This is a genomic window from Peptidiphaga gingivicola (assembly GCF_001652275.1).
Lineage (GTDB): Bacteria > Actinomycetota > Actinomycetes > Actinomycetales > Actinomycetaceae > Peptidiphaga > Peptidiphaga gingivicola.
Genome location: NZ_LVZK01000001.1, coordinates 749,319 through 864,661 on the forward strand (window position 1 = coordinate 749,319; position 115,343 = coordinate 864,661).

82 protein-coding genes, 2 tRNA genes and 2 CRISPR repeat arrays (2 of these 86 cut by a window edge) are annotated in these 115,343 nt (G+C 63.6%); of the genes, 41 read left to right on the forward strand and 43 right to left on the reverse strand.

Going from position 1 to position 115,343, the window contains the following annotated elements; translation table 11 throughout:
- The 7 genes from A4H34_RS03090 to A4H34_RS03120 form a co-directional block, all read right to left on the reverse strand.
- Positions 1–2,035: the 5' portion of an HAD-IC family P-type ATPase gene (locus tag A4H34_RS03090; protein WP_064231038.1), read on the reverse strand. Its footprint begins 434 nt before the window's first position; the window shows 2,035 of its 2,469 coding nt (coding positions 1–2,035); it begins with the start codon at positions 2,033–2,035; its stop codon lies off the left edge, out of view.
- A 163-nt stretch (positions 2,036–2,198) separates the two neighbouring features.
- On the reverse strand, positions 2,199–2,951 hold the full coding sequence (locus tag A4H34_RS03095; RefSeq protein WP_082903025.1) for an ABC transporter permease: 753 nt from the start codon (positions 2,949–2,951) through the stop codon (positions 2,199–2,201).
- Positions 2,948–3,823 carry an ABC transporter ATP-binding protein gene (locus tag A4H34_RS03100; RefSeq protein ID WP_064231039.1) on the reverse strand — a complete coding sequence of 292 codons (876 nt, stop codon included), beginning with the start codon at positions 3,821–3,823 and terminating at the stop codon, positions 2,948–2,950. The genes A4H34_RS03095 and A4H34_RS03100 overlap by 4 nt, the downstream gene beginning before the upstream one ends.
- Positions 3,824–4,089: 266 nt before the next feature.
- Positions 4,090–4,698: a response regulator transcription factor gene (locus A4H34_RS03105; RefSeq protein WP_064231040.1), complete on the reverse strand. Its 609-nt coding sequence runs from the start codon at positions 4,696–4,698 to the stop codon at positions 4,090–4,092.
- Positions 4,699–4,782: 84 nt separating this feature from the next.
- Positions 4,783–6,102, reverse strand: a complete 1,320-nt coding sequence (locus A4H34_RS03110) for a sensor histidine kinase (protein WP_197480400.1) — start codon at positions 6,100–6,102, stop codon at positions 4,783–4,785.
- A gap of 349 nt (positions 6,103–6,451) precedes the next feature.
- Positions 6,452–7,291, reverse strand: coding sequence for an ABC transporter permease (locus A4H34_RS03115; protein WP_064231042.1), 840 nt, complete (start codon positions 7,289–7,291; stop codon positions 6,452–6,454).
- A gap of 1 nt (position 7,292) precedes the next feature.
- Entirely contained in the window at positions 7,293–8,264 is a 972-nt protein-coding gene (locus A4H34_RS03120) for an ABC transporter ATP-binding protein (protein WP_064231043.1), read from the reverse strand.
- A 203-nt stretch (positions 8,265–8,467) separates the two neighbouring features.
- Here A4H34_RS03120 and aroB point away from each other — a divergent pair, with 203 nt between their 5' ends.
- Positions 8,468–9,595: a 3-dehydroquinate synthase gene (aroB, locus tag A4H34_RS03125; RefSeq protein ID WP_064231044.1), complete on the forward strand. Its 1,128-nt coding sequence runs from the start codon at positions 8,468–8,470 to the stop codon at positions 9,593–9,595.
- Between the two features lie 26 nt (positions 9,596–9,621).
- Here the strand turns inward: aroB and A4H34_RS03130 are convergent, their stop codons facing one another.
- The 9 genes from A4H34_RS03130 to A4H34_RS03170 all read right to left on the reverse strand — a co-directional run bounded on the left by A4H34_RS03130 (position 9,622) and on the right by A4H34_RS03170 (position 20,122).
- Positions 9,622–12,693 (reverse strand): DUF2339 domain-containing protein, encoded by a 3,072-nt coding sequence (locus tag A4H34_RS03130; protein WP_064231045.1) that lies wholly within the window; start codon positions 12,691–12,693, stop codon positions 9,622–9,624.
- Between the two features lie 449 nt (positions 12,694–13,142).
- Positions 13,143–13,565, reverse strand: a complete 423-nt coding sequence (locus tag A4H34_RS03135; protein WP_009197795.1) for a VOC family protein — start codon at positions 13,563–13,565, stop codon at positions 13,143–13,145.
- A gap of 197 nt (positions 13,566–13,762) precedes the next feature.
- Positions 13,763–14,824 carry a hypothetical protein gene (locus A4H34_RS03140; protein WP_009197794.1) on the reverse strand — a complete coding sequence of 354 codons (1,062 nt, stop codon included), beginning with the start codon at positions 14,822–14,824 and terminating at the stop codon, positions 13,763–13,765.
- Positions 14,817–15,134, reverse strand: a complete 318-nt coding sequence (locus A4H34_RS03145) for a type VII secretion target (protein WP_009197793.1) — start codon at positions 15,132–15,134, stop codon at positions 14,817–14,819. The genes A4H34_RS03140 and A4H34_RS03145 overlap by 8 nt, the downstream gene beginning before the upstream one ends.
- Before the next feature lie 8 nt (positions 15,135–15,142).
- Complete coding sequence (locus A4H34_RS03150; protein ID WP_064231046.1) at positions 15,143–15,574, reverse strand: YbaB/EbfC family nucleoid-associated protein; 432 nt, start codon at positions 15,572–15,574, stop codon at positions 15,143–15,145.
- 178 nt (positions 15,575–15,752) lie between these two features.
- Positions 15,753–16,172: a YbaB/EbfC family nucleoid-associated protein gene (locus A4H34_RS03155; RefSeq protein WP_231870930.1), complete on the reverse strand. Its 420-nt coding sequence runs from the start codon at positions 16,170–16,172 to the stop codon at positions 15,753–15,755.
- 368 nt (positions 16,173–16,540) lie between these two features.
- Positions 16,541–16,614, reverse strand: a tRNA-Pro gene (locus A4H34_RS03160).
- A gap of 104 nt (positions 16,615–16,718) precedes the next feature.
- The gene (locus A4H34_RS03165; RefSeq protein WP_197480401.1) at positions 16,719–17,816 is read right to left on the reverse strand and encodes a metallophosphoesterase; all 1,098 of its coding nucleotides are present in this window, start codon (positions 17,814–17,816) and stop codon (positions 16,719–16,721) included.
- A 44-nt stretch (positions 17,817–17,860) separates the two neighbouring features.
- A complete protein-coding gene (locus A4H34_RS03170) occupies positions 17,861–20,122 on the reverse strand; it encodes a transglycosylase domain-containing protein (RefSeq protein ID WP_231870931.1) in 2,262 nt (753 codons plus the stop codon).
- Between the two features lie 472 nt (positions 20,123–20,594).
- On the opposite strand from A4H34_RS03170, the gene A4H34_RS03175 reads away from it, so the two are divergent.
- The 3 genes from A4H34_RS03175 to A4H34_RS03185 are packed head-to-tail and all read left to right on the forward strand — an operon-like array spanning position 20,595 to position 21,619.
- On the forward strand, positions 20,595–20,969 hold the full coding sequence (locus A4H34_RS03175) for a WhiB family transcriptional regulator (RefSeq protein ID WP_050758751.1): 375 nt from the start codon (positions 20,595–20,597) through the stop codon (positions 20,967–20,969).
- A 32-nt stretch (positions 20,970–21,001) separates the two neighbouring features.
- Positions 21,002–21,157, forward strand: a complete 156-nt coding sequence (locus A4H34_RS11195) for a hypothetical protein (protein WP_009197786.1) — start codon at positions 21,002–21,004, stop codon at positions 21,155–21,157.
- A gap of 3 nt (positions 21,158–21,160) precedes the next feature.
- Complete coding sequence (locus tag A4H34_RS03185; RefSeq protein ID WP_009197785.1) at positions 21,161–21,619, forward strand: RidA family protein; 459 nt, start codon at positions 21,161–21,163, stop codon at positions 21,617–21,619.
- A gap of 156 nt (positions 21,620–21,775) precedes the next feature.
- Here the strand turns inward: A4H34_RS03185 and A4H34_RS03190 are convergent, their stop codons facing one another.
- The gene (locus tag A4H34_RS03190) at positions 21,776–22,453 is read right to left on the reverse strand and encodes a Crp/Fnr family transcriptional regulator (protein ID WP_009197784.1); all 678 of its coding nucleotides are present in this window, start codon (positions 22,451–22,453) and stop codon (positions 21,776–21,778) included.
- A 114-nt stretch (positions 22,454–22,567) separates the two neighbouring features.
- Here A4H34_RS03190 and nth point away from each other — a divergent pair, with 114 nt between their 5' ends.
- The gene (gene nth, locus A4H34_RS03195; RefSeq protein WP_064231049.1) at positions 22,568–23,254 is read left to right on the forward strand and encodes an endonuclease III; all 687 of its coding nucleotides are present in this window, start codon (positions 22,568–22,570) and stop codon (positions 23,252–23,254) included.
- Between the two features lie 32 nt (positions 23,255–23,286).
- Here the strand turns inward: nth and A4H34_RS03200 are convergent, their stop codons facing one another.
- From A4H34_RS03200 to A4H34_RS03220, 5 genes are all read right to left on the reverse strand, one after another.
- The gene (locus tag A4H34_RS03200) at positions 23,287–24,201 is read right to left on the reverse strand and encodes an alpha/beta fold hydrolase (RefSeq protein ID WP_064231050.1); all 915 of its coding nucleotides are present in this window, start codon (positions 24,199–24,201) and stop codon (positions 23,287–23,289) included.
- A 9-nt stretch (positions 24,202–24,210) separates the two neighbouring features.
- Positions 24,211–26,214 carry a hypothetical protein gene (locus A4H34_RS03205; protein WP_064231051.1) on the reverse strand — a complete coding sequence of 668 codons (2,004 nt, stop codon included), beginning with the start codon at positions 26,212–26,214 and terminating at the stop codon, positions 24,211–24,213.
- Between the two features lie 245 nt (positions 26,215–26,459).
- The gene (locus A4H34_RS03210) at positions 26,460–26,825 is read right to left on the reverse strand and encodes a hypothetical protein (protein WP_009197779.1); all 366 of its coding nucleotides are present in this window, start codon (positions 26,823–26,825) and stop codon (positions 26,460–26,462) included.
- Positions 26,826–27,515: 690 nt separating this feature from the next.
- Positions 27,516–27,776 (reverse strand): hypothetical protein, encoded by a 261-nt coding sequence (locus A4H34_RS11200; RefSeq protein ID WP_197480402.1) that lies wholly within the window; start codon positions 27,774–27,776, stop codon positions 27,516–27,518.
- 472 nt (positions 27,777–28,248) lie between these two features.
- Positions 28,249–28,761, reverse strand: a complete 513-nt coding sequence (locus A4H34_RS03220) for a hypothetical protein (RefSeq protein ID WP_064231053.1) — start codon at positions 28,759–28,761, stop codon at positions 28,249–28,251.
- Between the two features lie 377 nt (positions 28,762–29,138).
- Between A4H34_RS03220 and A4H34_RS03225 the strand changes: the two genes are divergently transcribed.
- The 7 genes from A4H34_RS03225 (at position 29,139) to A4H34_RS11460 (ending at position 35,199) form a co-directional block, all read left to right on the forward strand.
- Positions 29,139–30,113: a hypothetical protein gene (locus A4H34_RS03225; protein WP_064231054.1), complete on the forward strand. Its 975-nt coding sequence runs from the start codon at positions 29,139–29,141 to the stop codon at positions 30,111–30,113.
- Entirely contained in the window at positions 30,110–31,543 is a 1,434-nt protein-coding gene (locus A4H34_RS03230; protein WP_064231055.1) for a TadA family conjugal transfer-associated ATPase, read from the forward strand. Before A4H34_RS03225 ends, A4H34_RS03230 begins: the two co-directional genes overlap by 4 nt.
- On the forward strand, positions 31,540–32,100 hold the full coding sequence (locus tag A4H34_RS11350) for a type II secretion system F family protein (protein ID WP_009197771.1): 561 nt from the start codon (positions 31,540–31,542) through the stop codon (positions 32,098–32,100). Before A4H34_RS03230 ends, A4H34_RS11350 begins: the two co-directional genes overlap by 4 nt.
- 2 nt (positions 32,101–32,102) lie before the next feature.
- Positions 32,103–32,648, forward strand: a complete 546-nt coding sequence (locus tag A4H34_RS03240) for a type II secretion system F family protein (RefSeq protein ID WP_009197770.1) — start codon at positions 32,103–32,105, stop codon at positions 32,646–32,648.
- Positions 32,649–33,801: 1,153 nt separating this feature from the next.
- On the forward strand, positions 33,802–33,996 hold the full coding sequence (locus tag A4H34_RS03245) for a DUF4244 domain-containing protein (RefSeq protein ID WP_064231056.1): 195 nt from the start codon (positions 33,802–33,804) through the stop codon (positions 33,994–33,996).
- Positions 33,997–34,171: 175 nt separating this feature from the next.
- The gene (locus A4H34_RS03250; protein ID WP_050758750.1) at positions 34,172–34,645 is read left to right on the forward strand and encodes a TadE family type IV pilus minor pilin; all 474 of its coding nucleotides are present in this window, start codon (positions 34,172–34,174) and stop codon (positions 34,643–34,645) included.
- On the forward strand, positions 34,642–35,199 hold the full coding sequence (locus tag A4H34_RS11460; RefSeq protein ID WP_064231057.1) for an Rv3654c family TadE-like protein: 558 nt from the start codon (positions 34,642–34,644) through the stop codon (positions 35,197–35,199). Before A4H34_RS03250 ends, A4H34_RS11460 begins: the two co-directional genes overlap by 4 nt.
- A 191-nt stretch (positions 35,200–35,390) precedes the next feature.
- Here A4H34_RS11460 and A4H34_RS03260 read toward each other — a convergent pair whose 3' ends face one another.
- Positions 35,391–37,886, reverse strand: a complete 2,496-nt coding sequence (locus A4H34_RS03260; protein ID WP_064231667.1) for a DEAD/DEAH box helicase — start codon at positions 37,884–37,886, stop codon at positions 35,391–35,393.
- A gap of 675 nt (positions 37,887–38,561) precedes the next feature.
- Between A4H34_RS03260 and A4H34_RS03270 the strand changes: the two genes are divergently transcribed.
- The 4 genes from A4H34_RS03270 (at position 38,562) to A4H34_RS10870 (ending at position 44,424) form a co-directional block, all read left to right on the forward strand.
- Positions 38,562–40,922 carry a ribonucleoside triphosphate reductase gene (locus tag A4H34_RS03270; RefSeq protein WP_082903026.1) on the forward strand — a complete coding sequence of 787 codons (2,361 nt, stop codon included), beginning with the start codon at positions 38,562–38,564 and terminating at the stop codon, positions 40,920–40,922.
- Positions 40,919–41,794 (forward strand): anaerobic ribonucleoside-triphosphate reductase activating protein, encoded by an 876-nt coding sequence (locus A4H34_RS03275; protein ID WP_231870933.1) that lies wholly within the window; start codon positions 40,919–40,921, stop codon positions 41,792–41,794. Before A4H34_RS03270 ends, A4H34_RS03275 begins: the two co-directional genes overlap by 4 nt.
- 355 nt (positions 41,795–42,149) lie before the next feature.
- Positions 42,150–42,695, forward strand: coding sequence for a hypothetical protein (locus A4H34_RS03280; protein ID WP_064231059.1), 546 nt, complete (start codon positions 42,150–42,152; stop codon positions 42,693–42,695).
- Positions 42,682–44,424, forward strand: coding sequence for a hypothetical protein (locus A4H34_RS10870; protein ID WP_156510231.1), 1,743 nt, complete (start codon positions 42,682–42,684; stop codon positions 44,422–44,424). The genes A4H34_RS03280 and A4H34_RS10870 overlap by 14 nt, the downstream gene beginning before the upstream one ends.
- Positions 44,425–44,568: 144 nt before the next feature.
- Here A4H34_RS10870 and A4H34_RS10875 read toward each other — a convergent pair whose 3' ends face one another.
- The 4 genes from A4H34_RS10875 to A4H34_RS10885 all read right to left on the reverse strand — a co-directional run bounded on the left by A4H34_RS10875 (position 44,569) and on the right by A4H34_RS10885 (position 48,701).
- Complete coding sequence (locus A4H34_RS10875) at positions 44,569–45,414, reverse strand: hypothetical protein (RefSeq protein WP_156510232.1); 846 nt, start codon at positions 45,412–45,414, stop codon at positions 44,569–44,571.
- Positions 45,415–45,770: 356 nt separating this feature from the next.
- Entirely contained in the window at positions 45,771–46,631 is an 861-nt protein-coding gene (locus A4H34_RS03300) for a hypothetical protein (RefSeq protein ID WP_064231063.1), read from the reverse strand.
- A gap of 100 nt (positions 46,632–46,731) precedes the next feature.
- The gene (locus A4H34_RS10880) at positions 46,732–47,418 is read right to left on the reverse strand and encodes a hypothetical protein (protein WP_156510233.1); all 687 of its coding nucleotides are present in this window, start codon (positions 47,416–47,418) and stop codon (positions 46,732–46,734) included.
- A 470-nt stretch (positions 47,419–47,888) separates the two neighbouring features.
- Positions 47,889–48,701, reverse strand: coding sequence for a hypothetical protein (locus tag A4H34_RS10885; protein WP_197480403.1), 813 nt, complete (start codon positions 48,699–48,701; stop codon positions 47,889–47,891).
- 163 nt (positions 48,702–48,864) lie between these two features.
- On the opposite strand from A4H34_RS10885, the gene A4H34_RS03315 reads away from it, so the two are divergent.
- Complete coding sequence (locus A4H34_RS03315; protein WP_156510235.1) at positions 48,865–49,536, forward strand: DNA-3-methyladenine glycosylase; 672 nt, start codon at positions 48,865–48,867, stop codon at positions 49,534–49,536.
- Positions 49,537–49,794: 258 nt separating this feature from the next.
- On the opposite strand, the gene A4H34_RS03320 is transcribed toward A4H34_RS03315, so the two are convergent.
- Positions 49,795–50,037: a hypothetical protein gene (locus tag A4H34_RS03320; protein ID WP_064231066.1), complete on the reverse strand. Its 243-nt coding sequence runs from the start codon at positions 50,035–50,037 to the stop codon at positions 49,795–49,797.
- A gap of 40 nt (positions 50,038–50,077) precedes the next feature.
- Positions 50,078–51,289: a CRISPR direct-repeat array (repeat unit 37 nt; unit sequence GTCTCAATGCACCTTCTGGTGCTCAGTGCTTTCCGAC).
- Between the two features lie 432 nt (positions 51,290–51,721).
- Here A4H34_RS03320 and cas1 point away from each other — a divergent pair.
- Positions 51,722–53,992 carry a CRISPR-associated endonuclease Cas1 gene (gene cas1, locus A4H34_RS03325; protein WP_064231067.1) on the forward strand — a complete coding sequence of 757 codons (2,271 nt, stop codon included), beginning with the start codon at positions 51,722–51,724 and terminating at the stop codon, positions 53,990–53,992.
- On the forward strand, positions 53,983–54,270 hold the full coding sequence (gene cas2 / locus A4H34_RS03330) for a CRISPR-associated endonuclease Cas2 (RefSeq protein WP_064231068.1): 288 nt from the start codon (positions 53,983–53,985) through the stop codon (positions 54,268–54,270). The genes cas1 and cas2 overlap by 10 nt, the downstream gene beginning before the upstream one ends.
- A gap of 164 nt (positions 54,271–54,434) precedes the next feature.
- On the opposite strand, the gene A4H34_RS10890 is transcribed toward cas2, so the two are convergent.
- From A4H34_RS10890 to A4H34_RS03365, 6 genes are all read right to left on the reverse strand, one after another.
- Entirely contained in the window at positions 54,435–56,558 is a 2,124-nt protein-coding gene (locus A4H34_RS10890) for a hypothetical protein (RefSeq protein ID WP_156510236.1), read from the reverse strand.
- A gap of 18 nt (positions 56,559–56,576) precedes the next feature.
- Positions 56,577–59,165, reverse strand: a complete 2,589-nt coding sequence (locus A4H34_RS03345; RefSeq protein ID WP_064231071.1) for a hypothetical protein — start codon at positions 59,163–59,165, stop codon at positions 56,577–56,579.
- Position 59,166: 1 nt separating this feature from the next.
- On the reverse strand, positions 59,167–60,240 hold the full coding sequence (locus A4H34_RS03350; RefSeq protein ID WP_064231072.1) for a hypothetical protein: 1,074 nt from the start codon (positions 60,238–60,240) through the stop codon (positions 59,167–59,169).
- Positions 60,241–60,242: 2 nt separating this feature from the next.
- Positions 60,243–62,348 carry an RAMP superfamily CRISPR-associated protein gene (locus tag A4H34_RS03355; protein WP_064231073.1) on the reverse strand — a complete coding sequence of 702 codons (2,106 nt, stop codon included), beginning with the start codon at positions 62,346–62,348 and terminating at the stop codon, positions 60,243–60,245.
- A gap of 175 nt (positions 62,349–62,523) precedes the next feature.
- A complete protein-coding gene (locus A4H34_RS03360) occupies positions 62,524–65,259 on the reverse strand; it encodes an RAMP superfamily CRISPR-associated protein (RefSeq protein WP_064231074.1) in 2,736 nt (911 codons plus the stop codon).
- On the reverse strand, positions 65,256–67,463 hold the full coding sequence (locus A4H34_RS03365; RefSeq protein ID WP_064231075.1) for a hypothetical protein: 2,208 nt from the start codon (positions 67,461–67,463) through the stop codon (positions 65,256–65,258). The genes A4H34_RS03360 and A4H34_RS03365 overlap by 4 nt, the downstream gene beginning before the upstream one ends.
- A gap of 175 nt (positions 67,464–67,638) precedes the next feature.
- Between A4H34_RS03365 and A4H34_RS03370 the strand changes: the two genes are divergently transcribed.
- The gene (locus A4H34_RS03370) at positions 67,639–70,254 is read left to right on the forward strand and encodes a hypothetical protein (protein ID WP_156510237.1); all 2,616 of its coding nucleotides are present in this window, start codon (positions 67,639–67,641) and stop codon (positions 70,252–70,254) included.
- 810 nt (positions 70,255–71,064) lie between these two features.
- Here A4H34_RS03370 and A4H34_RS03375 read toward each other — a convergent pair.
- Positions 71,065–71,556 (reverse strand): hypothetical protein, encoded by a 492-nt coding sequence (locus A4H34_RS03375; RefSeq protein ID WP_197480404.1) that lies wholly within the window; start codon positions 71,554–71,556, stop codon positions 71,065–71,067.
- A 255-nt stretch (positions 71,557–71,811) separates the two neighbouring features.
- On the opposite strand from A4H34_RS03375, the gene A4H34_RS03380 reads away from it, so the two are divergent.
- Entirely contained in the window at positions 71,812–72,786 is a 975-nt protein-coding gene (locus A4H34_RS03380; RefSeq protein ID WP_064231078.1) for a hypothetical protein, read from the forward strand.
- 91 nt (positions 72,787–72,877) lie between these two features.
- On the opposite strand, the gene cas6 is transcribed toward A4H34_RS03380, so the two are convergent.
- On the reverse strand, positions 72,878–73,690 hold the full coding sequence (gene cas6, locus A4H34_RS03385) for a CRISPR system precrRNA processing endoribonuclease RAMP protein Cas6 (RefSeq protein ID WP_064231079.1): 813 nt from the start codon (positions 73,688–73,690) through the stop codon (positions 72,878–72,880).
- A 318-nt stretch (positions 73,691–74,008) separates the two neighbouring features.
- Positions 74,009–75,726: a CRISPR direct-repeat array (repeat unit 37 nt; unit sequence GTCGGAAAGCACCAAGCACCAGAAGGTGCATTGAGAC).
- A gap of 119 nt (positions 75,727–75,845) precedes the next feature.
- Between cas6 and A4H34_RS10895 the strand changes: the two genes are divergently transcribed.
- The gene (locus tag A4H34_RS10895; protein ID WP_064231080.1) at positions 75,846–76,388 is read left to right on the forward strand and encodes a hypothetical protein; all 543 of its coding nucleotides are present in this window, start codon (positions 75,846–75,848) and stop codon (positions 76,386–76,388) included.
- A 1,599-nt stretch (positions 76,389–77,987) separates the two neighbouring features.
- Here the strand turns inward: A4H34_RS10895 and A4H34_RS03405 are convergent.
- Positions 77,988–79,460: an MFS transporter gene (locus A4H34_RS03405; RefSeq protein WP_064231083.1), complete on the reverse strand. Its 1,473-nt coding sequence runs from the start codon at positions 79,458–79,460 to the stop codon at positions 77,988–77,990.
- 257 nt (positions 79,461–79,717) lie between these two features.
- Between A4H34_RS03405 and A4H34_RS11360 the strand changes: the two genes are divergently transcribed.
- Positions 79,718–81,910 (forward strand): DUF7059 domain-containing protein, encoded by a 2,193-nt coding sequence (locus A4H34_RS11360; protein WP_064231084.1) that lies wholly within the window; start codon positions 79,718–79,720, stop codon positions 81,908–81,910.
- 133 nt (positions 81,911–82,043) lie between these two features.
- Here A4H34_RS11360 and hemH read toward each other — a convergent pair whose 3' ends face one another.
- Positions 82,044–83,042, reverse strand: a complete 999-nt coding sequence (gene hemH, locus A4H34_RS03415) for a ferrochelatase (RefSeq protein WP_064231085.1) — start codon at positions 83,040–83,042, stop codon at positions 82,044–82,046.
- A 141-nt stretch (positions 83,043–83,183) separates the two neighbouring features.
- Here hemH and topA point away from each other — a divergent pair, with 141 nt between their 5' ends.
- The 12 genes from topA (at position 83,184) to A4H34_RS03480 (ending at position 102,496) form a co-directional block, all read left to right on the forward strand.
- A complete protein-coding gene (gene topA / locus A4H34_RS03420) occupies positions 83,184–86,105 on the forward strand; it encodes a type I DNA topoisomerase (protein ID WP_064231086.1) in 2,922 nt (973 codons plus the stop codon).
- 3 nt (positions 86,106–86,108) lie between these two features.
- On the forward strand, positions 86,109–86,741 hold the full coding sequence (gene tmk / locus A4H34_RS03425; protein WP_064231087.1) for a dTMP kinase: 633 nt from the start codon (positions 86,109–86,111) through the stop codon (positions 86,739–86,741).
- Positions 86,738–88,120 (forward strand): DNA polymerase III subunit delta', encoded by a 1,383-nt coding sequence (locus A4H34_RS11210; protein ID WP_064231088.1) that lies wholly within the window; start codon positions 86,738–86,740, stop codon positions 88,118–88,120. Before tmk ends, A4H34_RS11210 begins: the two co-directional genes overlap by 4 nt.
- Positions 88,121–88,343: 223 nt before the next feature.
- Entirely contained in the window at positions 88,344–89,912 is a 1,569-nt protein-coding gene (locus A4H34_RS03435; RefSeq protein WP_082903029.1) for an alpha/beta hydrolase, read from the forward strand.
- A gap of 730 nt (positions 89,913–90,642) precedes the next feature.
- Positions 90,643–92,358, forward strand: a complete 1,716-nt coding sequence (locus A4H34_RS03440; RefSeq protein ID WP_009197739.1) for an alpha/beta hydrolase — start codon at positions 90,643–90,645, stop codon at positions 92,356–92,358.
- A 287-nt stretch (positions 92,359–92,645) separates the two neighbouring features.
- The gene (locus A4H34_RS03450) at positions 92,646–94,406 is read left to right on the forward strand and encodes an alpha/beta hydrolase (RefSeq protein WP_231870934.1); all 1,761 of its coding nucleotides are present in this window, start codon (positions 92,646–92,648) and stop codon (positions 94,404–94,406) included.
- 1,049 nt (positions 94,407–95,455) lie between these two features.
- Positions 95,456–96,874, forward strand: coding sequence for an alpha/beta hydrolase (locus A4H34_RS03455; RefSeq protein WP_050758746.1), 1,419 nt, complete (start codon positions 95,456–95,458; stop codon positions 96,872–96,874).
- A gap of 94 nt (positions 96,875–96,968) precedes the next feature.
- Entirely contained in the window at positions 96,969–98,750 is a 1,782-nt protein-coding gene (locus A4H34_RS03465; protein WP_197480405.1) for an alpha/beta hydrolase, read from the forward strand.
- A 572-nt stretch (positions 98,751–99,322) separates the two neighbouring features.
- A complete protein-coding gene (locus tag A4H34_RS03470) occupies positions 99,323–100,774 on the forward strand; it encodes an alpha/beta hydrolase (RefSeq protein WP_231870935.1) in 1,452 nt (483 codons plus the stop codon).
- Between the two features lie 140 nt (positions 100,775–100,914).
- A tRNA-Thr gene (locus A4H34_RS03475) sits at positions 100,915–100,990 on the forward strand.
- A 227-nt stretch (positions 100,991–101,217) separates the two neighbouring features.
- Positions 101,218–101,361, forward strand: a complete 144-nt coding sequence (locus A4H34_RS10905) for a hypothetical protein (protein ID WP_156510239.1) — start codon at positions 101,218–101,220, stop codon at positions 101,359–101,361.
- Between the two features lie 79 nt (positions 101,362–101,440).
- Positions 101,441–102,496 carry an ADP-ribosylglycohydrolase family protein gene (locus A4H34_RS03480; protein WP_231870937.1) on the forward strand — a complete coding sequence of 352 codons (1,056 nt, stop codon included), beginning with the start codon at positions 101,441–101,443 and terminating at the stop codon, positions 102,494–102,496.
- 3 nt (positions 102,497–102,499) lie between these two features.
- Here the strand turns inward: A4H34_RS03480 and A4H34_RS03485 are convergent, their stop codons facing one another.
- Positions 102,500–102,718, reverse strand: coding sequence for a CsbD family protein (locus tag A4H34_RS03485; RefSeq protein WP_064231095.1), 219 nt, complete (start codon positions 102,716–102,718; stop codon positions 102,500–102,502).
- A 171-nt stretch (positions 102,719–102,889) separates the two neighbouring features.
- On the opposite strand from A4H34_RS03485, the gene A4H34_RS03490 reads away from it, so the two are divergent.
- Complete coding sequence (locus tag A4H34_RS03490; RefSeq protein WP_082903031.1) at positions 102,890–103,432, forward strand: GNAT family N-acetyltransferase; 543 nt, start codon at positions 102,890–102,892, stop codon at positions 103,430–103,432.
- A 111-nt stretch (positions 103,433–103,543) separates the two neighbouring features.
- Here A4H34_RS03490 and A4H34_RS03495 read toward each other — a convergent pair whose 3' ends face one another.
- A complete protein-coding gene (locus tag A4H34_RS03495; protein WP_156510240.1) occupies positions 103,544–105,841 on the reverse strand; it encodes a hypothetical protein in 2,298 nt (765 codons plus the stop codon).
- 395 nt (positions 105,842–106,236) lie between these two features.
- On the opposite strand from A4H34_RS03495, the gene A4H34_RS03505 reads away from it, so the two are divergent.
- The gene (locus A4H34_RS03505; RefSeq protein WP_064231098.1) at positions 106,237–106,794 is read left to right on the forward strand and encodes a DUF1697 domain-containing protein; all 558 of its coding nucleotides are present in this window, start codon (positions 106,237–106,239) and stop codon (positions 106,792–106,794) included.
- A 96-nt stretch (positions 106,795–106,890) separates the two neighbouring features.
- Here A4H34_RS03505 and A4H34_RS03510 read toward each other — a convergent pair whose 3' ends face one another.
- Entirely contained in the window at positions 106,891–108,588 is a 1,698-nt protein-coding gene (locus A4H34_RS03510) for a dihydroxyacetone kinase family protein (protein ID WP_064231099.1), read from the reverse strand.
- 408 nt (positions 108,589–108,996) lie between these two features.
- On the opposite strand from A4H34_RS03510, the gene A4H34_RS03515 reads away from it, so the two are divergent.
- Positions 108,997–110,037: an alcohol dehydrogenase catalytic domain-containing protein gene (locus tag A4H34_RS03515; protein ID WP_064231100.1), complete on the forward strand. Its 1,041-nt coding sequence runs from the start codon at positions 108,997–108,999 to the stop codon at positions 110,035–110,037.
- Positions 110,038–110,244: 207 nt separating this feature from the next.
- Here the strand turns inward: A4H34_RS03515 and A4H34_RS03520 are convergent, their stop codons facing one another.
- Positions 110,245–111,447: an asparaginase gene (locus A4H34_RS03520; RefSeq protein ID WP_064231101.1), complete on the reverse strand. Its 1,203-nt coding sequence runs from the start codon at positions 111,445–111,447 to the stop codon at positions 110,245–110,247.
- 70 nt (positions 111,448–111,517) lie between these two features.
- Positions 111,518–112,999 (reverse strand): amino acid permease, encoded by a 1,482-nt coding sequence (locus tag A4H34_RS03525; protein WP_064231102.1) that lies wholly within the window; start codon positions 112,997–112,999, stop codon positions 111,518–111,520.
- A gap of 249 nt (positions 113,000–113,248) precedes the next feature.
- Here A4H34_RS03525 and A4H34_RS03530 point away from each other — a divergent pair, with 249 nt between their 5' ends.
- The 3 genes from A4H34_RS03530 to A4H34_RS03540 all read left to right on the forward strand — a co-directional run.
- Positions 113,249–113,986 (forward strand): phosphoglyceromutase, encoded by a 738-nt coding sequence (locus tag A4H34_RS03530; RefSeq protein WP_064231103.1) that lies wholly within the window; start codon positions 113,249–113,251, stop codon positions 113,984–113,986.
- A gap of 540 nt (positions 113,987–114,526) precedes the next feature.
- Positions 114,527–115,018 (forward strand): CarD family transcriptional regulator, encoded by a 492-nt coding sequence (locus tag A4H34_RS03535; protein WP_009197717.1) that lies wholly within the window; start codon positions 114,527–114,529, stop codon positions 115,016–115,018.
- A protein-coding gene (locus tag A4H34_RS03540) for an IspD/TarI family cytidylyltransferase (protein ID WP_082903033.1) crosses the window boundary here: on the forward strand, positions 115,018–115,343 show its 5' portion. 628 nt of this gene lie beyond the right edge of the window; the window shows 326 of its 954 coding nt (coding positions 1–326); its start codon is at positions 115,018–115,020; the stop codon falls past the right edge of the window. The genes A4H34_RS03535 and A4H34_RS03540 overlap by 1 nt, the downstream gene beginning before the upstream one ends.

The following is a 115,343-nucleotide window of genomic DNA, read 5'->3' on the forward strand; positions in this document are numbered from 1 at the left end:
GGATTGCGACCAGCGCGCCGGCGGGGAAGCCGAAGCCGAGCACTCGCCGCACAAAGCCTGGCCGAGCGCGCTCGTTGTTGGGCGGCAGGGACAGGATGAAGGCGGGGACGCCGATGGTGAACCAACCCGTGATAGTGACGTGGATCGGTTGGAAGGGGGCTTTGACGGCGAAGATCACCGTCAGCATGGCGATGATGGCCGAATAAACCGTCTTCGTCAGAAAGAGATTCGCCACGCGCTCGATGTTGCCGAGCACGCGCCGGCCCTCCCGGACGACGTAGGGGAGCGTCGCAAACTTGTCGTCGAGCAGAACGATCTTCGCGACCGAACGGGTTGCAGCGGTGCCCGATCCCATCGCCACCCCGAGGTCGGCGTCCTTAAGGGCGAGGACGTCGTTGACGCCGTCGCCCGTCATCGCCACTGTGTGTCCGGCGCTCTGAAGCGCTGAAACCATCGCACGCTTCTGCTGGGGCGTCACCCGTCCAAACACCTGGTGTTCGTTGACGACTTTGTTGAAATCGGCCTCGAGGATCGTCCGCGCGTCGACGGGCTGGCCGGAGTCCATGCCGAGAGAACGGGTGACTGCGCCCACCGAGTCGGCGTTGTCTCCGGAGATGACCTTCACCTGAACGCCCTGGCTGTGGAAAAACTCCAAGGTGTCGGCGGCGTCCGGGCGGACTTTCTGCTCGAGGACGACGAGGGCCAAGGGATCGACCTCTCCGGGGGCGTCGTGGGCCGTCACGTTCGTCTGCGCATAACCCAAAAGCAACACCCGCAGGCCGGTCGAGGCAATCTCCTGGGCGCGGGCGACGTCGGGGGCGAGAATGTCCGGCGCCCCCAGCACGACGTTGCGGGCTGCAGAGCCCTCGCCCGCGGCAAAACTGATCCCCGACCATTTCTTCGCGCTTGTGAACGGCTGGCGCTCGGAAACCTCCCAGGCGGCTTGGGGGCGGCCGACGCCCTCGATGATCGCCGTCATGGAGGAGTTGGGCGAGTCGTCCGCCGCACCGAGCTGTCGAAGGGCCTCCAAAGCCTCGTCTTGCGAATGCGAGCCGATCGTCTCGACCCTGCCGAACGACATGGCGTTCTCCGTCAGGGTGCCGGTTTTGTCCGCGCACACGACGTCGACCCTCGCCAGGCCTTCGATGGCCGGAAGCTCGTTGACCAGGCATTTGCGCATGCCCAGCCGCACGACGCCGAGGGCGAAGGCCACCGACGTCGTGAGAATGAGGCCCTCGGGAATCATGGGGACGAGAGCGCCGGTGACCTTGATGACGACCTGGCGCCAATCGTTCTGCTCGATGCGCGTTTGGCTGATGACGGTCAGAATCCCCAGAGGGACAAGGACCCACGTGATCGCCTTGAGGATCTTGTCGATGCCCGACTGCAGCTCGGAGTGCACGAGGGAAAACTTGGCCGCCTCGGCTGTGAGCTTGGCCGCGTAGGAGTCGGCGCCGACCTTCGTCGCGCGGTAGGCGCCGGTTCCCGACGCCACGAAAGAACCGGACATGATTTCGTCGCCCGGCTTCTTGGCGATGGGGTCGGATTCTCCGGTCAGCAGCGATTCGTCGACCTCCAGATAGGCTGATTCGACCACGGCGCCGTCGACCACGATCTGCTCGCCCGGGCCCACGACGACGACGTCGTCCTCCACGACCTCGTCGCGCTCAATCTGGGTCTCTTTCCCGTTTCGACGGACCGTGGGGTGGGCCTCGCCGACGACGGCGAGCGAATCGAGGGTGTGCTTGGCCCGCAGCTCCTGGACGATGCCGACGGCGGAGTTGGCGATGATGAGGAGGCCGAACGCGCCGTTCACCCACGAGCCGGTGGTCATGACCAGCACGAAGAGCACTCCCAGCAGGGCGTTGACGCGCGTGAAGACGTTGGCGCGGACGATGTCGAGGGCGGAGCGGCCCGACCGAGGGGGAAGCGTGTTGACCTTGCCCTGTTGGATGCGTTGGGCGACTTCGCTGCCGGTGAGGCCTTGCACCCTTGGGGGCTCCTTCACATCGGTGAGGCTCTGTGCACTAGTCATGGCGACAAGCCTACCAATGCGGGCCGACGGTTTATCTCCCGGGCGGATGCAGGCGGGGCGACGTCCCCTCGTTTGCCGGGGCCGAGCGCTCCGAAATGCCCGCCGTGCACGGCCCGGCGGCGAGCCGAAAGTCCGCCTGCGAGTCCGGCTCCCGGCCTGGCGGCTATCTGCGAGCGGTGTCCGTGCGCATGCGGCGAACCGAGACAATCCCGAATATGACGGTCCATGCGGCCACGCCCGCGGCCCACGTCCATTCGAACGTGCCCTGCAGCAGCGGCCACCGGGCGATCATAGTTATCCCGTACAGCGGCGTGAAGGGCGCGACGTCGCGGAAGAAAGACGGCATGGAGTCCAGGGGGATGAAGTTGTCTCCAAAGAAGGCCAAGATGGCGAAGCCTCCCAGGATCACCCCGTATGCGCCGTCGCTGCGCAGAAGGTAGCCGACCATGATGCCCATCGCGGCCGTCGAAAGCGACCCAAGCAAGGTCAGGATTGGGGAGAGCGCCCACATCCTCGTCGGGCCCTCCGCGGTGGTCGCGCACCCGACGGCCAAAACGGCCAGGATGCTGAGAAGCGCCGAGGTTATGGACAAAAGGAGCTTGTTGACGAAGTTCGTGACGGGCTCGACGGGCGTCAGGGCGAGCTGGCGCGTCCAGCCCTGGGCGCGCTCGACTCCCACCTGCGCGCCGATCGTCGCCGAGGCCATTCCGGCGCCGTAGACGCACATGCCGATCATGGCCTTGGCCGCATAGTTGCCGTCGCCGGCGGGATTGTCCGAATACTCCTGGAAGGCGCCGAACATGAAAAAGAGCATGATCGGCAGGAACATCGTGAAGACGAGGATCGGAAGGTAGAAGACGGTGGTGCTCAGCTGCCGCCTGTAAAGAGACCAAAGGGCTTTGAGTTGCATGTTCATTCTCCCGTGAGCTCCTCGAAGGCCTCTTCGAGCGAGACGTCGGTGACGGATATTCCGATGATCTCCGGAAGGTCGAGCATCGCCCGGTTGAGAGCGAGGACGTCGGGTCCGGTCACGGAGACGCTGGTCTCCTCGAGCCTGCCCCCGATTGACGCCTGAGCCGCTTTCGCCGCCTCCTTCGTCGGGAATCTGCCCGTGACGGTCTGCGCCCCGAAGCTTCCGCGTATCTCGTTGGTGGGCCCGTCGGCCACGATCTTGCCGCGGTTCATGATGACGGTCCGTTCGGCGTACATCTCGGCTTCGGCCAAGTAATGCGTGGCGAAGACGATCGTCTTGCCGCGTTCGGCCTCGGCGTGCATCGAGTCCCAGAATCGGCGTCGGGCGGTCACGTCCATTCCCGTGGTCGGCTCGTCCAGGACGATCAGGCTCGGGTCAGGCAAAAGCGCCAAGGCCATGCGCACGCGCTGCTGCTCCCCGCCCGAGCACTTGCGCACGCGCCGCTTTGCGATCTCGTTCAGATTCGTCCTGTCCATGACCTCGCGCCAGGGAAGCGGGTTGGGGAAAGTGTCGGCCACCATTCGCACAAGGTTCTCGACCGTGTGGTCGAGGAGGAGGCCGCCCGTTTGCAGCACCGCGGAGACCCTGCCCGCCTTTATTGCGCGGCGGGGCGCAGCTCCGAAAAGGGCCACGGCGCCCGACGTCGGCTTCGACAGGCCGAGGACTATGTCCAGAGTCGTCGTCTTGCCCGCCCCGTTGGGGCCGAGAAAGGCGACGACCTCGCCCGGAGATATCGAGAGGGACACGCCGCGAACGGCTTCGACGTCGCCGAAAACCTTGACGAGATTCTCGATGGACAGAGTAGGAGCGCTCACGATTTACTATATTAACCCTCGCCCGGCGGGTGCCGCAATTGGCTTTCAGGCTGAGTTTCGGGGATTTTGGCGTTCTTCAGCCGTTTGCCCGTCGGGCGGCCGCTCGTCGGCCGGCGGGCCGCCGGTGCGTCGCCTTTCGCCGTGGCCGGTTCCAATCCGCGGCCCGTTTCTCCGTCGTGGCCAGGGGCTCGGCGCGGCTCGTTTCCCCTGCGACTTGGCCCCTGATGACGGTCGCTGCGCCCCCGCGGCCGTCGCTGCGCCCCGTCTCACAGCCAGCCGTTGTCGCGGGCGATCACCACCGCCTCCGCGCGGGTGCGGGCCCCGGTTTTGTGGATCGCCGAGGAGAGGTAGTTGCGCACGGTCCCTTGCGAGAGGAAAAGCGAGCGGGAGACGTCGGCGGTGGTCCCTCCGCCGGACGTCGCCCGAAGGACGTCCTGTTCACGCTCGGTCAGCGGGTTGCTGGAGGCGGCCAGGGACTCGGCGGCGAGGTCTGGGTCGACGACGCGCTGACCCGCCATCACTTTGCGCACGGCCGACGCGAGCGAGTCGGAAGGCGCGTCCTTGACAACGAAGCCGCTGGCCCCGGCCTCCATCGCGCGGCGCAGGTAGCCGGGCCGCCCGAAGGTCGTGACCATGAGGATCTTGACGTCCGGGTGTTCCTTGCGGATGCGGGACGCTGCCGCGATCCCGTCCATGACGGGCATCTCGACGTCGGCCAGGACGACGTCGACGTCGCCGCATGCAACCGCCTCGATCGCTTCGCGCCCGTTGCCCGCCTGCGCGACGACCTCAATGTCCTCTTCGAGATCGAGCATCATGGCGATGGCGCCGCGAACCAGAGCTTGGTCGTCCGCCACGACTATCCGTATCGTCATGCCTCCAGTCTATTGGCTCGCGATCGGCTCTTCCCCCGGCCGGGTGCGTGGCAAACTCCCCGGCGTCAAGGCTCTCCGGCGGCGTCAAGGCTCCCCGGCGTCGAATCTCGCCTCCACCGCCCATCCCCGTTTGAGCCGTCCGTAGGAGAGGACGCCTCCGGCCTCCCTCACCCTCTGGTCAAGGCCTGCGAGCCCGCTTGCAGGCGCCTTCACCGCGGGTTTCGACGCGTCGTCTGGGAGGCGGACGCCGTCGTCCTCGATTCTCACCCCCGAAGCCCTCGTGGCGATGACGCACCGGGTGGCCGCCGCGTGATGGACGACGTTGGCCACCGCCTCCCGAACGACGTGGGCGAGGACGCGCTCGGCCTGCTCGCCCACCTCGATCGGCTCGCCGCGGATCACGGGCGTGATTCCCGCTGCGCAGAGAAGCTCGCGCGCCGCCAAAATCTCCTCGTCGGGGCGCAGCCTCCTCGCGTCGCGAACGACGGCCCGCACGTCGGCCAAGGCCTGATGCGCCAGGGCGGCCGCCTGCAACAGCTCGCGGCGCGTGCGCTCGCGCTGATCCGGCATGTCCAAAAGGCGCGCCGAAAGCTGCGTCTTCAACGCGATGGCCGTGAGCGTCTGCCCGAGGATGTCGTGCAGATCCGATCCGATGCGCTCGCGTTCGGCTTTCTGAGTCAGCTGCTCAATCTTCTTGTTCTTGATCTCGAGTTCCTTGTGGAAGGCGATGGTGCCTCCGACGGCGTAGAACGTGATCGTCAGAACGCACAGAAGGGCGAAGGACGTGACTCCTTCTTGCAGGCTCGTCTTGCCGAGGCGGACGAGCAAAGTCGTCTGCAACGCGGCGAAAGCGAGCAATCCCGCGAGGGACAAGGTCCTCGCCCGCCCCGACGTCGTGTAGGCGATGACGGAAGAGACGAAGATGAGCAGCTGAACGTTCCCGCCGTCGGCGAAGAAGGCCGCCATGGTCTCCAGCACGATCAAGGCCGCAATCGTGCTCAAAAGACCCGGAGAGAATCCGCGCTCCGACGTTGGAATGCTGGGATAGACCAACCACACTCGAAAATAGACGATGTCGAAGGTCACTACCAGCGTTAAGAACAGATATTTTTTGACGCCGTTTTCCGCAAGCAGCCCATGAACGATTGGAATGAGGGTGAAAAGCAGCCACACGTTCGCATACACCATCGTCAAGCCCTTCGGATGGGTTCGCGCCCAGTCCGCGAGCTTTTTCCTTGAGGCGTTCGCATCGTTCGCCGACAACGCATTGCGGGGTTCGTTCGAGCTTCGGGGTGCGTCGGCTGCCGCTTCGCCGTCGGTCGTGCGGGTGCTCGCGTCTATGCGAGTGTCGCCGATTGCATGCGCGTCGGCTTTGCGCTTGCCGTCGACCTCCTGGGCTTCCATCAGTCCCCCTTCCGGGCGTCGTTTGCGTTCTTGCCGCCGCGGCGCGACGGCGAAAGGCCCGGCCCGCCCCATGCGGGCGCCTCCGAATTCTTGCGATGCCGTTCCGCTCCGACAACACTACCCGCCGCCGGCGTGCCCCCGGGCGCAAGCCATGATCGCGTCAAGGAAACTGACGGCCGCTTTCTCCGCCGGCGTGCCCCCGGGCGCAGGGCTTCACCGAGCCCGCGGCGCCGGAGGCGATTGTCACTGCCTGACCCATCGTCGCCGTATGCGTCGAAGTGGCGCCGAGATGCGTCGAAGTGGCGCCCGAGCGGGCCGCCCGCGTCCGGGGAAAACGCCGGATTGCCCCCTATCGCGCCGTGTCCTTGCGAATCCTGCGAATCGCGATGGCCGCGAAGAACGCCGTCCACACTGCGATGTTTACGATCCACGCCCAGTTGAACGGAGCGTCCTCGAGGGGCCATTGGCTGAAATGGAAAAGACCGTACATCGGCGTGTATGGGGCGAAGTCGCGGAAGAACTCGGGCATGTTGTCGAGCGGCACCCACACGCCCGCGAGGAACGCGAAGATCGCGCTGCCGCCGCCGATGATCGCGTATGCGGCGTCGGATCGGAAAAGATAGCCAAGGGCAAGCCCCATGTTCGCCGTGACGAGGCTGCCGAAGATGATGAGGCCGGGAACCGCGACCCACATCGGGCCTTCCGCCTTCGCGCCGCAAAGGAATCCCACGGCCATCAAGCCGAGGAGCGACAGGAGAGCCGAGGCGAGCGCCAAAAGGATCTTGTTGACGAGGTAGGTGGCGGACGTCGTCGGGGTGAGCGCCAGCTGCCTGCTCCACCCCGACGCGCGCTCGATTCCGACTCCGGCGGCTATGCTGGCTGCCGCCATCGTCGCGCCATAGGCGCCCATGGAAAACATGACCTGTGCCGAGACGTTGCTGTGTCCGCGCCAGGCAGAGGAGTAGCTCTGGAAGGCCCCGAACATGAAGTACATGATGACGGGCAGCAAAAGCGCGAAGCCCAGGTTCGACGGGTAGAGGACGGTGTGCCGGAACTGGTGTCGCAGGAGCGACCAGAGGCCGTGGAGAGGGCGGCGCGACGGCGCGGGGCGGGCGGCTCGAATCGGCTGGCCCGTCGTCGTCCCCGGGCGGGCCGCGCTCGCCTCTTGGCTGGGTTTCTTTGCTGACATGTCAAGACTCCTTAGGGGAAACGGCGGCTTCGTCGCCGACGTCGGTCAGCTGCTCGAACGCTTCCTCGAGCGACTGATCGGTGATCGAAATGGACGAGATTCCGGGGAAGGCGATGACTTCCCGTACGAGGGCGACGGTGTCCGGCCCGGAAATGGAGAGGGTATCGGCCGATCGCGACACCGTTGCGCGACGGGCCATGTGGGCGCTCGCGGCGGAGAGGTTCTCCTGCGTGTCGAAGGTCAGCTTGATGTGCTGCGTTCCGAAATTGTGGCGTATCTGGGCGGTGCCGCCGTCGGCGACGATCTTTCCCCTGTTCATGATGATCGTCCGGGGGGCGAAGGCCTCGGCCTCGGCCAGGTAGTGGGTGGCGAAGATGATGGTCGTGCCGCCCTCGGCCTCGGCGTGCATCGCCTCCCAAAAGTGGCGGCGGGCGTTGACGTCCATGCCGGCGGTCGGCTCGTCGAGGATGATGAACTCGGGGTTGGAGAGCAAGGCCAGAGCGAATCGCACCCGCTGCTGCTCGCCGCCCGAGCACTTGCCGATCTGGCGTTTGGCGATTTCCGTGAGATTCGTGCGCTCCAAGATTTCGCCGATCGGGCGGCTCGCCGTCAGCATGCCGGAGACCATGGCGACGATTTCGTAAACCGTGTACTCGCGAAGGAGGCCGCCGCTTTGCAAAAGGGCTGACAGCCTACCGTCGTCTATGGCCTTGCGCGGATTCCCGCCGAAAACGGAGATCGACCCGGCGTCGGGCCGCGAGAGGTCGAGAACCATGTCGAGCGTCGTGGTCTTGCCCGCGCCGTTGGGGCCAAGGAGCGCCACGATCTCGCCGCGGCCGACGGTGAAAGACACGCCGTCGACCGCTCGGACCTTGCCGAAAGACTTGTGAACGTCCTCGACGACGAGGGCGGGTTCGACGCCGGAAGCGTGATCGCGCGACGTTCGTCGCGCGGGCGATGATGCTGTACTCATGCTTCTATTTTCGCGACGATGAAATCCGCGCGAAACCATCGGCAGTCACGAGCTGCCGATGACAAGTGTCATGGGCCACTTTTTGGCTCTGCCGGGTGTAAAAGCAAGGGCGAGGCCGGACGCGGCTGCTCGCGGCGCCCGCGGTCGATCGATGCGAGGCCGAAAGGGCTTGCCGCGCAAACGCCCGACGTAGACTTGTGTTCATGGAGAACACGGAGTTTCGCGTCGAGTTGGTGCGTTTGGTCGATGAGTCGTATCCCGTCGTCGTCGGAAGGGACCTCGAGGGGAGCGTCGCGGAATTCCTCGCGGACAAGCACCCCGACCGGCGGGCGGCGGTGATCACCGACTCGAACGTCGCATCCCTGGCCGCCGAGGGTTTGCTCTCTTCATTCGGCTCGAGGCCCGCAGACCTCGTCGTCTTCCCCGCCGGGGAGGCCTCGAAAACCCGCGAGGTCAAGGAACGCGTCGAGGACGAGCTCATCGCCAGAGGATTCGGGCGCGACACCGTGATCGTCGCCCTCGGAGGCGGCGTCGTCACCGACCTCGCCGGCTTCGTGGCCGCGACGTTCACTCGGGGAGTCCCTTACGTCAGCCTGACGACGACGCTGCTGGGCGCGGCGGACGCCGCGATCGGAGGGAAGACGGCGGTCGACACCCCCGCAGCCACCAATCTCATCGGCGCATTCCACCAGCCGGCCGCGGTGTTCATCGACCTCGACAGGTGGCTCACGCTGTCCGATCGGCAGATTCGCGAGGGGCTCGGAGAGACCGTCAAGCACGCCTGCATCGCCGACGCGGTTTTCTTCGAGGCCCTCGAGGACGCGTTCGTCGAGCGGGGGCTCAGCCCCGCCGAGTTCGTCCGCGACGACGCCTTGGCCGAGCTCACGGCAAGGCGCAACTGCGAGATCAAACGCGATTTCGTGACCTCGGACGTCCACGAGGGCAACAGGCGCATGGGATTGAACCTCGGCCACACGATCGGCCGGGCGTTGGAGACTGCCGCCGGGTACACCCTCAATCACGGCGAGTGCGTGGCGATCGGCCTGGCCCTTCAGTCTCGCCTCGGCGAGCGCCTGGGATACTGCAGCCCCTCCGACGTCGCGAGGATCGAGGCGCTCCTGAGGGCGATAGGCCTTCCCACGAAGATTCCCGAGGAAGTGCCGGTCGATCGGATCATGGAGGCCATGGCGCACGACAAGAAGGGCAAAGCCGGCGCCATCCGCTTCGTCTTCCAGGACGGCGTCGGGCGCCTTGTCGTGCACGACGGCGGATCCTATGCTCGGCCCGTCGCGGCGGAGGATGTGCACGCCTTCCTGCAGTCGCAGGTGTAAGAGCGGCAATCGCAGGAACGGCCGCTTCACCCGATCTCGACGCTGTAGGACGAGCCTTCCCCGAATTCGGGTCCGCGAGGCGCAGGGGCCGCGGCGTCGGCGGACGGGCCGTAGCCATACGCGTTCGCGGAGCCGCCGGCCTGATCGCCGCCGTCCGCTCTTCTGTCGCCCTCGTCGCCGCCGTCGAAGATCGAGCTGAAACGGGCGTAGGCGAGCGAAAGGCCGAAGCACACGAGGCCCGCCACGAGGAGGGAGACGATCCGCACGAGCGAGTTCTGGCCGGCCATGTCCGCGATCGCGAATCGCAAGACCATGACCATGATCAGCCCGAGCCCGTAGATTCGAAGGGCCTTGCCGCGCGCAATGAAGCCGATGAGCACGCACACGATTCCCGCGGTCAGGAAGGCGATCGTCCCAAACACGGAGGACCCGCCGGAGACCCCGCCGAAGAGGAAGAAGCCGCCGACGACGCCGATGGTCGTGTTCGCGGCGACGACGGCCGACCCGACGACGTTCCCCGCTGCGGGCCACGCCATCCAGGTCAGCGCCATGTTCAACGCCAGGAGCGTGGCGAGGAAGACGGCCTTCGCCGGAGGGCTCGCTGCGTCGCGGACGAGGAGGACTGCGAGGCACTCGTAGCAGAGCACGCCGAAGCAGATGCACACCGGAGTCAGGAGCAGCATCGTGGTGGGTTTGACGACGATCTTCGGGTTGCTCCGGTCGACGGTCTGCATCACGATCACGCGCGTGAAGGGCGGGCGTTCGCCCCGGCCCTTTCCGCAGAGAAGCTCCGTGGGCGTGAACTTGCTCGTCGGCAGGCCCGCGTAGATGAGAAGGGCGACGGCCAGGTTGACCAGTGCAATGTGGAGGACCAGCCGCCATTCGTCCTGCAATCCGGCGGCGGACGCCAGGCGCAGCAAATGCACGGGCACGGCGCCGACGACGGCGACTGCGAGCGCCCAGCTCGAGGCGATGAGGACCGGGCGGTTTGAGGCGCGGCTGCTGACGACGAGCACGACGCCTACGGTGATTGCAGCTGCGAGGAGCGAAAGGAACTCGCGCGCCGTCCCGCCGGGCCGCTGGATCTCGAAGAGAAGCAGAGTCGCGGGCATGATTACAGCGTGCTCTGCGGAACGGCGTCTGACGGTGGGAACGGCGCTCAGCGCCACGGCCCCGACCACGATGAGCTGAAGAGCGGGGTGCACGTCCCTTTCGAGCGAACTTCCGCGGACGATGAAAAGGTCGGCGACGCCCAAAGTGACCGCGGTTGCGCTCGCGCTCAGGCCCGCGTACGCGCTCGATCGCGCGTTCAGGGGAAGGAAGGAGACGACGAGGGTTGCGGCGACGACGGCGCCGAGCAAGGCGAGGAGCGCCCACGGCTCGTCGTCGTCGATCGGAAGGGGCGCGTTGCGCATGGCGGAGAAGACTTGCACGGCCGCGAGGCAGCCGGCGAACCACCCGGCGCACAGCGCGTCCGAATACACAGGCCACGCCGCGATCGCCCAGTGGGAGACCATGGCGTACACGCCCAGGGTCCAAGCCAGCGTGGCCAAAAGCGCGGCCGAGGAGGAGACGGGCGAAACGGTCGCGGCGACGACGTAGGGGGTGGCTGCAAGCCCCGCCGCCGTGACGGCCAGGGCGATGGCCGCGTATGCGGTTCGAAGCTTGTATGAGGCCTCTTTGCGCGCGACGAAGCCGCATACGAGCGTGAGGCTTGCGACGTAGAGGAAGATCGCCCAAGTGGCCTTCGGGGCTTGGGCGAGGTTGTCGTAGGCGAATGTCCTGGCCAAGATGACCGTCACTATTCCGCCGGCGCCGACGATGAGCGCAGCGAAGAACGTGCGCGCTTTGCCCGCGAGGAGAATGAGGACGATGGACCATGCGGTCAGCAGAAGTATGGCCGCCTCGGGCGGGATCGTGCCGCCAAGCAGCACGCCGCCGATGATCGCCACGAATCCGAGGCCGCCGCCCGTTCCCATGACCGTCGCGGCGGCCACCTTGTTGCTCCCCGGGCGCAGGGACAGCCAGGTGCCGACGCCGGTGAGCGCCGCCGCGACGACGCCGATGATGAGAATCTTCACGTAGTGCGGAACTGCGTTCCACAGCAAGGCGACGAGGCTTGCCGCCGCCATGAGGATGAGGAGCGAGGCTGCGAGGGACAGGAGGTAGCGGCCCAGTTGCTTTTCCCCGCCGATCCGCTTCCACAGGGACTGTTTGGCGGGCGGGGCTTCGAACGCCGGCCTCTCGATTGGCCCAGCGGGCGGGGCTTCGAACGCCGGCCTCTCGTTCCCGAAAGGCGGCGCTGCCGCCTCGCCCACGGACCCGCCGCGGTAGTTCGCCCACTTGTCGAATGGGCCGTCGACGCCCCACCCGGAGATCCCGCCTTCGGCCGGCTTGACGCGGCCTTCGCCCGTTTGGCCGGCGTCGATCGGCTCGCCGCCCGCAGCTTGAACGTCGACCGGCTCGCCGCCAGCCGTTTCAACGGCGGGCGCATCGTCTGGGAATTCGCAGCTCTCGTTGGCAGACGCCGCGGAAACGGCAGAGCCAGACGCAGCCGATGCCGATGCGGCAGAAGCCGCCGACGCCGCGGAGCCTTCGAGGTACGGATCGTGAGGAGTCTCCACGACGTAGCGAGCTGTGATCGCATCCGGCCTCGCATGGCTTCCGGGAACCGCCACGTAGGCCGTCGATTCGGGAAAGGAAAGCCCGCCGATCTTCGCATCCGCGGAAGTGCGGTCGCCCTCCCGATCTTTGCCGCCCGCCTGGTCGGCGTCGCCTGGCCGACTTGCGCCGTCTGGCAGCCTCGTGTCGCCCGGTCTGCCCGCGCCCTGTTCCGGGCCCGTGCGGTCCGCCGTCTCTTCGAAAGCTGCGGCCTCGGGAGGCGCTGTCTCAAGAGACGCCCGGTCATGGGATGCCGCGTCGTCCCGCGCCTCCGTCGGCCCGATGCCAACGAGAGGGGGAGCCGGCACAACGGCGTCCTCAATGCGGGCCATGCTTGAAGATATCGAGTCGAGTTTTCCGAGGAGAAGGTCGAAACGCGCGACGAGGGCCTCGATTGCGCCGTCCGCGTCTTGACCCTGCTTATGCGGTGTATCCATGCGGAGCCTTTCACTCTCAGCCTCTGAAAATGTTTAGCTATGGCACGATAGTAGTTCTAAATACGGCCCGACGCTAGGTGTTTCCAATAGGTAAAACTAGATGCAAGATAATTTAAAACATTGTGCATATCGGCGGTCTTCTGCCGTTTCACGCCATACGGACAAGCTTCATCCGGCTTCCCGTGGAGCTTTCCCTAACCGAGTTGCGCCGCCCTTTCGAACTGGACGGCAAACTTGCGCTGTCCTCTCGAGTCGGACCAAACTCATGCCGTCCTCTCGAGTCGGACCAGACTCGCGCCGCCCTCCCAAATCAACCCGTGCGGTTTGCGGTCGCCTCGATCCAAACGGGCGGTCGTCTAGAACCGGCCTACGTCAGACCTTTCGGGCCGGTCCATGCCGAACCTTCTCGGGCCGCCCCGCAGGCCGACCGGCATTTGTTCCGGTCAAGGCTACTCCGACCAAGCCGCCAGTTCGTTTCCCGCGGGGTCTTTGAAGTGGAACCTCCGGCCCCCGGGAAAACTGAAGATGTCCCGCACAATGACGCCGCCGTTTCGCTCGACTTCCTTCCGCGTGTGTTCCAGGTCGACGACGTAGACGACGGCGAGGGGCGCCGACGTCGGCTCGTCGGAAGCGAGGCCGCTGCCGACGCCGCTGTCCGCGGTGTCGATGTAGTCTTCGCCCCATTTCTGGTATTTCCATCCGAAGGTGCGGGTGTAGAACTCTTGGGCTTGGCGCAGCGCCTCGCGGTCCGGCGCGGGAAACTCGACGAAGTCAATCCGATTGTGTGCAGCCTTCGCGAGCTCCAGCGCGTCTTGGCTTTGTCCGCCCTGGCCTTGTCCGTCTTGATCCCGAGTGCGTTCGGCTTCGCTCATGCGGTTCTCCTTCCGTGCTCCTTTGAATGATAGCCCTAGCACAACAGTCCCTTAGAAAAGGGACGGCAACTAGACGCTGCCCCAGCAGGGGCGGCGAAGCGCTCGTGAGACCGGCGAAGCGCCTGTCGGGTCGGTGGCCGGTGCGCCGCCGGCGCCGTCGGACGCGACTCGTTGGCGAGCGGCCGCGTCCAACGGCGTCAGAGACTGTGCCTCCCCTTCGGGACGAAGGGTCTGCCGCCGTCGTCGTCGGGATCGAGGGTGCCTCTGTCCGTTTCGGCGTCGGGTCCTGCCTCGCTGTCGAGGCTCCCGAGGCTCTGCCTCCCGGCATCGATGCCTTCCCGCATGCTTTGTCCGCCTCCAAGGCCTCCGGACCCGCTTTCCGCGGCGTTTTCAGAGGCGCCGGAGGCACCCGCCTCTTCGGCGGCGGGCGCGTTCTCTTGCTCGGCAGACTCGCCGATACTCACGCGATCGGAGGAATGCGGCGACGAATCCGAACTCGGATCGTTGTTGTTTCCTCCGTTTACGCTCGCCATTGCGGTGTGCAGACGCTTGAAGAGGTCCTCGGTCTCCTTCGTCATTTTTGCGAGTTCCTGCGTGGAATTGAGCAGATCGTCGAGATTCCGCCGCATTTTGTTCGCCCACTCGAGTGAAAGGGAGGAGACCTCAGTGATGACCTTGGGCATTGTCGTTTGAAGCGACACCGCGAATTCGTCGGAACGGTCGACCACGGAGGAAACGATCTCGCCGATCGCTTCGCTGATCGTGTTGTGGACGGTCACGACGAGGTTTGAAGCCACGGTGAGCCCCGTCGACAGTGCGTGCGAGCAGGTTCCCGCCAAGTCTACGTGCTTTGCGACGTCGCTCTGCAGATCGGAGTAGGTAGAGACAGTCGTTCCGTCCAGGGGGGAGACGTCCGCGTGGATGGAACGAAGCAGGTCGTCGGCGTTGCTCTGAAGCGAGTCCGCCACGGAGTTCCACGCCTGCGCGAAATTCTCCGTCTGCGTCGGGTCGCTGGCGAGCTGGTCAAGCCAGTCCTTGAGCGGCGACAGGTGGTCCAAAAGCCACGAGGCTCCGAGAGAGGAGAGCAACTCGACCGGCCCCATCGAGAAGGATCCGGAACCTCCGCCGGGGCTGAGGCTGTTGAGCGAGGGGCTGACCCAGGATTGGCCCTCGATGCGCTCGGCCAGTGCCTGCCCTTCCTGGATGAGGCCCAGCCCGGAAAACGGAGTGGGGGAATCGTTGTTTGCTTCTTTAGACATTCGTGCCTCCCAGGATCTCTCCTAGCTTGCGGAAGCCTCGCGTGGATTCCGAATCCGCGGTCTCATAGGAATTCGCCGTCGTGCGCAGGTCGGAAACGGTCACATCGATGGCCGCCGCCGACGCCGTGATGACTGCGTCCGCCTCCTTTTTCGCCAATTCAAAAGGCGAAACGAGGAACGAGCACAGGTCGCCGAAGGCTTGCCCCGTCAGACTCGTGGATGTCAGAGCGGAGGTTGAGCCGCCCACGCTCGTGCTGATTTCAGCTATCTTTGCCGCATGCCCGCTCAGCGCGGAGGGATCTACTTGCATTCCGTCTTTCACCGACGCCTCCAGAGGTTGGATACTGCTTTCTTGTTGTCGTCTTCGTCGGCGACGTCGGTTGTGACGCGTCCCCACGCTTCGTCCGCTGCGGCTCTGGCGGTGGGCGAGTCTTTGCCGAATTCGTCGTTGACGATGTCCACGTAGCTCTCGGTGACCTTGCGGTGGGCCTTGTGGAAGGTCTCGAGGATGAGACCGGCAAGGTCCGAGGCCGTCATGACGGTGGCGGCGTCGGTGAGCTTGAGGTCGCTCAGACCTCCCGAGCTGTCGACCGTGACGCTGACTTCGCCGCGACGGCTGGAGGCGCTTCCCTTGAGGTTCCGCACCTTCGTTTCGAGTTCTTTGGCACGCTGGAGCTTCGCCTCGGCTGCCGCTATCTGCGCGTCGAGGTGACGCCGTGCCGAATCGGCACCGGAGAAATCTTCAAACACTATATGTATCTCCCGAAAGTCATGATTGTGTCGGGGTGAACAGCTATATCTTAACGCTACCGGAGGGTTAAAAGAAGGGGAAGATCGTCTTACTTCTCCCCGCCGCCGTGCCTGCGCTAAGAAAAACCGCGTCACGGCAGGGTTTGCATCCCTCTAGGGACTCTGTACCCATCCTCTTTCACCGACGCCTCCAGAGGTTGGATACTGCTTTCTTGTTGTCGTCTTCGTCGGCGACGTCGGTTGTGACGCGTCCCCACGCTTCGTCCGCTGCGGCTCTGGCGGTGGGCGAGTCTTTGCCGAATTCGTCGTTGACGATGTCCACGTAGCTCTCGGTGACCTTGCGGTGGGCCTTGTGGAAGGTCTCGAGGATGAGACCGGCAAGGTCCGAGGCCGTCATGGCAGTGGCGGCGTCGGTGAGCTTGAGGTCGCTCAGACCTCCCGAGCTGTCGACCGTGACGCTGACTTCGCCGCGACGGCTGGAGGCGCTTCCCTTGAGGTTCCGCACCTTCGTTTCGAGTTCTTTGGCACGCTGGAGCTTCGCCTCGGCTGCCGCTATCTGCGCGTCGAGGTGACGCCGTGCCGAATCGGCACCGTTCATGGGAGTGTCGTTGAACATCGCTTCAGTCCCCGGGGAGTGAGTGCCGTCGGTTTGCGGTGGTGCAATTTAGCATGACGTACTTCCCTCCAAAGGTACGGTAAAGCCCATTTTATACAACTTTCTACTAAAATTGCAGTGACAATGACATTCTAGTCGAGGTTACGCAAATAAAAAGCAGGTTTCTCGATTTTGAGATGCATGTCGTGAACAAGACCGCACGGAAACGGAACTCCAAAGGTGGGAGCGGTCAAGACCCGCCAAGGCGCCTGGACAAGCGGTTGTTGAATCGCGGGGATGAGCTGACCGATTGGCTGTGAAACCGGCTGGCTGTGAAACCGGCGCTAAAGAGTCGGCCTCAAAGTTCACCGTCGGGGTAGCGGGATTTGAACCCACGGCCTCTTCGTCCCGAACGAAGCGCGCTACCAAGCTGCGCCATACCCCGGTGCGGCATTTCTGCAACCCGTTAATGATAGCCGAGTCGGCAGCTCAATGTGAAACGTCGGCTTCGAGACGGCTGGCACACTTGCGGGCGCAGGCGGCCTGCGATCAGGGGAAGACGACGTCAAGCACAATCGCCTCCGGCCTGCATGCCAGGCGGACGGGAGCGAAAGGCGAGGCGCCGAGGCCCGCCGAGACGTTGACCCATGCGCCGGGGTGCGCCGCGACGGCGGCGCCGTCGCGGCGTATGACCTCGCCGGCGTCGGGCCATCTGTACAGGCCCGCCACGAGGGGCGTGGGAAGGTCGCAGTTGGTGACTAGCGCGCCCTTTCCGGGGACGCACACCTGGCCGCCGTGCGTGTGCCCCGCAAAGACGAGCGAGCATCCGTCATCGACCATGGCGTCGAGGGCGTGCGCGTAAGGGGCGTGGGCCAAGCCGATCGTGATTCGGGGTTTCGAACTGGGCGGCCGGGTGCGGACGGCGGGGAACTTGTCGAGCCCGATGTGGGGGTCATCGACCCCGACGGCGTCGACGTCGATCCCGTTGACCGTGAGGGCGGTGCGCCGATTGTTGAGGTCGATCCATCCGAAGCTCTCAAAGCCGGCTCGCATCTCCGGCCAAGGGAGCTCGCGCACTTTGCCCCCGTGGGAATGCGAGGAGGGCGCTTTGAAGTATGTGAAGGGATTCTTGGGACGTGGAGGGTAGTAGTCGTTCGAGCCGAAGACGAACAGTCCAGGCAGCCCGGCGAAGACGGAGAGCGTGCGAAGCAGCGGTGCGACAGCGGCCGAGTGGGCGATGGAGTCTCCTGTGAGGATGAGGAGGTCGGGGTCCTCTCCGGCCAGCTTCTCGATCCAGGCCAGTTTTCGCCGTTGCCAGGCGAGCAGGTGGATGTCGGACAGGTGCAGGATCCTCAGGCGCCGGGGGTCGCCGTCGCCGAGGGAAACTGCGTCCTGCGCAGGGGGAGAGAAAGGCCGGTCCGACGCGTCGCCTTGCCTGACAACGGAGGCCTTCGGCGCCGAGGCCGTTGAGCCCGCCGCGGCAGCCTGCTCGCCCAAGACGCGAGCTGAAGACGATCTCGGATCCAAAACGAGAGTGCGGCGGCGCAACGCAAACGCCTGAGCCTCGACCAGACTCCACAATCCGGCTGCAAACCCGGCGGCGGTTCCGGCTGCCGCGATTCGGGCGGCCGCCTTGCCCAAGCTCACGGCTTAAGTCCGCGTCGAAGAGGGTAGCTCAGCTTCATCGCGGCTCAGTCGTTTCCGTCGTCGCCTTCGCCGCCGCCGTTGTCGTCATCCTCGTCGTCGTTCTTGTGCTTGGACTGGTCTTCGGAGGGCGTTTGGATCGTTTCGGAGCTGCCGGAACTCTCGCTCGGGGAAACGGAAGACGGGGTGGGGCTTGCCGATTTGCTGCTTGGGCTACTCGAAGGCTGGCTGGACTGCTTGCCGTCGTTGAGGTGCTTGTTGGGCTGGCCTTCGAGGGCAGCCTTTGTGTACGTCGAGAAGATCGTCGCGGGGAAAAGGCCGCCGTAGACCTCTCCGTACCGCTTTCCCTTGATGACGGCGTTGAACATCGTCTTCGTCCCGGACATGTGGCCCTGCCACACGGCGCTGGCCAACTGGGGGGTGTAGCCCATGAACCAGGCATTCGTGTCGTCGTTCGCCGTGCCCGTCTTCCCTGCGATTTCGCGTCCGGGCACCTGGGCCTTCTCGCCCGTCGCTCCGGGCGCAACAACCTGCCTGAGAACGGAGGTCGTCTTGCGGGCGATTTCTTTGTCGAGAACCTGATCGCAATCCGGGTCCTTCGAGGCGAGGACGTTGCCGTCCGAATCGGAGACCTTCGTGAAGGATTGGGGCTTGCAGTGAAGGCCTTCAGCGCCCAAGGTCGAGACGGCGGTCGCCATCGACAGGGGGGTGACTTCGTTGGCGCCAAGGACCATCGACGGGAAGTACTTCCACTTGCCGCCGTCGCCTCGCTCGACGCCCATGTTCTTAGCCGTGTCCGCGATGTCGCACAGGTTCAGCTTGTTTGCCATGCGGACGAAGGAGCCGTTGACGGATTGGCGGGTGGACTCGAGCACCGACATCATGCCGCCGCCCACAGCTTCGAGGTTGCCGAACTTGTAGTTGTCGCGGGCTTTGGGCGCGCAGGGGATGTTCCAGGAATTGCGCGGGAGGGTCCCCCCGTTCGAATTGATGATGTCGTACTGCGAGCGGCCGCTCTTCAGCCATTCGATGAGGGTGAAGACTTTGAACGTCGAACCGGACTGGAAGCCGCTTCCTCCGCCCATGCTCCGGCTGACGTTGAGATTGACCTTGGTGGCCCGGGGGTCGGTCTCGGTGGCGTTGCCGTAGTTTGTGTTCTGTGCCATCGCGACGACGTGGCCGGTTCCCGGCTCAATGCTCGACATCGCGGTTTGAATGCCGGAGGCGTCGTCGGTCGGGATGTTGTTGACGAGGGCGTCGTGGGCTTCCTTCTGCTTCTTCGGGTCCAGCGTGGTCTGGATCGTCAGGCCGCCGTGGTAGAGCTTGGCGATCCTGTCGTTGCGATTCTTGCCCCAGCTTTCATCGTTCAGCAGATCGTTGCGAACGTACTCGCAGAAGTAGGCCGCGCTCCCCGCAGCCGCGCATCCCGTGGGCTTCTCCGAAATGTGGAGCATGTCGGCGATCGGGACGTTCTGGGAGGAGGTCATCTCCTCCTTCGTGATGTAGCCGTTGCGGTACATTTCGCGGATCACCGTGTCCCGCCTGGTCTTGGCCTCTTCGGGGTGCTTGACCGGGTTCCAGCGCGCCGGAGACTGTGTGATTCCTGCGAGCATCGCCGACTCGGGGATGTTCAAATCCTTAGCGGACTTGGAAAAGAAGTACTGGGCGGAGGCCTCGACCCCGTAGCGGTTGGGGCCGAATTGGGCGAGGTTGAGGTATCCGGCGAGGATCTCGTCCTTCGACATCTTCCGTTCGACGGCGATCGCGAGCCGCGCCTCGTTGATCTTTCTGGCGATCGTGCGCTCGGTGGCCTGCTCAATGAGGTTGTGGTCGTTGTTCACGCGCCCCTGTTCGATGAGGGCGTTTTTGACGTACTGCTGCGTGATGGACGAGCCGCCGGCGGTGTTGCCTCCCGTGAGGTTGTTGACGAACGCTCCCGCCAGGCCCTGGACGTCGATGCCGTGGTGCTCGTAAAAGCGCCTGTCCTCGATCGAGACGGCGGCGTTCTTCATATGCTTGGAGATCTTGTTCGACGCGACGACGATCCTGTTTTCGGTGTAGAAGGTCGCGATCTGGCTCCCGTCGGAGGCCAGAAGCACCGATTGCTCCGAGGGCTGGACGAATCCGAGGTCGTCGGGGCTTTCCTCGAACATGGCGGTCACCGCATTGGCTCCGGTGCCGGAGGTCGTAGCTATCGGCATGATGAGGCCTGCGAGAAGGGTCCCGCCGATGAGGCACATGCCCAAGATGGCTCCGACGAGTGTGAAGATCTGACGCATGGTTGCGCCGTCTCGGCTCGTATTCGACATAGTGCCAGGATACGTGGTGAACCTTGGGATGTCCTCCCGGCAAAGCAGATCCGGCCGTGATATGCGCCCCGTACGGGCGGAGCGATCGCCGTGGAGCCGGAGAGGGCCGGCGGCCCCGCCGTCGAATCGCTTCCGACCTGCGGGTCTTCGCCGTCGAACCGCTTCCGACCTGCGGGTCTTCGCCGTCGAACCGGCCGCTTGCCCGAGACCGTCCCAACACCGGAACCGTCCCGACACCGGAACCGTCCCGACGAGGGGCTTGCGGCTTCCGGTGGCGTGAAAACGCGACGCGCCGGGAAAGAAACTCCGAGGGGGTTAAATTCTGGAAGGGGCAAGATGCTGCGGAAAGTTGCGGAACGCGACGTTGGACGGGGATTTGGGGTCTTGTGAGGGTCCCCCTTCGTCATGTATAAGGGCTGGGTACGAAGAGTTTAAGGGAAAGCAACAACGACGACGTTGTTAGGAGGCAAATATGCCTGCAGGACCTTTGGATCCGCGATGGGCGGACAATGCGAACTGTGGGAGCTGCGACGCCGAGGCTTTGTTCTCCACTTCGTCGGAGCAAAGGGAGATGAGGGACATCTGCCGCAACTGCTCGGTTCGCCTCATGTGCCTCGCCGACGCCCTTCAATCGAATATGCGCTACGGTCTGTGGGGCGGATTGACCGAGCGCGAGCGGCGCCAGCTTCTGCGCGCCGTCCCCGAACAGGCGGATTGGTACGAGTCCATCACGTCCTCTCCCGATCCCGTTTTCGTCGCGATCCGCGAAGGCAAGCCGCTGCGCCTTTCGCGTCGGAACGCTCAAAAGAAAGAGGGGGAACGCAAGGGCGACGAGGACGACGAGTGACGCGCGCTGCGGCTGGGAGTAAGCTTGTCTCCATGCAGAAATGGGAGTACGCGACAATTCCGTTGATCATTCACAGTACAAAGGCAATACTCGACACCTGGGGCGACGACGGGTGGGAGCTCGTCGCCGTCATCCCCGGCCCCGACGGGCAAAACCTGGTGGCTTATCTCAAGCGGCCGAAGGACTGACGGATGGGCTTCTCAGATCGCCTCGCCGAGCTCGGGATTGAGCTTCCGCCGGTCGCCGCGCCCGTCGCCGCATACGTTCCGGCGACCCGCTTTGGCGACGTCATCCGCACGTCTGGCCAGCTTCCGCTCATCGACGGCGCCTTGCCCGCCAAGGGAAAAGTCGGCTCGGACGTCCCCGCCGAGGACGCGAAGGGCCTCGCCCGCGTGGCCGCCCTCAACGCGTTGGCCGCGGCTGCGGCGCTGGCGGGCGGGCTGGACGGCCTGTCTCGGGTCGTGCACGTGACCGTTTTCGTCTCTTCTGCGCCTGACTTCACGGGGCAGGCCGCAGTGGCCAACGGCGCGTCCGAAGTTCTCGGGGAAATCTTCGGCGAAGCGGGAAGGCACTCGCGCTCGGCCGTGGGCGTAGCCGTCCTTCCCTTGGACACCCCGGTCGAAGTCGAGGTCCAGTTCGCGACCGTGTGAGAGCTCCAGCTCCGCGAGGGCCGCGTGGATGGCCTAACCGTGTGAATGCCGCAACCGAGCAAGCGTCGCGAGGGTCGTGTGAAAGCTTCAACCGTGCGTACGTTGCAAGGCGCCGGCGGCCGGAAGTGGCGAAACTTCCAACCGCCGGGCGGGCCGTCAGTGAGCGCGACGCTGGAGGCGTCCGATCTCAATGAGGAGCACCGCTCTTCCCTCGAGTCGGATCCAGCCGCGCGAAACGAAGTCGGCAAGCGACTTGTTGACCGTTTCGCGGGAAGCGCCCACGAGGTGGGCAAGCTCTTCCTGGGTGAGGTCGTGGGCAACGTAGATGCCTTCGGGGGTCCGCTCTCCGAAGCGATTGGCCAGATCGATCAGTGCCTTGGCAACGCGGCCGGGGACGTCGGAAAAGACCAGATCGGCCATCTGCTCGTTCGTGTTGCGCAAACGACGGGCCAGCTCTCGAAGCATGGTTATGGCCATGTCGGGATGCTGGTTGATGAAGTTCATCATGTCTTTATGGGCCAAAGAGATCAGGCGGGTGGGCGCGATCGCGGTGACCGTCGAGGAACGGGCGCCGAGGTCGAACAGCGAGAGTTCGCCGATGATCTCACCCGGGCCGAGAACGGCGATGAGATTCTCGCGGCCGTCGTCGGACGAGTGGCTGAGCTTGACTTTGCCGTCGGTGACTATGTACAGGCGGTCGCCCTCGTCACCTTCGCGGAAAAGCGAATCGCCTCGTTTGAGAGACGTTTCGCTCATCAGCTGGCTGAGAGCCTCAAGGTCCTCCGCGTCGATGTCCTTGAAGAGCGGAACCGCCTTGAGAACGCTAATGTCCATCTGTTCCCTTTCCGTCGTTCAATCCTTTGTAGTGGATCACACTAAACTCTAACATTGCAATTTACCTCACAGTCGATCATATTTCGAGTTTTCCGAGCGAGTTACGCTTGAGGCATGCCTTCACGTGCCTCTTTGCCACAGCGTCCACGGTCCCTTTCGGCGCGCAGGGACGCAGCTTTTGAGATAAACCGCCGCCTGACGGCGCTCTATCCCGACGCCGCGTGTGCGTTGGATTACTCGAACCCCTTCGAGCTGTTGGTGGCCACCGTTCTCTCGGCGCAGACCACGGACGCGCGAGTCAACACCGTCACCCCGCGTCTTTTCGAAGCCTATCCCGGGCCGGAGGCCCTCGCCGGCGCGGACCGCCTCGAGCTCGAAGACATTCTCCATCCCCTCGGTTTCTACAGGGCCAAGGCGGCCTCCTGCATTGGCCTTGCCGCCTCTCTGTGCGCGAACCACGGCGGAGAGGTGCCGCGGACCCTGGAAGAGCTCGTCAAGCTTCCCGGCGTCGGGAGGAAGACGGCGAACGTCGTCCTCGGAAACGCCTTTGGCGTGCCCGGAATCACCGTCGACACCCACGTCGGCCGCCTCGCGCGGCGCTGGGCGTGGACCAGAAGCGAGGATCCCGTCAAGGTCGAGGCGGACATCGCGCGCCTCATTCCCGAAAGCGAGTGGACGCAGGCATGCCACCGGATTATATTTCACGGGCGTCAAGTATGCCGCGCGCGAAAGCCCGCGTGCGGGGCGTGCGCACTGGCGGACGTCTGCCCCTCCTACCCGCTTCTTTCCGGGCGGGCTTGAGCCTCAGATTTATTGTCGGGCGGGCTTGAGCCTCAGATCTGGGCCAGAAACTCCAAGACGAGGTCGGTGACGCGGCTGGGCTGCTCTTCTTGGACGAAGTGCCCGGCGTCGGGAACCTCAATGAAGCGATAGTTGCCCCTGGCGAACTCGAGGTCCTTTCGCCAGGCCCGCGCAGGCAGGAGCGGGTCGCGTTCGCCGCGCACCGCCCACACGGTCGCGTTCACGAAGCGGCGGGTGAGGGCCATGTGTTCGCGTCCGTTGATCTTCGACGTCGAAAGGTAAGACCAGCGAAGTTGTTCGAGCGAGATCGACGCGGCCTCGGGCAGCCGGAGCGCCGCGGTGTAGTTGGCGGCCTCCCCGGAGGCGCCGGCGTTCCCCGGCGCCGACCAGTCTGTCAGGAGCCTTTTGAGGACTTCCTCGTCTGTCAGGCGCTTCGCCGCGTAATGCGGGATGAGCGTTTTGAGCACCTGGCGCCAGGTCTTGAGCGTCAGGTGCGTGCCGAGCCTTTGGAGGGTGCGCGGATGTGGCGCTGAGACGGTCATGATGCCTTCGACGACGTCGGGCTCGAGGGCCGCGACCGACCATGCGAGGAAGCCTCCGCGACCCTGGCCTATGACGACGGCCCTTGACGTTCCGAGGCTGCGGACGATGGCCGCGAGGTCCTGGGTGAGAAGCATGCCGTCCGCTGAGTCCGGAGTTTTGTCTGACCCGCCTATGCCCCGCTGATCGATGGCCGCCACCTCATAGCCGGCGAGAGCGACGGCTTCGATCTGGTGGCGCCACGTCCACCAGTATTCCGGGAATCCGTGGACGAGGAGAACGAGCGGGCGATCGTTGCGGTGCTCGCCCATGTAGGCGATGTGGAATTGGCATCCGTTGGCGTTGATGAGCCGGTGCTGCCAAGGGCCGGGCAGAAAGACCGCCGAGTTGTCTGCAGGAGCGCTCATCGCCTCGTCCTAAGTGTCGTTTGTGTCTGTTGACTCCGCACGCCGAGCCCGCGATGTGGGTACGTACACGTTCTCATACTCCTGTAGCGATTCGAGTGCGAGCGTGCGGCGCGCAATGAGTACACCATACTTGTGTCCGCGGCGGCGGGCCCAATGTGAAACCGCGCCGGTGAGAATGAGCACCCCTCCGAAAACGAATATCAGGCCGGTCAGCATGTCGTACGCCAGCAGATTGGCGACGTTGCGGGTGAAGCCGTTCCCCGCGAGCCGCTGGGAGATTGGGTCGAGAATCGATCGTTCGGTCCAGCGCGGCAAAGCCACCCCTAGCGCCCCGAAAATCGCGACGATCCAGCCGGTGAAGGTCGCTCCCAAAGACGACGCCCGGGCGAGGAACCAGATGAGGGCGAGGATTGCCAGCCCTCCGACGAGTTCGCCGGCGCCCGCGAAATCGACCGACGAGCCCTTGTAGGCGGCGACGAGACGCGCGTGCGCGTCGGATAGCACGTACCAGGCCGGGGGAACGAGCAGGATCGTGGCAAAAAGCACTCCGACGTGCGCGGGCGCTCGCTTCTTCGGTGCGGCGGGAACGTCCGATTCCGGGCTGTTGTCGAGGGCCGCCCGTTGAGATTCGGCGTGTGCGGCGCGGCGACGCGAGGGCGCCGACGAGGCTTGCCTGGAGTCGGTCTCATCTGACTCTTCTGAGGCGGGGGAGGGGGATGGGTCGGGGAAAGCCTCCGATGCGAGGGCGCCGCCGGCGGCTTCCGTGTCGAAGGCCGAGTCCGTTCTGAACGTCGCGCCCTCGCCAAAGGCCGAGGGGTCCGCGAACGACGTCGCGCTTTCATATGTGCCGCCGATGTCCCGAGACGTTTCGAACGTCGTCGTGGCGACGTCGTCGCTGAAGATGCTGGAGACGCCGCCGGTCGCGGGAACCCCGTCTGCGTCGACGTCGGCGAGGGCGCGCCTGAGGCTTGTGCGGATGGGATGCCTGTTGTCCGACGGCGAGGCTGCCGAGACGACGGCAGACTGAACGGAAAGCGAATGCGCGGGCGAGCGTCGGCCCGCGGCGGAATGCCCGGGAGCTTGCGAATAAGCCGACGTTTGGGAGCGTGAGCGCCTCGCTGGCGAGGGGCGAGAGGCCGCCGGAGAGTCCGCGGACCCAGGCGGCTGGTCGGCTGCGCGGGGGCTCGAAAAGGAACCGAGGCCCGCGGCGGCGGCCAAGGACTCACGTATCGCGGCGGGAGATTCGCCGGGTTCGCTTCTTCCGGAAAAGCTCGAAGGGTCCCGCGACGCCGAATGCCCGAAGGCGGCCGGGGCCGTTTCCTCCGGGTCCTCAGGCGTGATCGACGGCGTCGGCGCGGTGGACAGGAGGCCCCCCGACGGCATGGGAGGAGTGGGCGCCGTGGCGCTTTGGCTGGGTGCGGCGCTTTCGGCGGGCGTGACGCTTGGGCTGGGGACGGTTCCCTCGGTCGAGGCACGGTAAGGCGACGCCGCCTGAGGCGGTTCGGGAGAGCTTGCGGGCGGATAGGCCGCGGCAGAGGAAGCCGCCGGTGTAGGCGAGGCCGCCGTCGAGTGAGGAATCGACGTCGTCGCCGGAGAAGCGGTCGACGCGGAGTCAGCGTTCCAAGCCGAAGGCGTCTCCGGGGCGGCGCGGAAAAGGGGCGTGGCAAGGGTGCGAGGGCGAGTGTCGTCTAGGTTGGGTTCGGACGGCACCTGCGTCGCTCGGGTGAACACGATGCCCGACGGCGCCGGGCCGCGGTTCCCGGATGCCGCGTTGCCGTCGGATCCCCTTTTCTCGTTGGACTCTTCGCTTGCCTCGGGTCGTTCATTCGCGCCCGCCCCCTCGCTCGCGTCGGCTCGTCCCTCTGCGTCGGGTTCTTGCGCGTCGGGCTCTCTTGTCGACGAATGCCCGAAATCCGCCGCTTTTGGCTTCTCTTCATAGAGAGGCTTGAGAATGTGGCCCTCGTCGAACGGTCTGCGCTGAGGCGAGTTGTAGGGGTCCGTGGGGATCGTCATGGTTCCTCCTCTTCGAAAAGCGTACGACAGGCGTGGCCGATCGGAAGGGAAGCTCGAAGTCTGGCGAGGCGGGCCTCGGCCGTTGAAGAGCGGCTTCTTTCCAAGCCAGCGGACTTCAACTCTTTGAGAGGGGGACAGATTCCGCGTCGCAATGCAACGTGGGGAACGCGGCATAGGGCGAAATGCAGCATGTGGGCGGCCTTTGGGCCGCCCACATGCCGGTGCTCACTTCAGAGCGTGAGGGATCATTTCCCCTGCATAAGTTCCTTGCGGAACTTCGTCGCGCACTCCCTCGCCGCGCTGCTGAGAGCTTCCTTGTCCTTCTGGAACTGCTTCTCCTTGCCTTGCCTGACCATTGTCTTTTCTTTGCCGTCGGCGATGGCCTTCAGGTTTTCCTCGCTCATCTTGTCGTAAATCTTGTCCGCGGTGCAGGAGGACAACTTCTCGACGACGTTCGACGGCGCTTTGCGCATGATGGGCTGGGAGGAAAGAATCTTCGTCAGGCCCTTGCTGACGTCTTCTTTCGAAGGCTTTCCGTCGTTTCCGCAAGCTGCGAGGGAAAAAGCGAGTGTGGGTATCGCGACGAAAGCTGCGATTTTCTTGCGTAGCATTGTGTTCCTTACTGTTGATGAGACTGCGCTGCGAAAGGATAGCTTTATTTCCAGGAAGCTACCGAATCGACCGGTTTTAAACCGTCCATCTGCGTCTAACTGGCCATCGGCGTGAACGATGCGTCCCGCATGGATATGGAAGCGTTAAATTCTCCACTTTTCTGAGAAGTGCCGAATCGCCGACTGGAACTCGCAAGGGCGAGGCAAGCGAGCAGGTCGAAAAGGCGGCCAAGTTTGTTCTCGGCATAGCACTCCCTTCTTGTGGACGGCAGACGTTTGACGGCATGAACCGCTCTACCGTTCAAGTTACATTACACGGGTGTGAGCCATGTAAGCGAATCGAGGGGACGGCTCCCCGCTGATGCGACTCCCGCTTGTTGACTGCAAATTGTTGCAGTTTCACGCCGAAGCAGTGCATTGCGTGACGAAAACCTTGGGCTTGGGGGAAATGACTCTGTGGGAGCATGCTCGTGCTGGGACAAGCTGGATACAAGGTAATTTGGCGTCGTTTGAAGGCATTGCACGTCGCCTGTCGGCGTGGACTGGGGCACTTGGGCAGGGCACTTAGAAAACGGGCGGGGCTGCGACGTCGTACTCCGCCCGAACGCCTCCGGTTCGTTTGAGCGCGGCTGAGAATGGGCGTGAGCGGAACTGACTGAGTTTGAGAACGGCCACAGCCTCGCCGCTCGGTCACTGATTGCCGGCGCCGCCCCCCATCTGCTGCTTGAGCTGGTTGACGCACTGCAGCGTGGAGCTTTTAATAAGGGCACTGTCGGAGCGCGAAAGGGGCGCGGTGGTCCTGCCTGTTGCGAGGCCGTTGAGGGTCACGGGCGTTGCCTTGTCGTAGATCTTGTCCACTATGCACGTGGACAGGTTCTGGAGGACCTGCTCAGGCACCTTGAGGTTCTTGAGCTGGGGCAACTCCTTGACCATCTTTGACATGCCGGCCACGGCAGCCTCCTTGGAGGGTTTCTGGGCATTGTTCCCAGACCCTTCGTTGCCCGAGTTTGAGTCGGCAGACGAGCTGTCGTCCGACTGCGATGCCGAACTCGAACCGGTCGCGGAGGACGGGTCTGCTGAAGGCCGATTTGTGGAAGCGGTGGCTGTCTTGCCTCCGCCCGACGTTTCTTTCGACTCTCCCTTCGAGTCACTCCCGCAGGAAGCCAGCGAAAGGGCCAATGCGGGAATCGACAGAAAGACGGACAATTTCTTTAGGCGCATAATACCTCCGTATGGTTAAGTTCGAGAGCGGCTGCTGCCTTGCAACCGCTCCCATCAGCCTACAAGGGTACCCTGTGTGACCTCCACTCTCTGCATTGGCCTGACTTGTCGCTGTGTTTACCCTGTTGTTAATTTGCCTGTTGCTGTGTGTGTCCTGCCGTTCTGCTCTCTTTGGAGCGTTCATCGTTGTTAAAGGGAGCATTCATTGCCGAGAGGAGTTGGAGTCTTGATTCGGGCCGTCGGTCGATGACGGGTTTGTGCTCTTGTCTGGATCGGTGCCCTTGTTCGGGCTTGTGCTCTTGTCTGGATCGGCGTTCTTGTTCGGGTCCGCGATCTGGGCGGACGCTTGGCCTGCGCATTCGGTCGCGGCCTTCTCCAGAATCTGTCGGTCCTTCACCGCGATTTGAAAGTCTTGTTTGCCGCTGGCAAGGCCGTTGAGCGTGAAGGCGGTCGCCTGATCGTAGAGCCGTCCCGTCATGCACTCTCCCATCTTTCGGTACTGATTGTCGGAAAGGTCGAGGGACTCGAAGCTCCCCGACTCCTTCAGAATCTTCGTCGTTCCCGCCTCCACGCGCCCACGCGGAGGCTTTCGCTGGAGTCTCTCGTTCGCTCCCGAAGCCCCTGTCGACGTCGATTTCGCGTCGAGGCTGCACGCGGAAAGGGCGAAGGGCAAGAAAGGGACGACGGCGAAGGCTATGAATTTAGTTGCGCGCATTTTTCCTCCGAAGTTCGCGTGGGCCGCATGCGGGTCGTGCGAGAGGCTCGTGCGAAAGGGTCGTTCGTGAAAGGAGTCTATAAGGAGACTGCCCCCAAAGAATACATGTTCAACGGCGTGCAGGCGTCGAGTTTTCGCCACATGGTCCACAAATTTTTTTGCGTATCCCCAATCCACAATTGGCATTCGGCCGGACGCCAAGCGAAAGCCAACAGAGTTTAATGCCGTTTATGATTACTAAAAATGCAGATAAGGCACGCACCCGCGTTAAGCAGAAAACAGAGGGTGCGGACGGACGGCGACAGGCCCTGGGAACGCACTCGGGCGTTCGCGGCGGAGGCTCGCGAAGACGGGCGTCGCCCGACGGGAGCCTTCCCGTGGTCGCATTGTCCAGCTCCAGCGCCGCGGTCAGATCGGAAGTCGATCGAATCGCCGCGTTGGGAGGCATCGACGTCGAGCATGTGGCGGACGGCGGCACGGGCGACGCGGCCGTCCTCAATCTGAGCGAGGTGAGGGCGTCGGCGGTGAAGGTCCGCGCGTGTTTTCATCCGGCGTACGCCCCGTACTTCGCTTGGGGGTCGCTCGAGCTCACCCTGCCCGATGAGGCTGAGGACCTCCTCGAGTTGCTTCTCGCGGCGGGGACGACCAGGCGCGGGCAGATCGTCGGCGTCGTCGGAGTTCACGGCGGCGCCGGCGCTTCAACCGTCGCCGCGTGGCTTGCGCGCACATTGGAAGGCAGGTTCCGGGTGGCCCTCGTCGACGCCGATCAGTGTTCGGCGGGGGCCGACCGACTGCTGGCCCTCGACGGGCAGGCCGGCGTCAGATGGGCTGATCTGCGGTCGGATTCGGGCGTGCTCGTCCCGGGGAGGCTGCTCAACTCGCTTCCTTCCGAGCGGGGGCTTGCGGTGCTCAGCGCCGACGATCGGGGCGCGATGCCTTCGGGCGAGGCGGGGGAGGCCGCGGTGGCGGCCTTGTCGCAGGTGCGCGACCTGTGCGTCATCGACTTGCCCGGAGAGGCTTTGATCGAAGGGAGCGCCGCCCACCGGCTGCTCGGATGGCTCGACGTCGTCGTGCTCGTGGCGCGCGGCGGGAGCGGTCCGGCGCGGCAACTCGCGCGGGCTGTGGCGAATGTGCCCGTGGGCGTGGGGATTCTGGTGGCAGCCCTCGGCGTCAGAGGCGGCGAGGCGGCCGTTTGGGAGAGGGACCTCGGCATCGATTCCGTGTACCCCGTCCGGCTCCTTTCCGGTCTGGCCGGTGACGTCGAACACGGCGTGGGCGTCGGCGAGCGAAAGAGGTCCGCGACCGCCCGCGATCTTGCGGTCCTCGCGCGGGCGTGCGGAGGTCCGCAATGACGTCGGCCTTCGAGCGCGCCGGCCGAGGAAGGGCCTCCGAGGGCGAAGGAACCGAGGCCGAGGCGATGCGGCGGGTGCGGGCCAGCCTGGCGAGGGGCGGCAGCGACGGCGGAGCGATCGCCATGCTTGACCCCGCCGCCGTCTCCGCGCGCGACGTCGTGGGGCTCGGACGGCGGCTTCGCCAGGCGATCGCCGGGGCGGGGCCCCTGCTCGACCCGCTGCTGAGCGATCGGTCGGTCACCGACGTCCTCGTCAACGGCGGACGCGGCGTGTGGGTCGATCGCGGAAACGGGATGGAACGCGACGAACGCGCCAGCCGCGGTCTGAGCGACGATTCGTCGGTGCGAGCGCTCGCGGTGCGGCTCGCGGCCGCCTGCGGCCAGAGGCTCGACGATTCGTCTCCGATCGTGGACGGAACGTTTCCCGACGGGTTGAGGCTCCATGCCGTGCTGCCGCCGCTCGCCGCCGAGGGGACCCTTATCTCCATGCGGGCGCACAGGCCCGTCTCCTTTACTTTGGCAGAGCTCGCAGAGGGCGGGATGTTCGACCGCTTCGCCCTTCGGTTGCTGCTGGCCCTCGTCGCGCATCGGGCGAACGTCATCGTCTCGGGCGCCACGGGATCTGGGAAAACGACCTTGCTCGCCGCGGTCCTGGGAGAGGTCCCGAGCGACGAGCGAATCCTCGTGATCGAAGAATCCGCGGAATTACGGCCCTCGCATCCCCATGTCGTTCATTTGCAAGTGCGAAGGGCGAATGTGCAGGGGGCAGGCGAGGTGGCCTTGAGCGAACTGGTCCGGGCCGCGATGCGGATGCGGCCGGACAGAATCGTTCTCGGCGAGTGCCGGGGCGCAGAGGTGCGGGAGGTTCTGACGGCGCTCAACACCGGACACGAGGGCGGATGGGCGACGATTCACGCCAACTCTGCCGCAGACGTTCCCGCGCGGCTCACGGCGCTTGGCGCCCTGGCGGGGATGAGCGAGGACGTGGTCGCGGCCCAGGCCGCAAGCGCGCTGGACGCCGTCGTCCACATTGAGCGCCGCGACGGGGTTCGCGTACTCACGCAGGTCGCCGTTTTGGAAAGGCGCCGCGGCGAGCTGACCGCCTCCGTTGCGTTGGAATTCGACGGAAAGGCGGTTGCTCAAGGCCCTGCCTGGCCGAGGCTGGCCGCGCGAGTGGGAATGAATGCGCGAACCGGGGCGGAGGCCTGCGCCGCGTCGGACGCCCGCATTGGAGCGGAAGTCGACGTCGGGGTGGGCGCCGGCACAGGGACTGACGTTGGAATTGGATCGGCCGCCTCCATCGGGGCGGACGCCGCCGGAGGAGTGGACGGGCGGACACGGACGGGCGTGCGAAGCGGCGTCCACTGGCGAAGCGGCGTCGGACGAAACGACATGGGCGCACGAAAACGATACGAAGGGAGTCCGATGTGAAGAAGCAGAAAAGGCGGCTGGGGCACGTCGACGTCGGGATGCTCGTCGCGGAGACCGCAACCCGCATGAGAGCCGGAGCGTCGACTGAGAAAGCCTGGGGGCAGACGTGTGCCAGGGCGGGATTCGAAGACGGAGACGCGGTTGACGACGTCGGCGTGCCTGCAGCTTTGCGGCGGATGTGGGCCTCGCGAGGGCGGAAGTCCGCCGACGACGTGCGGCTGGGCGTTCCCCCGGCGGTTGCCGTATGCAGGCTGACTCGGGCAACCGGCGCCCCCGCGGCCGACGTCCTGGATGCGTGCGCCGCCGGAATCACGGATGCCGCCGAATCGGCCGCAGCGCGCCGCGCCGCACTCGCCGGTCCCAAGGCGAGCGCGCGCATGTTGGCCTGGCTTCCGCTCCTCGGGCTGTTTCTGGGGTCGCTGATGGGAACGGACACGCTCGACTTTCTTTTGTCCGCCGGCCTGGGGCGGACGCTGTTGGCCCTCGGGCTTGCCTTTGAGGCCTTAGGCATTTTCTGGGTGCGTCGCCTCGTTCGACGCGCGGAAAGGGAGGGGTAGCGATGTGGTTTTTCGGGCTCTCCGCGGTCCTTTTCGTCGTCGCGGCAGCGTGGTCCTCGGAGTTCTTCGCCTCCGACGCTCGGGGTGGCGACGCGCTGGGTGCGCGGGCGTCTCTCCCACCGGTGGACCAGGCCATGGTCGCAGACCTGGCGGTGGCGGCAATAAGTGCCGGGTGCTCGGTGCCCGCGCTCCTAGTCGCCCTTGATTCGGCATTGGCCGAGGAAGAGGAACCGCCCGGCCTTGAGTGCGTGGCGAAGTCTTTGACGATGGGCGGGACGTGGGAGGAGGCGTGGCAGAGCGCGCCGAGTCGTTTTGATCCATTGCGCAACGCGCTCGAGCCCTCGTGGGTTGACGGCGCGGCTGCGGTCCCGCTGCTGGAAAGAACGGCTGCGAGTCTGAGAGCCGGGCGCGTGCGGCGCGCGCGGGAATCAGCGGCGCGGCTGGGCGCCAAGCTTGTTCTTCCGCTGGGTCTGTGTTTTCTCCCCGCCTTTATTCTGCTCGGCGTCGTTCCCATCGTCGTTTCGGCGGGCGTGGCGATCCTGAGGTGATCGTGCGACGCCGGTCTGAGGTGGTTGCGCGGCCTCGAAGAGCCGGAACGGGATCGAATGGCCCGGGCAACGTCGAGGGGTCCGGGCGGCTTCGACGGGACCGGCTGATGCGGCCGGTTTGCGGGTCGAGACGAGGAGACATGCGGATCTGGGCTGGGCCTGCGTCGAGGGGACCCGGTCGATGCAGATCTTGCCCGATTGGTGGAGATCTAGGCCCGGCCGGTGGAGATCTAGGCCCGGCCGGTGTGGATTTGAGCAAAGACGACGCCTGGGCCTGAACTCGTGGATCTGAGTGCAGTTGGCGCGTCGCGTCCCCGCGGTCGCGTGGCGCCCGCGGGGACGTGTCTGGTCTTCCGTCCGTGGGGCACAGGGGATGGAAGCGACCGTGGACAACTGGAAGGTGGCCTCTCCCTCTTCCGCCCGCGGGACACAGGGGATGGAAAGTTCCTAGGAACAAGAAAAGGACTGCGGCGAAGGGTGCGTTGGCGCGAAAAGTCCCTTCTTTCGCCATAAGGACAATTTTGGAACTGGTAATGCATGTATATCATTTTCATGATAATAATTTGTGTTTATATATTTTCATTGTGTTATATCTTAAATGTTGCCTTGGTCTCTGTTTAAGCTGACTATTCTATGTATTTAGAAATTGGCGTGCAATTTCGACGTCGTCTTTGCTTCGTGAGCGCGTGCGACCGGACTCGCTCGTGTTGGCGTCGACGCCGGCTGACCTCGCTCACGGGAAGAAGCCGTTCCGGGTTCGGCTTCGGCCCCGGCTGTGCCGGCCGACCACACGGGTTTATTGAGCAACGCCGAATGCATGGCGTGGCTTCTCGGCTGCGTCGGCCTACCTCGTTTGCGGGGGGAGGCGGGTGCCCGAAACGGTTGGTTTGCGTGACGAATCGGTCCGCGTGAAAAGAAGGCGGCCGCGCGCCAAGATCGTCTAGAGGGTTTCCCGAGGAATCGGTCGTGTCAGGTAGCCGATCGGTCGTGTCAAGCAGTCAATCGGTCACGTTAAGTAATCGCGGTCGGTCCACAGGGCGAAACGATGTCGTGGAGGTTCACAGCCTCGGGAATCCTTCGTCAATCGAATGCTGTGTTTTGAAAGAGTCAGTCATCGGCGACGAAACGCGTTGCCGATAGACAGGAGACGACAATGACAACGAGCAAAAGCTTCGTCGACATCGACAAGACGTCAGGCGAGGCGGGAATGGCCACGGCCGAGTACGCGATAGGAACGGTGACCGCGACGGGCGTCGCAGGCGTTCTGTGGTGGCTTGTCAATCAGGACTGGTTCCGCAACGGGATGAAGGCCCTGCTGAGCAAGATCTTCTCCGTTCCGGGAATGTGATGCGACGATCGGGCGGAGCGCGCACTCTGCCCGATCACATCGCGGCCGTCCTAAAATTCGGGCGATGCAAATTGCCATGAAACGCCCTGTTCAAGAGTCCACAAGGAAACCCAAAGCGGCGGGAGGTTGGTAAAGCGATGATTAAGCCGAAAAGCCGCGGAAAGGTTGGAAATCTATGAAATACTCAACGGCTGGAAAAAGACCTCCCGCGAATCGCCCCGGCGGGCATTCGGAATCGGGAATGGTGACGGGGGAAGTCGCCATCGGCTCTCTCGTTCTGGCGCTTGTCACGGCCTTTGCCCTTGCGCTTGGGCATATCGCCGTCGCATATCTCGAAGCCAATGACGCGGCGCGAATGGCGGCTCGCATGGCCGCGCTGGGAGAAGGGAACGGCGCGATCAAGGCCGCCGTCGAGCGTTCTCTTCCCGGTGCGTCGGTGAGCGTCGTCAGCGGCGCCGACACCGTCGAGGCCGTGGTGCACGCGCCGCGAAAGGGGTTCAGCGGAAGGCTGGGCATCGACGTTCACGCGTCCGTCACGGCAGCGGTCGAGCCTGGGGTCGGCGGTGAGGCCGAGGCGGGACGCGACGCGGGAACGGGGAGCGGCGCCAAGGCGGGCGGCGACGTCGGGACGGGCGGCGAAGCGCCGTGAACGCCTCGACAGATCCGCCTGGCGGCAGGAAGAAAGGGCGGGAGATCAGGCAGGGGCGAGGCGTCGAGCAGAGGAGACGGTCCTCTCGGCTGTGCCGGTGCTCGTGGCAGCCGGATCGGCGTTTTCGCCGACGACATCGCCGTCGGCGCCTTTATCTGCATCCAAACCTTCGCGGGCTGAACGAATCGCGTCGGGAAGCCGAGCGCGAGTCTGAACGCGGCGCGGGCACCGTTCTGACGGTCGGCTTCCTTTTCGTGATCTGTACTTTCACGGTTGTGCTGCTGATGGTCGCTTCGACGTGCGCGAGCATCGCCAAAGCCCAAAATGCCGCCGACATGGTGGCCTTGGCCTCCGCGCAGAGAAGCGCCGCGGGGCTCGGCGGGTGCCCGTCGTCGGCATACGTCGAACGCACGTACGGCGCCTCGCTTGTGGCCTGCGACGTCGACGGCGCACTCGCGAAGGTGAAGGTGTCCAAGAATCTGACTTACATGGGGGTGACGTATGTGGCCGAGGCGTGGGCCGGGCCTGCCTACTCGGCCGGCGAAACGAGGTGACGGTGGGCGAGGCGGACGAAGACGTCGAGGCGGACGAAGACGTCGGGGCGGCCGGGCTGTGGGCGGCAAGGCTCCGCGGCCGCCTCCGCAGCCAAGGGTTCAGGGAGGCGTGCCGATCAAAGCTCCGTAAAGCGCGCCGATTGGGGATTCCGTGAAGCGTGCCGATTTGGGGGCTTCGTGAAGCCCGCCGATCAGGCCTGTGCGCGGCGCAACCCGTCGGCCACGATGCGCAGGAGCTTCGTCGCTCCGCCCTTCGAAAGGGGTTCGTTGTTGTTGCCGCATTTCGGGGACTGAACGCAGCGCGGGCACCCTCCCGTGCACGGGCAGCTTTCCAAAGCGGCGAGCGTGGCCTCCATCCAGATTCGTCCGTGTTCGAAGCCGTGAAGGGAGCAGCCTGAACCGCCGGGGACGGCGTCGTGGACGATGACGGTCGTCGCTTGCGTGTCTGCGTGCCAAACGGTCGATAGGCCGCCCAGATCCCAACGGTCGCAGGTCGCTAGCAGGGGGAGGATGCCGATCGAGGTGTGCTCTGCCGCGTGGAGAGCGCCCGGAAGGTCGGACGCCGGCACGCCCGCTCGTTCCAGTGCTTTCGCGTCGAGGGTCCACCACGTTCCCGAGGTGCGCAGCTCTCGGACCGGCATGTCGAGCGGGACGCGGCCCAGGTAGAGGCCGTCCTCGCTTCTTCGGACGTCGTAACCGGTCACCTGAGACGTCACGAGAACCTCTCCGCGGGCCCAGACTCCGAAATCCGCATGCGCAAGCTCTTCGACGTCCACGATGCGCACCGACGTCGATTGTGCCGCATAGGTTCGGATTTCCTCGTCGCGATGGCGATGGACGACGGCGGAGTCTTCGTCGAGGCTCTCGACCATGTAAGGCACGCCTTGGTGAAGATAGACCGCGCCGGGAAAGACGGTTGCGTCCGCACGAGCCGAATCCACTGTTCCGAGCAGGACGCCGGATTCGCCATCGACGATGGACACCGTGCCGCCCTCGCCGCGGAGGCTGACCATGTCGTGGGCGTTTGCCCCTAGCGAAGCGTTCCAAAACCAGCCGTTTGGGCGCCTTCGCAGCAGGCCGTCGGACGCGAGGTCGTCGAAGAGGGCCGTGCTGTCAAGCCCGAAGACCTCGGCGTCGGCCTCCGTGAGGGGGAGCTCGGCCGCGGCGGCGCAAACGTGGGGGAGGAGGACGTGCGGATTGGCCGGGTCAAAGACGTTCGTCTCCGCCGGCGACTGTGTGAACGCCTCGGGATGCGAGAGGAGGTACTGGTCCAGCGGGTCGTCCCGCCCGATGAACACTGCGACGCCGGGTTTGCCCGCGCGACCCGCTCGTCCGATCTGCTGGGCGAAAGAGGCGTGCGTGCCCGGCCACCCCGTGACGACGACGGCGTCCAGCCCCGAGACGTCGATCCCGAGTTCGAGGGCGTTCGTCGTCGCCAGCGCGCGCAGCTGCCCCGACCTGAGAGAGCCTTCGAGGGCCCTTCTGTCTTCGGGAAGGTAGCCGCCGCGGTATGCCGCGATCTCGGGGTCGAAGCCCGAGGCGTGCGCCGCCGACCAGTCGCGGGCGATCTCCGCGACCCGCTCGGCTCCGGCGCGCGAACGGACGAATGTGAGTGTTTGCGCGCCCGCCGCGGCAAGCACGCCCGTGAGTTCGCCTGCCTCGGTGTTCGCAGCGCGTCGCGGCCCGCCTGGGAGGTCGGTTCCGGCGTCGTGCCCGGTTTTGGGATTGCCCTCGGTCCCAGTGCGATTTTGGACTCCGGCATGTCTCCCGGTTCCGGCGTCGCTCCGCGGCTTGAGGCCCGTGCCCTCCGCGCGCGGGACGCCTTCTCTTTTCGCGCGCTGCTCGCCTTCGACCTCGCGGCACCGCCACAGGACCAGGCGCTTCGGTCCGCGCGGCGATCCGTCGCGCTCGACGGCTTGGACCGGACCGAAGGAGTCCCCGAGGAAACGACGCGCGGTTTCGGCGGGGTCTCCGCTGGTCGCCGAGAGGAAGGCCACGGCCGGACAGGCCCCGTAGTGGCCTGCGAGGCGCAGGAGGCGGCGCACCGTCGCCGCCACGTTCGCGCCGAAAACGCCTCGGTAGGAATGGAATTCGTCCATCACCACCATCGCCAGGCCCCGCCACAGCCTGGCCCAACGCTCATGGGAGGCGAGCATGGCGTGCTGGAGGAAGTCCGGGTTCGAAAGGACGACGTCGGCGTATTCGCGGGCCCACCGCTTGACGGAGGCTTCGGCGTCGCCGTCGGCCGCCGCGACGCCGATCCGCGGATCGACCTCGCGCGCGAGTCGAGCCAAGCCGACCAATTGGTCGGCGGCCAGGGCCTTCGTCGGCGCGAGATAGAGAACGGACGGCCTGTAGCGGATGTTCGCGAGGCCGCTCCGGCCCCGCCCCCGCCGGCTCAGGAGGTCCAAGGCCGGAATCCAGGCGGCAAGCGACTTCCCCGAGCCGGTCCCGGTTGCGACGACCGTGTGCGTGCCGCCGTGCAGCAGCTCCGCCGCCTCCGCCTGGTGCGACCACAGCTCGCGGATTCCACGATTTGCGAGGGCATCCTTGACTTCGGGCGCCACCCATTCGGGCCACGGCGCCCCGGCGCTCGCACGCGCCGGCATTTCGACGACGGCGGCGACTTGGCCCGGCGTCGCATGGGCGAGAACATGCGAAAGGAAATCAGGGACGCGATCCGACACCACTTAAGTGTGCATCATCGGCTAGACGAGCGTGCGTCGTCAGTCGGACGAACGTGCGCCATCGGTCCGACGAATGTGTGCCGTCAACCGGATAAACGTGCGCCATCAGCCGGATAAATGTGCGCCGTGCGCCGTCGACCGGACGAATGTGCGTCGAACCTCGAATTTACTGCGGTTTTGGCCGGTGTGCGTCTTCGCCGCCGTGTTCGTTGCGGTCTCGGCCTGTCCGCGTCTTCGCCGCCGTGTTCGTTGCGGTCTCGGCCTGTCCGCGCCTTCGCCGCCGTGTTCGTTGCGGTCTCGGCCTGTCCGCGTCTTCGTCGCCATGTTCGTTGCGTCTTCGGCGTGGCCCGCAGCATCCTCGCCGGTCTGCGTCTTTGTCGCCGGTCGCAGCGCCCTTTTCGACCCGCGGCTTCTTCGCCGCCTCGAGGACGCGTCGCGGCGTGCCGTTTCTCGCCCTCATTCCTCGCCGATGCTCAGTTTTGCCTCGGCGCCCCGTTCCCCGCCGCCGTTTCAAGGGCGGCCCCCGCAAACATCTCACTTGAAATAATCAATATATTGTATGCTGGCGGCGTGTCACCCACTAGATGTAGTATTGAGGTAGTAACGTCGATTGCGCTTCCCGAAGGCCGGGCGCGCCAGCCGCTTCGGGGAACTCCCACGACCCAGGAGAGGAACATGGCAATCACCGAGAACCAAGCGACCGCAGAGAACCCAACGACGTCGGCGACGAAGCGCCCCAGGCGCCTCGATCGGCAGCCCGAAGCGGTGGTCCAGCCGAGCGGAGTTCCGGCCCGGCCGGGCGAGGCGACGACGTCGGCGAACGTCGGCGCAGTCTCGCAAACCCCGAATGACCCGCAAGTCCCGCATGACCCGCAGCGATCGGACTCGCGGCAGTCGGCTCAGCAGGCGCTGGCTTCGCAATCGTTGACTTCGCAGGCGCCGGCTTCGCACGTCTCGGCCAAGCCTCCGGCCTCCCAGCGCGACGGTTCTCGCCCGGCGTCGGGGCTCCCCATAATAGACGCGGTTTCCACCGTGGACGAGTACCTCGAGCGTTCGGACTGGAGGGTCAACGCCAACGCGAATCAGGGGTACTCGCTGGGCGGCCTCATCCTCAACGCGGCGGGGAAGACCATCGCGAACTACTGGCTGTCCACCGTCTACAGCGAGGAGGAGGCCCTCGCCCACCGCGAAGGCGACTACCACATCCACGACCTCGACATGCTGGCCGGCTACTGCGCGGGGTGGTCGCTGCGCCGTCTGCTCGAAGAGGGCTTCAACGGGATTCCCGGTGCGATTTCCTCGGGCCCGCCGAAGCACCTTTCCGCGGCGTGCGGGCAGGTCGTCAATTTCCTGGGGACGCTGCAGAACGAATGGGCCGGCGCCCAGGCGTTCTCCTCGTTCGACACCTACATGGCGCCGTTCGTGCGGCTCGACAAAATGACCTACGGTCAAGTTAAACAGTGCATTCAGGAGCTCATCTTCAACCTCAACGTGCCCTCGCGCTGGGGGAGTCAGTGCCCGTTCACCAACCTCACGTTCGACTGGACGTGCCCGGCCGACATCGCCGAGGACCACCCCTACGTCGGCGAGGAGGTCTGCGATTTCACGTACGGCGAGTTGCAGGCCGAGATGGACATGATCAACCGCGCCTACATCGAGGTGATGACCGAGGGCGACGCCGACGGCCGTGTCTTCACCTTCCCGATCCCGACGTACAACATGACGAAGGACTTCGACTGGGATTCGCCGAACGCCCAGCTGATGTTCGAGATGACGGCCAAATACGGCCTGCCGTATTTCCAGAACTTCATCAACTCCGAGCTGGACCCGGGCATGATCCGTTCGATGTGCTGCCGCCTCCAGCTGGATCTGCGCGAGCTGCTCGCCCGCGGCAACGGCCTCTTCGGCTCGGCCGAGCTGACCGGCTCGATCGGCGTCGTCACGATCAACCTGGCGAGGCTCGGATATGTGTACGCGGGCGACGAAGAAGGGCTTTTCGCGCGCCTGGACCACCTGGCGGACCTCGCGTCCTCGACCCTCGAAAAGAAGCGGGCGAAGGTCCAAGAGCTCATGGACGCCGGCCTGTACCCCTACAGCCTGCGCTACCTGGGCCACCTGAACAACCACTTCTCGACGATCGGCGTCAACGGGATGAACGAGATGATCCGCAACTTCACGGGCGACCGCTGCGACATCGCCGACGAGTGGGGCCACGCCTTCGCCCTGCGCGTGCTCGAGCGCGTCCGCGACCGCCTCGTCTCCTACCAGGAGGCGACGGGGAATCTGTACAACCTCGAAGCCACTCCGGCAGAGGGCACCACGTACCGCTTCGCGAAGGAAGACCGCAAGCGCTTTCCCGGCATTCTCCAGGCGGGGACGGACGCCCAGCCGTACTACACGAATTCCTCGCAGCTGCCCGTCGCCTACACGGAAGACGCCTTCGAGGCGCTTCAGATGCAGGCCGATCTTCAGTCGATGTACACGGGAGGGACGGTCCTGCACCTGTACATGAACGAGCGGATGAGCTCCGGCCAGGCGTGCAAGGAGCTCGTGCGCCGGGCGCTGACGAACTTCCACCTTCCGTACATCACGATCACCCCCACATTCTCGATCTGCCCGGTCCACGGCTACCTCGCCGGCGAGCACAAGCTCTGCGAACGCTGCGCCGCCGAAAACCCCGACGCCGAGCCGCAGGAATGCGAGGTGTGGACGCGCGTCATGGGCTACTTCCGCCCGGTGGCCTCCTTCAACATCGGGAAGAAAGGCGAGTACAACGAGCGCACGCCCTTCACCGAGAGGGCCTCGCGGCTGCCCAAGATCAGCGCCGACGTGCGCGGAAAGGTCGACGCCGAAGGCCTGATCGGCGCGGTGGGCCCGACGGTTGGCGTCGGAGCCTCGACCGACGCCGCGGCCGATGCGGAGCGCGTTGGCGGCGCTGTGGGTGCGGGGGCCTCGATCGACGCCGGCGGAGCGGCGAATGCCGCTGCGGCAGACGAGGCGAGCGCGCCCGGAGGAGCCGGGGCGCCGCGGCCGTGACTGTGGCAGAGAAGCCGGCTGCGGGGGCGTCGGCGGGGGGCGTCACACCCCCCGCCGACGCCCCGAACCACAAGCCCCCTAAAAGCGCTCGGAGGCCCGAAGCGCCGTCCGCCGCGTCAAAAACTGAGCCCTCCGCCGATTCTCTGGCGATCGCCGGGCTGGTTCCCCTCTCCACGGTGGACTGGCCCGGCAAGCTCGCCGCGGTGGTCTTCCTCCAGGGCTGCCCGCTGGCCTGCCCGTATTGCCAGAACGAGGCGATCCTCGACCCGAAAGTCCCCGGGGCCGTGCCGTGGTCCCAGGTGGAGGCGCTTCTGGCCCGACGGGCCGGGCTGCTCGACGGCGTCGTCCTGACGGGCGGCGAGGCGCTGCGCCAGGCGGGGGTCGTCGATGCGGCGAGGCGGGTGCGCGAGATGGGTTTCGGCGTCGGCCTGCACACGGCCGGGGCCTACCCGCGTGCGCTCGCGAAGATTCTGCCGCACACCGACTGGGTGGGCATCGACGTCAAGGCGATGCCGGATGACTACGCCGCGGCCACCGGTTTCGGGGCGGGGGCAAAGGCCTGGCAGTCGCTGGACGCCGTTCTCGAGGCGTCGGCCGAGCGCGCCGACGTCGGCCCTCTCGACTATGAGGTCCGTACGACCGTCTACCCCGGCGCGCCCGCCACGGAGCGCTTCGAGGAGCTGCTCGGAGAACTGCGCGCTCGCGGGGTGCGGAACTTCGCGCTGCAGGAAGCTCGAACCGACGGCACGCCCGTGGCTTTCCGCGCTCAGGCGCTCGCCTGGGATCGGCGGGCCTGGGCGAAGCGCCTCGCCGAAATGGTCGATGCGGCAAGCCGGGCGGGCTTCGAAAGCTTCGAGGCGCGTTTGGCCTGATTGGCCGGGGCATACCCGGCGATGCCGACTGTATCTCGCCGGGTGGGGCCGGCGAGTGCGTTTGACCCTGGTTGGTCGCAATTCCTTGTCTTTGCGACGACGCTTAGATGTTGCCCTTGCATGCGAAGCGCAGACCGGGGCTCGTGTCGTCGCCGCTTTCCACGACATGCAATACGTGTGGTCACCGTCACATTACATAGTGTCGGAAAAAGGTTGTGCACCCGCTCGGCCGGGAGTACTCTACTATTACGCAACCGATTCGGACGGAGGCGAAAGCCGGACGTCGGGGTGCAGTGACAACCGCATAACAATCACAACATTTCTCTACGTAAGGCACCCTCAGGAGGTTCAGCCGGTGACCGTTTTTCACCTTAACACGGACAAATTCAGTGCGCAGCTCGGGACGCTGCGTCAGGCGGGGGCGCACTTCCAGGAAGCCAAGGCCACATTTTACTCCCATGTGAAAGCCTCTATGGACGCCTGGTCCGACGTCGCCGAGCTCGGCCAATACGGACGGTTGCTGACTGGCACTCTGGCCGTGATCAGCGACGAGTTGGGCAATACCTCGGCGCGCTACACGCGCACCATCGTCAACCTCCAACAGGCCGTGGCTTCCTTCCAGTCCGTCAGCGAGGCCGACCGTCAACGATACTTGGACGTTTTGGCGGATCTGACCGACAGATTCTCCTACACCCCGCCGGCCGAGCTCGCCCAAGCCGCGGCCGCCCTCCACAACTTCGTCGACCCTGCGGGCAAGGATCCGTATGGAGGCTTGCCCGCAGGGGACGGGGTCGGCGACGCCGACAATTGCAACGGCGCCGCCACGGCCGGGGACGCCCGCGCCGACGCCGACCGGGCCCGTGCCCATGCGAATGCCGGGAGGAATCATGGCCACCCCTAATGTCGACCACCTGTTCGGCATCGAGCCGTGGGACCCGCGTGCCAACGACGCCACCACCGAGGCGGTGAAAACCATCGGGGACAAACTCCACCTGGTGGCCGACCTGACCGGGCGGGTTGCCGCAGACCTCGGCATGAACGGGGCCACGGCGGAGGCCGCCGCGGGCGAGCTCGATTCCCTGACCACCCGCGTGCGTCGTTCAGCCGAAGGGATGCACTCCATCGCCCAAAGCCGCACCACCGTCACAACCGCTGGACGCCACGCCCAAGACACCAGCAAACAACTCCAAAAACAACTCACGGAATCTAACGAGTACTATAATTTTCTCGAATCTACGGCAGGGTCCAATCCCGTAGCCACGGTTGCGCTTGCCCACGCTCGGGAAGTGCGTGACGCGAAGCATGCGGAGTTGGATGCCCACGCTTCGAAAGAGCTGGCAAATCTGGACCATGTCGCGGCCGCCGAGGGCAAGGGCCTGCCCTTCCAACCCGAAGAGCAATCCTCCGCCAGCGGGCACGGTCAAGCCTCCGAGAGCACCTCCGGCACAGGAGGAGGGGGCCGAGACCCCCGTTCTTCTCAAGGTTCTGCTTCTGGCGGAGCTGAGGGGCACGTGTCTTCAGGGCCGGGCCAGAATGCGGGCCTGCCGCGCTCGGCCACCGAGTGGAGGGCCACCGGCCTTGGTGAGACGGTCGGCTCGCCCGGACACGCCAACGAAACTTTTTTCCCGCAACGCTCGCCGAGTGCGGATGCAAGCATCGGTTTGCAAGGCTCGCATTACGCGCCACAGCATGTCGACGATCACGGCGGGGCCTTGCGCAGCGGGCCGGTGCGTCCGTCGGGCCTGGACTCGCCTGCCGTTCATAACCCTCTTGCTGTGGCGGCGACGATGACCGGCGGGGCCGTCGGCTACAAGGTCTTCCAAGCCATCCGCGCCGCAAAGGCGGCCCCTGCCGCACCGGTTTCGCCGAGAACGGCTGTTCAGTCGGGCGCCGCCACCCGCGCCGCACTCAGCCCCCGCGGGAGCGGAATTCTCCGCGGAGCGACCACCGCCGCTCGCACCCCCGTCTCGGGGACAAGCCCGTCCTCGTCTCGGGGCGGAGCCTCAGGCATTGCCCGCCCGGCCGCAGCCTCGGCCTCGGGTCGTTCATCGGGCATCCTGCGCGGGGCGACCACAGCTCCCAGAGCAACTGCCGCCTCGACAAGATCGTCTGCTTCACGCAGCGGGATTGTGCGTGGGGCGACCACCGCCTCTAGAGCCCGGACGAACGATCCCGCCGTCTCAAGAACCAACGGGACAGGCTCCTACAACCTGACAGGCTCAACCGTCTCGGCCTCCAGGAACACCGCCGGAAGTCAGACAGTGAGTCGGACCACAAGCCAACCCTCAGAAAGAACTGCGAGCAGTTCCGGATCCAAGACCCGCACCGCAGGCGGAGCCTCAGCCACCCGAGTGGGACAGAACCGGGACGCGCGGAGCACGTCCGCCGGGCGCTCTCTCGGCGCTCGGGCAGCCAGCCCGTCTCGAGGAGCGGACTCGTCAAACCAGCGCGTGGCTTCCCGTCAAGCCCTTTCCGGCCTGACAGGCAAACACGCCCGCAGGTCGGACAAAAAGAAGGCTTCTTCCGGCTCCGGCCTCCGCGAGGATAAGAACATCTCGGCCTACGAACCCGACAGGCGCATCACCTTCCTACCGGCAGGCCCGCACCCAACCGACAACAGCAGCCGGTAAACTCGAAAGCCGGGCGGGGACACGACTTGCATGTCCCCGCCCGGCTTTTTCCTTTCTGCGGTTTCGATGTCCCTATCGGTCCTGTATCCTGGCTGAAGCTGCCGGGCGGTTTACGTCCACAGGCATCTCCTCGGGTCGAAAACTCTAATACAGGTTGTTTTTGGCTTGTACAGCGCTGTGTTGTTTCCTTTTGCGTGCGGTTCGAAGGGCTGCTAGTCCTCCGAGGGTCAGTGCTGCCAGCGCTGCGCAGCCGACGCTGGTCCACACCCACAGCGATGAATCATCTCGCGCGACCCGACGTCCCGAAGATGCAGCAGTCGTTGTCGGAGTGTCGGCAGCCGGGCTGGCCGAACTGCCCTTGCGGGAAGTAATGGTAAAACCATCTGCTATGTAATCAATTCCGTTTATTTTGACTTTATTTCCAGAGACTGACCCTACATTTGCTTTTATTATTTTCCCAGGCATAATTATTGTTGTTCTAGCAGTTACTGTATCCAAATCTGGTTTTCTTACATTTGAAGCGGGAAGTGTAATTGTGTATGAATTGCTTCTTTCCTCAAACTTAACATTGTCAGGCGTTACTTTAGACGTGATTCTGCATGTCAAATTCCCATTGGGAGGCGTGATATCTTCTGTTTTCCCCTCCGCCAGAAACTTACGGGTCGCGGATGCAACAGTTCTTAGCTCATCGCAGTTTCCTTTGAGCTCCCGCATAGAACCGGTTTCGTCCTCAACGATGATCTCCGTCCTGACGCTCCCGTCGGCTTTGAACTCAAACGTCGAGTCCGTGCGACACCCGCCCAACAGCAGGGCCATGGAGGCAGCGAGAGCCGTCGCGAAACGCACGGCGACTTTACGGTGAAGGCGCATTTCCTCCGATTTTTCCCCGCAGGAACGATGGCCCGAGGCCTTCCTCGCCCCTTGCCTGCACGCGCTGGACACATCGTCATTTCTCGTGGCGCGGCCGATGCAAAATTGGTTGTCGGTCATTCCCGCCCCTTCTTGACCAGTCGGTACACCGATGCATAAGTTTCAGGTTCGTATACAGCCTAGCGCATTCGGCCCGGACGCCGACACCGAAGGGCGACCATGCCTGCCGCGCTGTGAGTCGGCCGATAATCTGGAGACGCACCCCTATATGAATCCTCCGGCCTAAAGCCGGCCACAATCGCGACCGAGCTCGTTGAGCTGCTATCGGGCGGACGACGTGTTGCCATCGCCCCTTGCTGCCTCGGGGCGGGGCTGGCGGTGATTTCGCGTATGGGGCTAAGCGCGTTTCCCGCGCGGTGCCTCTGCAAATCGGCTAAAAGAGGACAGATGGGTGGCCGTCGGCGTCGGTTGTATTGTCACCTTGACCAGTTGGGGCCGCCGGACGGTCCTGCTGAGACGGTCTCCGGCCTCGAGCTGTTTGTGGCTTGTGCAGTGCTGTGTTGTTTCTTTTTGCGTGCGGTTCGGAAGAATGTGAGTCCTCCGAGGGTCAGTGCGGCCAGCGTTGTGCAGCCGACGCCGGTCCACACCCACAGGGACGAATCACCGTGTGAGCCCTGTGTGCCGGTCGACGTGGCTGTGCTTGTCGTTGATTGGCGGGCGCTCGGCTCGGTGGCTGGGCTAGCTGAGTCGTTTTTGCGGGAGGTGATGGTGAAGCCGGTGATGGGGTAGTCATAACCGTCGATTACTACTTTGTTGCCGTGAACTTTGCCGATGCTGCTTTTAATGACTTTGCCTGGCATGGTGATCGTCGTCGTCATTGTCAGCCCATCGAGATCGGCACCGTCCGGAGGCGAGGACTTCATGGAGATCGACAACGTGTCCCCGTTGTCTTTGACCGTCACTTCGTCATGGAGAATGTTCGAGGTCGCCTTGCACCGAAGATGACCACCCGGCGCGGTGATATCTTCCATCTTCGCTGCAGCAGCGTATCTGGCAGTGGTGCCAAAGTACTCCCTCAGCTCTTCACAGTTACCTTTGAGGGTTCGCATTGAGTCCGTGGTGTCTTCGAATACGATCTCGGTGTATTGGCCCCCGTCGGCTTTGAATTCGACCTTTGCGTCGATCCGGCACCCGGTCAAACACGCCAGGCACACGCCCAACGCCACAACTGCGCCGCGCAGGCACAGCCTCTTTTTGGCGTCTGAGGCGCCACGCCGTGGTCGCCCCATGTCCGCACGCACCGACAAACTCCAACCGGGTAACTGTCTGACAACCATGCCGAGCCTCCTACCCAACAACCAACACGGCAATTCCGCGCTCTACCGCACAGCCTAGCCCGGCCTGCGCAGGCGTCGAATGCGCAGCCGCCTTCTCGCCTCAGAAATGGCCGGGCGGGTTTGCTTGGGGATTTCGAGGGTGCCTCTTTCGAGCCGCAACAACGGCAAGGCCCGCCAAGGCCAAACCTAGCCCGCTCAAACCGGCAGCCCACGCCCACGGCGGAAAGCCATGCCCATTGTCCGCGCCGGAAGGGCGCTTGCCCTTGAAGCTTCTAGATTGAGGATTGGAAGACGAGCCGCGAGATCCTTCCTTTTCTGAGGTGATCTTCAGGCCGTCGACCAGATAGTCGACCCCTGTGATCACGACCTTGTCCCCTCGAATGGCGCCGATGCTCGTCTTGACTACCTTCCCGGGCATGACAATCGTCGTCTTCGCAGTCAACCCCTCCATATCCTCTTTAGTCTCACTCGTAGGCTTAAGCGCAAGAGTGTAGGAATTGCCTTCAGTTGTGAACTTTGCTCTTTCGATTGGTGTGTTCGATGTGATTTTGCAAGTTAGGTGGCCGCCGGAAGGGGTGACGTCCTCCATTTTTCCATCAACAATGAACTGGCCCACTGGTCCGATATAGTTCTTTAACTGTTCGCAGTTTCCTTTGAGGGTTCGCATCGAGTCGGTGTCGTCTTCGAATACGATCTGCGTCCTCACACTCCCGTCGGCTTTGAACTCAAACGTCGAGTCCGTGCGACACCCGCCCAACAGCAGCGTTGATATTGCTGCGCACAGCATCGCAAGGCCCCGTTGCTTCAGAGAACGTTGAGGTCCCCGTACAGAAAAGCGCCAACAGGCACGCCGCCTTCTTTCCATCCCCTTGCCGAAAAGCTGCCCACAAACCATGCCGAGCCTCCTGCCCAACGACCGACGCGGCAGTTCCGCACTTTTACCGTCCAGTCTAGTTCAGCCGCACCCGCAGACGCAGCCTTCGAGACACCGGAAAGACGTCGAAGTCTCAGAAGAAGCCCGGCCTCCAGAGGGAAGCCCGGCCTCCAGAGGGAAACGAGCGCGCAAGACTTGGCGCAAGCAAGAACGTCCAGAGGCAAAACCAGCCCCCCACCGCAAGAAGACGTATGCCGCCGTTCGAGGTTCTCAGACCTTTCGACAGTTGAGAAGAGCGGTACAGCGTATGCCCGTGCTTTCCAGGATGGCCTTGTCTTTCTGATCGAAGCCGATGCCGGTTTTAGTCGAGGCCAGTGCGGGTTTTAATCGAAACCGGCGTCGACGCGACTGGAATCCGCGTTCTCTTTCCTCACGGAAAAGGCGCTAGCCCCAACAATTGCGGTCAGGGCTCCGGTGCCGATAAGGACCCACATCCACAAAGGCAGCCCTTTCTTCGCGCTGTCTGAGCGTGACGGCGAACTACTCGTGCCATTCGCTTCTGAGGTGATCTGAAAACCGTCTGTGAGATAGCCTGTCCCGTCGATTACTACTTTGTTGCCGTGAATTGTCCCTGTATTCGTTTTAAGAACTTTTCCTGGCATGATAATCGTTGTCTGTGCAGTCTTAATTGGAATTCTTCTTCCTGTCTTTAAAGGCTCGTATGTAAGCGAATAAGAATTTCCTAATTTTCTTAAACTAATGCCGTATATGCTGTTTATGGGTGTGTTTGACGTTGCTTTGCAAGTAAACACCCCTCCAGGTTTTGTAATATTATCGATCTTTGCCCCATCGAGGAATTCCAGGCTGACAGGTATAGCGATCTTTAAGTCGTCGCAGTTTCCTTTGAGCGTTCGCATTGAGTCGGTGTCGTCTTCGAATACGATCTCTGTTCTCACGCTTCCGTCGGTTTTGAACTCCAACGTCGAGTCCGCGCGGCATCCGCCCAGCAGCGCCGCAGACCCGGCGAGTGCGATCAGCGAACGCGCGGCCGCTTTGCGGCAGAGGCGCATCGTCTCGGTTGCTTTCCCGCTAGGACGCCGCCGCATGTCCGAGTCCCTCCCCGGCTCTTGACCGCACGCGCCGGAAACACCGTCATTTCCCGCCGCGCGGCTGACACGAAATCGGCTTTCGATCATCTCGTTCTCCTTGACCAAGTGGCTAATCGATGCATAAGTTTCATGATTGCACTCAGACTAGCGCGCAACTCGCCCGGACTCAGCCTAGCGCAGTCCGCCCAGACGCCAACGCCAAAGAGCGGCCATGCGAGCCGCGCAGCGGGTCGGCCGATAACCTGGAGTCATGACTCCACGTGAATCCGCCGGCCCGGGGCCGGCCACAATCGCGCCCGAGCTCGTTGAGCTGCTGTCGGGCAACGACGTCGTCGCGATCGCCCCCGCACTGCTCGGGGCGAGGCTGGCGGTGGCGTCGCCGGAGGGGACCGTGGCCGTGCGGCTGACGGAGGTCGAGGCGTATGCAGGCGAGATCGACCCCGGGTCGCATGCCTTCCGCGGCCGGACGGCCCGCAATTCTTCGATGTTCGAGGCGGCAGGCCGGGTGTACGTCTATTTCACGTACGGGATGCACCACTGCGTGAACGTCGTGTGCGGGGCGGAGGGCGTTTCGCGCGCGGTGCTTCTGCGCGCCGGCGAGGTTGTGGAGGGCGTCGACGTCGCACGCGGGCGGCGGCCCGCCGCTCGGAAGGACAGGGATTTGGCGCGCGGGCCGGCCAGGCTGACGTCGGCGCTGGGGTTGACGCGCGAGGACGACGGCGAACTTCTGGGCGGTGCGGGTTCGCGGATCTGCCTTGAGCTGGCCGGGCCCGCCGACGCCGTTCCGGCGGAACTGGTGCGAAGCGGGCCGCGGGTCGGCGTTGCCGGGCCCGGCGGCGACGGCGAGGCTTTCCCTTGGCGTTTCTGGATCGACGGCGATCCGACCGTTTCGCCCTACAGGGCGGCGGCCAGGCGCAAATGAGCGTCTGAGCCAAGCCGACTCGCGCACGCGCGGCAAAACTGAGGCGACGTTCGAGGCGACTCTTGCAAGTCGGCCGCCAAGTGCGAATGAGCGGCCAAGCTGATTTTGCTTACTCCTTTCTTCTTACCTTGGTGACGTCGCCATAGAGGCCGGAGACCAGATGTGGATAGGCGGCCGAATGCGGGTGGGCGGCCGGGGGCCAGATGTGGATAAGCGGCCGAATACGGATGGGTGCCCAGGCCAGCTCCGCATACTCCTTTACTCGCGCCCTGGCGATTCCTCTTTCTTTGGCGATCCTGATGCCTCGGCGATGTAACCGAGTCCGGCCTGAAGCGCCGCCGGACCATCGGTCTCAAGGGCGACGTTGAGGAAGGCAGCGATCCGATCGCCGCGCTTACTGGCCGCAAGGCGGCGTCGGACGAAGCGAATCCGTACGTCCGACGCCGCGTGGTCCTTGCGTGGCAGCCCGCAGAGCGCCATGCTCCCGGTGCCCAGCTCCATTCGACTCGTGTCGACAGTGCAGAGACCCGTCGCGCTCAAGGCCTTAATACACCTTCTAGTGCTCAGTGCTTTCCGACTGGAGATCGCAGACAACCTCGAGACTGCCGTCCGTATTCGTCTCAATGCACCTTTTGGTGCTCAGTGCTTTCCGACGTCGTGGTGCGCATGCGCAGTGACCTGAGACGGACCGAGTCTCAATGCACCTTCTGGTGCTCAGCGCTTTCCGACTCGATCTGCCCGGAAATCACGCCCTCGATTATTGCGTCTCAATGCACCTTCTGGTGCTCAGTGCTTTCCGACCCTTGTCTGAGGCCCGGGGGATCGATGGGGCTGCTATTGGTCTCAATGCACCTTCTGGTGCTCAGTGCTTTCCGACGAGAAGGAGATCAGGGGCCGGACGTTCGTCAAGTAGTCTCAATGCACCTTCTGGTGCTCAGTGCTTTCCGACAGGCAGCGCAAGTCCCCATCCTTCTGCGCCCACGTCTCAATGCACCTTCTGGTGCTCAGTGCTTTCCGACACTGAAAGGATGGGTGGGGTGATTGCTCAAGCGTCATGTCTCAATGCACCTTCTGGTGCTCAGTGCTTTCCGACGTTGGTGGAGCGTCCGTGCGAAGGCCAGGGCTTGTTGTGGTCTCAATGCACCTTCTGGTGCTCAGTGCTTTCCGACCAGTTGTCTTCCTTTGCTTGACATTTATCCCAACGTGGTCTCAATGCACCTTCTGGTGCTCAGTGCTTTCCGACTATGCTTTGTGCACCGACATTACGATTACATCGTCTAAGTCTCAATGCACCTTCTGGTGCTCAGTGCTTTCCGACTCGATCGTCAGCACCATGAGCGCTGTCAACCAGTAGTCTCAATGCACCTTCTGGTGCTCAGTGCTTTCCGACAGGGGTGGGTGTACCACTACCAGACTCCTGCTTTGACCGGTCTCAATGCACCTTCTGGTGCTCAGTGCTTTCCGACTCCGTCAAGTACTAAATAGGGCGCTCGGGCCTAGAAGGGGTCTCAATGCACCTTCTGGTGCTCAGTGCTTTCCGACTTGATCGAGTGATTGCCGGGCTGGAAAAAGTGCAGGTCTCAATGCACCTTCTGGTGCTCAGTGCTTTCCGACGCAAAATCTGCGCCAACCGTATAATTGGCCATGTCTCAATGCACCTTCTGGTGCTCAGTGCTTTCCGACGCGTTGCAACGAACTGTTCGGCACGAACATCGAGTCTCAATGCACCTTCTGGTGCTCAGTGCTTTCCGACTCCGCCCCCAGAAAACCGCGCCACAACGCCGTTTACCGGAACGAAATCGCCGCCGACCTGGAAAGCACCACATCGAATCGGCTCGCACCTGTCCAATTAAACCACACAACCGCGAAATACCGCCACAAACCATCCCAGCGCCGCCGACGCCCCCTACCAGCCAGTACGCCACCGGCTTCCAACGAACCCAAGCCAAAGAATCGCCCCCTTACGACTACGCCAGAGTTAACTTCGTCTTACTGGGCATCCAGAATCCTTTGCTGCAAAGTGATGCCTATTTTGCCAGCGGAATAACCGATACAGGTCTACACTGAAATCAAAATCACGCGAAAGCACCAGATCGAAAATCAACAACACAGGATCGGAGATTGGGTGCTCCTCTGCGTCAACGACGCGGAAACACATACCAGACTTATTAAAGGCTAGAAAGCAATGGACGCTTCACTACATTCGCAAGCGCGCGGGTCCTTCCGGCGTCGTCCGATCCTTGCTGGATCGGGCTGCTTCGGAAAGGATCGCTACCCGCTTCGCATCCTTGAAATCGCAAGAACTTCCGAACGAGCCGAAAAGCCGCCGGAACTCCGCTTGGGCGCTCCCGGCCTCGACGGCGAGGCCCGCCCGCCAACGCTAGCCGGATCTGCCTTCCGGGGCGCTGCCGGGTTCGGGAGCGTCTTTGAGCGCTTAACGTCGTTCGAAGAACTGGCTGCCGCGTGGAACGCGGTGCTGGCCGAAGACATCCTTGACCAGCAGCTTCGACGCCAAGCGAAAGAGATAGGGGCCGATCTCGCCATCTTTCTTGACAGGCTCTCCGCCGAACTCCGAACCGGGCTGTACAAGCCGGGCCCGCTCTATCCGCTCAAGCGCGAAAGGCTCGGCCCGTTGCGCGGAGGTTTAGGGGCGCCGGTCCTGTGGGTTCCCTCGCTGCGGGACGGCATAGTGGAACGCGCTGTTGCGGCTGCCGTCGGCCCGGCGGCCGAGGCACTGCAATCGTCGAGCTCTTTCGGGGCGCGCACCGGGCTCGGAATCGACGCCGTCGTCGGCCGCCTCACCCGCCTGCGAGGCGAAGGCTGCGCGAACGTCCTTCTCTTGGAGATCGAGGGGTGCGCATCCGGGGTCGACCTCGATGACGCTCTGGAAACGCTCCGCCGAGGCGTGCCTTGCGAGCGCACGCTAGACCTCCTCTGCCTGCTCGGCCTGCCGCGCTTCGAAGGCGTTCGACCGGGTGCCGAGGACAGGCTGCGAGGGGTGCTCGAAGGCTCGTCGCTTCGCCCTCTTTTGGAGAATCTCGCTTTGACCGACGTCGACGACGCGATGTGCGACGCCGGATTCGCCTATCTCCGCCACGGCTCCAAAATCGCAATGTGCGCGCCGGGGCGCTCCGAGCTCGTGGACGGGCTCGCCCTTATATCCGAACTTGTCCGCTCTCGCGGGCTGACGATCAACGAGGATGCAACTGCCATGACCAGCTTCGACGAAGGATTCTGCCATCTCGGCATCGACTATTCGCAGGACCGGCCGCTCGAGCCGTCCGCCGAGGCCGCCGCCCCCGTTCACGTCGTGTACGTCGGACGGGACGGCTCCCGCGTGCACGTGGCCAAGGAGCGGCTGATCGTGGACACGCCCGACGGGCTGCCCCAAATGTCGATCCCGCGGCGAATGGTGAGCCGCATCGTGCTCACGGGAAACGTCGGCCTTTCGGCCGGGGCGCGCTCGTGGGCGCTGTACAACGACATCGACGTGCTCTGCCTTTCGCGCCGCGGCACCTACTTGGGCCAGCTTGCCGGGCCGCGATCGACGGCAAACGCCCAGCGCCTCCTGAGGCAGGCGGAGTTCGCGGCCGATGAAGAGGCGCGGCTCCCGCTCGCCCGGAGCATCGTGCGGGCCAAGCTCCGCAACCAGCTCCACGTCCTGCACAGGCTCGCGCGCAGGGAAAGGGAGGGGAGCGCGGGCGACGTCGAAAGCGCGGGCGCGGCCATGGGCGACGGGATGGAGGTGTGCGGTAATGCGGGCGTGGCCTCCGGCGGCGGCGCAAGCGCGGCTGCGGCTGTCGGCGGTGCCTGCGTTGCTAGTGAGGCTGCCGGCGTCGTCGGGCTGGAAGCGGCGTGCCGCGACATCCGCTGCATTATGGCGGACTTGCCCGACGCCGCGAGCATCGAGGAGATCATGGGCATGGAGGGCGCAGCCTCGAACGTCTACTTCGCGTGCGTGGCGGGCTTGCTTCCGCCGGAGGTCTCTTTTCCCTGCCGCAGCAGGCGTCCGCCGAGGGACATGGCGAACGCCGCCCTTTCCTATGCCTATTCGCTGCTTTTGGGCGAATGCACCGCCGCGCTGTTCGCCGCGGGGCTTGAGCCGTCGCTCGGAGTGCTGCACGCTTCGACCGACAAACGCCCCAGCCTTTCCCTCGACCTCATGGAGGAGTTCCGCCCCCTGCTCGTGGACCGCATGGTTTTCGGGCTTCTTCGGTCCCGGCGTTTGCGCCCGGAGCATGCGGGCCCGTCTGACGACGGCGCTGGCGTCTGGCTCACCAAAGACGGGAAGAAAGCGGTGGTCGACGGGTACGAGGCCACTCTTCAGCGCAGCGTCAAGGGCGCTCTGCCGGGGTTCGCCGGCCCGTGGCGCAGGCACATTCACCACAGCGCGCAGCTGCTCGGCCGTGCTATCTTGGAGCCCGGCTACGACTGGGTGGGCGTGTCATGGCGCTGACGGTGATCGTGGCCTACGACGTCGCAAACAACCGCCGCCGCACGCGCCTGGCCAACTATCTGCAAGGGTGGGGCTACCGGATGCAGGAGTCCGTCTTCCAGCTGCGGTTGAGCAACGAGGAGCTCTCGGAGGTTTGCGCGCGCATCGACAAGCTCATCAGCGAGACCGACGACGTCGTCCACGTCTACCCGCTGTGCGCGGCCTGCTGCGGGCGCGCCGAGGTGTTCGGAACGGCGCCGGCGCTGGACGACGTCGGCCTGTACAGCGGGGTGTGGTGAGCTGTATTCTCAAGGCAATCGTTCGGCCCGGCCCGACCTTTGCTGGTTGGGCGCGGGCCGGATTTCCCTTTCGCGGGCGATGGCTTTCATAGGCAGTTTATAGTGGAAATTCTCATGGGCACGGTCCGGCTCTCATGAGTGCTATGCGGCGGTAATCCTCATAGTCAGCGAGTCTGACCTTGCTTTCGGCGGCCGCGGCGGCCGCGGCCGCGGCGGGCTTTGCTGCCGTTGCGGGTGGAATTATTATTCCTACCTTCCCTTGAGCTATTAATGTCGCTTTTGTTTCCCCCTTGTCCGTTGCGATTCTTTCGATCGTTTTTCTTGGTAACTGAGATGCTTATTGGAGCAGGCCGATATGTTTCAAAATCCGGACCGGGAGAAAAGAGATCGGTTGGAGAAACACCGCGTTCTTCGTACGATCCGTCTTCGAGACGTGCACGCTTCGGATTCCCCTTTTTGTCTGTCTGGTTGTTCGCCTTGTTCTCGTCGAGGGACATGTATCGAACCTCAACGCCATCGTCGTAACCATAGACTGCGCGCTGCATGGCTTGGACCCAGGGCTGCTCATCAAGTTTGTAATCGTCAAGAGCCGAAGAGAAGTCCGCGATGCCGGGCGACGGGCTTTCGGGCCATGTCGGCATGCAACCGAGGCATCCATCAAGCGCCTCGTATCCTTCTGCGAGGTCTTCGCCTTTGTGCGCCGTCATGCTCGTGGCTCTCGCCTCGATCGCCCCTAGTCCGAACGGCTTGCCGAGCCCCATGCGCAGGTATCCGATAGGCGGCTCGATTGCAGAGGGCTGTGCCTTGTTTCCTTCGCTTTCGGCATGAGCGTGCTTGTTGCGCTCGCTCTGCGGCACGAGGTTCTCCGGCGTGAGAACCCATAGGAGGGCTGCGAGTTCCTCCTGTGCGAGGCCTGTGAAACGGATCTGGCAACGCAGTACCGAACCTGCCCGTATGAAAGAGTCAACGGCAAGGGAAACCTTGACGTTCTCTTCAGTCTCCTTTCCATTGGCAAGGACTTGCCCGCCCGCCGAGGGAAGCTCGTTCCGCCCCAAACGGCAACGGTGCACGGGGTATGCGGCGATTCCCAAGAATTGCCCGCGTGAGAAACACTCGCTGCGCGCAATCGCCTGACGGCTCGAATTTGGAGCATTTGCCTTGGCCGAGGTACTCCCGGAGGCCGCCGCGCTTCCCGGCGTTGACGCACTGCCCGATGGCGGGGCACCCGCAGCAAGCGGTGTTTTGCCCTCTTCATCCGTGATGAGCCTCCGGGCTGACGACGGTTTGGGCTCTAGAAGCGGCGGCAGGGGATGGGGCTCGCCTAGAGTCTCTATGGCGCTCTCAGCGGGTTCCTGCGGGTTAGGTCTGGGTCCTAGGATCTTGACGGGGCTGAAGATTATGCGTCCTCGAAGCGCGGTTCCGAACGGTGCACTTTCGGGGTCAGTTTCTTCGGGATTGCCGCGTTCATTGTTCTCTTGAACTACGTAACCGAAAAGTCTGTCAGCTGCCGATGCGTCCTTGGACTTAGACAGAGGAAGAGCCCATTGGTCTTTGGCGAGTTCCCACGGGCTTTTCTTGTAGGTTTCCTTCGAGCGGCCGGCCCTGTAGGTCAAACGGGTTCGATGGTCGGTGCCTGTATCAGGAGACCGAGATCCGAATACCCGAAAACGTGAGGCCGTCAGGGTTTCGTAGGCTCGCGAGATCATGCCTTTGACCATCGTCGGGCTCATGAAAGGCAATTTCTTTTGGGACACATTCTCAATGTCCGTCGCCGAATCTCCGGAACAATCGGTTGGTGCTTGCCCGTACACTGCTGGATAAGTTGGAACCCGTATCGGGGACTTTCGCTTGTGATCGTTGCCGTTCCGACGATCCTCGTCTTTCCGATTTTTCTGGCTGCTCTGGTCCCGAGGAGCATCGTCTTCCTCATCATCGTCCTGACCGCCGTACACGAGCGGGGTGTGAACCGTCATCTCCACGTCGATCGAGCCCGACCATCTATCGGGTTTCAAGAGGTCGTGACCCTCGGCCACACCGTCGTGGAAGATGGTTTTGGCGAATGGGCCGACGGCGTTGCGGGCAACGGTTCTTTCGCGTTCGAGGCCGGTCTGCTCCCGCGTCAGCTGACCACGAGTACGATGCTTCTGCTTTAGGTTCCACACCTTGTTTCCGAGAGATTTCGCCTTCTTTCGAAGCAGCGGTATCCGATTGACGGCCGAATGGAACGGCTGGAAATCTCTCGGTGCATGGCCGGTAGCGCGAGAATCGTCGGTGTTTTTCTCACTCATAGTGGGTTCCCAGATCTGTCAGTCCGTCGAAATTCTCATTGGGGACGGACGGTATGTTTTGGTGTTCGGAGAAGAGCCGCAGAGGTCAGTGGGCGACAGGCCGCGGCCTTCCTGCGGTTCGCCGGTTTTGCTGTTCGTCTGGTTGTTCGCCTTGTTTTCGGCCAGGGACATATAGCGGACTTCGACGCCGTCGTCATAGCCGTAGGCCGCACGCTGCATCGCCTGGATCCATGGCAGGCGGTCGAGGTCCAAGCGGCGATCGGGAGCGACCTCGCGCATGAGCTTCTTCAAGGAGAACTTCGACGGCTTGCGCGTTTTCGCCCCGAACCCGAGGCATGCCTCCAGCGATTCGTAGGATTTTGCGAGGCTGCGCCCGCGCCAGGCTTTCAAGCCGCCTTCGGCTATGCGCACTTCCACGGCGCCCAAACCGAGCGGTTTGCCCAAGCCCATGCGCAGGAATCCGACGGGTTTGGTGGGTGCCTCGCCGTCCCCCTTGCCGGCTTCGCTTTTGGCCTTCTCTTCAGCGTTCTCAGTCCGATTTCGCGCCTCCAACGGGACGAGGTTTTCCGGAGTGAGCACCCACACAAGGGACGCCAGCTCAAATTTGCTGAGATTCTCAAAGCGCAACGTGCACTTGAGCGAGCTTCCGGTTTCGATCCACGTTTTGGCGGTGATCCGGACGTCGTCATTGCCCTGCTCGAGGTCGAGCTGGGGAAGCTCGGTTGCGCTTCTGAGGAAGCCGGTTTCGTCGACTTGCGGTTTGCGGTGAACGGGGTAGGCGGCTGCGCCGAGAAGCTGACCTGGCCCGAAATATTCTCTCCGGGCAAGGAGACGCCATTCTTCCTTTTCTTCTTTGACGCTGACTTCTTGTTTTCTGTCATTTGGAGCGATGCCGGCGCTCTCATTGTCTTTTTTGATCCGACGAGTGGTGCCGCCGGAGTCGGTCAGAAAGCGCCGGGCGGAAGAGACTTTTGGTTCGAGCAGCGGTGCCAGCTTCTTCTCCTTGCGGCACACTTTCACGCCGGACGAGTCGACCTGTCCAAAGGAGACGCGCCCGCGATAGGCGACGTCGCCGCCCTTGGCGTTCCCCATTGTTTCCGGCACGACGTAGCCGAAGAGCCTGTCGGCCGGAGAGGCTTCGTCGCGATTCTTCGGGGGAGTGACCAGCTGATTCTCGGCGAGCTCCCGCGGGCTTTTTTGATACGCTCGCCGTCCGACCATCGTGGGCAGAACTTCGCATACGGCGACGCTCTTGAGCATTTTGCCGTAGCAGTCGGGCACCTCGTCAGTGTCGAGGCGGACGAAGACGAGGTCGCCCTCCGCGAGAATCGTCGCCGGAGCGCTGTCGGCCAATGCGGGTGCGCTGCCGGTTGGCTCCGATGCGCTGTCGGCCGACGTCGGTGCGTTCTTGGCCAATGCAGGTGTTCCGTCAGTTGGCGTCAGCGCGTCGTCGGTCGGTTCGAATGCGCCGGCTGACGCCGGTGCGTCGTCGGCCTGTGCTGAAGCGCCGTTTGCGGCTCGATTCTCGCGCTTTTGCGACGCGCGATTGAGCAGATGAGGTTCGGGCCCCTTGTACTCGTCCGACGCTTTGCGATAGCTCTCGATAATCAGCCCGTAGTCGCGAATGTTCGTTTCAGTGAGCCGCAGAATCGTTCCCGAGATGTCTTTCCCTGAGGAATCGCTCTTGAAGAAGAACCTCTCGTACTTCTTGTTCTCGAACAGGTCGCTTGCAAACTTGCCTTCGGGTGCTGTGCGGCAGGCGTACCCCTCAACCTCAATGGGTCTGGCACTCCGATAGCCCTTTCGCGTAACACGGAAGAACTCTTCGAGTTTGCCGGTGGCCTCGCGCCGCACATGCGTAACCACAGGCGTGCCGTCTTTGAGGCGAGTCAAACCGACACGAACCGGATCCCCGTGGGGAGTTAGCGAACGAAACCTCTTGAGTACCTGCTCTGCAGGCGGAAGCAGTCCGGCTCCGGGCACTCGCGGGCGCTGAGGCGCTTTCGCGTTTGGGGCAGGCTGCGTGTGACCTTCGCGAACGACTTCGATGCCTTTGATGTTCAGGGAGTCGACCAGAAGCGCCATCTCGTTCTTTTCGCCTTTCCCGTTGAGGATTTCGACGGCGAGGTTGCCGGCCTCGTCGCGGCAGACCCTCGCGGGAAAGAGCTGATTCGCTTGCGACGGGTCCACCCGATAGGTGAGCGGATCACGGTGCTCGCCGAACACTCGGAATCGCGAGGCTGTCAAGGTTTCGTAGGCGCGCGAGACCATTCCCTTGACCATCGTCGGGCTGATGAACGGCTGTCCTAAACCATCCATCGGCACTTTGACGACGTTTCTAGAACCGGGAATCTTTTTTAGGCCGTCGGATTCCTTTAGTCGGTTGCCTTCGGCGTCCTCCCTATATTGGTCCCCGAAAACGAGCGGGGTGCGGACCGTCATCTCGAGGTCGATCGTGCCCGACCAGCCTTCGCGTTTGAGGTGGTCGTGGCCAGGAGCCCTGCCGTCGCCGAAGATGTCTTTTGGCAGCATTCCCTCGGCGACGAGGTTATGCGCCTTCCGGCGAGGAACAGGAATCCGATTGACAGCTGAATGGAATGTGCCCATGTCAGTTTTCCTTCCCTATCGCTGCGAGCTGCTGTGCGGCGGCCGACGTTCCGATCATTTTTCTGCCCACTTTCTTACGCCACCTTCCGGTCATGAGCTCGTCGGCGAACACCGTATTGCCGAACTTCGGTTCCTTGTCGCTGGACTCCGGCTCTTCATCGCCGAACTTTGACTCCTCGACAAAGACTTCTATGCTGCGCATGATGTCGGTTTCGTCAAGCTTGTGCTTGCCGGAAATATCCGCGCCGTGCTGGAGGTACTCGTTCACCCGATACCAGCACCTTTGGTGGATCGTTTTCGCCCCGTTGTCTTTGTTTCTCCCGTCATCTTTTGCTTTTTTGCACACGGTTGCCTCGTGCTCCTGGCCTTCTCGAAGCCGTTCGACGACGATCTCCGCGCAGCCGCTCCCATTGAGCCAGCGGATCTCGCGGGCGAGGACGCCGTTCGAATCGCGCCTATTGGCGCTCTTGCTCGCATCGGAATTGCTTGCTGTCTCACCCGATCCGCGATTGCTCGCAGATCCACTCGATTGGGTGTCATTCGGCACTTCACCCAACTGGGGGCATTCCGAGGAGCCTTCCAGGGCGACCACCTGCCACAGGCGGAGTTCGTACACAGTGTTGAGGGGGACGCGTTCATGCGACGAATCGACGAGCGGCGATGGGACGTTCCCGACGACGGTGGTCGCGTTGTGGCCATCAGAGGCGGTACCGGACTCAAGAGAGCTCGTGGCCTCAGGTGAGCCCACGGAGGTTCCGTCGATCCGGATGATCGCCTTCGCGCCCGACGTCGTGTAGGCGATCCCTTGGAAAATCCGGGATTGGAAGTTCTGGGATGGGCTTCCAGGTTCGTCGTCCTGCCCGGAGGCCTCCTGTACAGATGCGAGCTGCTGCGTCAGTTCCGCTGCGGCTGCTCGCGCGCGCTCCAATGCGGCGCTGAGCGTTGCGTTCGGGATGAAGACGCGATGCCACTTTGCCTCGCGGAGCGGGGTGGAAAGGTCTTTCGTGTCAGCGGATTCCGCGCACTCGTGTGACCTGCCGCTGTTCCGTTGTGTTGTGGGGTTGTTCTGACTCATCGTTATGCCTTCTTGTCTTTCTCGTTAAGAAAGTCCGTCCAATTGAGGTCCAAACCCTCAGCTGCGCCTTCTTGGAGCTTCTTGTTGACTCCTCGGAGCTGGGCGAGAAGTTTCTCCGCCATGGATTCACCGTCGTCGTCGCGAATGTCCCACTCTTGTGCAGGCGGAGGCAGGATGTCTTCAGGTCCTTTTATGGTTAAGCGGTTGACCTTCACTTCGCCCATTCCGCGGGTTCCGCGGCTGCCCAGCGGGAGCGTCCCGGTTGCGAGCTCCGCGAGGGTCAAACCTAGGAGGCAGATTGCGGCTCGTCGGCGGCCGAGGTCTATTCGCTTTCGCTGGTCGTCTGCGCTGGGAGTGCCTTGCGATCTGCTGTCGGTTTGAGGATCGCTGTCGGCTTGAGGTTCGCCTTTAACTCGCGATTCGGCGTCGGCTTTTGGCCCGGTGTCGGCTTTCGGACCGCGATCGCCTTTTAATCCGTCGTCGTCTTTCGATATGGCGTTGTTTTTTGGCCTGCCCTCGTCCTGCGAAGGGTCAACGATTCGGTCGAGGTCGACCTCAATATGAAGCGGCTCCCAATCTGGGATTGGATACTCCTCGAAGTAGAGAGCCTTGTCGGCTACTCCTCCCGTCCATCGATCGCCGGCGTTGTGGGCGACGGTGCGCAGCTTTTCGGCTTTGCTGTCTTCGCCTAGCTTGGAGAGCGTATCGAAGACGGTTACCGCCCCGCGCCGCTCCGTCGTTCCAAACAGCGCGCGGACAAGCGTCGGATCGTTGGCGAGCTGGTCGTGGACGGGCACATTGGACCAATCCCGCGTCTCGTCTTCCCGCTTCCGGTAGAGAATCGTCCGGGCGATCCTTGAAGCACGTGCGCGAAGCGCGCCCCGGACCGAGCTTCCGGGCAGCACCAGAGGGGCCTTCGGTTTGCCGTCGGCTGTTTTGTATGCCCGCAACGGGCGCGCCACGTTCCCAGGGTCCTTTTGCCCGTCGGCGTTCTCGGCTTCGCCCATTTTCGACGACTTGTCACCTTCCCGGGGCTTCTCAACTATCTGGGATTTGTCAGCTGCCGATGGCTTTGTGGCACCCTTTTGGGCGTTGAGGCTCTTCTCGCTGCTTCGAGCGTTTTGAGGCACCGCGTCTGAGCTCTTTCGATTCGCCTCTGAGCCCTTTTGATTCTCGCTCTCCTTGTTGGTTTCAGTTGCGGAATTCTCGTTATTGCCTTCCTTGCCGGCTTGCTTCTTTTCGTCAGTTTCGGCGACGAGAATCCCCGTTGGACTTTCCCAGTGGATCTTGATTGTGATTCGGTTGCCGGTGCGGAGCTTTGCCGGTTCGATGCAGTCGGTCCCACTAACGGGCTTCCCTTTCAGCCAGGCCTTGAGGCCTTCGACGTCGTTGAGGCGTGCCTTCTTCAAGGAGTAGCGAAGTTTGGGCTCGCCGTCCTTGATTTCCTCGTCGATCTTCACGCGTCCCCAGCCCGCGCCCTTGCGCTTTCCGAAGGCGACGCGGCCCGTGTTGAGGAGGCCGAGAATCACGGCGAATAGCTGCTTGACGTCTGCCTCGAGCTCCTCGATCGTGGGCTTATCTTCTTTCGCGAACCGGCGCGGGTCGACTTCGGCGGTGATCCCCAGATGGAGTTTCTGGCCTTCGGGGGCCACTTCGTGGAAGAAGAGCGCGCCGTCGCCCACCGATCCCCAGTAGCGATCGATGGCTATGCCCGGGCGGTGCATGAACGAATCCGCCTTCATGACGCCTCCGAGGGACACTGTTTCGAAGGTCAGCGCCGACGCCCAGCCGGAAGGAGCGTCGTCCCCGCCCTTGACCTCTTCCCGGCCCCACAGGTCCTTCAATCGTTGGGGATTCAGGATTTTCGGGCGTTCGACAAGATTGCGGTCGAGCGCCTCGAAGAATGCGGCCCGCAGCGCACCTTTGACCGAGCGTCCTGTCAGTACGGGCGTTCCGCTTGCGTTGCGCGCGAATAGTTGCGGAACGGCGTTTCGATCGTCGTTGCCGATCGCTTTGGGCCTTCTGTCGACTTCCTCCTCCGGCCCGCCGGAGTGGATGGGCGACGTCGTCACCAGAACGACGTCGAGCCTGTATCGCGTAGGACTCATCGGTTCTCCTCCTTGGCGGTCTCTTTGGACGGCGACGTCGGATTGGCGCTGGTTAGTGTTGTTGGGTTGGTGCCGTGCGACGTCGCCAGATTGTGGCCGATTTGCATTCTCAGATTGGCGACGCGTGACGTCGCCGGATTTGCGTTGGAACGCTGGTGAGTTAAGGTTGTAGGTTTCATTTTTCGTCCGAAAGAAAGTCGTTGCTGTGCAGGAGCTTGACGTGGAACCCCTTGCCGTCGTTGTCTCTGATGCTCAGCAGGGGATCGCCGACGACGAACCTGCCGAATCCCTGAGCTCGCAGTTCGCCGATGCCCACGGTTTCCAGCTCGCGCAAGGCGGCGAGGGCCTTTCGTCGCTGCTCGATCTTGTCTCCGAGGCAGACCTTGAGGACCGAGCCGGCCTGGACGGCGAGGCGGGTCGCGCGAGGCTGGCCCTCGGCGGCCGACCAAGAATCGACCCGGCGGTATCTCAATCCCGCTCGGTACCGATGGTCGCCTTCGCAGTCGCTGGCGTCTTGCTTGGGCAGTGTGCCGTCGTCGCATTTGGAGGACGATGTGCTGGCGTCGCGCTTGGGCGGCGTCATGCCGTTGTTGGCGCCTTGCTTGGACGCTGCGGTGCCGTCTTTTCTTGTCTTTTCTGGAGAGAAGGGTTCGATGCGCGCATCCGCGCTGTTGAAGGCGTCGGAGCGATTGAACGCATCGATGATGTCGGTTGAGCTGCCTGCCGCGCCGAGCGACGGCGAGCGCAGGAGAAGGTCGGAGGTGAACCAGATGGTTGTGGCGCCTTCGCTGTCCCATCCATCGGTGTTGCCCGTGTTTGCATTGTCGTCCAAGTTTGCACGGACGTGGACATCTGCGATTGCGCCGTTCCCCGCAGCAGCGTTGCCGCCTGCGGGTGTGCCGTTGCCGCCTACGGCGTCGCTGCGGGCTGCGGCTGCGCCGTCGGACGCGTATTTCTCCGTCGTTTTGCACTCGGCGAGGCCGAACGTTCCGGCGAGCCTGCGCGATCCGAGGCGGGCCTGCCCTTGAAGGATCTCGGGCAGCATCTCGCCGAGAGTGCGTTGGCTGACCTGCCGTGTCTCGTTTCGCGGTTCTCCTGGCTGGTGCTCGCACAGATTATTGGCGGCCGTCGGCCGGTGCTTATACAGGCTTTCGGTGATCGTGACCGTGGATTGCAGCGTGAGGCCTGCCGCGAGCGCCCGCACCAGGAAGAGCTGGCCGTCTTTCGCGGTTCCCCGAACGGCGTCGTGCGCGGTGGACTGGCGTCCGGTCACCGGAGGCGCGCCCGTGCCGTACCTCGGCTTGCCGGATTCGCCGTCCCCGAAGTCGAAGATATAGCCCGACCGGACCGGAACGTGCACATCCTCCGGTTCCTTCGAGACGAGGCGGTTCCAGAGCTCTCGCGTTGACTGGTCGGGGCGGCCGCCGGACTCGCTGGGGACGACCTTCGGATAGGAGAAGACCATGGGAACGGGCCTCCCACGAACCCCTCCGACGCACGCCGTCGCGTCCGAAACGAACAGTTCGCCGTTGACCACTGCATTGCGAATTGTCTCGTCCGCAGGGAACTTGGCGCGCAGGCGTGAATGCACCCACGCCAACACCACGGTTCCGCGCAGGAAATCGAGCGAGCGCACCTCGTTGGACATCGGCACCTCGTAGGAGACCACCGGCGTTTTCAGCTCGATGTTCAAATCAAACGAGCGGTACGACGGCGAATCGGCCCGGCCGTCCGCTTGACGGCCATCCGCTTGCTCCTTCGACTCGGCCTGCCCTTGCTGATCGGCTTGCCCTTTCGGCTCCGCTTGCTTCGACGGATCCGCCTTCTCCGCACAGCCGATGCAGGGAGATTCGCCTGATGCGCTCACCCGAACTGCGTCGGGCGCCTTGGAGGGGCTCCCCGTCTCCTCGAGCTCCTTCAGTTTCTCCTGAAGCCACTCTTTACATGCGGCGTGGGCGGCTTTGGCGTGTATTTCGACGGGACTGAGGGATCGGTCTGCGTCCTCGTCGGAGCACGCCGAATCGTCCTCGTCGGAGCACGCCGAATCGCCCTCGCCGGAGTCCGCTGAGCCACCCGCCTCAGAGTCCCCGAATTCGCCGTTCTTCACGGCCAGCGAGTCGCCGCCGTCGTCGCCCCGGGCCGAGAGGCCGACGTCGTCCAAGAAGTCGCCGACGGTGATCTCGCATCGCCCGTCGCCGTTCGTCTTCTCTGATCCGATCGCCGGCACGAGCGTCCCGGCCAGAGCCAGCACGAACTTTGCGGCATCAATCTGATTGGCGGTCTTGTCTTGACTTTCGTTCCAGATCTCTGGATCGACGAAGTCCACGCGGCCCTTGAGCACGCAGGCCGGAGCCCGTTCGATGATTCGGAAATGGTCGGGTTTTGCGGTGCCTGTCTTCTCGTCGATTGAGACGCTCACGACTTCCGTCACTTTTGCCGTATCGTCATCCCGCGAGACACCCGAGTTTTCGGCGGGGTTCCGGTTGCCGGCGACTTCGGCGTCTGCTTTGGTGTTCGCCTCGGCGCCATCGGGTGCTTTCGCTTCTTCGCAGATGTGCGCATCGGAGAAGACGATCGCCCGCGGGACCGTCTGGTCGGCGGATGTGCTTGGTTTGTCGCTTTGGCCTGTCGGATCGTCACGGTCACGATCCTCGTCGGCGTCTCCGAAGTTCGGCGCGCCCCCGAAAAGCGAGCCGATGAAATCGTGCCACCTTCCTGATCGCCCGCCGTCGAGAGCCCGAGCCACGGTGAGCGCCTGCTCGCGAATCACCCCGGTGACAGCGGTTCCGCACACCACGGGCCGGTTGTTTTCGTCGACTTCGACGACGGAGTCGACGCCGCCCGCGTAGCCGGTGCCAGTGCCCACGCCCCAGTCGGAGGTGAATCTAATGGTTACGGGGATGCTGTTCATTTCCTTGCCTCCTGGGAAGCGGCCGCGGGGCCGTTTCCGTTCGTCGAATCGCTGTTTCCTCTGTCTGCCCTGCTTGTTTGGCTGGTGATGCCTTTTTGAACTGTGTCGTTTTGTTGGTCTGTCGCGCTCTTGTGGCCTGCTGCGCCTTCTTGGCCTGTTTCTTTTCTTGCCAGTTCCTCCAGATAGCTTTGCGGCAACAGGTCGGCCAACTCGATCAGATCGAAGACGAGATCTGGCCCGCCGATCGCGTCCAGCAGATTGCTTAGCTCGCCGCTGGAGTCCTTGGCGGCTTGCCACTCGGCGTCGATTTTCTCGTCTGACTTCTGCTTCTTGGCTTGGGCCTGCTCGGCGCTTGAAGCGATCTCCTCCCTGGCCGCGTCAGACTGGAGCTTCCTGATTCGCGCCGCCCTGGTTTTCGGGAAGGCCAAGGGCTCTTCGTTTCCGTCGGCCGGCTTCAATCCTTTGAAAAGCGCGGTGCGCTCGCACATCTCTTTCCATGCGGGGTGTTCGCGCAGAGCGGGGCGTTCATGCGGGTCCTCCGCTGCTTCCTCGGATGTGTCGGATTGGCGTTTCTTCGCCCTGCCCTCGGTGTCACGTTCGGCAATCACCTTGAACGGCCGCCGAGTGAAAGACTTATAGGAGCGCAACAGCTCGTCGGGGTCCAAAACGGTTGAATCGAACAGCACGTGAAAGTTAAGAGTGGAGCATTCTTTTTCGGGCTCTTTGCCGAGGGCCTTCGCGCTCTTGATGAGCCTTTCCGCGAGGTCATAGGCGATGTGGAAAGGGAACTTCCTGGGGACGATCGCGACGCCCGCCGCGGCCGTCATTGGGCCTCCTTGCTTTTCACTCGCGCTTTCTGCATTCTTGCTTTCTCTTTCCGAGTCTTTGCCGTTGTTGCCTGCGCTTTCGCCCGCGCCGTCTGCGCTTCTGTCTTTCCCTATGCTTTTGGCGGTCCCATCTGCGCTTTCAGCTTTTTCATCTTCACCGGTGCTTTCTGTGCATCCTCCTGTGCCTTGCCTACTTTTGGGGCCCAGATACTTGAGCAGTGCATCTTTGCCGGTCTCTTCTTCGAACGCGGTGAGGAACTTTTCCGTGAAAGGCAAAGCGTAAGTCGCATCGGTGATGACGGTGGCGTCGTCTCCGCCGAGGATCACCGGCACGACGGGGATCGCCGCGATGTCTTTGACGTCTTTCTGGGCCAGGGAGGCGACCCTCGCCCAAGCGGTGAGGAAGGAAATCCGCATCGCCTTTTCAAGGCGTCTGTTGATTTCGAGGAGGAAGCGGCGGAGGGCGTCCGGGGACTTGTGCGGGTCGTCCGTTGGGCCCGCACTGGCGGATTCTCCCGCGACGCCTGAGCTGCTCTGCTCAGCAAGAACTTCTGAACGGAAGACGCCGTCGGGGATGGTCTCAAGCGACTTCTGAAGGTTGCGCATGATCTCGCCGACGCCGTTGCCGTCAATGTGAATGACCGCCACCTTCGAGAGGCGCTCGTCCTCCGTGCGATCCCTGCCGTCGACTGTCTCGGAGCTAATCGACCTTGCAAGCTTTTCTTCGAGCATAGTCGGGTCGCGGGTCAGAAGATCTTCGCGCCCCAACAGATCGTGACGCCTTCCTAGCTCTTCTAGATCCTTCTGTTCGACGGCTAGTTCGATGAAACTGAGGCGCGCAGCGATGGCGTGATGTCTGCAAACCCTGCTTGAAAGCGAAAGGGCGGTCGCCTTGTCGTCCCGCGCCTCGTCGCAGACGCCCAATCGCGACGACGCCGGAAGCGCCGAGTCTCGTCCGCGCTGAAGGAAAGGCATCTGCGAGAATCTCGCCTGCGCGGGAGGACGATTGAGCGCATACTCGACGGCTGTCTTGTGCACTTTCCTGAGATCGGAATCGCTGACGTGGGGATGTTCGACGTCGCCGGAATCGTTGAGGTCGACGAAGACCCCGGAGACGTCCAATCCTGGTGCGGCGGAAAAGGCCTTGCGGGTGACTTCGCCGATGAGCTTGCGTGCATCGTCTTCGGTCGCGACGGTCAGGATGACCTTGCCGGACGACTTCGAGACCCAGCCGAACTTGTCGATGCACTTGGCCGCTTGCTCGGTCCAGTCGGCAAGCTGTGTAATGAGGTAGGAGGCCCCTACGTTTTCGCGCAAACGCGGGGAAGAGAAGACAAACCGCTGATTTCCGTTGGTCTCCAGCATGATGAGTTTCATTCAAGCCCTCCTTTGGGCTACTGAGATGTACACGAGAAGCCTAGTACTTTTCGGCCGAGTTTTCACGACTTTTTCTTCGGAAAATTTTGAAATGGTATGGACGCTTCCGAAGCGGTAAGACTAGGCTTGTTCCGGGGGCCGGTTGCGGTCCCGTTCACTCAAAGAGGAGGCAGCGATGACGCTTATCATTCACGCAGTAGGCGACGGCGATCTGGGGATCGACGTCTTTGCCAAAGGACACAAAGAAAAAGAAGAAGTTCTTAGGCAGCGAGAAAAGCGAATATGTCATTTGTGGACGCTCATTGATTCAGATGATTGTAAAAAACTTGCTAGCGCCATTTTTGATCTGGATTATTCCCCTTTAATCGATAATATTACTAATAGATTTCCTTACGCTTCTTTGCGGCAAATGTTCAGCCATATAGGCGGCAAAATAGACCGAAATAATGGGTATAAAACTGTTCGTTTGAGAATTCTCTACACGTCTTCGGGCGAAAGATCGACTGAAACAATCTTTGAAGTGCTGCAGGCGTCTCTTGAGAAGCTAAATGACGCTGGCCTGATACGAGACGTCTTCGGATTCGACTTAGAAGTGGATTCTGCCGAAAGCAGCTTAAAAGAGTCAGAAATGCAGGAAATGAAGATTGGAGTTGAGTACGGCGATGTACTTATCGATGGAATTTCGGGATCTCATAAAGTCGTTCTTTCTTTGCTAGGCAATGCAGATGCAGAAGGATTGTCCTGGTGCGTTCTAATAGCAACCTCGAAGCACAAAGTCAGAGAAATTAGTCGAGAAGACGCCGGTATCGGCGCATTTTACTGGTTGAGAAGCGTAGGACGCATAAAAGAATGTCTTGATATTGCACCGTCCATCAACATCGAATTGTCGGAAGACGAACTTAAAGAGATGAGAAGTATAGAAGAGAGCTTGGATCGTCTTCAAAAACTAGAAGATGGCATCAGCGAAAACGATCTAGGACGAGTTGCGTTGGTCGATATGGTACGCGCTGATGTCGGCGCAGGAATACCCGTGCGCGCTTGGATACAGAAGCACTATGAGAACTTGCTTCGGGACGAGGATCCGAAGGCTAGTTCTGTCTTCTGGTTGAAGGAGGGGCATGTTGAGGAAGGCTCTCCCTACTCGATCCAGGCGGGGGACGCAGTTAAGAATGCCGAACGCCGTTGTGAAATGATGGGCAGCAAGGCATACCGGGCCGATAAGTGGTTAGCTGGTCAGACGGACGGCAGGACCAGGATCTCTTTGCTTAATAAGGCCGGGAAGGACGCCACACACGAGGCACGTGAACCCTCGTCAGAGGACATCCAAGCGGTATTCAACTCGGAACTGCGTGAGATCGTGCCTTCGTGGATGAAACGCCCTGACAAAGGAAGCGTTTTAGTCGTTTTTGCCCAAGGCAATAAGAACCGACCTCCGACGGTTGTGCAGAAGATCCTGGGTCGAGAAGCGTCGCGTGAGATTGTGACTGCCTTTCCCCGCGCGACACTACGTGACAAACCCAGCATCCCCATAGATTTTATGATTTTGCATTCCTCAAACTGTCAGTCATGTGTGGCTGCCAAGGAATGTCGCGACTCAGTCCCTCAAAACATGTGGAATCGGTGGCAGAGAAATTCATTACCGACTTTGAAAATGTACGAGGATACGTCGGATACTGAGGAAACCGCATCGAAACATGCTGCATCACTGTCGACTGCGGCAGGCGCGGCTTCGGATAGATCGGCTGATGAGGTCTTTGACCAAGTAGAGCAAATCGTTCGTGAGAATCTTGAGCGAGTTAAGCCAGCGGTTGTGATACTAGGAGCGACGGGACAGAAGGAAGCGGTCTTTGGCGCATTGCGCGCGGCCAAATCGTGGTGTGCTATGCAGGCTGCTCCGCTTTTTCTTGTGAGTTTTGTCGACGAGGAAAGCAGCGGCAATCGATCGTCTTGGCCCGACCGAAAGGAGAATCAGCGCCAACAGGAACAGCCGAGGGCTTCTCAGCATGAGATCCAGCTTCATCGTTTTGCGATGGGGCGCGAATCCGAGAAAGCCCTGTTAGAGACAGCCTCCTCTTGTCTCGATAACTTCGAGCTTCTTTCTGCCATGAGAGTTCTAGCTGCGGGCGACGCTGATATGCGTAGCCTTTCAGAAGACTGCGAGTGCCTTCGAAACGGTTATCTTAGGGCATATAACGCGAAAAACACGGAAAAGGATCTGCACATCGAGACGATTCTTGGTGTTCTCGAAATGGTTAAGGAGCTATGGAGTTCGCAATCTCTCGGTGCGGATACGAGAGTTCGTCTTGCCGTTATGGTTGGAGAGATGCTTAAGCATTCTCCAGTGTCTAAGAAGAAAGTTGATGCGATACTGAATCGCCCCCTTCTGGGTTCTCAGTCGCAACGCTTTGGAAAAAGGGCTTCGCATAAATGTCTGTCGTCTCTTGATGAGTTGACCAGTCTCGAGATCAACGGACTCCAGTGTCTGTTTCAACTGGTTAGAAACCGAGTGGCTTTTGCTCACGGTGAGTTTACAGCCGATGGTGCTGTAAAAGCGCTTATGAAAGAGCGGAGGTTGGCTCTTGATTTCGACGATTACAAAGGATTGCTCGAGAAGATGATCGAGAGCATAAAAATACGCTTGAAGGGACTGGATCCGGTCTCGGAGTCTCAGGATGAGACCACAGACGAAAGTTCGGAAACAGGTTTAGACTCGTGGAAAAGCACTTATCAAAAGACCCGACGGAAGATCCGGAACAAGCTCTCCGCGCTGTCGAGCCCTTCTAAACGCTGATGTGGCACGCGCGGGAAAGATCCGTTGAGAGTCAATAGCTAGAGGTGGATGATGCAAGCCATCAACTCGTCCGACGCCGTCGCTCCGCAGCAGGGCACCGGCTTCACTCGCTTGAAAGACCCCAGTCAGATGCGGATGGTGCTGATCGTCGAAGCTGTTGCGCGTTCTGGCTGGGAAGCGACTTTTGGTGCCGAAAACCCGCTCAACAAAGGAACGGAGGCTGTGGGCGTCTGGGAGGCAAGGCCTTTCTCCGTCAAGGTCAAGGGGTCGAACAACTATTTGTATAGACGTAGCCGAGAGATGGGTTTTCGCCCCGAGGCTGCAAAACAGATTCTGGGGGAGGGCGTGCGCCGATCGCTTCGGCTGCCGGAACTTGTTGATCACGTCTGCGACGAAACGAGCCGCACAGCTCTGCGGATAGGCGCGCTCGAAGCGTTGTGGGTACAAAATGAGTCAGACGGGCGCAACAGCAGTGGGCGCAACGGGTGCAGGTTCCTTCTGGCCGTTCACGCCGTCGCCGGAACGCCGCAAGTCGGTGCCGTTGCGAACGTTTCGGAGCGCGCCGCCGCTGCGGGCACGTTGGAAAGCGGCGTCGCTGGAACGCCGGGAAACGCTGGAACGCCGGGAAACGCTGGAACGCCGGCAGGCTGCTCGCCAGACTATCCGAGTCTCTATCGAACATTGCGGTGGCGGGAAAAATTCCCAGAATTCGCGTCCACCCTCACCCGAATCCTTGAAACCCACGGCGGATGCCCGGCGGGCAGCGTCATGTTTCCCGGCGCGAACGCCGAATGCCCGTCCGATGTCCCCTCAATCTTCACGATAACGTGGGTGCCGTGCGCGGAAACCGCCGCGTGGATCCTCGCTTCCGACGTCGGAGGCGAGGACGCGGCCGCACGGCCCGCCGCTTCCCCCGCCGTTCCGGCCGCGGCTTCCGAGCTGCTGGGCGACCCCGCCGGCGCGGCTGTCGCCCTGGGCTTTCCCGCTGATCGGCCCGCCGGAGTCGCCGGGCAGGGCGGCTGCGATGCTAGCGCTGGCCGCAGTGCGAGTGACGGCCGACATGTCGGCGGTGAGGACGGTGCCCGTGGTCCCCGTGTTGGCCGCGGCGCGAGCGTTGCGGGTGGGGACCGCAGTGTCCGCGTTGGCTCCGATGCGAGCGTGGCGGGCACGGTCGGCAATGTCGGCGGTGCTGGTGTTGCGGGCGCGGTCGGCGATGCGGGCGACGCGGGCGCGGTTGGCAACGCGGGCGACGCGGAGCCATTGTTCCTCGAGGACCTCGGGGGACTGCAGCACGGGTTGCACGTGCCGGTCGCTGAAGAGGTTCTCGAGGAAATCCGGCAAGAGACCGAAGAGGCATGTGCGTCGGGCGGTGAAACGTCGGCGGCGTCCGGACGGCGCTTGCCCGGAGGGACAGCGCACAGACGGACGACGCCCGGACGGACGGCACCCGGAGAGACGGCACCTGGAGGGATGTCGCAAAGAGTGGCGATTCGCGGAGGATCCGTGCTGAGGGCCCCGTCTGGAAAAGCGACGTCAAGGAAGGCAGGCAGTGACGCGATGCCGAGCGACGTGTCGCTCGGCCGGGCTGCGGTTGCGGCGTCGGGCTGGAAATGGGGGTATCTACCCTCGCCGGAAGGCTTCGAGCTCGGGGAAGAAATCTGGGACGAGGCCAAGCGCGCGCTGCACAGGCTTTCGCGAAGCTGGGCGGTCAGCGTGTACCGCCACGGCGCGGCCTACCTGCAGCGGCGCGAGGATGATTTCTCGCTTTATGCGCTTCAGCGAATGTGCACGCGGCACGTGGACGTCTATCTTCTGACGCTTTTCAACCGCATCAGGGTGCGGACATTCTCCGAAAAGCTCGCGGCGCTCGCGGCAGAGCTGGAGGAGACGGCCAACGGCCTCTTTGCGGACCGGGGAAATGCGGCAGAAGGAAGCGCTTATCGCGTGGCGTCGGTTGGCGTCGCCCCTGGCTCGGGAGGCGAAATACCGCGAAACTCGGCGGAAACCGAGGAGGCGCTCGAACGTCTCATCGCAAAGGCCCTTGCGCTCGACAGTGACGCGGTCGCCTTCCTCGCCGCCGAATGGTGGACGAACGTCGACGTCGGATACGGGACTCAGACGGACAAAGTGCTCGAATGGGCGCAGAAAGCCGGGCGTCTTGACAGCGCCGTCGATCGCGTGGTGGAGCAGTCCCGGATGCTGCGCGACAGCGTGCAAACCCTGCTGGACCGTCAGGAACGCCAGATCGAGAAGCAGAACCAAGAGATCGAGCGGGAGCAGCAGCGCTCGGCGCGCGTCATGGAATGGGCGGTAGGGTGCCTCGCATTCATTGGAATGCCGATGACGGCGGTGCTCGAACTTTGGATCAACTGGGATTTGGACAACTATCCCGCGACGCGGGCCTTCTGGCCGTGGTGGCCGATTTTCATCGCGGGCATGCTCGGCTCGATCGTTTTCGGGTTGCTTGCGGTGCGGCGGCTGGGCAGGCGCTCGCGGCGCTCGGGCAGGCGCTCGCGGCGATCCGGCCGGTGAAGCGGCGCTTTGCGGGCGCAAGCAGCGCCGGGAGTGGAATGCTCGGCGGCCAGAGGCTTTCGCCGCAGCAGCGGGTGCAAGCGGCGACGCGTCACGCCGTCGGCTCGACCCTGAGCACACCCATGCCGAACCCGGTGTGAGAGCCGACGTTGGTGAATCGCGCCAGAGCCATGAGGCGCGAAAACAGCCGCACCTGGGATTCGTCGGCGTCGTCGCGCGCGCGAATCCGGAGGCTCCCCTCGGAGGCTTCGATTCGTCTCGCGGACAGACGGCCGCGTCCGCCGCCGGGAGGCATGCCGAGGCCGATGCGGACGATATGGGTGCGGTCTTCGACGGCGAAGGCCTCGGCGACGGCGGCCCGGTCGACGCGGTCGGGCGCCGTCGCGCGGTCCCATGCCCACCAGCGGTTTTGAAGGCTGGTGGCCAGCGACGCCGCTGTGATCTCGGGGATGTGCCGCCCCTTCGACGTGAAGACGACCGGCGTGAGGATGCGCACGTCCCACGCTGTGGCGGCGTCGGCGGCGGCAATGTCCTCCCAATTGACGCGTTCGAGCACCTGGGCTTCGAGCGCGGCAAGCGCGGCCGTCGACTCGCCTCCGTTTCCCACGTAGAGCACGCCGCCCCAGGCGAGCCAGGCGTCGAGCGGGTCGAGCAGCCTGTCGTCCAGCAAACGCAGTTCGACGCCGAATCTTCCCGGCGCTTGTGTCATGTCGCCGAGCGAATACGGCTTTGGACCGCCGACGTCGTGCGCGGGCCGCGCGGCGAGGGCGGGAATGCGGCGTGCGCGCTCGGTCGAAATTCCGGACGGAAGGTCGAAGATACGCCCGACGGCGGCGTGCAGGCGACGCGGCGTGGCATGGACGGCCCCCGGGGAGTCGAACTGGATGAACACTGTGCTCGGCATGCTTCTGTTCTACCCGGTATGCCGGCCTATGTTCTACCCGGTCCACCGTGGCTGCGCGGGGGGCAATCGATGGTGGCCTTGACTGCGGTGTTTACCGTGGCGTAGTCGTGAGGCGTCGGTTTTTCGGCTTGAGTTCGTTGGAAGTCGGTGGCGTACTGGTGGGTAGGGGCGTCGGCGGCGCTGGGGTGGTTTATGGCGGTTTTCTGCGGTTGTGTGGTTTAATTGGATCGGTGTGAGCCGGTCGAGTGTGGTGCTTCCTAGGTCGGCGGCGATTTCGCTTCGGTAAGCGGCGTTGTGGCGCTGTTTTTTGGGGGTGGAGTCGGAAAGCACCAAGCACCAGAAGGTGCATTGAGACTGGAAAATGATCAAACTGAACGGGTTAGTTTCTTGTCGGAAAGCACCAAGCACCAGAAGGTGCATTGAGACGGAAGGCTCAGGCCACGGGCAAAACTCGTTCGATCGTGTCGGAAAGCACCAAGCACCAGAAGGTGCATTGAGACCAAAACGGAGCTTCCTCAAAACCGAGATTCCGGTCGGAAAGCACCAAGCACCAGAAGGTGCATTGAGACCTATCTCAAGCACGAAGTGCTCGCCGGCCTAGGTGTCCGCCTGTCGGAAAGCACCAAGCACCAGAAGGTGCATTGAGACTTGACGCGTTCTTGACACAGCGCGGCACCCCTTCCGTCGGAAAGCACCAAGCACCAGAAGGTGCATTGAGACCCCGAGAACGGACTTATTCGTAGGTCTACGTTTGAGTCGGAAAGCACCAAGCACCAGAAGGTGCATTGAGACCGGAACTCGGCGTCGTGCAGCCTCCGCGGATGACGGGTCGGAAAGCACCAAGCACCAGAAGGTGCATTGAGACTCGATAAGATACACGCGCTCATTAACCTGCTTGAGCGCGCCCGTCGGAAAGCACCAAGCACCAGAAGGTGCATTGAGACAAAGCGCCTCGGCGTCTTGAATGCGCTTCTCAAGTCGGAAAGCACCAAGCACCAGAAGGTGCATTGAGACTGGCGGAATTTTTGTTACTAATGAGGGTTTCGTCGTCGGAAAGCACCAAGCACCAGAAGGTGCATTGAGACTGGATCCGCGCCGACTTCTGGGAGCGCGACGCCGAGGTCGGAAAGCACCAAGCACCAGAAGGTGCATTGAGACACAAGAATCGGAGTCACACAAACACCTCACTCGGCAAGTCGGAAAGCACCAAGCACCAGAAGGTGCATTGAGACTAGCCTTTGACCCCGCTCATGCCGACCGCCTCGCGAGTCGGAAAGCACCAAGCACCAGAAGGTGCATTGAGACCCGAAAGCCACGTCCGTCCCGCAGCCGATCGGCGAGGTCGGAAAGCACCAAGCACCAGAAGGTGCATTGAGACCCGGGAAGCATCCTCCCAAACTGAGCAACCGTTCAAGTCGGAAAGCACCAAGCACCAGAAGGTGCATTGAGACATGGGGTTGAACACCACGAAGACCGCCTCGTTGACCGTCGGAAAGCACCAAGCACCAGAAGGTGCATTGAGACCGGTCGCTGGCCAGCGAGGACGAGATCTTCACGGGTCGGAAAGCACCAAGCACCAGAAGGTGCATTGAGACTCTTCAGGTCGCCGTTGAGGTCTCCCATGGAGAAGTCGGAAAGCACTCAGCACCAGAAGGTGCATTGAGACAACCACTGGAAGACGACCTCGCTCCACGCGCCGAGTCGGAAAGCACTGAGCACCAGAAGGTGCATTGAGACGAAGAGGAACGGAGCGTTCTTGAGACGCTGGATCATGCCGGTCGGAAAGCACCAAGCACCAGAAGGTGCATTGAGATACGAGAGGCTGGCCCCGTTGCTGCCAGATCATCATCGCGTCGGAAAGCACTCAGCACCAGAAGGTGCATTGAGACGCGTCAGTATCGCCAATCAGCACCCATCCCTGACCAGGTCGGAAAGCACTGAGCACCAGAAGGTGCATTAAGACATCTCGATCTGCGGGCCGCACTCCTCGCACCACCCAGTCGGAAGGCACTGAGCGCCAGAAGGTGCATTAAGACTCTTCAGGTCGAGCATCCCGTGCCCCTTGTAATGTCGGAGAGCGCTGGTGCCTGAGCGCCAGAAGGTGCGTTGAGATTGGGGCGAAACCGATTCCCTGCACACGGAGTACAATCCACGCATGCGGAACCTTGCGAAACTAATAGCGGCATTGACGGCACTGACCTTCATGAGCGCATGCGGCACGACTCGGAGCAGCGAGAGCACTGCTCCGACGTCGGCCTCCGACGGTGACGTCGCAGCCACCCAGGAAGCCGAAAACGTTCATAAAATAGGCGAAATGCACCGCTACTCCGATGGGCTTGACGTCACCGTCCAGAAAATCGAGTCATTGCCCGAGGGAAGCCTTGATTCCGATGTCAACGGCAGCCCCGTTCTCATCACGATTATTGTCCGAAATGGCACCGGCAAGACCGTGGATACCGCCTCCTTCGGCGAATGGATCACAAGTGGCGGCGTTGAAGCTACCACCTACACTGACCCGGACATCGGCGCGCAAGACCCAACCTCAGATCTTCTGCCGGGCGGCACCATCACATACAAGGTGGCTGCTATCGTGAACGATCCGCAAGCGATTCAAATAGACTGGGGCAACTCGACGTTGGATCACCCACACTCGCATTGGATCTCGACGGGCAGCGTGGAGCGACAAACGGCTCATTGAGCCTCGGTAAAGCGTCTTGAACGCTTCCCGAACAGATTGGAGAGGCGTGACTCTCGTTAGAAGGTGGAAGGGTTCTAGAAGGCAGAGGGGGGGATCCTGACCGTCGATACAGATCAGGGGCCTAACCTTTGTTGTGGGTCGGAAGGGGCTGGTCCGCGTTTTGGACGCGTTGAATCCTGCACGTCGGGGTTGGGGATGATGATGTTCATGGTGTGCGAGGTTAGTTGCCGGTTTCCGTGTGTCAGACGGCCGGGCTGGTAGTGATGACGCTGGGTGCACCGGTTTGTGCAAGAAATTCGGGGCAACTTTGATTCATGAGAGCCGCCGGCTTTAGGCCGACAACGCCGTCGGCCGAGTCGTCCGACGCCGACCTGACACGGGAAACCCGGCGTCCTTCGCCTGTGAGCCCTTGCGGTTCATGATTTGGAGCTTTGCCATTTTTGTGCGCGAGTTCTCCGTGACGACGCTGCTTAGGACGGTGCTTTGGATGTCCCCTTCGACGTGCGCTGCCGAGATCGGCCGTCGCATCAGTCGCATACGCTCCTCGCTCTGTGGCTGCCAGTTTCCTGCGAATGACGAGGGGGCGACCGCTGCTGAACTCATAGTCCAAAGCCGTCCAGCATCCATGACACACGGACAAGATCTAGGAAAGGCGGGATCGGGAAGGCGGTAGTCCGTCGTTGGGACGGTTGGGTGTCTGGCTGTTGAATGCTTGCCTTGTGGTGCTTGCTATGTGTTTCGGTGTATCGACTTTGCTTCGATGCGCGGGAATCTTGGTTGTGCGCGTTTGCTGGTTATTTGCGATGGGGCGACTGTGCACGCTCGAATGCTGGGAAAGTTCCGGCAACAGGAGGCTTGCCGGCGTGGGCCTGTGAAAAACCGGAGCGGACAACGGGGCTTGGACCGTCGGTGACGCATGGCCGTTTAGTGGCGGAATCCTGCGAGAGCATGGTCTAATAGACATAGTGTTTGCCGACGAGTCGGGGCGCGTGAATCGCCCGTGGCGATTGCCGTCGAATAAACGGCACTGTGGCGCGGCTTGCGGAGATGTTAGTCGATAATCATCCAACACCAGAAGGTGCATTGAGACACTTCGGTGCCGTGCTCGAGCCGGTCCAAATCAAGCCGTCGGAAAGCATTGAGCACCAGAAGGTGCATTGAGACCCAGTCATGGTCGGTCCATGTCAGCGTCAACGTCCAGTCGCAAAGCACTGAGCACCAGAAGGTGCATTGAGACACGTTGAGGCGGTACGCGAAAATCTCCGGGGTCTCGTTGTCGGAAAGCACTGAGCGCCAGAAGGTGCATTGAGACAAGTCTCTATCCTCGGGGTTCATGTCCGTGTTCCGGTCGGAAAGCACTGAGCGCCAGAAGGTGCATTGAGACAAGACGTTCCTCGTATGTATGTCCGAGAACGCCATCGTCGGAAAGCGCTGTGCACCAAAAGGTGCATCAAGATCTGCTTGCCAGAGGTGAGCTGAATTTGTGCGGCGGCGCAGAAAGGGCGTGTGCCTCAAACACTCGAGGCGCACGCCCTATTGAGTAATCGACCGCTGGTTCCCATGAATGACGGCGGAGTTCCCGTCGCCCGAAGGCCCAGCTTATTTCCGCGTGGACTCCAGCGCTTCGCGCACCGCCTGCTTTTGGCGGGCCGAGGTCTGCACGCTCGGGTGCCGCGCATCCCAGTAGGAAATCGCGAGGGCCACGCTGATGAACGCCGCGAGCAAGGCGCACCCGGCGACCATCGCCGTGATGTAGCTTTGCCCGGCAAGGCTGTAGAACAGGCCCGTGCACGCCGCGGTTCCGATCGCCGTGGCGATGCGCTGGCCCGTCTGCATGATTCCCGACGCCGTCCCGCCGCTTTCCACCGGCACGTCGCGCAGTGAAAGCGCCTGATTGGGCGAAGTCACCCAGCCAATGCCGAAACCGACGATCGCCGCGCCGATCGCGAACCACCACACGCTCGCCCCGCGGCTCACGAACACCGCGGCCGCCGCGATCGCCGCAAGGCCCACCACGTTCAGGAAGATGCCGACGATCACGATCCTGCGGCCCCACCGCCACACGAGCCGCCCCGCCAGAGGCGCCGAAATCACCTGCGCCGCCGCCGTCGGAAGGGCCAGCATGCCCGAAACCAAGGCGGTTTCGCCCATTCCGCGCTGCACGAAGTCGGCGAGGATCACGCTCATCGACGTCGAACCCGCGAAGAAAACCGTGATCGTGGCCGTGCCCAAGGTGAATGTGCGAATTCGCAGAAGCCGCGGGTCCACCATCGGCTCCCCGCCGCGCGCATACAGCCTGTGCTCCCACATCCACCACAGGCCCACCAAGGCGAAGCCGACCGGCAGAAGCCACCACGTCCACGGCATCGTCGCCGCCGTCACGAACGGCAGCATGATCCCCACGATCGCGACCGAGAGCAAAACCGCGCCGACCGGGTCGAGCCTGCGCCACAGACGGCCGCGGCTTGCAGCGTCGATCGGCTCGCGGGGAATCCACTTGAGTGCCAGCAGGAACACGGTCGCGGCCACCGGCACGTTGAATCCGAGGGTCGCCCGCCAGCCGATCGACGCCGGCAGCAGTTCCAGGAACACCCCGCCCACGGTTGGTCCGATCGCCACCGCGACGCCCACCGTCGCCCCGAAGATCCCAAAAGCCTTCGCCCTCTCCTTGCCGCGATAATGCTGCTGGATCAAACCCCCCGTCTGCGGCGTGTAAATTCCCGCGCCGAAGCCCATGACGGCTCGTGCGACGTCAAGCATGAGGGCGTTCACAGCCAAGGCCGCCGCCGTCGACGCGATCGTGAAAATCAGCACCCCCGCTGCGAAAAGGCGGCCGCGCCCCAGAATGTCGCCCGCGCGCCCCGCCGCGACCAGGACGACGCCGATGGCCAGCGAGTACCCCGAAAGAGCCCACTGCATCTGGCTGGGTGAGGCGTCCAGCGCCGTTTTGATGGACGGCAGGGCGACATTGATGATGCTCACCGTGATGAGCGAGAGAAACAATCCGCTGATGAGGACGAAAAGAAGGCGCGCGCGGGCACGCCCATGTAAAACAGGGGGTTCTGAAGGCATGATGTATAAGCATATGCCCGTTCGACGGCGGTGCATGCCCGTCTGCGGTGGGAACTTGGTCACCGGGGCCTGCGCGGGCCACTGCCGAATCCGCTGACTGCCGCGGCCGTTAACTGTCGAGTCCGCTAACTGCCGCGGCCGTTAACTGCCGAATCCGCTGACTGCCGCGGCCTCGTCGTCGGCGCGCCGTTTCGCGCGTTCGCGGGCGTCCGGTTCGCCCTCGCACAACTGTCGGAGGGCTCGCATACGCTTGATGCATGGATGCCGATGCCGTCGGCGCCCCCGCCTTCGACGGGGCCGCCGTGCCCTTCGAAGGGGCCGATGCCGCGCCCCTTGACGTCGCCGCGACTCTGCGGAAAGACCTGCGCGCGTACACCCTCGCGGCGGTCGAGCAGCTGCTCGGCCCCGAGGCCCTCGCCGCCGTGCGCCGCGAACAGCGCGTTCCCGCATTGGCTCGGGCGCGGGCGATTGCGGAAGGAGGGAGGCCCGCCGGCACCGGCGTCGTCGGCTTCGAAGGCCGGAAGGCTGCTGACATCGCTGGTTCTGAAGGTCTGAAGGCTGCCGACATGGCCGGTTCTGAAGGTCGGAAGGCTGTCTGCACGGCAGAGTTTGAAGGCCGGAACGCCGTCAATGCGGACGACGTCCGGCTCGCCAATCTCACCAGGCTTTTCATGCTCGGCGACCGGCTCGGCGAGGGGGAAATTGCGGCGGCCCTTCCCGCGACTTGGGCGCGCGGACGCGTGGGCGCGGTCGTCAAAGACGGGCGCGCTCTCTTTCAGATCGTTCCCGCGCCGATTCCCGGGCATCTGCAAATCTTTAGATCTGCGGCGGACTCTCGGTCGGCACCCGAATCTTCGTTCGTGCAGGAGCCAGTTTCGCCGCCTTCGCTTCATCGCGCGGCTGCTGTGGACGCTCGGCGACGCGACGACGTCCTCATCGCCTCCGACTGGGGCGAGCTGGCGGGCGCGATTCCGGGACCGGACCACGTCATGCCCGTCGGGGGAGCCACGCGGACGCTCGCGGCGCTGGCGGCCTACGGCGCGGACGAGCGGGTGCTCGACGTCGGAACCGGCTGCGGATACCACGCCATTCTCGCCGCCCTGTGCGGCGCGCGGGTGACGGCCACCGACGTTTCCGCCCGCGCGCTCGGCTACGCGCGATTCAACGCGGCCCTCGCGGGGGCGGAGATCGACTTCCGGCACGGTTCGCTGCTGGAGCCCGTGCGCGGTCCGAGGTCTGACCTTGCGGATGCCGTGGATTCCTTGGATTCTTTGGATTCCTTGAGCGCCGCGTGCGAGCGGTACGACGTCGTCGTCTCGAATCCGCCGTTCGTCATCACGCCGGAAGCCGTCCGCGCGGACGGCGTTCGCACATATCGCGACGGCGGACGCGAAGGCGACTCGCTGCTAGCGGAACTCGTCGGCGAGCTCCGCGACGTGCTGGCGCCCGGAGGCCGAGCGTGGATGCTGGGCAACTGGGAGATCAAGGCGTCCTACGCGGTTCTGGATCGGTCGCTTGGCTCTGCTTCGGAGCTGTTGTCCGACGCGGCTCCGGATCAGTCGCTTGGCTCTGCTTCGGACCTGTCGTGCGACGCGGCTCCGGATCAGTCGCTTGGCTCTGCTTCGGGCCGGTTGTCCGACGCAGCTCCGGATCGGCCGTTTGACGCCGTTCCCGATTGGGCTCGCGGCCCGGCGGCCTGGATTCCCGATGGCCTTGACGCTTGGGTGATCCAGCGCGAGGTCCTCACGCCGCCCGACTACGCGGAAATGTGGCTGCGCGACGGAGGACAGACGCCGCGCGACCGCGGCTACGAGGAGGCCTACGCCGCCTGGCTTGAAGACTTCGCGCGCAGGGGCGTGGTCGGCGTCGGCATGGGATACATTTCCGTGCGTGCGCCGGAGGGAGACGCGGGGGATTCGAACGCGGGGGATTCGAACGCGGGGGATTGGGACGCGGCTGGTTCGAACGCAGCCGGTTCGAACGCGAGGGACTGGGAGACGGCCGGTTCGAACGCGGGGGATTCGGCGAAACGCCGTCCGTGGCGGCGCTTCGAAGAGCTCTCCGGCCCCTCGCCGATCGACCTGCACGGGTACGTCGAGGGCGTCTGGGCGCACCGCGACCTGCTGCGCGCCGGCGACTCCGCGCTCCTCGCCGCCCGCCTCGCCTGCCGCGGCGTCGAACACCGCCTCCACGCCCCGGGGCAGCCCGAACCGTTCATGCTCAAACTCGCCCAAGCGGCCGGATTCGCGGCCGAGGTCCAAGTGACGAGCGCGGTTGCCGGCGTCGTCGGCGCGTGCGACGGCGAACTGACCCTCGGCGCCCTGTGCGACGCCGTCGCCCAACTCCTCGGCGAGCCCGCCGAAGACGTGCGCACCGAGGTGCTCCCCGCCGTCCGCGAGCTTGTCGGCCTCGGGATCTTGGTCTCCGGAGAGCCTTCGACGGTCGCATGATCTAGAGCCCGACGTCGCGATCCCGGAATCGCGGTCTCTACTTCGTGGCTTCTCAATTGTCACGTCTGCGGCAATTCCCCAGGGCCAGTCAAACATTTCCGCCGTCTTCCGGCGTTTAAACGGCCCTTGGCGCTCACTCGAAGCGCCGCAGCGCCCCGCGCAGCTCGGCCAGAATGGCCGCGCCGGCGTCGGCGTCGGGGCATCCGATCCGGCGGAAAGTCTGGCCCCCGGCCTTGTAGAAGGCGTCGGCGTTGAGGACGTCCATCTCGTAGATCGTCTCCAGGCAGTCGGCCATGAAGCCCGGATTGGCGACGATCACGTGGCGCACGCCCTCGCGCGGGAGGCGGGCCATCGTGTCGATAGTCGCGGGCCGCAGCCAGCGGTCGGGCCCGAACTTCGACTGAAACGTCGAGCGCCACGGGACGTTCACGCCGAGATCCGCGAGGCGCGCCGCGATCGCGCGGGCCGTGGCCTCGCATTCGGCGGCGTATCGGGCGGGCTGGTGGGGGCGCCTGTCAGGCAGCCCGTGCCAGGAGAAGACGAGCATGTCGGCGTCGCCCTCCTCCAAGGCGTTCGCTATGCGCGTGACGTGCCAGTCGACGTACCCGGGCAGCTCCGGCCACGACCTCGCCGCGCGAACCCGCGGCACGCGCCCGAAACGCTCGCGGGAAACCCTCAGCGCGGCGTCGAGCCTGTCGGCCACCGACCCCACCGTGGCCGGCGCGAACTGCGGATACGTGGGAAGCACCGTGATCTCGTCCAGGCGCGAGGCCATCTCGGCGAACGTCTCGACGAAGCTAGGACTGCCGTACTGGTATCCCACGCGCACCTCGCAATCGGGCAGAAGCTCGGCGAGCCTCGCGACCTGCCCCTCCGTGATCACGCGCAGGGGAGAGCCGTCCGCCCAGATGTCTTCGTACTGTTCCAGCACCTTGCCCGGGCGGCGTTTGAGAATCGGGCCGCGCAGCACCGGCTGCCACAGGAAGTCCGGCAGGTCCACAACGCGCTTGTCCGAAAGGAACTCGCCCAAGAACTCGGCGATCGCACGGGTGCTCGCCTCTGTGGGAGTCCCCAAGGCGACGACGATCACGCCTTCGCGTGTTACGCCGGATTTCGGCGAGTTTTCGCGCATATGAGAGAACTCTCCTCGTGTGTGTCCCAAACCGCTGCAACAGTGTATCCCGTCATTGACGGCGTGGCACAAATGGCGGGGTGTCGGCAAATGGGGTTATGGTGGCGCCAGCAACCCCTCCGTCGTCCTGAAGGAAACAGCGTGAGCAAACTTGTGATCGTGGAGTCTCCAGCGAAGGCTCGCACCATCAGCGGCTATCTCGGATCGGACTACTCCGTAGAGGCCTCCGTCGGCCATATTCGCGACCTCCCCCAGCCCTCCGAGCTGCCCGCGTCGATGAAAAAGGGCCCCTACGCGAAGTTCTCCGTGGACATCGAAGCGGGCTTCGAGCCCTACTACGTGATCGACCCCGACAAGAAGAAGAAGGTCGCCGAGCTGAAAAAGCTGCTCAAAGAGGCCGACGAACTGCTGCTCGCAACCGACGAGGACCGCGAAGGCGAGGCCATCGCCTGGCATCTGAACGAGGTGCTCAAGCCGAAGGTCCCGGTCAAGCGCATGGTGTTCCACGAGATCACGCCGGAGGCCATCGCCAGGGCGCTCGACAATCCCCGCCAGCTCGATGCGCAGCTGGTGGACGCCCAGGAATCGCGCCGCATCCTCGACCGCCTCGTGGGCTACGAGGTCTCGCCCCTCCTGTGGCGCAAGGTCTCGCCCGGGCTCTCGGCCGGGCGAGTGCAGTCGGTGGCCACGCGGCTGGTCGTCTCGCGCGAACGCGAGCGCATGGCCTTCGTCGCCGCCTCCTACTGGGACGTGACGGCGGTTTTCGCCAAGGAGAAGCAGGACTTTTCGGCCAAGCTCACAGCCCTCGACTCCGTGCGTGTCGCCGCGGGCAGGGACTTCGACGACGCCGGAAAACTCACCGCCAAGGCCGCCAAGGAAGGCGTGCGGGCCCTCGGCAAGGACGACGCCGAACAGCTCGCCGCGGCCCTCGAAGGCGCGGACGCTACGGTCGCCTCCGTCGAGACGAAGCCGTACACCCGCCGACCGGCCGCGCCTTTCACGACGTCGACCCTCCAGCAGGAGGCCTCCCGCAAGCTTCGCATGAGCTCGCGCGACGCCATGCGCACGGCCCAGTCGCTCTACGAAAACGGCTACATCACGTACATGCGAACCGACTCGACCAACCTTTCCGAGCAGGCGGTTTCGGCTGCCAGAAGCCAGATTCGGGAGATGTACGGGCAGGAGTCGCTGCCGGACAAGCCTAGGCTGTACGCGACGAAGTCCAAGGGCGCGCAGGAGGCCCACGAGGCGATCCGGCCCGCCGGCGACCATTTCCGCACGCCCGCCCAGGTCAAGGGCGATCTGACGGCCAGCCAGTTCGCGCTCTACGAGCTCATCTGGAAACGCACGGTGGCCTCGCAGATGGCCGACGCCCGCGGCCAGACCGCCTCCGTCCGCGTCAACGTCGGCGTCGCCGGGGCCGCCGGGGCGCGCGAGGCGACGTTTGCGGCGTCGGGAACGATCATCACCTTCCCCGGCTTCATGGCCGTTTACCAGGAGTCGGCCGACGCGAAGCGGTACGAGGACCGCGAGAACGCGCGCCTGCCGGAGGTCAAGGAGGGGGAGGCCCTGCGCACGCTCGAGGCGGCCGCGGACGGCCACGCGACCCTGCCTCCGCCGCGCTACACCGAGGCCTCGCTCGTCAAGCGCATGGAGGAGCTTGGGATCGGGCGCCCGTCCACATACGCCGCCACGATCTCGACCATCACCGACCGCGGGTACGTCGACCGCCGCGGCCAGGCGCTCGTGCCCACGTGGACGGCCTTTTCGGTTGTGCGCCTGCTGGAGGAGAATCTTCCCGAGCTGGTCGATTACGACTTCACGGCCGACATGGAGACCGAGCTCGACCGCATCGCATCCGGCGAAGAGCGGCGGATCGAATATCTCACGCGCTTTTGGAAGGGCCAGGAGGGGCGGCTCGGCCTCGAAGGGCAGGTCGAGAGCCTGGGGGACATCGACGCGAAGGCCATCAACTCGATCGACCTCGGCGAGGGCGTGGTTCTGCGCGTGGGCCGCTACGGGCCGTACGTCCAGGAGGAGCGCGAGGGCGCGGAAGCCCGCAACGCCTCCGTCCCCGATTCCATCGCCCCCGACGAGCTGACCCTGGCCAAGGCCCGCGAGCTGCTCGACAAAAGCAGTTTCGACGGGCGCGAATTGGGGGTGGACCCCGAAACCGGGCGCAAGGTGCTGGCCAAAGCGGGGCGTTTCGGCCCGTACGTCACCGATGTGCCGAAAGAGGGCGAAGTGGCGCTCACGCCCACCGGCCGCCCGTCGAAGAAGCCGCCCAAACCGCGCACGGCCTCCCTTTTCTCCTCGATGGCGCTCGAATCGGTCACGCTCGAGGACGCGCTCAAGCTGCTTTCGCTTCCGCGCGTCGTGGGCGACGACGGCGACGAGACGATCCTGGCCCACAACGGCCGCTACGGGCCGTACCTGACCCGCGGCAAGGATTCGCGGTCGCTGGCCAGCGAGGACGAGATCTTCACGGTCACCCTCGACCAGGCCAAAGAGCTCTTTGCCCAGCCCAAGCAGCGGCGCGGCGCCACGGCGAAGGAGCCCCTGCGCGAGCTGGGAACCGACCCCGTCGCGGGCGTCACGGTTCTGCTCAAGGACGGCCGCTTCGGCCCGTACGTCACCGACGGCACGACGAACGCCTCCCTTCGCCGCGAGGACGACCCGCTGACGATCACGCCCGAGCGCGCCTACGAGCTGCTCGCCGACCGGCGAGCCAAGGGCCCGGCGAAGAAGCCTGCCAGAAAAAAGGCCTCGGCCAAGACCTCGTCGAAAACCGCGTCAAAGTCGGCGTCGAAAACCGCGTCCGGCAAGTCGGCGTCGAAGTCCGCCTCCGGCAAGGCCTCTTCGAGCAAAGCGGCCTCCAAGGCTGCCTCGGGCACAACCGCCTCGGGCAAGGCGGCGAGCGCAGGGAAGGCTTCGACGAAGTCTGCGGGCGCGAAGGCATCCGCTTCGAAAACCGGCGCCGCGAAAACAGCCTCCTCGAAAGCCGCTGCCAAAAAATCCGCAGCCAGGTCGTCTGCGGCGGCCGCCGCCAAGGACGAGAAGTAGCCGATGTTCATCACTTTCGAGGGCGGCGACGGATCGGGCAAGACCACCCAGATGCAGTTGCTCGCCGAATGGCTGCGCGGGCGCGGCTTCGACGTCGTCACAACCAGAGACCCCGGCGGAACCGAGCTCGGGCGCCATATCCGCAAGCTGCTCCTGCACGGCGGCGACGTCTCTCCGAGGGCAGAGGCCTTGCTGTACGCGGCGGACAGGGCGCACAACGTCGCGACGGTCGTGCGCCCGGCCCTGGATCGGGGCGCGATCGTTCTCGCCGACAGGTACATCGATTCCTCCGCCGCCTACCAGGGCGCCGGGAGGACGCTCGGCGAGGACGAGGTGCGCGGCCTGTCGCTGTGGGGCACGGAAGGGCTCATGCCCGACCTGACCGTTTTCCTCGACCTTCCCGCCGAGGCGCTCGCCTCCCGTCTCGGCGGCTCGTTCGACAGGATCGAGGCGGCGGGCGCGCGGTTCCACGAGGACGTCCGCAGGGCATACCTCCGATTCGCCGCGGCCGAACCCGAACGCTGGTTCACCGTGGACGCGACGGAGCCGCGTGAGCGGATCGCCGAAACGGTCCGCGCACGCGTGGCCGAGGCGTTGGAAGCCGAAGGCCGCCGGCCCGGGGGCGGCGAGCCGTGAGCGTCTTCGACGAGCTGGTGGGGCAGCGGGCCGTGCGCGCCCAGCTTGAAAAAGCCGCCGCGGCCGCTCGCGAGCTGGCCGGGAAGACCGCCGCCGGGGCCGATTCGGCCATGGCCCAAGCCTGGCTCGTCACAGGGCCGCCGGGTTCGGGCAGGTCGGTCGCGGCCAGGGCATTTGCCGCGGCCCTCGAATGCACCGGACCGGAACCCGGGTGCGGCCAATGCCACGCCTGCCACACGGTAATGGAAGGCAAGCACCCCGACGTCGAATCGGTGGCGACCCGCGGAGTCTTCATCACCGTCGAGCGCACGCGCGAGCTTGTCGGCAGGTCGTATGTCTCCCCGGGAAGCGGTCCGTGGCGCGTCGTCGTCATCGAAGACGCCGACAGGATGCTCGAGCGCACCACGAACGTGCTGCTCAAAGCGATCGAGGAGCCTCCGCCGTTCACCGTGTGGATGCTGTGCACGCCCTCGCCCGAAGACGTCATGACGACGATCCGCTCGCGCTGCCGCGAAGTCAGCCTGGCCGTTCCAAGCCCGCAGGACGTCGCCGATCTGCTCGTTCGCCGCGACGGCGTTCCCCCGGAACGGGCGCTCGACGCTGCGCTCGCAGCTCAATCGCACGTCGGCCGCGCGAGAGCCCTCGCCACCGACGCACAGGCCGCCCGCGAACGCGCCTACATTCTCACCGAGACGCTCTCGATCCGAGGCGCGGGCGACGCCGTGCTGGCCGCTCACCGCATTCTCAACTACAGCCCAGAGGCCGCCGAGGCCCTCCTCGGCCCCGCCGCGAGCTTCGACGCGGGGCCGCGCGCCGGAGAGGCGGGGCCGCAGGCCGATCACGACGGCGAATCGGGCGGACGCGACGGAATCGGTTCGGGCAGTCGCGGCGGCGGGCGCGGCCGGAACTCCGCCTCGACCGCGAAATCGGGAAAAAAGCCCGCCAAAAAGAAGTCCGGGGCCAAAGCCGTCAGCGACGCCCTGGCCGCCCAGTTCGCCGAGGAGGAGGCCGAGCTGCGCCGATCCCTCGGCGTCGAAGAAGGGGGGCGCGTCCCTCCCGCCGTGTCCGCGCAGATAACCGCCCTGCGCGAGGACCAAAAGCGCCGCGCCACCCGCGCCCAGCGCGACAGGCTCGATCGCGCCCTCGTCGACCTTCTCTCGCTCTACAGGGACGTCCTCACGGTCCAGCTGGGGGCCGACGTCGCCCTCGTCAACCGCGACTTCGCCGACCGGATCGCCGAGGTCGCCGCGAGCACCTCGGCCGAGCAGTCGATTCGCCGGATGGACGCGATCTCGCAGGCTCGCACGCGCTTGGCGGGAAACGTCGCGCCGCTGCTCGCGCTCGAGGCGATGATGGTCGGCCTCCGCCCGCAGGGCTGACACCCGCCGATTCCCGCAGGGCTGACGGGCCGACGCCCGCGACCGCCCGCAGGGCTGACACTCGTCACGGTCTGCAGGGACGTCGACTGCCGCCGGATTCGGGACTGGCGCCCGCCTCGGCGTGAACTTCAACCCATCCGGCCGGCTTCCCGCGGCTGCGGCTGGGGTGCCATGCCCCCGCAAGCGGACTGCGTTTCGCAAGACGATCAGGTAGTTTAGGAGAATGAACCTTCGCAAGCCTATGGCGTCCTTCTTCGCCGCAGCCATGCTGCTCGCTGGCTGTTCCCTCGACCTCGGCGCCTCGAATGACAACGGCTCCGCCGGCGGCGCATCGCCGAGAGGAAACCAATCGCCGAGCGCAACCGCGTTTGACAAGCTAGGGGACTTTTACAACCAGAAGGTCGCATGGTCGAAGTGCAAGGAGCATCCGGCCAACGAATGCGCGGATGTGAAGGTTCCGCTGGATTACAAGAAGCCCGGCGGCAAGACGATCGCCATTGCCATGATGAAGGTTCCCGCCAAAAGCGGCAAGCCGATCGGGACTCTGTTCGTCAACCCCGGCGGCCCCGGAGGCTCGGGAATCGATTTGGCGGCCAACGCTTCCGAGTCCTTCAGCGCCTCCGTTCGGAGCAAATACGACATCGTTGGTTTCGATCCGCGCGGGGTCGGCTCCTCGACCGCGGTCGATTGCGTGAGCGACGCCGAGCTGGCCAAGATCGCCGACACCGACGTCGACCTCTCCACCCCGGAAGGGCGGCAGACGGACAAAGCCATCACCGAGCAGGAGGCGAAGGGATGCCAGGAGAAGTCGGGCGACTTGCTTCCGTACCTTGGCACGGAGTCGGTCGCACGGGACCTTGACGTTTTGCGCGGCCTCGTGGGCGACAAGAAACTCAATTACTTCGGCTTCTCCTATGGCACCTCCCTGGGCGGCATGTACGCCAACCTCTTCCCGAAGAAGACAGGCAGACTGGTGCTCGACGGTGCCCTCGACCCACAGCTCGGCAACGCGCGCATGGGGTACGAGCAGGTAGTCGGCTTCGAAACCGCCTTCCAACATTACGCGCAGCACTGCGTGGACACTGGCCGATGCCCGCTCGGAGGCTCTGTGGACGAGGCCAGGGCGAAGATGAAGGCGCTTTTCGACCAGGCGCTGAAGAGCCCCTTCCCGACGGCCAATCCCAAGCGACCCCTCAATAGAGCCGCGCTATACTCTACCGTAATAAGCATGATGTACCGCGAATCGTATTGGACCTACCTGGATCAGGGGCTCTCCCAGCTGGTTGAGCAGAACAACGGTTCGATCATCCTAGGGTACTACGACCTGTTTGAGGAGCGCCAAGGAAACAAGTTCAAGAACAACGGCAAGGAAGCCTTCTGGGCGATCAACTGCGCCGACTATGTGCCTTCGCCGAGCGCCGAGTATCAACAGTACGCCGATAAGCTGCGGACGGAGGCGCCCGTTTTCGGCTCGTCGATGATGGAGGAAACCGATAGATGCTCGCTCTGGCCCTACCATCCGAAGGCCAACCCCGGACCGTACGAGGCTAAGGGCTCGGCTCCGATCGTCGTGATCGGCACGAAGTACGATCCGGCGACGCCGTATCAGTGGGCGCAGACTTTGCACAAGACGCTGAGCAACTCGGTGCTGCTGACGTGGGAGGGCGACGGACACACAGCCTACGGAAAAGCGGGCTCCTGCCTGAACGACCCGGTAGACCAATATCTTCTCACCGGAAAGGTCCCGCAGGACGGCCTCGTCTGCCCTGCCTCCTCAAAGCTGGGAAACTGAGTCGCAGCGCGCAGGGCGAGCGCCGCATGAGCCTCTTGGGCCGCGCGGCGCCCGTCCTGTTGTATGCGGGTGTCTTTGTCGCGCATCCTGCGCTACGTTTCGCCTGCATTTTCACCGGTCCTGCGCAATATTTTGTTTGTGTTTTGTACGTCGTTTCGCCTGTGTTTTGCACCGGTCCTGCGCAAAATTCTAATTTCGTTTTGAACCTGCCTTGTTTTAGGTGTTCCCTTTATCTGTATTTTTCTTCATCCCACTAGATGGAACTTGATTTATTTCCCGCAGTTTCCCTGCGGGCCATCTTATTTTTCTTCTGTCGTTGTCCTTTCGCGAGATGCTTACCCTGTCCATTCTTCTACCTCGCCCTTCCTTCGGTCGTAAATAATTTCTTCCATGTCTTTATCGTTCTTTCCGCCCCTTATCGTCTCTTCCCCTCTTCTCGTCTCTCCTGCTTTTATCGCCTCTTCCGTCTTTCAGAGCCACTGTCGTCTCTTGTCGCCATTGCCTCCCCTTCTACCTCAAGGGAAGGAGTGGAAAACCCGCAGTTCGCAACCGTTCGATCCTGTAGGCTGAATCTTTAGAGAGATGCAGCGACAAAGACGGTGCATGGGCCGAAGCTGTTCAACGCACCGGTCTCTCGGCCCGCGCCGAGCGTCTTGGCGGTGGGTGTGGCATTCGTGAATATCCCGAGAATTGGCGTGGGTTTCGGTTTTCTACCCGTTTGGGAGGGAAGATGAAAAAGAAAATGACGCGATTGTTGCAGCCTTTGGCTGCACTTTCGGCATTGGCTCTGACGGCCGTCGTTCAGCCGGTGGCGGCTCAAGCGGCGTCGGCTCACGTCGGCGCCGGGCGGGCTCCTGCGGCGAAGTCGACTGCGAGCCCGTCCGCGGATGCGTCGTCGGGCAAACCGAACGAAGCTCCAGCCGGGGACGTTCCGAAAGGGCTTGAAAAGTTCTACAAGCAGAAGCTGGCTTGGGCGCCGTGCAAGGACAAGCCCCAGATGCAGTGCGCGAATGTGAAGGTTCCGTTGGATTACAAGAAGCCCGGCGGCAAGACGATCACCGTCGCCATGGCGAAGGTTCCCGCGGCAAACGGCAAGCCGATCGGGAGCCTGTTTGTCAACCCCGGCGGTCCCGGAGAATCGGGAATCGACCTCGTTTCAGGCGCGGACAAGATCTTCAGCAAGGCTCTCCGGGACCAATACGACATTGTGGGTTTCGATCCGCGCGGGGTCGGTTCCTCGACTGCGGTCGATTGCGTGAGCGACGCCGAGCTGGGGAAGTACCTCGACTCTGAATTCGACCTGTCCACCCCGGAGGGAAAGAAGGCGGAGAAGGCTCAAGCGGAGAAGTTCGTCAAGGGTTGCAAGGACAAGTCGGGTGACTTGCTTGCGCACGTCGGCACGGAGTCGGCCGCACGGGACCTTGACGTTTTGCGCGGCCTTGTGGGCGACAAGAAACTCAATTACTTCGGCTTCTCCTATGGCACCTCCCTGGGCGGCATGTACGCCAACCTCTTCCCGAAGAAGGCAGGCAGGCTGGTCCTCGACGGTGCCCTCGACCCACAGCTCGGCGACGCGCGCATGGGATACGAGCTGACGATCGGCTTCGAGAAGGCCTTCGAGCGTTACGCGGAGTATTGCGTGAAGGGCGGGAACTGTCCGTTGGGGTCTTCTGTGGATGCGGCGAAAAAGAAGATGCGAGCCCTGTTCGATCAGGCGTTCAAGAAGCCGTTCCCGACGGCCGATCCCAAGAGGCCCCTCAATCGGAACATACTCAAGTACGGCGTCATGCTTGCGATGTACAGCACCGCATATCGCCCCTATCTGGATACAGGGCTCAGTCAGTTGATCAAAAACAATGACGGATCCTTCCTTTTGGGATGGTATGACCTTGCAAGCGGGCGCCAGGGCGGAAAGTTCAAGAACAACAGCAACGAGGCCAGGATTGCGATCAACTGCGCGGATTATCCGGCTTCCTCGCCGTCCGTAACTAAAAAGTATCAAGAGAAACTGAAGAAGGAGGCCCCCCTCTTCGGCGCGGGCAGCGATGGAGAAGGGACTGACCTTTGCAGCCTTCTGCCGTATCATCCGAAGTCGAATCCCGGACCGTACACTGCGAAGGGGGCGGCTCCGATCGTGGTGATCGGCACGAGGCACGATCCGGCGACGCCGTATTCGTGGGCGCAGGCTTTGCACAAGAGTCTGAGCAACTCGGTGTTGCTGACATGGGAGGGCGACGGGCACCTTGCTTACTCCAGGGCCGGCTCTTGCATCCAGAGCCCGGTCGACAAGTATCTGCTGACCGGCGAGGTCCCCAAGGACGGCCTCGTTTGCCCCGTGGAACAGAAGCAGGGGCAAGAAGCGCAGAAGCAAGGCGACCTTGATCGGAAGGCTTCCGTGAAGGACAAGCTTTCCCCGGAGAGCCAACCGCCCCCTGTCATCCGGTAGCGGGCGGGGTGCGTCCCGCCGCTGCACGGGATGCGCCGAGCCCGACGCCCCTGCGTCATTCAACTTCGAGGGTGCGTTCCGCCGCTGTGCGGGACGCACCCTTCGACGTTCTTAGGGTTCGCCTTCGACGCTCTTATGGCTTGAGCCCAAAGGCTCCTTTGCACGGCTTGCGCGGCCCGAAGTGCCGGGTGGGGATATCCCCACCCGGCACTTCGGGCTGTTGCGACTGTCGTCTTGGCCTGGAGGCCGTATGTTCGCGGGTGGCCGGCTCTTGCCAAACTGGAGCCATGAGTGAGACAACGAATTCAACGAGTTCATGGCCGCGGGCGGGCAACCCCGACAAGACCGTGCGGCAACGCCCGTTTTCTGCCGCGAGGTCGAGGTCTGCGCGGCTTGCGACGGCTTCGTTTGCCGGATTGATCGGCGTCAGCCTCGCTTTAGGCGCGATGCCGGCGCAAGCGGACACAATTGCGACGTCGGCGACGTCGGTGAGCCCATACGCGGATGGTCCGAACGTCGGATCGAACAGCGGGGCGAACGGCTCAAGCAATGGCTCGAATGGCAGCGCGAACACCTCAAACCGCGGACCGAAGGGTACCGGTGAAAGCGATGCCCCGAAAGGGTTGGAGAAGTTCTACAGGCAGAAGCTGACGTGGTCTGAATGCAAAGGCAAAGATCGTGCCGGCCTGCAGTGCGCGCAAGCGCAAGTTCCGCTCGATTACAAAAGGCCCGAGGGCAAGACGATCACGATTTCCATGCTCAAGGTTCCCGCCAAGAGCGGCAAGCCGATCGGGAGCCTGTTCGTCAATCCCGGCGGCCCCGGCGGCTCGGGCATAGAAAAGGCAGCCTCTCTTTCGAAAAGCCTCAAGCCCGAAATCTTGGATAAGTACGACGTGGTCGGCTTCGACCCGCGAGGGGTCGACGCCTCCACTCCCGTCAAATGCGCCGACGCCGCCGCTTTGAACGCGTTCTTCTTGGATGCAGACTACGACCTGTCCACGGCCAAGGGTCGGCAGCAACAGCAGGAAGCGGCCAAGAAAATCGCGGACGGCTGCGAGAAGCGGTCGGGTGAGTTGCTTCCGCACGTCGGCACGGAGTCGGCGGCCCGCGATATGGATGTTTTGCGCGGGCTGGTGGGCGACAAGAAGCTCAACTATCTCGGCTTCTCCTACGGCACCGAGCTGGGCGGGATGTATGCCGACTTGTTCCCGAAGAAGGTGGGCAGGATGGTGCTCGACGGCGCCGTCAACACCCAACTTGGAAACGCACGCTTGCTCTACGAGGGGACTCTGAGCGTCGATGAATCGTTCGGGCGGTACGCGAAAAGATGCGTCGACGGCGGCAAGTGCCCTCTTGGGACCACCGTCAAAGCAGCCAAGAAGAAGATGCGCGCCCTGTTCGACCAGGCGGCGAAGAAACCGTTCCCGACGTCGAACCCGGCCCGTCCGCTCACGCGCTCCAACCTGATGGCGTCCGTGAGGTGGGCGATGTACCGGGACGAAGCTTGGCCTGGTTTGGATCAAGCACTTGGCAAGCTGATCGAGAAAAATGACGGCACCGAGCTTCTGGAGCTGTCTGGCCCGCAAACGCCGAATGACGAGAGCAATATGATGGAGTCGCTCCTCGCGATCAGTTGCGCAGATTACGCGAAAGAGCCGGACTCTGTTTACGCCAAGTACAATAAAAAGCTCAAAGAAAGAGCTTCCGTCTTCGGCGGGTACGATCCCTGGACGACGAAAGTGATTCAGGTTTGCAGAAATCTAAAATATCATCCGAAGGCCGGTCTCGGCGCATTCAGAGCGAAGGGTTCGGCTTCGATCGTGGTCATCGGCACGAAGCACGATCCGGCGACGCCGTATCGCTGGGCGAAGGCCATGCACAGGACACTCGAGAACTCCGTGCTGTTGACGTGGGAGGGCGACGGACACACGGCCTACGGGCGGTCTGGCGCGTGCATCGAAAATCAAGTGAATGCCTATCTCCTGACCGGAAGGGTTCCGAAGGACGGGTTGGTTTGCCCGGTGGAACAGAAGCAAGGGCAAAGATAGGGAGCTGCCGAACGTATTGCGCCGCCCGTCGAATGACCATTGGCGCCGACGATCCTGACGTCGGCCTTGCGATGGAGACGAGCTGTGCGCGACGCTGACGTCGGCCTTGCGACGCAGATAAACCGCGGGCGACATCGGCCGTTGACTTCGATATGAGTTAACGGCCGATGTCGCCTTCTTTTTACTTTCGAGTGTGATATTTCGTCTTCGGGTGTGCTGGGGACGTTATTCAACGCAAACAGGTCGCAAAAATTACGTATAGTAGATGCTCTTTCTGTCGGCGACGTTTTTTGATCGAACGTCGGTTGAATTTCCCTTGATTCATCGCCATTCTCTTCTACCTCATAGGAAGGTTTTGAAAACGGTGGCGCTGCCTGCGGGGAACAAGTAAAATAGCAACTACAGAGATACAATGTTTTGGGCTTTGTGTCTGGACTGACGCTTGTGTGTCTGTGTCGGTCTCACGGCCCGCGACGAGCGTCACCGCGGGTAAAACTCCGGCGAGTCGCCCGGGTTTCGGTCCTTCATATGGGTTGCATCCGCTTAGCGAGGTGGGTGCAACCGGCTAAATCAATTTGGGAGAAGAGATGAAAACATTCAGGCGTTTGTTGCATCCTTTTGCGGCTGCATCGGCCTTTGCCCTGGCCATCGTCGCTCAGCCTGTAGTGGCCGGTGCTTCGCCGGACCACGAGGACGCTGCGTCGATGCGCGCGGGCGATTCGCCAGTGCGTTTGGGTGCGGCGTCGTCGGGGGCGGACGCCTTTGCCCGTGCCGACGCGGGCGTTCGTGCGGAGAAGGCGGCGGCGAGCCCGTCTGCGGGTCGGTCGCCGGGCGGCTCGACGACGTCGCCGGGAGGTTCGACTGGTTCGCCAGGCAGCCCGTCCGGCTCGCCTGGAAGTCCGGCAAGTTCGCCGGGAAGTCCGACAAGTTCGCCGGGCGGCTCGGTCGGTGCTCCTAAGGGGGATGTCCCGAAGGGGCTTGAAAAGTTCTATAGGCAGAAGGTCAGCTGGGCGCCGTGTAAGGACGACGCGAAAATGCAATGCGCGGACGTGAAGGTTCCGCTGGATTACAAGAAGCCTGGCGGCAAGGCGATCACCGTCGCCATGGCGAAGCTTCCCGCCAAGGGCGGCAAGCCGATCGGAAGCCTGTTCATCAATCCCGGCGGCCCCGGAAGTTCCGGAATCGCCGTGCTTTCATATGTGGACCGGGCTTTCAGCAAAGATGTCATGGACAAGTACGACATCATCGGTTTCGATCCCCGTGGGGTCGGTTCCTCGACGCCCGTCGATTGCTTCGACGACCGCGAAATGGCCAAAATGTTCGATTCCGATTATGACGTTTCCACTGTGGCCGGGCGTAGAGCCCAAAAGGCGCAGGCTAAGAAGATAACCGAGGGATGCAAGAAACACTCGGGCGAGTTGCTCGCGCACGTCGGCACGGAGTCGGCTGCCCGTGACATGGATGTTTTGCGCGGGCTGGTGGGCGACGAGAAGCTCAACTATCTCGGATTCTCCTACGGCACGTCCTTGGGCGGAATGTACGCCGACCTCTTTCCAAAGAAAGTCGGCAGGATGGTGCTTGACAGCGCCGTCGACACCGGCATGCGGGACAGTCGCAGAGCATACGAGCAGGAGCTCGGATTCGAGCATGCCTTTGAGCGTTATGCGCAGCACTGTGTGAACACGGGCAGCTGTCCGTTGGGGTCTTCCGTGGACGCGGCGAAAAAGAAGATGCGCGCACTGCTGGATCAGGCGTTTAAAAAGCCGTTCCCGACGTCAAACCCAAATCGGAAACTCACGCGTTCCCTTCTGACGGGCGAGGTAGGGCAGTATCTGTACGTCGACGCTTCGTGGCCGGATCTTGATGAGAAACTAGGGAAGCTGGTGAAGGAAAACGACGGTTCGGCCTTCGAGGAATCAGGATCGGACTCCGCCCCGACGGCCTCCAGCAATGGGGCCGAGGCTCTTATAGCGATTAACTGTGCGGACTATGTGCTTGACCCGCAATCCGAGTATGCGAAGTACAGCGAGCGGCTCAAGAGGGAAGCCCCGGTCTTTGGCGGAAGCGGCGTTGAAACGAAGGACCGATACATCTGCGCCGAGTTGCCGCACCATCCGAAGTCGAATCCCGGGCCTTACAGGGCGAAGGGGTCGGCTCCGATCGTGGTGATCGGGGTGAGGCACGATCCGGCGACGCTCTACTCCTGGACCCGAACCTTCGCCGGGGCGCTCGACAACTCGGTGCTGCTGACCTGGGAAGGCGACGGACACACGGCCTATGGGAGGGCCGGATCTTGCATCCAGGGCCCGGTCGACAAGTATTTGTTAACCGGCGAAGTTCCCAAGGACGGCCTTGTCTGCCCAGTGGAACAGAAGCAGGGGCAAAATGCGCGGCAGGGCGTGTCCGATCGGAAAGCTTCCGTGAAGGACGGGGTTTTCGCTGGGAAACCGCGTCCCTTTGTCCGGTAGCGGGTCCTGACTGATCGGACGGCGGGCGTCGGGTTGGCGAGGGTCCGCTCCGATCGGTTGGGGGTTCTAATCATCTCGTATGTTTGGAGGAAAAATGAGAAAGACAGCGACGCGACTGTTGCGGCCTTTGGCTGCGCTCTCGGCGTTGGCTTTGACGGTTCTCGCGCAGCCTGCAATGGCTAGTGCGTCGTCGGGGGCGGACGCCTTTGCCCGTGCCGACGCGGGTGTTCCTGCGGCGAAGGCGACGGCGAGCCCGTCTGCGGGTCGGTCGCCAGGCGGCTCAACTGGCTCGCCGGGAAGCCCGACAAATTCGCCGGGAAGCTCGGCCGGGTCATCTGGAGGTTCGACAAGTTCGCCGGGCGGTTCGATCGGCGCTCCCAAGGGGGGCGTTCCGAAGGGGCTTGAAAAGTTCTACAAGCAGAAGGTGAGCTGGGCGCCGTGTAAGGACAAGCCCCAGATGCAGTGTGCGAATGTGAAGGTTCCGCTGGATTACAAGAAGCCCGGGGGCAAGGCGATCACGGTGGCCATGGCGAAGCTCCCTGCCAAAGGCGGCAAGCCGATCGGGAGCCTGTTCGTCAACCCGGGCGGACCCGGAGAGTCGGGAATCGACTTGGTTTCGCGCGCCGACAAGTCTTTCAGCAAAGATGTCCTGGACAAGTACGACATCATCGGTTTCGATCCTCGAGGGGTCGGTTCCTCGACGCCTGTTGATTGCGTCGACGACCGGGAACTGGGCAAGATCTTGGATTCCGATATCGACACCTCGACCGAGGCTGGGCGGAAGGCCAGGAAAGCTCAGGCTCGGCAGATAGCGAAAGGGTGCAAAGACAAGTCGGGCGAACTGCTTGCGCACGTCGGCACGGAGCCGGCCGCCCGTGACATGGATGTTATGCGGGGCCTGGTGGGCGACAAGAAGCTCAACTATCTCGGTTTCTCTTACGGCACGTCCTTGGGCGGAATGTACGCCGACATCTTTCCGAAAAAGGTTGGGAGGATGGTGCTCGACGGCGCCGCCAACCCTCAGCAGAGCTTTTTGCCCTCCACTTACACGCAGATGCTGAGTTTTGAGAAGTCTTTCGAACGCTATGCTGAGCGCTGCGTGAAGGCGGGCAACTGCTCGTTGGGCCCGTCGGTGGATGCGGCGAAGAAGAAGATGCGCGCCCTGCTGGATCAAGCTCGCGTCAAGCCATTCAAGACATCGGACCCGAACAGACCCCTCAACCAGGCGATGCTCCACTCTGCAGTTATCAGCCTTCTATACGAGGATCGGACGTGGTCAGTGTTTAATCAGGCCTTTGACCAGTTGATCAAGCAAAATGACGGCTCGCTTTTCCTGAAAGTTTTCGACGCGACCTCAAGTCGCGAGGGAGACGGGAACAAAGGCAATAGGGCAGAGGCCTACTGGGCAATCAATTGCGCGGACTACGCTCAGGAATCCGAAGCTGACTACCTGAAGTACGCGAACAAGCTGAAGCGGGAAGCTCCCGCCATTGGAGCCTTTTCTACACAAGACACTGTCGCCTTCTATATGTGCGCCGAGTTGCCGCACCATCCGAAGTCGAATCCCGGGCCTTACAGGGCGAAGGGGTCGGCGCCCATCGTGGTGATCGGCACGAGGCACGATCCGGCGACGCCGTATCACTGGGCGCAGGCTTTGCACAAGAGTCTGAGCAACTCGGTGCTGCTGACCTGGGAAGGCGATGGACACACGGCCTATGGCAGAGGCTCGTCCTGCATTGGCTCCGCGGTTGACAAGTATTTGTTGACCGGCGAGGTTCCCAAGGACGGCCTTGTCTGCCCGGTGGAAAAGCCGCAGGGGCAAGAATCGCAGAAGCAGGGGAAAGAAACGCAGAAGGAAGGCTTCCGTGAAGGATGAGGTTTTCGCTGGGAAATCGCGTCCCTTTGTCCGGTAGTGGGTCCTGACTGATCGGACGGCGGGCGTCGGGTTGGCGAGAGTCCGCTCCGATCGGTTGGGGGTTTTAATCATCTCGTATGTTTGGGGGAAAAATGAGAAAGACAGCGACGCGACTGTTGCGGCCTTTGGCTGCGCTCTCGGCGTTGGCTTTGACGGTTCTCGCGCAGCCTGCAATGGCTAGTGCGTCGCAAGGTCATGCGGACGCTGCGTCAATGCGCGCGGGCGATTCGCCACTGCGTTTGGGTGCGTCGTCGGGGGCGGATGCCTCTGTCCGTGCCGACGCGGGTGTTCCTGCGGCGAAGGCGACGTCGAGCCCGTCTGCGGGTCGGTCGCCAGGCGGCTCAACTGGCTCGCCGGGAAGCCCGACAAATTCGCCGGGAAGCTCGGCCGGGTCATCTGGAGGTTCGACTGGTTCGCCTGGCGGTTCGATCGGCGCTCCCAAGGGGGGCGTTCCGAAGGGGCTTGAAAAGTTCTACAAGCAGAAGGTCAGTTGGGCGCCTTGCAAGGACGACGCGAAAATGCAATGCGCGAATGTGAAGGTTCCGCTGGATTACAAGAAGCCTGGCGGCAAGGCGATCACCGTGGCCATGGCGAAGCTTCCGGCTAAGAGCGGCAAGCCGATCGGGAGCCTGTTCGTCAATCCCGGCGGACCAGGAAGCTCCGGAATCGCGATGGTTGACGTGGCCAGGCAGAGCTTCGGCAAAGACGTTTTAGATAAATACGATGTTGTGGGGTTTGATCCTCGAGGGGTCGGTTCCTCGACGCCTGTTGATTGCGTCGACGACCGGGAACTGGGCAAGATCTTGGATTCCGATATCGACACCTCGACGGAGGCTGGGCGGAAGGCCAGGAAAGCTCAGGCTCGGCAGATAGCGAAAGGGTGCAAAGACAAGTCGGGCGAACTGCTTGCGCACGTCGGCACGGAGCCGGCCGCCCGTGACATGGATGTTTTGCGGGGCCTGGTGGGCGATGAGAAGCTCAACTATCTCGGTTTGTCTTACGGCACCCAGTTGGGCGGGGCGTATGCCGATCTCTTCCCGAAGAAGGTCGGCAGGATGGTGCTCGACGGCGCCGCCAACCCTCAGCTGAGCTTTTTGCCCTCCACTTACACGCAGATGCTGGGTTTCGAGAAGTCTTTCGAACGCTATGCTGAGCGCTGCGTGAAGGGCGGGAACTGTCCGTTGGGTTCGTCGGTGGATGCGGCGAAGAAAAAGATGCGCGCTTTGCTGGATCAGGCTCACGCCACGCCGTTCAAGACATCGGACCCGAACAGACCCCTCAATCGGTCGATGCTTCGCTTTGCCCTCACCGGCTTGATGTATAAAGATGAGTGGTGGCCGTTGATTACCGGGGGAGCACAAGGCTTGATCGAAGACAATGACGGCTCGACTTTCATGCTTCCCTTAGATACTTATATCGGTCGCGTTGGCGATAGTTTCGATGGCAATTCCATGGAAGCCTACTGGGCGATCAATTGCGCAGATTATGTGCAAAGCTCTGAGGCCGAGTACCAGAAGTATGCGAAGAAGCTGAAGCGGGAAGCGGTCGTCTTTGGATCTTTTTCCGCAGAAGACGATCTAGCCATGCATGTGTGCGCCGAGCTTCCCTATCATCCGAAGGCCAATCCCGGCCCGTACAGGGCGAAGGGGTCGGCTCCGATCGTGGTGATCGGCACGAAACACGATCCGGCGACGCCGTATTCGTGGGCGCAGAATATGCGTAAGACGCTTGATAACTCGGTGCTGCTGACACGGGAAGGCGACGGACACGCGGCCTATGGCGGAGGCTCGCCCTGTATTGACACGTCAGTCGACAAGTATCTGCTGACCGGCGAGGTTCCCAAGGACGGCCTCGTCTGCCCCGTGGAACAGAAGCAAGGGCAAGAAGCGCAGAAGCAGGGCGATCGCAGCATGGACAGCGCGGTCAAGCTCGGCTCCCGAGCGGTTCCTTCGGGTTCGCGGGTCCTTTCGGGTTCGCGCGGATAGTGCTCTCGCCTGTCTGTTTGGCGCTATTAGCTTGAGCCGCTTCGTTGGCATGGTTGGCCGCCCGAGGCTCGCCCGATCGTCAGTTTGCGACGTGGGCGAGTCTCGGGTAGGCTATTCAACGCTGTCGGCAAAGACGGCGTGCCACCTTAGCTCAGTCGGCAGAGCGATTCACTCGTAATGAATAGGTCGAGAGTTCGATTCTCTCAGGTGGCTCCAAGGCGGCCCCCGCAGACGCGGGGGCCGCGCCCGTCCGCAACGGCGCCGAATTCGGCGGAGTCACGAAGTCGCCTTCTAAAGAGGTCTTGCCCCTTTCCGAACTTGAAACCTCTGCGGAAGGAGCGTCGCAATAGGCCCCGTTGGACCTGAAGAGGCCTCGCCAAGTGCGCCCGTGGGCAAGACGCCAAGCGTGCGCGAGAACATCATCGGGAACGTCACGCGGATTCTTGAGCGAGACAGGAGCGAGCGGCTCGTCGTTCGCGTGCTTCCCCCGGGGTCGGTCGATATCGGTGTCGATCGTTGGCGACGACGGAAGCAGCTTTCTCGACGCCGAGGGCAATTTGCTCGACGCCGAGGCCAGCTTCGTTTAGGGATCCGAGCAATGAAAGGCTGCCGGCGCTTAGATGCCAAAAACTGGGACCGCGAATGGATCGCATATACGATTGGCCTATGGGCGATGAGCAGTCCGCGGTTGAGGGCGACGGCGCGCGTGAGAAAAGCTCGCGCGGGCACCGTTTACAAGGGCAAGAGCCGCGCGTGAATGGGAGGGACGACGCGCCGCGGAACCGCGCGCCGGGAGGCGGCCTGCGAGATCGGGCCCGCGGCATGTTCGTCGGTCTCGCCGTCGGCGACGCGATCGGTATGCCCGCAGAATTCAAGGAACCCGGCGAGTTCGAGCCGGTCGGAGGTCTGCGCGCCGGCGGCCCGTTCGACCTTCCGGCGGGGCATTGGACCGACGACACGTCCATGGCCCTTTGCCTTGCGGACAGCCTTTTGGCTTGCGGCGGCTACGACTCCTACGACGTCATGGACCGCTACCGTCGATGGCGGCGGGAGGGGTACCGAAGCTCGACCGGCGTCTGCTTCGACGTCGGCAACCAGGTGGCCGCTGCGATATCCGAATTCGAGGGCAACCCTTGGGTCCCCAGGGGCAAGCCACGGGTTCTGTCGGCGGGCAACGGCTCGATCATGCGCCTGGCCCCGGTGATCGTCGCCGCCTTCGGGGCGCGCAGGCCGGAAAGCATCGTCGAAACGGCCGGAATCTCAGCGCGGGAAACCCACTATTCCGTCGAAGCCGAGGCGGGTACGGAGCTATTCGCCGCGATGCTTGTGCGGGCAATGGAAGGGGCGGACAAGCTGGAAATATGCAGCCCGCGCTCATTGAGCACGGGAAAGCAATTCGATGCGACACTCGACCGCGTCGTCGGCGTCGAGAAACTCGAAAACACCGGCTATATCGTCCATAGCCTGCAGGTCGCAGCATGGGCATTCGCCAGTCACAAGAGTTTTCGCGACGGCATGCTCGCGGCGGTGAACCTGGGCGGAGACTCGGACACGAACGGCGCGATATACGGCCAACTCGCCGGCGCCTATTACGGATGCGGGGCGATCCCGCGCACGTGGCGGGACGGGGTCTTCATGGCGAGCGAAATCGCCGCCTTGGCTGACGATCTGCTCGCCATGAAGACCTGCCCCGTCTTGCGGACGCGATTCGAAGAAGACTGATGCTCAGTCCTTCTTAAAAGCGCCCTTGATCTTCTCTCCTACGGCCTTGACGTCGGACTTGACGTCCTCGGCGAACTCCTTCACTTTGCCTTCGGCATGCTGGGCTTTGCCTTCGGCATGCTGGGCTTTGCCTTCGGCTTCCGTGTCCTTGTCGCCGGTGACTTTTCCGGCGAATTCCTTCGCCTTTCCGGCGACCTTGTCGAACGTTGAATCGTCTGCCATGGCCTTCCTCCTTTTGGCGGAGCGTTAAATGGACGTCGCCATCGTCTCATCATTTGAAAAGAAAATCTACATTCCCGACGTCGCAAGGAAGAGGCGTCCCGCACTTAAACGACAGGCGTCCCGTCTTTGAAACGCACAGGCGCATCGGCCCTCGAAACGTAGAATTCTCCCATGAGCATGCCGCCTGCGAACATTGAGTTGACGCCCTGCACCGCGAACGACGTCGATAAGCTGAGCGCCGTCAGCGCGGCAACCTTCATCGAGACGTTCGCCGAATATTACAGCGCCGAGGACTTCGACGCGTTTCTTCGCAAAGCGTACGCGCCGGGGACTCTCGCCGAAGAAATCGCCAACCCCGGTTCGACCTTCTGCTTTGCGCGGGTCGACGGCGAAATCGCCGGATACGCGAAGATCAACGTCGGCGAGGCGCAAAGCGAGGACGCCATGCCCGACGCTTTGGAAATCGAGCGGATCTACGTTCTGAAAAGGTTCAAGGGGCGCGGCCTGGGCCGGCTCATGCTGGAGAGGGCCTTCGAGGATGCCCGGGCGCGAGGAGCCGAGTCCGTGTGGCTCGGCGTCTGGGAGCACAACGACGCCGCCTTGGGATTCTACGAACATCTCGGATTCGAGGTGTTCGGGTCCCACGCATTCCACATCGGCAAGACGCGGGACACGGACCTGCTCATGAGGCGCAAGGTCGGTCCGCGAGATTGAGCGGGCGGGATGCAAGCCCGCCGGACCGCTCCGAGCAGGGCCGTCTGAACCGAATGTGCAGGGCCGGCCGACCGCGCAGAGTCAGCCGGCCGGCCTCGCGTCGTCGGCCGATCAGTTCGGCGTGTATCGGTAGATTGACGGCCCCTTGGCGTAGTAGAGGTTTCCGTCCGTTCCGCGCACGAGCCCGCTGACCCCTCGGGCGACGGGCGCGGAGACTTTAAACGTCTGCGCGGAGACGGGGAAAAGCGCCGTTCCCGGCTGGAAAACGCCGTAAAGCATCCCGGATTTGTAGACTAGCTGGCTGCGGTTGACCTCTTTGCCGCCCGAGACCTTGGCGCGCTTGACGACGTCGAGGGTATTCGGATTGAGCTCGAAGACGTACCCGCCGGTCGTGCCGTACAGCTTGCCGTCGTCGCCGAAAGTCAATGCCGTGACGGCGTACTGTTCGAAACCGGGAACGGGAGTCTTCACAGCCGTGACCGTCTGCTTTGCCACGTCGAAGACGAAGACCTTGCCCTCGGACTTGCCGGAGTGCTCGAATTCGGAGCCGCTGCCCCCGCGCGCAGTGGTTCCCACGTAGAGCTTTCCGTCGCGATAGGCCATGGAAATCGGCGAAAGGCCGTCGAGTGAGCCCCTGAGCGCCGGATCGGCCACGGGCAGGTCCTTGAGGAGGTAGACGAGGTTGGGCTCCATTTGGTTCTTGGCGACGTCGTAGAAGCCGAGCGCTCCGCCGCGCTCCCCGTATCCCGGCACCGTTCCCACGGCCACACGGCCGTTCGCGACGCTCGTCATGGCAAAGGGGCGGTCTTGATTCTTTCCCTTGGCAACCTCGATCGGCTTGCGCGTTTCGCCGGTCTTCAGATTCCGCGATTCGAGCATTCCGCCCGTGTACAGGCCGGAAACCAGCCAGTCGCCGCTTTGGGCGAAGGATTCGACCTGCTTGAGAGACTGGGGGAGCAGGCTGTAGGAGCGCGACGCCGGGTCTATCCGCGCGATCTTCCGGGTGTGCATGAACCAGCCCGCGTAAAGCTTGCCGTCGCTGGGGGCGATCATCGACTGAATTCTGCGGGGGGCGATGTTTAGCTTGGCCTTGAATGTGGCGCCGGTTTTTGCCTTGGCGTCGTAAACCGTGATCCCGTCGCGATTGATATTGGTGGAGACGAAGACGTCGTGGGTGACCCAAGCGGACCTGCTGAGGTTGTCCGCGAACTCGTCATTCGTGAAAACCGGGCGCTCCGAGCCGTCGTCGGGGTTGTGCTCCATCAGATTCCGCTCGGATGCGCCCGTTCGCGGATTCTTCGCCGTCGCGAAGTAGTAGACCTTTTTTGCCTCGCCTGGCCTCGCGACGACGCGCTTGGTGAAACTCCGGGCCTCGCCCAGAAGCGCTCCGGTGTTCGGGTCCAGCGCGCAGGCGCCGTCGCAGATGAGACTGCCGTCGGCGTTCCGCATATCCGACATGGTGACGTACAGGCGGCCGCCCTTGGCCTCGAGGCTTGCGACCGAGCCGGAGCCTTTGCGCAGCGCGGCCGGGACGTTCAAGCGCTGCGCCCGCGGATTCGCCGTCGGGATCCTGTAGATCGACGGCTTTGTCATACCCGTTCCGACGTAGACGACGCCGTTCTCGTAGGCTATCGAGCGGACGTCGCGCTCTCCCTCCTGAATCCGACTGCCGGTAAGGTCGCCCCACCGGCCGCTCTTGGCGTCGTAGGTGAGGACCCTGCCGCCGTGCCCTTCGCTGGAACTGGCGATGTAAAGCCTGTCGTGTTCGTCCGCGACGACGTCCCAATAGAAGCTGCCTCGCCTGGAGATCTCTTCGTAGTTCTTGTTCGACGAGCCGTCGTCTCCCAGTCGTTTCACCGTGTAGGTGTCGGGATCGATGTCGTAGAGCCTGCCGTTGCTGCACGCCGCCACGACGTGCCTGTTGCTGAGCGTGGCGTAGCCCCATGGGTAGAGTTCGGCGCCGTCCTTGTCCAGGACGGTCTTTTCGACGTCGATCTTTCTCTTGTTCTTGAGGTCGATGACGTTGAGCGAGCCCCCGTAGCCCCCGGAGACGACGAAGGCCAGCGGCCTGCCGCCCTTGTCGGTCGTAGTCCCGTAACTGGGGATGTTCGGTTCGTCTGGGATTGGCGTGGACACAAGCTCCTCGCGTCCCGCTTGCGTCGCCGCCGGTCGAGGAAGGCCGGCCGGCGCCAAGGCGCCGGGCGACATCGACTTTCCGGACGACGCCGATCGAGCGGCGATGGACGAGGAAACCTGGTCAGCCTTGGACGCCGGCGTCTCGGCGGCCATTGACGTCGAAATCGTCGATGCGGACAGGGCAAGCGCCAGTCCGGCTCCCAACATCGTCTTGCGCAGACTCGGGCGTCGGTTCGAATGCGAAATCGAGCCTTGGTCTGAGCGCGGATTCAAGCCCGAGCCTCGATTCGAACGTGGGCCCGGGCCTCGATTCGAGCGTGGGCCCGAGCCTCGATTCGGGCGCCGGCCATGCGTGAAGCGGGTCGCGCGGCTGTTTTTCATTGTTTTCCTTTCCGACGTTCCGGTTGGTCCGTTCGCCGATATTCTGGGCGCCGTCGCTCGCGGCAAACCGACGATTGGTTGATCGTAATATTTTTGATTCTTCAATTACTTTTGGCTGCGATCATTTCACAGACGGGCGGCCGCAGGGAAGCGATTTTGAAAAATGACCCGAAGTTGGAATTGTTCAGTTCAACAGTTGGAATTGTTCAGTTCAGTAAATGCACCCGCGTGGACTAGGCTCTTCCTCAAAAGGCAGGCTCCCGAACGAGGAAATGCGAGGAACGGATATGTGCGGCGAATCCGAAGGCGAGTGCGTCTTTTTCCTCAGGGGCGTCAACTTGGGCGCTCGCAGCAGGGTTTCCATGCCGCTGCTGCGCGAACTCGTCGCATCGAAATTTGGCTTGGAGCGGGTGCGCACACACCTTCAGAGCGGAAACCTGCTGTGCACTCCGCCGGCGGGTCCGCAGGACTTCGCCGACGGCCTGACGAAGCTCGTCCGCGAATGGTTCGGCGTGGACAGCCCCGTTGTCTATCGCACCGCCGCTGATTTGCGGAGGGCCGTCGAGGCCGACCCCCTCGCCGACGTCGTTGGAGACGAGTCCTTTTCCCACGTTATGTTCTTTGACCGCGACGTCGATTCGTTTGACGGCCGGCGCTTCCGCGACGCCCTCAAGGACGGCGAGGACCTGGCCTGGGCGCCGCGCGAACTCTACCTGTGGTACGGCACTCCGCGAGGGCTCCACGGTTCGCGCATCACCCAGGCCTATGCAGAGCGCCATCTGGGCGTCACCGTCACGGCGCGCAACATGCGCACGCTGCGAAAGTTGGCGACGATGCTGGACTGAAGCTTCTGCGAGTCCCGCCCCGGCGTAGGCGCACGCGGACCCCGTTGTCTGCGCGCGGCCGCGCCTTGGGGCGGGGCTCGCACTCGGCGGTCGAAATCAGATCTGCTCGACCACGACTTTCACCGCCCGCACCAGCGAGACGGCCCCAGGATCGGGCGTTCCCAGCGACTTCTCTCCGAGGGGCCGGGCCCTGCCGAGCTTGGCGACGAGCTGCACCGTGGACTCGGCCCCAGCCTGGCCCGCGGCCACGGCGGCCTCGCCTTTGGCCTTGAGGTCGCCGTCGGTCGAGACGAAGGCATCGACCAGCGGAACGAGCGCGTCGACCATCGTCTTGTCGCCCACCTGGGCGCCGCCGAGCCTCTGCACGGCTGAACGCCCGGCGATGACGGCGTCCGTGATCGAGTCGAGCGAGGGGGCCTCTTCGTTTCCGAGGGCCGCGCCGATCGCGGTGAGAAGGGAGCCCCACAGGGCGCCCGAGGTGCCGCCCGCGCGGTCGGACCAAGCGTCGCCCGCGGCGCTCAGCGTGGTCGCCACGCCCGCGCCCTGGTCGGCGATGGCCCGCGCCGCCTGGGCGGCGGCCTTCGATCCGTTCGCCATTCCGATGCCGTGGTCGCCGTCGCCCGCGATCGAATCGAGCTTGCCGAGCTCGTCCTTCGACTCCTCGAGCATCTCCGAGACCTTTTCGAGGAGCCCGACGACGACGCCCGCAGCCTCCCGCGAACTCTCCGAGCCCTTCTCGGTCACGACCACGGTCGCCGCCGCCGAGTTGAGCTCGGCGTCGTCGCGCTCAACCTCGCCGACGGAGCCCTTCCTGTAAGCGGGGGTGTCGCAAGGCGCGTCCCAGTAGGAAAGAAGCTCGTCGTCGACCCACACGAGGGTGAGCGAGACGCCCGCCATGTCCAGCGAGGTGACGAATTCTCCCGATTCGACGTCTGCGATCTCCACGCCGGCGGCCTTCAGGCGGTCGACGACGGACCCGACGACGACGAACAGCTCCTCGTACTTCGTGTCGCCCAGTCCGTTGACGATGGCAATGACGCGATTTCCCGCCGATTCGGGGCGGTCCTCGAGGAGGCCTTCCACGAGGGTGGCCGCGACGTCGTCTGCGGAGCCCAAATCGTCCTCGGAGACCCCCGGCTCGCCGTGAATGCCGAGGCCGATTCCCATCTTCCCTGCGGGAACCGTGAAAAGCGGGCCGTCGGCGCCGGGGAGCGTGCAGCCGGAGAAGGCGACTCCGAAAGAGCGCGTGGCCGCGTTCGCCTTGGCGAAAATGCGCTTGACCTCCTCGAAGTCCTTGCCCGCCTCGGCGGCCGCCCCCGCGATCTTGAAGACCGGGAAGTCGCCCGCAATGCCGCGGCGCTTGTCGAGTTCGTCCTTTGCGCCGGAGGCGATGTCGTCGGTGACCACCAGGGTGTCGGCGGGGATTCCCTCAGAGCGCAGACGTTCGATGGCTTGGCCGAAATGCAGGACGTCGCCCGCGTAGTTCCCGAATCCCATGAGCACTCCGGCGCCGCGGTCGGCAGCCTTGAGGACCGAGTACGCCTGGGCGCCCGAGGGCGAGGAAAAGATGTTCCCGCACACCGCGCCGTCGGCGATTCCGGCGCCCACCCAGCCGGCGAATGCCGGGTAGTGGCCCGATCCGCCGCCGTAGACCACTGCCACCTTTCCCTGCGGAGTCGCGGTGGAGCGGACGACGCCGCCGTAGACCGGCTTGACGTAGCGCTTGTTGGCCAGGACGAACCCTCGCAGCGCCTCGGCGGGAAAATCCGCGGGTGCATTTACTAGTCGCGTCATTGCGTGCCTTTCCTAGTTGCCGCCCGTCGCCGGGCGGCTGCGTGATGTACGTTGATCTTATATCCCAGTGACCCGGTACACAATTTTGCAGGAAACATCGCGATGGTTGAGGGTGACGGCGAGAATTCGCGCTTCTTACTGGTGCGTTGTTACATTTTTTGCCTGCCTTTGCACTGTCGCTTTGCAGCGCCGCGGCAAACGGCAGAGGCAGCCGATCGGCTTTCAGGCGGGAAGGCGGCCGGGCCGACGGCGAAGCGGCCGCCTCAGGGCGGCTCCGCGGATGGGGCCTTAAAAGCCGACGGACGGGATCAGCGGACGGGGCCCGTGACGGGGCCTGCTGCCCGCCGGGAAGGCGGCCGATCGGCCTTCGAGTGCGGGAAGGGGCACCCGAACGCGTAGGCTAGGGCCATGAGCATGAACGCCGCCGTTCTGCACGGCATTGACGACCTGTCCCTCACGCGCGTCCCCGTTCCTGAGCCCGGGCCCGGCGAAGTCCTCCTCAAAGTCGAGGCGAACACGATCTGCGGCACCGACCTGCGCATTGTTTCCGGCGCCAAAACCGCGGGAGTCCGCCCCGGAGTGATCCTAGGCCACGAGTTCGCCGGGAGGGTCGCGGCCGTCGGCGAAGGCGTCGAAGGGGTCGACGTCGGCGTGCAGGCCACGTGCTCGATCGTCCTCTCGTGCGGCCGCTGCCTCCAATGCCTGGCCGGCCGCGAGCATCTGTGCGAGAACTTGCGGCTCTTCGGATACGAGATCGACGGCGGGCTCGCCGAGTACCTGCTTGTGCCGCGCGAGGCGATGGAACGCGGCAACCTTGTGCTCGCGCCGCGCGAACTCGAACCGACGGCGCTTGCGTTGGCCGAGCCGGTCAGCTGCTGCCTCAACGGGGCAAGGCAGTTTCGGGTGAGCCCGGGCGAGGCCGTCGTCGTCCTGGGAACCGGGCCGATCGGACTGCTTCACGTCGCGCTCGCCAAGCTTGCAGGGGCCACGCGGATTGTGGCCGTCGGGCGCCCCGGACGCCTCGATCCAGCGCTCGCCCTCGGCGCGACGCACGCCCTGGCCTCGCAGGGCGAGAAGCTCACCCGCGAGATTCTCGACGCGACCGGCGGCGGGGCCGACGTCGCGATCGTGGCCGTCGGCGACCCCGCGCTGGCCAACCAGGCGCTCGAAGTGGCGGCCGTCGGCGGGCGGGTCAACTATTTCGCCGGTTTCCCCAAGGGATCGACGGCGGTGACGGAGCCGAATATCGTCCATTACCGCGAGCTGCAGGTGACGGGCGGCTCGAACGCGCGCAGGGCCGACGTCCGCCGGGCCGTGGAGCTGCTTTCCAGCGGCGCCCTCGACGTCGGCAGCCTCGTGACCCACCGGTTCCCGCTGACCCAGATCGACGCGGCGATCGCCGCGGTGCGCGAGCGCGCGGGCCTCAAAGTGGCGGTGGTGCCCGACTGAACGGCGCCCGCGCGCCGTTCCGTGCTTCGGCCGCTGCCCGGGCGCGCGCAGCCGCCGAAAAGCGCACCGCCTGCACGGACGTCGCTCAAACGCGGGATTCGCCGGGCTGTTGCGAGACTCGGCCGTTCCAAGGCGCGACACTAACCATGCGCCTGCACGGACGTCGCTCAAACGCGCGATTCGCCGGGCTTTTGTGGGGCTTGGCGCTCACTGGAACGTCGGCAGCGTGAGCTCGCCGGCTATCGGCCGCCCGATCCACGTTGCCAGATCGTTTCCGCGAAGCCCCTGAGACAGAAGGAAGACGATCTTGGAGTACACGGCCTCCAAGGTCATGTCGCCGGCGCCGACGGCCCCCGCCCTAGCGATGGCGTCGCCGGCCTCGTAGTGGCCAAGAAACACTTGGGCTTGATGGCATTGGGAGGCGACGACCACCGGGACGCCGTCGGCGATCGTCCGCTCGAGCACCTCGGCCAGCCCGGGTTCGGCCGCGGGCACGTTGCCCACGCCGTAGGCGCGCAGCAGCACTGCCTCCGGACGCGGGGTGAGAAGGGCTTCGAGCCGTGAGGACGATATTCCGGGCGCGAGGTCGAGCACGACGACGTCGTGCCGTGTGTAGGGAGCGGGATCTCGCCAATCGTGTTCTTCGGCGCCCCTGGCGCAGCCGACGCCGTCGGCGGGCGCCTGCGCGGCTTCTAAAAGGGAAGCCTTCGCTCCGGAAACCGTCGCCCCGGAAGCCTGCGTCCCGGAAGCCGTCGATCCTGAAGGGGAAAATCCCGAAGCCGTCCCTCCCGAAGCCGCCGCCCCGGAGGCGGCAGGCTCGGGCCCGGCCGTCGGCGAGACGACCTCGTCGGTGGCGTACCACCGCCAGGGCGCGCCCGTTCGCGCGAGCGGCGGGACCGACGGCGAGGCAAAGCCCTCGAAGGACCACGAGCTCGTCTTTGTCACGCGGTTGCCGGCCAAAAGGTGGTGGCCGAAGAAAAGGCTGACGCCCTTCGCCCTGCCGGAGGCCGCGGCGCGCAAGGCGCCCGCCACGTTTCCCGCGGCGTCGGAGCCGACGTCGCCCAAGGGGTATTGCGCCCCGGTGAAGACGACGGGCCGGTCAAAACCTACGAGGGCGTAGGAGAGGGCGGCGCTCGAATAGCTCATGGTGTCCGTGCCGTGAAGCACCACGAAGGAATCGGCCTCCTCGCGGTGGGCGCGCAGATCGTCGATGATCGCCTGCCACGATTCGGGCGTGGCGTTCGAGGAGTCGATGAGCGGCTCGAGCTCCGTCAGGCTCACCCGCCCCTCGAGCTCGGTCCCTGCGATCAGAGAGTAGAGCCATCCCCTGAGGTCGGCGCCGGGGACGAGGCCGTTGGGCGAGTCGACCATGCCGATGGTTCCGCCCGTGTACGTCACGTGTATGCGCATTTCTTCCTTCCTTGGAGTTTGTGCACGTCGAACAATCCTAGCCGCGGCCGGCTCACGTCCTGCAGGCTGCTTAGCGCTCGCCGCCGGCCGAAAGCGCCTGGTCGCCGTCGTCGGCGGCCTCCTCGTCGAGAACGCGGTCGAGAAGGGCGCCGTCCACCCGCCCGCGAACGAGGCGCCAGCCGCCTGCCATCATCGCGACCACCGGCACGAAGAGCGCGAGCGTCCACCGGCCTTCGGAGCTCGTGAGATTGGAGCCGACGACGACGGCGAAGAACGCCAGGGCGATGTAGTTCGTGACCGGGGCGCCGGGCATCCTGTAGGAGGGGCGGGTCTCCTTGCCCGCCTTCACGCGCCTGAGGAAGGCGAGGTGGGTGACGAGGATCGAGGCCCACGTGCCGGCGATGCCGATGGCCGCGAGGTTCATGACGACGTCGAAGGCGTCCTTTTCGAGGACGACGTTGAGAAACACCCCGACGAGGCCGAGGGCCGAGGTGATGACGATGGCGCCGTAGGGCACGTGGTTCGCGTTCATGCGGGTGGCGAAGCGCGGGCCCGAGCCTGCCACCGCCAAGGAGCGAAGCGTGCGGCCCGTCGCATACAGGCCGGCGTTGAGCGAGGAGAGCGCGGCGGTGAGGACGACCACTTGGATCACGCTCCCGGCGTGCGGCACGCCGATTCCCTTGAAGAAAGTGACGAAGGGGGATTCGTCCTTCGAATACGCGGTGTACGGCAGGACGACGGCCATGAGCGCCACGGCGCCCACGTAGAAGACGAAGATGCGGACGATCATCGAGTTGATGGCCTTCGGAAGAACGCGTTCGGCCTCTTTCGTCTCGCCTGCGGCAACGCCCACCATCTCCGTGCCGCCGAAGGCGAAGACGACGCCGAGGGTCAGCGCGAAGACCGGGGCGAGTCCCTTGGGGAAGAAGCCTCCCGACTCGGCGATGTTGTGGAAGCCCGCGGTGTGGCCGCCGACGTCGTGCCCGACGACGATCGCCCAGACGGCAACCGCCATGAAGCCGACGACCGTCGCCACCTTGATCGCCGCGAGCCAGAATTCCGCCTCGCCGAACATCTTGACGCTCAGCAAGTTGAGGGCGAAGACCAAGGCGAGGGCGACGAGGGCGATGAACCACTGCGGAATTCCTCGGAATGCCGTCCAATAATGCATGTACAGGGCGACGGCCGTGATGTCCGCCATGACGGTGACCGCCCAGTCGAGGAAAAACATCCAGCCCGCGACGTAGGCGCCCTTCTCGCCCGTGAACTCGCGCGCGTAGGAGACGAACGCGCCCGAGGAAGGGCGGCGGATTGCCAATTCGCCGAGCGCCCGCACCATGAGAAACGCGAAAATCCCACAGATTCCATAAGCGACGACCAGCCCGGGGCCGCCCTGGGCGAGGCGGCCGCTGGCCCCGAGGAACAGACCCGTTCCGATGGACCCGCCGATGGCGATCATCTGGATGTGCCGAGGCTTGAGCTCTTTGCTGTATCCGGCGTCGCCCCTGTCGTGTTTCGCGGCGGTCGATGTCGGGAAGTGCGCGTCTTTCATCGTTCCTCCTGTCATTGGCAAACGAGCGGTCGCGAGTGCGCGATTGCGGCAATTCTACGTCCGCGGCGGTTTGCGATTCGATCCGTCGGAGGCGGTTGCGCCGGCGGCCCGAACGTCGTCGGCGGCGCGCCGGGCGCCCGTGGGACGAGCCGGCGCGGACATGCCCGCACGGAAATGCGTTGACTGCGCGCTGGGGCCCGTGGGACGAACGGTCTGGCGGCTTGCGGCTCGGCGTGGGAAAATTGGCACATGACATACACCCTGGTGCTGCTCCGCCACGGCGAGAGCGAATGGAATGCAAAGAACCTCTTCACCGGCTGGGTCGATGTGCCTCTGTCGGAGAAGGGGCGCGCCGAGGCCGTCCGCGGGGGCGAGTTCCTCAAAGAAGCCGGAGTGCTTCCCGAGAAGCTGTTCACATCGATGCTTCGCCGCGCCATCATGACGGCGAACCTTGCCCTTGATGCAGCCGATCGCCACTGGATTCCCGTGGAGCGCCATTGGCGTCTCAACGAGCGCCATTACGGTGCCCTTCAGGGCAAGAACAAGAAGGAGATCCGCGACGAGTACGGCGAGGAGCAGTTCATGCAGTGGCGCCGCTCCTACGACGTTCCGCCGCCGCCGATCGAGGCCGGTTCCGAGTTCTCCCAGGACGCCGATCCGCGCTACGCCGGCGAGCCGATTCCCGCCACGGAGTGCCTCAAGGACGTTCTTGAGCGCCTCCTTCCCTACTGGGAGTCGAGGATCGTCCCGGAAATCAAGACCGGCAAGACGGTCATGATCGCGGCTCACGGCAACTCGTTGCGAGCCATCGTCAAGCATCTTGACGACATTTCCGACGACGACATCGCCGGAGTCAACATTCCAACGGGCATTCCGCTGGTCTACGAGCTCGACGAAAAGACGCTCAAGCCGGTGAAGAAAGGCGGCACGTACCTCGACCCCGAGGCCGAGGCGAAGATCGCGGCGGTGGCCAACCAGGGCAAGTGAGTCTGGTCGCTGCCACGCGGCCCGAAGGCCCCGTCACAGGTCGGAAGGAAGCGTTTCCGTCTGCCTCTGGTCGGGGCCTTCGGGCGGGTGCGGCGCTCGCTTCGCGTGCGGGGGACCGCCGCTCGAAGGCGTTGTGTCGCCCCGACCGGCGCCTGCGCCTTGCGAAGGGGCATGTGATCTCGCTTATTCGAGAACTGGAAGGCTTCGAGAATTGGTTCTCGTTCTATTCGAGAGCTGGAAAGTCCTCGATGGGAGGTTTTCGTCTGTTCAAGGTTTGTGGGGCGGGGTGTGGAAGGCCATTGGTTCAAATCGCGGCGCGAAGTGGGCTGCGGCGCGCGTCGTCGGCGCGTTGGTTGCCGACGACAATCGGCGGAGGACGGCGGAAAACTCCGGATCATCGACGTGGGGGACCGTGTCGCTTAACGCCTTTCGATCAGTTTCGCAATGGGGTACTAAAACCTGAGTAAAAGAGCCGACGTTACCGCCTTAATGATAGAATGTCTACTTGGAACCAGTCTGAAGCGAAGGGAATGGGACCGCATGTCCTACACAATCGGCGAGACGGTCGTTTACCCGCATCACGGCGCGGCTCGCATCGAAGACGTCTTCACGCGCAAGATCCGCGGCGAGGAGAAGACGTATCTCAAGCTTCGCGTCGTGCAAGGGGACCTGGAGATCCAAGTCCCCGCGGACATGCTCGAGGACGTCGGCGTGCGCGACGTCTCCGACGACGAGCAGTTGAAGCAGGTTTTCACCGTCTTGCGGGCGGAGCAGATCGAGGAACCTTCGAACTGGTCGCGTCGTTACAAGGCGAATTCGGAGAAACTGACGTCGGGTGACGTCATCAAGGTGGCCGAAGTGGTCCGCGACCTCACGCGTCGCGACGCCGACAGGCACCTCTCGGCGGGGGAGAAGAGGATGCTGTCGCAGGCCCGGCAGATATTGGGGTCCGAGGTCGCGCTCGCGCGGCAGGTCTCCGAGGGCGAGGCGCTCGAACTTCTTGACGAGATTCTCGGCGAATCGGCGCTCTAGTGCGAGTCGCCGCCGTCGTCGTAGCCGCCGGAAAGGGAACGAGGTTCGGTTCACGCGACGCAAAAGCCCTCGAGCGGCTTTCCGGCGAGCCTTTGCTCGTGCATTCGGCCCGCGCGATGGCCGAATCCGGCGTCGTCGATCGAATCGCAATCGTCGCCCCCGCCGATCGAATCGAGGAATTTGAAGGGATTCTTCGAGCCGTTCCGCTCGGGAGAGCGTCGGATTCCCCCGAGAAAACTGCGGAGCCGACTAAGGGCGTTGCGGACGGCCCTGGGCGGGCGGCGGAGACGATCGGGGGCGATGCGGGGCCGATTGAGATCGACGT

Excerpts from the sequence above, each read along its gene's own strand:
- A4H34_RS03320 (WP_064231066.1), bottom strand. The coding sequence starts at position 50,037 with ATGGAGCTGGGCACCGGGAGCATGGCGCTCTGCGGGCTGCCACGCAAG.
- A4H34_RS11360 (WP_064231084.1), top strand. The coding sequence starts at position 79,718 with ATGGATGCCGATGCCGTCGGCGCCCCCGCCTTCGACGGGGCCGCCGTG.
- A4H34_RS10890 (WP_156510236.1), bottom strand. The coding sequence starts at position 56,558 with ATGAGTGAGAAAAACACCGACGATTCTCGCGCTACCGGCCATGCACCG.
- A4H34_RS03110 (WP_197480400.1), bottom strand. The coding sequence starts at position 6,102 with ATGGAAGCCCAGGAGGTCGACGGCAAGCGCAAAGCCGACGCGCATGCA.
- A4H34_RS03315 (WP_156510235.1), top strand. The coding sequence starts at position 48,865 with ATGACTCCACGTGAATCCGCCGGCCCGGGGCCGGCCACAATCGCGCCC.
- A4H34_RS03365 (WP_064231075.1), bottom strand. The coding sequence starts at position 67,463 with ATGAAACTCATCATGCTGGAGACCAACGGAAATCAGCGGTTTGTCTTC.
- A4H34_RS03485 (WP_064231095.1), bottom strand. The coding sequence starts at position 102,718 with ATGGCAGACGATTCAACGTTCGACAAGGTCGCCGGAAAGGCGAAGGAA.
- nth (WP_064231049.1), top strand. The coding sequence starts at position 22,568 with ATGCCTTCACGTGCCTCTTTGCCACAGCGTCCACGGTCCCTTTCGGCG.
- A4H34_RS03120 (WP_064231043.1), bottom strand. The coding sequence starts at position 8,264 with ATGAGTACAGCATCATCGCCCGCGCGACGAACGTCGCGCGATCACGCT.
- A4H34_RS03230 (WP_064231055.1), top strand. The coding sequence starts at position 30,110 with ATGACGTCGGCCTTCGAGCGCGCCGGCCGAGGAAGGGCCTCCGAGGGC.
- A4H34_RS03205 (WP_064231051.1), bottom strand. The coding sequence starts at position 26,214 with ATGACGATCCCCACGGACCCCTACAACTCGCCTCAGCGCAGACCGTTC.
- A4H34_RS03170 (WP_231870931.1), bottom strand. The coding sequence starts at position 20,122 with ATGTCGAATACGAGCCGAGACGGCGCAACCATGCGTCAGATCTTCACA.
- A4H34_RS03250 (WP_050758750.1), top strand. The coding sequence starts at position 34,172 with ATGAAATACTCAACGGCTGGAAAAAGACCTCCCGCGAATCGCCCCGGC.
- A4H34_RS03105 (WP_064231040.1), bottom strand. The coding sequence starts at position 4,698 with ATGACGATACGGATAGTCGTGGCGGACGACCAAGCTCTGGTTCGCGGC.
- A4H34_RS10880 (WP_156510233.1), bottom strand. The coding sequence starts at position 47,418 with ATGCTGTGCGCAGCAATATCAACGCTGCTGTTGGGCGGGTGTCGCACG.
- A4H34_RS03240 (WP_009197770.1), top strand. The coding sequence starts at position 32,103 with ATGTGGTTTTTCGGGCTCTCCGCGGTCCTTTTCGTCGTCGCGGCAGCG.
- A4H34_RS03505 (WP_064231098.1), top strand. The coding sequence starts at position 106,237 with ATGTGCGGCGAATCCGAAGGCGAGTGCGTCTTTTTCCTCAGGGGCGTC.
- A4H34_RS10895 (WP_064231080.1), top strand. The coding sequence starts at position 75,846 with ATGCGGAACCTTGCGAAACTAATAGCGGCATTGACGGCACTGACCTTC.
- A4H34_RS03130 (WP_064231045.1), bottom strand. The coding sequence starts at position 12,693 with ATGGATACACCGCATAAGCAGGGTCAAGACGCGGACGGCGCAATCGAG.
- A4H34_RS03270 (WP_082903026.1), top strand. The coding sequence starts at position 38,562 with ATGGCAATCACCGAGAACCAAGCGACCGCAGAGAACCCAACGACGTCG.
- A4H34_RS03530 (WP_064231103.1), top strand. The coding sequence starts at position 113,249 with ATGACATACACCCTGGTGCTGCTCCGCCACGGCGAGAGCGAATGGAAT.
- A4H34_RS03380 (WP_064231078.1), top strand. The coding sequence starts at position 71,812 with ATGCCGAGCGACGTGTCGCTCGGCCGGGCTGCGGTTGCGGCGTCGGGC.
- tmk (WP_064231087.1), top strand. The coding sequence starts at position 86,109 with ATGTTCATCACTTTCGAGGGCGGCGACGGATCGGGCAAGACCACCCAG.
- A4H34_RS03465 (WP_197480405.1), top strand. The coding sequence starts at position 96,969 with ATGAGAAAGACAGCGACGCGACTGTTGCGGCCTTTGGCTGCGCTCTCG.
- A4H34_RS03450 (WP_231870934.1), top strand. The coding sequence starts at position 92,646 with ATGAGTGAGACAACGAATTCAACGAGTTCATGGCCGCGGGCGGGCAAC.
- A4H34_RS03185 (WP_009197785.1), top strand. The coding sequence starts at position 21,161 with ATGGGCTTCTCAGATCGCCTCGCCGAGCTCGGGATTGAGCTTCCGCCG.
- A4H34_RS03145 (WP_009197793.1), bottom strand. The coding sequence starts at position 15,134 with ATGCAAGTAGATCCCTCCGCGCTGAGCGGGCATGCGGCAAAGATAGCT.
- A4H34_RS03175 (WP_050758751.1), top strand. The coding sequence starts at position 20,595 with ATGCCTGCAGGACCTTTGGATCCGCGATGGGCGGACAATGCGAACTGT.
- cas2 (WP_064231068.1), top strand. The coding sequence starts at position 53,983 with ATGGCGCTGACGGTGATCGTGGCCTACGACGTCGCAAACAACCGCCGC.
- A4H34_RS03095 (WP_082903025.1), bottom strand. The coding sequence starts at position 2,951 with ATGAACATGCAACTCAAAGCCCTTTGGTCTCTTTACAGGCGGCAGCTG.
- A4H34_RS11195 (WP_009197786.1), top strand. The coding sequence starts at position 21,002 with ATGCAGAAATGGGAGTACGCGACAATTCCGTTGATCATTCACAGTACA.
- A4H34_RS03140 (WP_009197794.1), bottom strand. The coding sequence starts at position 14,824 with ATGTCTAAAGAAGCAAACAACGATTCCCCCACTCCGTTTTCCGGGCTG.
- cas1 (WP_064231067.1), top strand. The coding sequence starts at position 51,722 with ATGGACGCTTCACTACATTCGCAAGCGCGCGGGTCCTTCCGGCGTCGT.
- A4H34_RS10875 (WP_156510232.1), bottom strand. The coding sequence starts at position 45,414 with ATGACCGACAACCAATTTTGCATCGGCCGCGCCACGAGAAATGACGAT.
- A4H34_RS03435 (WP_082903029.1), top strand. The coding sequence starts at position 88,344 with ATGAACCTTCGCAAGCCTATGGCGTCCTTCTTCGCCGCAGCCATGCTG.
- A4H34_RS03405 (WP_064231083.1), bottom strand. The coding sequence starts at position 79,460 with ATGCCTTCAGAACCCCCTGTTTTACATGGGCGTGCCCGCGCGCGCCTT.
- A4H34_RS03300 (WP_064231063.1), bottom strand. The coding sequence starts at position 46,631 with ATGGTTGTCAGACAGTTACCCGGTTGGAGTTTGTCGGTGCGTGCGGAC.
- A4H34_RS03350 (WP_064231072.1), bottom strand. The coding sequence starts at position 60,240 with ATGAGTCAGAACAACCCCACAACACAACGGAACAGCGGCAGGTCACAC.
- A4H34_RS03490 (WP_082903031.1), top strand. The coding sequence starts at position 102,890 with ATGAGCATGCCGCCTGCGAACATTGAGTTGACGCCCTGCACCGCGAAC.
- A4H34_RS03200 (WP_064231050.1), bottom strand. The coding sequence starts at position 24,201 with ATGAGCGCTCCTGCAGACAACTCGGCGGTCTTTCTGCCCGGCCCTTGG.
- A4H34_RS03155 (WP_231870930.1), bottom strand. The coding sequence starts at position 16,172 with ATGAACGGTGCCGATTCGGCACGGCGTCACCTCGACGCGCAGATAGCG.
- hemH (WP_064231085.1), bottom strand. The coding sequence starts at position 83,042 with ATGCGCGAAAACTCGCCGAAATCCGGCGTAACACGCGAAGGCGTGATC.
- A4H34_RS10885 (WP_197480403.1), bottom strand. The coding sequence starts at position 48,701 with ATGATCGAAAGCCGATTTCGTGTCAGCCGCGCGGCGGGAAATGACGGT.
- A4H34_RS03135 (WP_009197795.1), bottom strand. The coding sequence starts at position 13,565 with ATGAGCGAAGCCGAACGCACTCGGGATCAAGACGGACAAGGCCAGGGC.
- A4H34_RS03520 (WP_064231101.1), bottom strand. The coding sequence starts at position 111,447 with ATGCGCATACACGTGACGTACACGGGCGGAACCATCGGCATGGTCGAC.
- A4H34_RS03245 (WP_064231056.1), top strand. The coding sequence starts at position 33,802 with ATGACAACGAGCAAAAGCTTCGTCGACATCGACAAGACGTCAGGCGAG.
- A4H34_RS03370 (WP_156510237.1), top strand. The coding sequence starts at position 67,639 with ATGACGCTTATCATTCACGCAGTAGGCGACGGCGATCTGGGGATCGAC.
- A4H34_RS10870 (WP_156510231.1), top strand. The coding sequence starts at position 42,682 with ATGGCCACCCCTAATGTCGACCACCTGTTCGGCATCGAGCCGTGGGAC.
- A4H34_RS03210 (WP_009197779.1), bottom strand. The coding sequence starts at position 26,825 with ATGCTACGCAAGAAAATCGCAGCTTTCGTCGCGATACCCACACTCGCT.
- cas6 (WP_064231079.1), bottom strand. The coding sequence starts at position 73,690 with ATGCCGAGCACAGTGTTCATCCAGTTCGACTCCCCGGGGGCCGTCCAT.
- A4H34_RS03115 (WP_064231042.1), bottom strand. The coding sequence starts at position 7,291 with ATGTCAGCAAAGAAACCCAGCCAAGAGGCGAGCGCGGCCCGCCCGGGG.
- A4H34_RS03535 (WP_009197717.1), top strand. The coding sequence starts at position 114,527 with ATGTCCTACACAATCGGCGAGACGGTCGTTTACCCGCATCACGGCGCG.
- A4H34_RS03440 (WP_009197739.1), top strand. The coding sequence starts at position 90,643 with ATGAAAAAGAAAATGACGCGATTGTTGCAGCCTTTGGCTGCACTTTCG.
- aroB (WP_064231044.1), top strand. The coding sequence starts at position 8,468 with ATGGAGAACACGGAGTTTCGCGTCGAGTTGGTGCGTTTGGTCGATGAG.
- A4H34_RS03525 (WP_064231102.1), bottom strand. The coding sequence starts at position 112,999 with ATGAAAGACGCGCACTTCCCGACATCGACCGCCGCGAAACACGACAGG.
- A4H34_RS03510 (WP_064231099.1), bottom strand. The coding sequence starts at position 108,588 with ATGACGCGACTAGTAAATGCACCCGCGGATTTTCCCGCCGAGGCGCTG.
- A4H34_RS03190 (WP_009197784.1), bottom strand. The coding sequence starts at position 22,453 with ATGGACATTAGCGTTCTCAAGGCGGTTCCGCTCTTCAAGGACATCGAC.
- A4H34_RS03220 (WP_064231053.1), bottom strand. The coding sequence starts at position 28,761 with ATGCGCGCAACTAAATTCATAGCCTTCGCCGTCGTCCCTTTCTTGCCC.
- A4H34_RS03480 (WP_231870937.1), top strand. The coding sequence starts at position 101,441 with ATGGGCGATGAGCAGTCCGCGGTTGAGGGCGACGGCGCGCGTGAGAAA.
- A4H34_RS03345 (WP_064231071.1), bottom strand. The coding sequence starts at position 59,165 with ATGGGCACATTCCATTCAGCTGTCAATCGGATTCCTGTTCCTCGCCGG.
- A4H34_RS03515 (WP_064231100.1), top strand. The coding sequence starts at position 108,997 with ATGAGCATGAACGCCGCCGTTCTGCACGGCATTGACGACCTGTCCCTC.
- A4H34_RS03360 (WP_064231074.1), bottom strand. The coding sequence starts at position 65,259 with ATGAACAGCATCCCCGTAACCATTAGATTCACCTCCGACTGGGGCGTG.
- A4H34_RS03355 (WP_064231073.1), bottom strand. The coding sequence starts at position 62,348 with ATGAGTCCTACGCGATACAGGCTCGACGTCGTTCTGGTGACGACGTCG.